The organism is Streptomyces sp. NPDC107517 (assembly GCF_055582645.1).
In genome coordinates this window covers 512,588-626,110 of sequence record NZ_JBVJPM010000001.1, presented here as the reverse complement: position 1 = coordinate 626,110, position 113,523 = coordinate 512,588, and the positions used below count along the sequence as shown (strand labels likewise).

Annotated in this window: 102 protein-coding genes and 1 pseudogene (2 of these 103 only partly in view); 44 read left to right on the top strand and 59 right to left on the bottom strand. The window is 72.0% G+C overall.

The genetic code is table 11. The features are described 5' to 3' along the window. From ACZ67T_RS02700 to ACZ67T_RS02685, 4 genes are all read left to right on the top strand, one after another. Positions 1–350, top strand: the end of a protein-coding gene (locus tag ACZ67T_RS02700; protein ID WP_469981156.1) for an ABC transporter substrate-binding protein. 907 nt of this gene lie to the left of the window's left edge; only the last 350 of its 1,257 coding nucleotides appear in the window; the start codon falls outside the window, past its left edge; the stop codon is at positions 348–350. 12 nt (positions 351–362) lie between these two features. Further along, positions 363–3,089 (top strand): ABC transporter permease subunit, encoded by a 2,727-nt coding sequence (locus tag ACZ67T_RS02695; protein ID WP_469981155.1) that lies wholly within the window; start codon positions 363–365, stop codon positions 3,087–3,089. After that, positions 3,086–3,871, top strand: coding sequence for an ABC transporter ATP-binding protein (locus ACZ67T_RS02690; protein WP_469981154.1), 786 nt, complete (start codon positions 3,086–3,088; stop codon positions 3,869–3,871). Before ACZ67T_RS02695 ends, ACZ67T_RS02690 begins: the two co-directional genes overlap by 4 nt. A 149-nt stretch (positions 3,872–4,020) precedes the next feature. Next, entirely contained in the window at positions 4,021–4,812 is a 792-nt protein-coding gene (locus tag ACZ67T_RS02685; RefSeq protein WP_469981374.1) for an aldo/keto reductase, read from the top strand. Between the two features lie 72 nt (positions 4,813–4,884). Here the strand turns inward: ACZ67T_RS02685 and ACZ67T_RS02680 are convergent, their stop codons facing one another. After that, a complete protein-coding gene (locus ACZ67T_RS02680) occupies positions 4,885–5,847 on the bottom strand; it encodes a helix-turn-helix transcriptional regulator (RefSeq protein WP_469981153.1) in 963 nt (320 codons plus the stop codon). A 39-nt stretch (positions 5,848–5,886) separates the two neighbouring features. Between ACZ67T_RS02680 and ACZ67T_RS02675 the strand changes: the two genes are divergently transcribed. The 3 genes from ACZ67T_RS02675 to ACZ67T_RS02665 all read left to right on the top strand — a co-directional run bounded on the left by ACZ67T_RS02675 (position 5,887) and on the right by ACZ67T_RS02665 (position 7,913). Further along, entirely contained in the window at positions 5,887–6,363 is a 477-nt protein-coding gene (locus tag ACZ67T_RS02675; RefSeq protein WP_469981152.1) for a hypothetical protein, read from the top strand. Continuing rightward, positions 6,363–6,827, top strand: a complete 465-nt coding sequence (locus ACZ67T_RS02670; protein WP_469981151.1) for a hypothetical protein — start codon at positions 6,363–6,365, stop codon at positions 6,825–6,827. Before ACZ67T_RS02675 ends, ACZ67T_RS02670 begins: the two co-directional genes overlap by 1 nt. A 96-nt stretch (positions 6,828–6,923) precedes the next feature. After that, positions 6,924–7,913, top strand: a complete 990-nt coding sequence (locus tag ACZ67T_RS02665) for an aldo/keto reductase (protein WP_469981150.1) — start codon at positions 6,924–6,926, stop codon at positions 7,911–7,913. A 7-nt stretch (positions 7,914–7,920) separates the two neighbouring features. Here the strand turns inward: ACZ67T_RS02665 and ACZ67T_RS02660 are convergent, their stop codons facing one another. Both ACZ67T_RS02660 and ACZ67T_RS02655 read right to left on the bottom strand, forming a co-directional pair. Continuing rightward, positions 7,921–8,622, bottom strand: coding sequence for a class I SAM-dependent methyltransferase (locus tag ACZ67T_RS02660; RefSeq protein WP_469981149.1), 702 nt, complete (start codon positions 8,620–8,622; stop codon positions 7,921–7,923). 6 nt (positions 8,623–8,628) lie between these two features. After that, positions 8,629–8,934 carry a 4a-hydroxytetrahydrobiopterin dehydratase gene (locus ACZ67T_RS02655; RefSeq protein ID WP_469981148.1) on the bottom strand — a complete coding sequence of 102 codons (306 nt, stop codon included), beginning with the start codon at positions 8,932–8,934 and terminating at the stop codon, positions 8,629–8,631. An 84-nt stretch (positions 8,935–9,018) separates the two neighbouring features. Between ACZ67T_RS02655 and ACZ67T_RS02650 the strand changes: the two genes are divergently transcribed. Further along, positions 9,019–9,834, top strand: coding sequence for a helix-turn-helix domain-containing protein (locus tag ACZ67T_RS02650; protein ID WP_469981147.1), 816 nt, complete (start codon positions 9,019–9,021; stop codon positions 9,832–9,834). A gap of 160 nt (positions 9,835–9,994) precedes the next feature. Then, positions 9,995–10,855 carry a helix-turn-helix domain-containing protein gene (locus tag ACZ67T_RS02645; RefSeq protein WP_469981146.1) on the top strand — a complete coding sequence of 287 codons (861 nt, stop codon included), beginning with the start codon at positions 9,995–9,997 and terminating at the stop codon, positions 10,853–10,855. Positions 10,856–10,949: 94 nt separating this feature from the next. Here ACZ67T_RS02645 and ACZ67T_RS02640 read toward each other — a convergent pair whose 3' ends face one another. From ACZ67T_RS02640 to ACZ67T_RS02625, 4 genes are all read right to left on the bottom strand, one after another. Next, positions 10,950–11,375, bottom strand: coding sequence for an OsmC family peroxiredoxin (locus ACZ67T_RS02640; RefSeq protein WP_469981145.1), 426 nt, complete (start codon positions 11,373–11,375; stop codon positions 10,950–10,952). A 93-nt stretch (positions 11,376–11,468) separates the two neighbouring features. Continuing rightward, positions 11,469–12,854 (bottom strand): amino acid permease, encoded by a 1,386-nt coding sequence (locus ACZ67T_RS02635; protein WP_469981144.1) that lies wholly within the window; start codon positions 12,852–12,854, stop codon positions 11,469–11,471. A gap of 87 nt (positions 12,855–12,941) precedes the next feature. Then, positions 12,942–15,062 (bottom strand): phage holin family protein, encoded by a 2,121-nt coding sequence (locus ACZ67T_RS02630; RefSeq protein WP_469981373.1) that lies wholly within the window; start codon positions 15,060–15,062, stop codon positions 12,942–12,944. Positions 15,063–15,232: 170 nt separating this feature from the next. After that, on the bottom strand, positions 15,233–15,664 hold the full coding sequence (locus ACZ67T_RS02625) for a hypothetical protein (protein ID WP_384248360.1): 432 nt from the start codon (positions 15,662–15,664) through the stop codon (positions 15,233–15,235). A gap of 83 nt (positions 15,665–15,747) precedes the next feature. Here ACZ67T_RS02625 and ACZ67T_RS02620 point away from each other — a divergent pair, with 83 nt between their 5' ends. Together ACZ67T_RS02620 and ACZ67T_RS02615 are read left to right on the top strand one after the other, a co-directional pair. Further along, on the top strand, positions 15,748–16,521 hold the full coding sequence (locus ACZ67T_RS02620; protein WP_469981143.1) for an MBL fold metallo-hydrolase: 774 nt from the start codon (positions 15,748–15,750) through the stop codon (positions 16,519–16,521). Beyond that, positions 16,518–17,180 carry a DedA family protein gene (locus ACZ67T_RS02615; protein WP_469981142.1) on the top strand — a complete coding sequence of 221 codons (663 nt, stop codon included), beginning with the start codon at positions 16,518–16,520 and terminating at the stop codon, positions 17,178–17,180. Before ACZ67T_RS02620 ends, ACZ67T_RS02615 begins: the two co-directional genes overlap by 4 nt. On the opposite strand, the gene ACZ67T_RS02610 is transcribed toward ACZ67T_RS02615, so the two are convergent. The 3 genes from ACZ67T_RS02610 to ACZ67T_RS02600 form a co-directional block, all read right to left on the bottom strand. After that, entirely contained in the window at positions 17,160–18,185 is a 1,026-nt protein-coding gene (locus ACZ67T_RS02610) for an MBL fold metallo-hydrolase (protein ID WP_469981141.1), read from the bottom strand. The genes ACZ67T_RS02615 and ACZ67T_RS02610 overlap by 21 nt on opposite strands. Then, positions 18,182–19,441 (bottom strand): aminotransferase class I/II-fold pyridoxal phosphate-dependent enzyme, encoded by a 1,260-nt coding sequence (locus ACZ67T_RS02605; protein WP_469981140.1) that lies wholly within the window; start codon positions 19,439–19,441, stop codon positions 18,182–18,184. Before ACZ67T_RS02605 ends, ACZ67T_RS02610 begins: the two co-directional genes overlap by 4 nt. Positions 19,442–19,671: 230 nt before the next feature. Further along, positions 19,672–21,303: an ATP-binding cassette domain-containing protein gene (locus tag ACZ67T_RS02600; RefSeq protein WP_469981139.1), complete on the bottom strand. Its 1,632-nt coding sequence runs from the start codon at positions 21,301–21,303 to the stop codon at positions 19,672–19,674. Positions 21,304–21,395: 92 nt separating this feature from the next. Between ACZ67T_RS02600 and ACZ67T_RS02595 the strand changes: the two genes are divergently transcribed. The 6 genes from ACZ67T_RS02595 (at position 21,396) to ACZ67T_RS02570 (ending at position 27,801) form a co-directional block, all read left to right on the top strand. After that, complete coding sequence (locus ACZ67T_RS02595) at positions 21,396–22,901, top strand: phosphatase PAP2 family protein (protein ID WP_469981138.1); 1,506 nt, start codon at positions 21,396–21,398, stop codon at positions 22,899–22,901. A 108-nt stretch (positions 22,902–23,009) separates the two neighbouring features. After that, positions 23,010–23,843, top strand: coding sequence for a class I SAM-dependent methyltransferase (locus ACZ67T_RS02590; RefSeq protein WP_469981137.1), 834 nt, complete (start codon positions 23,010–23,012; stop codon positions 23,841–23,843). Positions 23,844–23,985: 142 nt separating this feature from the next. Then, positions 23,986–24,345, top strand: a complete 360-nt coding sequence (locus ACZ67T_RS02585; RefSeq protein ID WP_116507920.1) for a VOC family protein — start codon at positions 23,986–23,988, stop codon at positions 24,343–24,345. A 62-nt stretch (positions 24,346–24,407) separates the two neighbouring features. Beyond that, on the top strand, positions 24,408–25,181 hold the full coding sequence (locus ACZ67T_RS02580; RefSeq protein WP_469981136.1) for a GntR family transcriptional regulator: 774 nt from the start codon (positions 24,408–24,410) through the stop codon (positions 25,179–25,181). A 143-nt stretch (positions 25,182–25,324) separates the two neighbouring features. Continuing rightward, complete coding sequence (locus ACZ67T_RS02575; protein ID WP_469981135.1) at positions 25,325–26,620, top strand: amidohydrolase family protein; 1,296 nt, start codon at positions 25,325–25,327, stop codon at positions 26,618–26,620. Then, the gene (locus ACZ67T_RS02570) at positions 26,617–27,801 is read left to right on the top strand and encodes an amidohydrolase family protein (RefSeq protein WP_469981134.1); all 1,185 of its coding nucleotides are present in this window, start codon (positions 26,617–26,619) and stop codon (positions 27,799–27,801) included. Before ACZ67T_RS02575 ends, ACZ67T_RS02570 begins: the two co-directional genes overlap by 4 nt. 12 nt (positions 27,802–27,813) lie before the next feature. Here the strand turns inward: ACZ67T_RS02570 and ACZ67T_RS02565 are convergent, their stop codons facing one another. Continuing rightward, positions 27,814–29,808, bottom strand: a complete 1,995-nt coding sequence (locus ACZ67T_RS02565) for a DUF5107 domain-containing protein (RefSeq protein WP_469981133.1) — start codon at positions 29,806–29,808, stop codon at positions 27,814–27,816. Positions 29,809–29,953: 145 nt separating this feature from the next. Here ACZ67T_RS02565 and ACZ67T_RS02560 point away from each other — a divergent pair, with 145 nt between their 5' ends. After that, complete coding sequence (locus ACZ67T_RS02560; RefSeq protein WP_469981132.1) at positions 29,954–30,307, top strand: DUF6204 family protein; 354 nt, start codon at positions 29,954–29,956, stop codon at positions 30,305–30,307. On the opposite strand, the gene ACZ67T_RS02555 is transcribed toward ACZ67T_RS02560, so the two are convergent. From ACZ67T_RS02555 to tatA, 7 genes are all read right to left on the bottom strand, one after another. Then, positions 30,276–30,842 (bottom strand): GNAT family N-acetyltransferase, encoded by a 567-nt coding sequence (locus tag ACZ67T_RS02555; protein WP_469981131.1) that lies wholly within the window; start codon positions 30,840–30,842, stop codon positions 30,276–30,278. The two genes, ACZ67T_RS02560 and ACZ67T_RS02555, sit on opposite strands and share 32 nt — an antisense overlap. Positions 30,843–31,198: 356 nt before the next feature. After that, on the bottom strand, positions 31,199–32,995 hold the full coding sequence (locus tag ACZ67T_RS02550) for a CocE/NonD family hydrolase (protein ID WP_469981130.1): 1,797 nt from the start codon (positions 32,993–32,995) through the stop codon (positions 31,199–31,201). Positions 32,996–33,130: 135 nt separating this feature from the next. Beyond that, positions 33,131–34,069 (bottom strand): S66 peptidase family protein, encoded by a 939-nt coding sequence (locus ACZ67T_RS02545; RefSeq protein WP_469981129.1) that lies wholly within the window; start codon positions 34,067–34,069, stop codon positions 33,131–33,133. After that, positions 34,066–36,063 (bottom strand): dipeptidyl-peptidase 5, encoded by a 1,998-nt coding sequence (locus ACZ67T_RS02540; protein WP_469981372.1) that lies wholly within the window; start codon positions 36,061–36,063, stop codon positions 34,066–34,068. The genes ACZ67T_RS02545 and ACZ67T_RS02540 overlap by 4 nt, the downstream gene beginning before the upstream one ends. An 86-nt stretch (positions 36,064–36,149) precedes the next feature. Next, entirely contained in the window at positions 36,150–37,484 is a 1,335-nt protein-coding gene (locus ACZ67T_RS02535) for a M20/M25/M40 family metallo-hydrolase (RefSeq protein WP_469981128.1), read from the bottom strand. Beyond that, positions 37,477–38,310 carry a M55 family metallopeptidase gene (locus ACZ67T_RS02530; protein WP_469981127.1) on the bottom strand — a complete coding sequence of 278 codons (834 nt, stop codon included), beginning with the start codon at positions 38,308–38,310 and terminating at the stop codon, positions 37,477–37,479. Before ACZ67T_RS02530 ends, ACZ67T_RS02535 begins: the two co-directional genes overlap by 8 nt. Positions 38,311–38,423: 113 nt before the next feature. Next, the gene (gene tatA, locus ACZ67T_RS02525) at positions 38,424–38,612 is read right to left on the bottom strand and encodes a Sec-independent protein translocase subunit TatA (RefSeq protein ID WP_389544611.1); all 189 of its coding nucleotides are present in this window, start codon (positions 38,610–38,612) and stop codon (positions 38,424–38,426) included. 114 nt (positions 38,613–38,726) lie between these two features. On the opposite strand from tatA, the gene ACZ67T_RS02520 reads away from it, so the two are divergent. The 3 genes from ACZ67T_RS02520 to ACZ67T_RS02510 all read left to right on the top strand — a co-directional run bounded on the left by ACZ67T_RS02520 (position 38,727) and on the right by ACZ67T_RS02510 (position 41,160). Beyond that, positions 38,727–40,253 carry an LCP family protein gene (locus ACZ67T_RS02520; RefSeq protein ID WP_469981126.1) on the top strand — a complete coding sequence of 509 codons (1,527 nt, stop codon included), beginning with the start codon at positions 38,727–38,729 and terminating at the stop codon, positions 40,251–40,253. A 184-nt stretch (positions 40,254–40,437) separates the two neighbouring features. Continuing rightward, positions 40,438–40,704 (top strand): GlsB/YeaQ/YmgE family stress response membrane protein, encoded by a 267-nt coding sequence (locus ACZ67T_RS02515; protein ID WP_266675336.1) that lies wholly within the window; start codon positions 40,438–40,440, stop codon positions 40,702–40,704. A 54-nt stretch (positions 40,705–40,758) separates the two neighbouring features. After that, positions 40,759–41,160, top strand: a complete 402-nt coding sequence (locus tag ACZ67T_RS02510) for a hypothetical protein (protein WP_469981125.1) — start codon at positions 40,759–40,761, stop codon at positions 41,158–41,160. Here ACZ67T_RS02510 and ACZ67T_RS02505 read toward each other — a convergent pair. The 4 genes from ACZ67T_RS02505 to ACZ67T_RS02490 form a co-directional block, all read right to left on the bottom strand. Next, the gene (locus ACZ67T_RS02505) at positions 41,128–41,850 is read right to left on the bottom strand and encodes a class I SAM-dependent methyltransferase (RefSeq protein WP_469981124.1); all 723 of its coding nucleotides are present in this window, start codon (positions 41,848–41,850) and stop codon (positions 41,128–41,130) included. The two genes, ACZ67T_RS02510 and ACZ67T_RS02505, sit on opposite strands and share 33 nt — an antisense overlap. A 126-nt stretch (positions 41,851–41,976) precedes the next feature. Continuing rightward, entirely contained in the window at positions 41,977–44,406 is a 2,430-nt protein-coding gene (locus tag ACZ67T_RS02500) for an ATP-binding SpoIIE family protein phosphatase (protein ID WP_469981123.1), read from the bottom strand. A gap of 154 nt (positions 44,407–44,560) precedes the next feature. Next, entirely contained in the window at positions 44,561–46,972 is a 2,412-nt protein-coding gene (locus tag ACZ67T_RS02495) for an MFS transporter (protein WP_469981122.1), read from the bottom strand. A gap of 205 nt (positions 46,973–47,177) precedes the next feature. Further along, entirely contained in the window at positions 47,178–47,621 is a 444-nt protein-coding gene (locus ACZ67T_RS02490) for an SRPBCC family protein (RefSeq protein ID WP_326773396.1), read from the bottom strand. A 143-nt stretch (positions 47,622–47,764) separates the two neighbouring features. On the opposite strand from ACZ67T_RS02490, the gene ACZ67T_RS02485 reads away from it, so the two are divergent. From ACZ67T_RS02485 to ACZ67T_RS02475, 3 genes are all read left to right on the top strand, one after another. Beyond that, positions 47,765–48,811, top strand: a complete 1,047-nt coding sequence (locus ACZ67T_RS02485) for an Rv2578c family radical SAM protein (RefSeq protein ID WP_469981121.1) — start codon at positions 47,765–47,767, stop codon at positions 48,809–48,811. Between the two features lie 135 nt (positions 48,812–48,946). Beyond that, positions 48,947–50,521: an alpha/beta hydrolase gene (locus ACZ67T_RS02480; RefSeq protein WP_469981120.1), complete on the top strand. Its 1,575-nt coding sequence runs from the start codon at positions 48,947–48,949 to the stop codon at positions 50,519–50,521. A gap of 71 nt (positions 50,522–50,592) precedes the next feature. Then, entirely contained in the window at positions 50,593–51,162 is a 570-nt protein-coding gene (locus ACZ67T_RS02475) for a GNAT family N-acetyltransferase (RefSeq protein WP_469981119.1), read from the top strand. Positions 51,163–51,172: 10 nt separating this feature from the next. On the opposite strand, the gene ACZ67T_RS02470 is transcribed toward ACZ67T_RS02475, so the two are convergent. Further along, positions 51,173–51,754, bottom strand: coding sequence for an adenylosuccinate lyase (locus tag ACZ67T_RS02470; protein WP_469981118.1), 582 nt, complete (start codon positions 51,752–51,754; stop codon positions 51,173–51,175). Positions 51,755–52,109: 355 nt separating this feature from the next. Here ACZ67T_RS02470 and ACZ67T_RS02465 point away from each other — a divergent pair, with 355 nt between their 5' ends. The 9 genes from ACZ67T_RS02465 (at position 52,110) to pssA (ending at position 63,458) form a co-directional block, all read left to right on the top strand. Continuing rightward, positions 52,110–53,918: a 3-hydroxyacyl-CoA dehydrogenase family protein gene (locus tag ACZ67T_RS02465; protein WP_469981117.1), complete on the top strand. Its 1,809-nt coding sequence runs from the start codon at positions 52,110–52,112 to the stop codon at positions 53,916–53,918. Positions 53,919–54,045: 127 nt separating this feature from the next. Beyond that, on the top strand, positions 54,046–54,876 hold the full coding sequence (locus tag ACZ67T_RS02460) for a TetR family transcriptional regulator (protein WP_469981116.1): 831 nt from the start codon (positions 54,046–54,048) through the stop codon (positions 54,874–54,876). A 798-nt stretch (positions 54,877–55,674) separates the two neighbouring features. Beyond that, positions 55,675–57,012, top strand: coding sequence for a crotonyl-CoA carboxylase/reductase (ccrA, locus tag ACZ67T_RS02455; protein WP_100591526.1), 1,338 nt, complete (start codon positions 55,675–55,677; stop codon positions 57,010–57,012). Between the two features lie 21 nt (positions 57,013–57,033). Further along, the gene (locus ACZ67T_RS02450) at positions 57,034–59,085 is read left to right on the top strand and encodes a protein meaA (protein ID WP_469981115.1); all 2,052 of its coding nucleotides are present in this window, start codon (positions 57,034–57,036) and stop codon (positions 59,083–59,085) included. After that, on the top strand, positions 59,082–60,047 hold the full coding sequence (locus ACZ67T_RS02445) for an HpcH/HpaI aldolase/citrate lyase family protein (protein ID WP_469981114.1): 966 nt from the start codon (positions 59,082–59,084) through the stop codon (positions 60,045–60,047). The genes ACZ67T_RS02450 and ACZ67T_RS02445 overlap by 4 nt, the downstream gene beginning before the upstream one ends. A 5-nt stretch (positions 60,048–60,052) precedes the next feature. Beyond that, entirely contained in the window at positions 60,053–60,556 is a 504-nt protein-coding gene (locus ACZ67T_RS02440) for a MaoC family dehydratase (RefSeq protein ID WP_469981113.1), read from the top strand. Positions 60,557–60,583: 27 nt separating this feature from the next. Then, positions 60,584–61,789 (top strand): acyl-CoA dehydrogenase family protein, encoded by a 1,206-nt coding sequence (locus ACZ67T_RS02435; protein ID WP_469981112.1) that lies wholly within the window; start codon positions 60,584–60,586, stop codon positions 61,787–61,789. 171 nt (positions 61,790–61,960) lie between these two features. Beyond that, the gene (locus tag ACZ67T_RS02430; protein ID WP_469981111.1) at positions 61,961–62,617 is read left to right on the top strand and encodes a phosphatidylserine decarboxylase; all 657 of its coding nucleotides are present in this window, start codon (positions 61,961–61,963) and stop codon (positions 62,615–62,617) included. Positions 62,618–62,639: 22 nt separating this feature from the next. After that, positions 62,640–63,458, top strand: a complete 819-nt coding sequence (pssA, locus tag ACZ67T_RS02425) for a CDP-diacylglycerol--serine O-phosphatidyltransferase (RefSeq protein ID WP_454397247.1) — start codon at positions 62,640–62,642, stop codon at positions 63,456–63,458. Between the two features lie 58 nt (positions 63,459–63,516). On the opposite strand, the gene ACZ67T_RS02420 is transcribed toward pssA, so the two are convergent. Both ACZ67T_RS02420 and ACZ67T_RS02415 read right to left on the bottom strand, forming a co-directional pair. Then, positions 63,517–64,563 (bottom strand): zinc-binding dehydrogenase, encoded by a 1,047-nt coding sequence (locus tag ACZ67T_RS02420; RefSeq protein WP_469981110.1) that lies wholly within the window; start codon positions 64,561–64,563, stop codon positions 63,517–63,519. Continuing rightward, positions 64,560–65,738 carry an LLM class flavin-dependent oxidoreductase gene (locus tag ACZ67T_RS02415; RefSeq protein WP_469981109.1) on the bottom strand — a complete coding sequence of 393 codons (1,179 nt, stop codon included), beginning with the start codon at positions 65,736–65,738 and terminating at the stop codon, positions 64,560–64,562. The genes ACZ67T_RS02420 and ACZ67T_RS02415 overlap by 4 nt, the downstream gene beginning before the upstream one ends. A 124-nt stretch (positions 65,739–65,862) precedes the next feature. On the opposite strand from ACZ67T_RS02415, the gene ACZ67T_RS02410 reads away from it, so the two are divergent. Then, the gene (locus tag ACZ67T_RS02410; protein ID WP_469981108.1) at positions 65,863–66,714 is read left to right on the top strand and encodes a PaaX family transcriptional regulator; all 852 of its coding nucleotides are present in this window, start codon (positions 65,863–65,865) and stop codon (positions 66,712–66,714) included. Here the strand turns inward: ACZ67T_RS02410 and ACZ67T_RS02405 are convergent. From ACZ67T_RS02405 to ACZ67T_RS02385, 5 genes are read right to left on the bottom strand one after another with little or no spacing between them, the layout of a single operon-like run. Further along, on the bottom strand, positions 66,693–67,976 hold the full coding sequence (locus ACZ67T_RS02405) for an ABC transporter substrate-binding protein (RefSeq protein WP_469981107.1): 1,284 nt from the start codon (positions 67,974–67,976) through the stop codon (positions 66,693–66,695). The two genes, ACZ67T_RS02410 and ACZ67T_RS02405, sit on opposite strands and share 22 nt — an antisense overlap. Continuing rightward, positions 67,973–69,091 carry a branched-chain amino acid ABC transporter permease gene (locus ACZ67T_RS02400; protein ID WP_469981106.1) on the bottom strand — a complete coding sequence of 373 codons (1,119 nt, stop codon included), beginning with the start codon at positions 69,089–69,091 and terminating at the stop codon, positions 67,973–67,975. Before ACZ67T_RS02400 ends, ACZ67T_RS02405 begins: the two co-directional genes overlap by 4 nt. After that, complete coding sequence (locus ACZ67T_RS02395; RefSeq protein WP_469981105.1) at positions 69,084–69,974, bottom strand: branched-chain amino acid ABC transporter permease; 891 nt, start codon at positions 69,972–69,974, stop codon at positions 69,084–69,086. The genes ACZ67T_RS02400 and ACZ67T_RS02395 overlap by 8 nt, the downstream gene beginning before the upstream one ends. After that, positions 69,971–70,801 carry an ABC transporter ATP-binding protein gene (locus tag ACZ67T_RS02390; RefSeq protein WP_469981371.1) on the bottom strand — a complete coding sequence of 277 codons (831 nt, stop codon included), beginning with the start codon at positions 70,799–70,801 and terminating at the stop codon, positions 69,971–69,973. The genes ACZ67T_RS02395 and ACZ67T_RS02390 overlap by 4 nt, the downstream gene beginning before the upstream one ends. Before the next feature lie 17 nt (positions 70,802–70,818). Continuing rightward, positions 70,819–71,631 (bottom strand): ABC transporter ATP-binding protein, encoded by an 813-nt coding sequence (locus ACZ67T_RS02385; RefSeq protein WP_469981104.1) that lies wholly within the window; start codon positions 71,629–71,631, stop codon positions 70,819–70,821. A 269-nt stretch (positions 71,632–71,900) separates the two neighbouring features. On the opposite strand from ACZ67T_RS02385, the gene ACZ67T_RS02380 reads away from it, so the two are divergent. Further along, a complete protein-coding gene (locus tag ACZ67T_RS02380; protein ID WP_469981103.1) occupies positions 71,901–73,100 on the top strand; it encodes a PucR family transcriptional regulator in 1,200 nt (399 codons plus the stop codon). A 30-nt stretch (positions 73,101–73,130) separates the two neighbouring features. Here ACZ67T_RS02380 and ACZ67T_RS02375 read toward each other — a convergent pair whose 3' ends face one another. Then, a complete protein-coding gene (locus ACZ67T_RS02375) occupies positions 73,131–74,282 on the bottom strand; it encodes a glycerate kinase (RefSeq protein WP_469981102.1) in 1,152 nt (383 codons plus the stop codon). A gap of 260 nt (positions 74,283–74,542) precedes the next feature. Here ACZ67T_RS02375 and ACZ67T_RS02370 point away from each other — a divergent pair, with 260 nt between their 5' ends. From ACZ67T_RS02370 to ACZ67T_RS02360, 3 genes are all read left to right on the top strand, one after another. Continuing rightward, positions 74,543–75,604: an ADP-ribosylglycohydrolase family protein gene (locus ACZ67T_RS02370; protein ID WP_469981101.1), complete on the top strand. Its 1,062-nt coding sequence runs from the start codon at positions 74,543–74,545 to the stop codon at positions 75,602–75,604. A gap of 44 nt (positions 75,605–75,648) precedes the next feature. Beyond that, complete coding sequence (locus ACZ67T_RS02365; RefSeq protein WP_469981100.1) at positions 75,649–76,146, top strand: NUDIX domain-containing protein; 498 nt, start codon at positions 75,649–75,651, stop codon at positions 76,144–76,146. A 69-nt stretch (positions 76,147–76,215) separates the two neighbouring features. Then, positions 76,216–76,953 (top strand): SIR2 family NAD-dependent protein deacylase, encoded by a 738-nt coding sequence (locus ACZ67T_RS02360; RefSeq protein ID WP_469981099.1) that lies wholly within the window; start codon positions 76,216–76,218, stop codon positions 76,951–76,953. A gap of 59 nt (positions 76,954–77,012) precedes the next feature. Here the strand turns inward: ACZ67T_RS02360 and ACZ67T_RS02355 are convergent, their stop codons facing one another. From ACZ67T_RS02355 to ACZ67T_RS02285, 15 genes are all read right to left on the bottom strand, one after another. Beyond that, positions 77,013–78,248: a cytochrome P450 gene (locus ACZ67T_RS02355; protein ID WP_469981098.1), complete on the bottom strand. Its 1,236-nt coding sequence runs from the start codon at positions 78,246–78,248 to the stop codon at positions 77,013–77,015. Between the two features lie 24 nt (positions 78,249–78,272). Further along, a complete protein-coding gene (locus ACZ67T_RS02350; RefSeq protein WP_469981097.1) occupies positions 78,273–79,664 on the bottom strand; it encodes an NAD(P)/FAD-dependent oxidoreductase in 1,392 nt (463 codons plus the stop codon). Beyond that, positions 79,654–79,878 (bottom strand): ferredoxin, encoded by a 225-nt coding sequence (locus ACZ67T_RS02345; protein WP_389524403.1) that lies wholly within the window; start codon positions 79,876–79,878, stop codon positions 79,654–79,656. Before ACZ67T_RS02345 ends, ACZ67T_RS02350 begins: the two co-directional genes overlap by 11 nt. A gap of 130 nt (positions 79,879–80,008) precedes the next feature. Further along, on the bottom strand, positions 80,009–80,647 hold the full coding sequence (locus ACZ67T_RS02340; protein WP_469981096.1) for a hypothetical protein: 639 nt from the start codon (positions 80,645–80,647) through the stop codon (positions 80,009–80,011). Between the two features lie 249 nt (positions 80,648–80,896). Further along, positions 80,897–81,385, bottom strand: coding sequence for a methylated-DNA--[protein]-cysteine S-methyltransferase (locus tag ACZ67T_RS02335; protein WP_469981095.1), 489 nt, complete (start codon positions 81,383–81,385; stop codon positions 80,897–80,899). Positions 81,386–81,398: 13 nt separating this feature from the next. Beyond that, complete coding sequence (locus ACZ67T_RS02330; RefSeq protein WP_469981094.1) at positions 81,399–82,865, bottom strand: AlkA N-terminal domain-containing protein; 1,467 nt, start codon at positions 82,863–82,865, stop codon at positions 81,399–81,401. Positions 82,866–82,953: 88 nt separating this feature from the next. Then, positions 82,954–83,469: an O-acetyl-ADP-ribose deacetylase gene (locus ACZ67T_RS02325; protein ID WP_469981093.1), complete on the bottom strand. Its 516-nt coding sequence runs from the start codon at positions 83,467–83,469 to the stop codon at positions 82,954–82,956. Beyond that, entirely contained in the window at positions 83,466–84,875 is a 1,410-nt protein-coding gene (locus ACZ67T_RS02320; protein WP_469981092.1) for a phytoene desaturase family protein, read from the bottom strand. The genes ACZ67T_RS02325 and ACZ67T_RS02320 overlap by 4 nt, the downstream gene beginning before the upstream one ends. 170 nt (positions 84,876–85,045) lie before the next feature. Beyond that, complete coding sequence (locus tag ACZ67T_RS02315) at positions 85,046–85,897, bottom strand: inositol monophosphatase family protein (protein WP_469981091.1); 852 nt, start codon at positions 85,895–85,897, stop codon at positions 85,046–85,048. Between the two features lie 118 nt (positions 85,898–86,015). Next, positions 86,016–87,860, bottom strand: a complete 1,845-nt coding sequence (locus ACZ67T_RS02310) for a gamma-glutamyltransferase family protein (protein WP_469981090.1) — start codon at positions 87,858–87,860, stop codon at positions 86,016–86,018. Positions 87,861–87,879: 19 nt separating this feature from the next. After that, positions 87,880–88,926: an ABC transporter ATP-binding protein gene (locus tag ACZ67T_RS02305; protein ID WP_469981089.1), complete on the bottom strand. Its 1,047-nt coding sequence runs from the start codon at positions 88,924–88,926 to the stop codon at positions 87,880–87,882. Then, positions 88,923–89,948 (bottom strand): ABC transporter ATP-binding protein, encoded by a 1,026-nt coding sequence (locus ACZ67T_RS02300; RefSeq protein ID WP_469981088.1) that lies wholly within the window; start codon positions 89,946–89,948, stop codon positions 88,923–88,925. Before ACZ67T_RS02300 ends, ACZ67T_RS02305 begins: the two co-directional genes overlap by 4 nt. After that, positions 89,945–90,805, bottom strand: coding sequence for an ABC transporter permease (locus ACZ67T_RS02295; protein WP_469981370.1), 861 nt, complete (start codon positions 90,803–90,805; stop codon positions 89,945–89,947). Before ACZ67T_RS02295 ends, ACZ67T_RS02300 begins: the two co-directional genes overlap by 4 nt. A gap of 14 nt (positions 90,806–90,819) precedes the next feature. After that, positions 90,820–91,773, bottom strand: coding sequence for an ABC transporter permease (locus tag ACZ67T_RS02290; protein ID WP_469981369.1), 954 nt, complete (start codon positions 91,771–91,773; stop codon positions 90,820–90,822). A gap of 56 nt (positions 91,774–91,829) precedes the next feature. Then, a complete protein-coding gene (locus tag ACZ67T_RS02285; RefSeq protein ID WP_469981087.1) occupies positions 91,830–93,479 on the bottom strand; it encodes an ABC transporter substrate-binding protein in 1,650 nt (549 codons plus the stop codon). Between the two features lie 284 nt (positions 93,480–93,763). On the opposite strand from ACZ67T_RS02285, the gene ACZ67T_RS02280 reads away from it, so the two are divergent. From ACZ67T_RS02280 to ACZ67T_RS02270, 3 genes and pseudogenes are all read left to right on the top strand, one after another. Further along, the gene (locus tag ACZ67T_RS02280) at positions 93,764–94,624 is read left to right on the top strand and encodes an AraC family transcriptional regulator (RefSeq protein ID WP_469981086.1); all 861 of its coding nucleotides are present in this window, start codon (positions 93,764–93,766) and stop codon (positions 94,622–94,624) included. Between the two features lie 21 nt (positions 94,625–94,645). Beyond that, positions 94,646–94,856, top strand: a pseudogene (locus ACZ67T_RS02275) (carboxymuconolactone decarboxylase family protein); the annotation flags it as partial. A gap of 113 nt (positions 94,857–94,969) precedes the next feature. Beyond that, entirely contained in the window at positions 94,970–95,629 is a 660-nt protein-coding gene (locus ACZ67T_RS02270) for a hypothetical protein (RefSeq protein WP_469981085.1), read from the top strand. Here ACZ67T_RS02270 and ACZ67T_RS02265 read toward each other — a convergent pair. The 9 genes from ACZ67T_RS02265 to ACZ67T_RS02225 form a co-directional block, all read right to left on the bottom strand. Beyond that, on the bottom strand, positions 95,626–97,146 hold the full coding sequence (locus tag ACZ67T_RS02265) for an NCS1 family nucleobase:cation symporter-1 (RefSeq protein WP_469981084.1): 1,521 nt from the start codon (positions 97,144–97,146) through the stop codon (positions 95,626–95,628). The two genes, ACZ67T_RS02270 and ACZ67T_RS02265, sit on opposite strands and share 4 nt — an antisense overlap. A 150-nt stretch (positions 97,147–97,296) precedes the next feature. Beyond that, on the bottom strand, positions 97,297–98,316 hold the full coding sequence (locus ACZ67T_RS02260) for a TIGR03842 family LLM class F420-dependent oxidoreductase (RefSeq protein WP_469981083.1): 1,020 nt from the start codon (positions 98,314–98,316) through the stop codon (positions 97,297–97,299). A 16-nt stretch (positions 98,317–98,332) separates the two neighbouring features. Beyond that, positions 98,333–99,739, bottom strand: coding sequence for a dihydropyrimidinase (gene hydA, locus ACZ67T_RS02255; RefSeq protein WP_469981082.1), 1,407 nt, complete (start codon positions 99,737–99,739; stop codon positions 98,333–98,335). Between the two features lie 24 nt (positions 99,740–99,763). Continuing rightward, positions 99,764–100,606 (bottom strand): nitrilase-related carbon-nitrogen hydrolase, encoded by an 843-nt coding sequence (locus tag ACZ67T_RS02250; protein WP_100591491.1) that lies wholly within the window; start codon positions 100,604–100,606, stop codon positions 99,764–99,766. A gap of 102 nt (positions 100,607–100,708) precedes the next feature. After that, positions 100,709–102,253: a PucR family transcriptional regulator gene (locus ACZ67T_RS02245; RefSeq protein WP_469981081.1), complete on the bottom strand. Its 1,545-nt coding sequence runs from the start codon at positions 102,251–102,253 to the stop codon at positions 100,709–100,711. 60 nt (positions 102,254–102,313) lie between these two features. Beyond that, positions 102,314–103,597 (bottom strand): aspartate aminotransferase family protein, encoded by a 1,284-nt coding sequence (locus tag ACZ67T_RS02240; protein ID WP_469981368.1) that lies wholly within the window; start codon positions 103,595–103,597, stop codon positions 102,314–102,316. Positions 103,598–103,644: 47 nt separating this feature from the next. Further along, positions 103,645–104,487: a nitrilase-related carbon-nitrogen hydrolase gene (locus ACZ67T_RS02235; protein ID WP_469981080.1), complete on the bottom strand. Its 843-nt coding sequence runs from the start codon at positions 104,485–104,487 to the stop codon at positions 103,645–103,647. A gap of 175 nt (positions 104,488–104,662) precedes the next feature. After that, entirely contained in the window at positions 104,663–106,024 is a 1,362-nt protein-coding gene (locus tag ACZ67T_RS02230) for a hypothetical protein (protein WP_469981367.1), read from the bottom strand. A gap of 118 nt (positions 106,025–106,142) precedes the next feature. Beyond that, positions 106,143–106,394: a helix-turn-helix domain-containing protein gene (locus ACZ67T_RS02225; protein ID WP_100591486.1), complete on the bottom strand. Its 252-nt coding sequence runs from the start codon at positions 106,392–106,394 to the stop codon at positions 106,143–106,145. Between the two features lie 52 nt (positions 106,395–106,446). Between ACZ67T_RS02225 and map the strand changes: the two genes are divergently transcribed. Further along, on the top strand, positions 106,447–107,214 hold the full coding sequence (gene map / locus ACZ67T_RS02220; RefSeq protein ID WP_469981079.1) for a type I methionyl aminopeptidase: 768 nt from the start codon (positions 106,447–106,449) through the stop codon (positions 107,212–107,214). 21 nt (positions 107,215–107,235) lie between these two features. On the opposite strand, the gene ACZ67T_RS02215 is transcribed toward map, so the two are convergent. Together ACZ67T_RS02215 and ggt are read right to left on the bottom strand one after the other, a co-directional pair. After that, a complete protein-coding gene (locus tag ACZ67T_RS02215) occupies positions 107,236–107,934 on the bottom strand; it encodes a glycoside hydrolase family 75 protein (RefSeq protein WP_469981078.1) in 699 nt (232 codons plus the stop codon). Positions 107,935–108,102: 168 nt separating this feature from the next. Beyond that, positions 108,103–109,971, bottom strand: a complete 1,869-nt coding sequence (gene ggt / locus ACZ67T_RS02210; RefSeq protein WP_469981077.1) for a gamma-glutamyltransferase — start codon at positions 109,969–109,971, stop codon at positions 108,103–108,105. Positions 109,972–110,074: 103 nt separating this feature from the next. Between ggt and ACZ67T_RS02205 the strand changes: the two genes are divergently transcribed. Together ACZ67T_RS02205 and ACZ67T_RS02200 are read left to right on the top strand one after the other, a co-directional pair. After that, a complete protein-coding gene (locus ACZ67T_RS02205; RefSeq protein ID WP_469981076.1) occupies positions 110,075–110,833 on the top strand; it encodes a hypothetical protein in 759 nt (252 codons plus the stop codon). Between the two features lie 209 nt (positions 110,834–111,042). Further along, a complete protein-coding gene (locus tag ACZ67T_RS02200; protein ID WP_469981366.1) occupies positions 111,043–112,551 on the top strand; it encodes an alpha/beta fold hydrolase in 1,509 nt (502 codons plus the stop codon). Between the two features lie 54 nt (positions 112,552–112,605). Here the strand turns inward: ACZ67T_RS02200 and ACZ67T_RS02195 are convergent, their stop codons facing one another. Then, entirely contained in the window at positions 112,606–113,475 is an 870-nt protein-coding gene (locus ACZ67T_RS02195) for an amino acid ABC transporter permease (RefSeq protein ID WP_469981075.1), read from the bottom strand. Then, positions 113,472–113,523, bottom strand: partial view of an amino acid ABC transporter permease gene (locus ACZ67T_RS02190; protein ID WP_469981074.1) — the final stretch only. 593 nt of this gene lie beyond the right edge of the window; the window shows 52 of its 645 coding nt (coding positions 594–645); the start codon falls outside the window, past its right edge — the gene reads right to left on this strand; it ends in the stop codon at positions 113,472–113,474. The genes ACZ67T_RS02195 and ACZ67T_RS02190 overlap by 4 nt, the downstream gene beginning before the upstream one ends.

The window sequence follows — 113,523 nt, the reverse complement described above, 5'->3', positions numbered from 1 at the left end:
TCACCTTCGAGCCGTTCGAGACGCGATCGGCCGCGATGAAGCAGTTCAAGGCCGACATCAAGAAGGCGTCGGGCGGCAAGGACGTGCCCCTCAACATGCACATGATGACCGGCTACATGTCCGCCGACCTCTTCCTCTCCATCGCGCGGAAGGCCGGCCGGGACCTCACCGTCGCCTCCTTCCAGAAGGCCGCGGACGGGTTCTCCGACACCGGCACCATGGTCGGCGACCGCGCTCTGCCCAAGGGGCAGAAGGAGTCGTTCGGCTGCGGCGCCCTGGTCCAGCTCAAGGGCGGGGCGTACCACGTCTCGTCACCCTTCAAGTGCTACGAGCCCATCCCGTTCAAGTAGGGGGCGCCCCGCATGTCCGACCTGCTGGCCTTCGTGCTGAGCGGGCTCGTGTCGGGTGCGCTGTACGCGCTCCTCGCCACCGGCCTCGTCCTGTCCTACTCGGCCTCGGGCCTCTTCAACTTCGCCCATGGCGCCACCGCTTACCTGTGCGCGCTCACCTTCTACGAGCTCCACTCCGGCCTCGGCTGGCCCGCCGTGCCGACCGCGCTCCTCCTCGTCTGCGTCGCATCTCCCCTGCTGGGATGGGGACTTGACCGGCTGATGTTCCGTAAGCTGGCGCGCGTCGGCGAGACCGCGCAGATCGTGGCGACCATCGGCCTGCTCGTGGCACTGCCCGCGCTCGGCCTGTGGGTCGTGGAACTGCTCGACGGCGCCGGGGTGTCCGTGAAGCCCGCCGAGAACCAGTTCGGGCTGCCGGGCGTCGGCCCCAGCCCCGCGAAGAACTGGCAGCTGATGGACGGCGTCGGCATCGACTCCGACCAGCTGATCACCTGGGTGGCGACCGCCGCCGTCGCGCTCGGCCTGTGGATCCTGATGCGCCACACCACCCTCGGCCTGCGCCTGCGGGCCGCCGTCGACAACCGCTCACTCGTCGAACTGCGCGGCATGAGCGCCGACCGGCTCTCCACCGTGGCGTGGATGCTGTCGTCCGGCCTCGCGGGCCTCGCCGGCGTCCTCGCGACACCACTGCTCGGCCTGTCCGCCCACGACTTCACGCTGTTCCTGTTCGTGTCGGCGACCGCGGCGGTCCTCGGGCGCTTCGCGTCCGTGCCCCTCGCGTTCGCCGGCGGACTCGGCCTCGGCGTCCTGCAGAACCTCGTCGCCGGCTACTCGTCCTTCGCCGAACGCATCACGGGGTTCCGTACCGCGGTCCCGTTCCTCATCCTCTTCGCCGGACTGCTGCTGCTCACCCGGCGACAGCGCACGGCGGGGACGGCCGCCGCCGACGCTCCGCCAGTCGACTACCTCGCGGGCCGCTCCTGGACACGGAAATGGGGGCCATGGGCGGTGGCCGCCGTGCTGCTCGCCGCCTCCTTCTACACGGTGACGACCCCGTTCTGGAGCGGCATCCTCGCCCAGGGCCTCGCCCTCTCCCTGGTCTTCGTCTCCTTCACCGTCGTGACAGGGCTCGGCGCCATGGTGTCCCTCGCGCAGGCCACGTTCGTCACCGGCGCGGCGCTCGTGGCGGGTCTCCTGATGAGCCACGGCTGGCCGTTCGTCGCGGCGGCGCTCGTCGGCACCTGCGTCGCGGCCGTCCTCGGGGCGCTCGTGGCGCTGCCCGCGCTGCGTCTCGGCGGCCGCACCCTCGCCCTCGCCACGCTCGCCCTCGCCTTCCTCGCCGACCAAGTCCTCTTCCAGATGGGCTGGCTGAGGAACGGTGACACCGGCTGGGAGATCCCGCGCCCGATCTTCGGACCCGTCGACCTGAACGACGACCGCGCGATGGGCGTCGCGATGGTCGTCCTGTGCGCGGCCGCCGTGGCCGCCCTCGCCGCGCTGCGGAACTCCCCCTCGGGCCGCGCCATGCTCGCCGTACGCTCGGCGCCCGCCGCCGCGATGGCCTCCGGCGTCTCCGTCATCCGCACCAAACTCCTCCTCTTCACCCTCTCGGCCGGGCTCGCGGGCTTCGGGGGCGTGATGTACGCGTCGTACAACACCCGCATCACCGCGACCGACTTCACCGCGATGACGGGCCTGATCTGGCTCGCGGTCGTCGTCGCGGCAGGGGTGCGGCGCCCGCAGTTCGCGGTCGTCGCGGGCCTCGTCTACGCGATCGTGCCGCACCTCGTCGCGGACTACGGCACGGACTCCGTCCATCTCCCGGTCGTCCTGTTCGGCCTGGCGGGCCTCGCACTCGCCAACGACCCGGACGGGTACTGCGCGGCGATCTCCGTACGACGCCACAGGCGCAGGAGTACGAAGCCCGCGGCGGCCGGCATCGAACTGTCCGAAGCGACGGCTCAGGCGCCCGCTCCCACTCAGGACGGCGGCGCCCCACCGGTCCTCGAACTGCGCGGCCTGCACGCCGGATACGACGGCGCACCCGTTCTGCACGGCGTCGGCATCGCCGTCCACCCCGGCGAGATCGTCGCCCTCCTCGGTCCCAACGGCGCGGGGAAGTCCACGACGTGCCGTACCGCGGCCGGGCTTCTCACACCCCTGCGGGGACAGGTGTACGTCGCCGGGCGGGACCTCACGCGCGAGGGCCCGGTCCGCCGGGCGCGGGCCGGCATACTCCTCGCCCCCGAAGGGCGCGGCATCTTCCCCGCCCTCACCATCGAGGAGAACCTCACCCTGCACCTCCCCGACAAGCACGCGCGCGAGGACGTGTACGAGCGCTTCGCCGGACTCGCCGCCCGCCGCAACGTCACCGCGGGCGCGCTCTCCGGCGGCGAACAGCAGCTGCTCGCCCTCGCCCCGCTGCTCCAGGAGCCGCCCCGTGTCCTCATCGCCGACGAGCCGTCCCTCGGTCTCGCGCCGCGCATCGTCGAGGACGTGTTCCGGCTGCTCACCGAACTCCGCGACGCGGGAACGGGGTTGCTCCTCGTCGAGGAGAAGGCCACCGAGATCCTCGGCGTCGCGGACACCGTCGCGTATCTCGACCGGGGCCGCGTCTCGTGGTGCGGCCCGCGCTCCGAGGTGCGGGCAGACCGGCTCACCGAGGCCTACCTGGGTCTCGCCGCGAGCGGACCGGGCACGGTCCGGGCCACCGAAGAGGGAGGGGCGGTACGGCCATGAGCGGGACCACAGGCAGACCCGTACTCGAAGCGGCCGGGGTCGGTGTCCGGTTCGGCGGGATCCGCGCGCTCGACGGGGTCGGCCTGACGCTGCGCCCCGGCGAGGTGTGCGGGCTCATCGGCCCGAACGGCGCGGGCAAGACCACCTTCTTCGACGTCGCCTCCGGGATCCGGCGCCCCGACGAGGGCCGCGTCCTGCTGGACGGCGAGGACATCACGCGCCGGTCACCCGTGTGGCGGGCCCGGCAGGGGATGCGCCGGACGTTCCAGCGCCAGCAGCTCTTCGGCCAGCTCACGGTCGCGGACAACCTGCTGGTGGCGCAGGAGTGGCGGGGCGGCGGGGGCGGGCTCGCCGCCGACCTCCTGGCGGCGCCGACCAGGCGGACGTACGAGCGCCGGCGCCGCGAGCAGGCGGCGTCGATGCTGCGCGCATGCGGCCTCGACGCACTGGCCGGGGAGTACGCGGGGGCGCTCCCCGTGGGCCAGGCACGCATGGTGGAACTGGCCAGGGCGGGGGTGGAGGGGGCGCGGGTGGTGCTGCTCGACGAGCCCGCATCCGGGATGACAGATGATGAAATCTGTCAGCTGAAAGCTGTCATCCGTCATCTGTCGGACCAACAGGGCTGCGCCGTGCTCCTCGTCGAGCACAACGTCGCCTTCGTCATGGACCTCTGCTCGCGCATAGTGGTCCTCGACCTCGGAACCGTGCTGGCCGAGGGGACCCCGGCGGCCGTCCGTGCCGATCCCGCCGTGCGAGACGCCTATCTCGGTTCGGCCGGGTGAGTGGGGCCGGGGGCACCCCTGTGAACACGGCGTGAACGGGAATGCGCCCCGGGCCCTGATCGTTGACGATGGGGGTACCACCCGACAACGCGAAGGATCGAGAGCTCGTGAGCAAGGTCCCCCCGATCATCCTGAACAACGGCGTCGAGATGCCCCAGCTCGGTTTCGGCGTCTGGCAGGTGCCGGACGCCGAGGCCGAGAAGGCTGTCGCGACGGCCCTGGAGGCCGGGTACCGCAGCATCGACACCGCCGCGATCTACGGCAACGAGGAGGGCACCGGCAAGGCCGTCGCCGCCTCCGGCATCGCCCGCAAGAAGCTCTTCGTCACCACGAAGCTGTGGAACGCCGACCAGGGCTACGACGCGACGCTGCGCGCCTTCGACGCCTCCCTCGACAAGCTGGGCCTCGACTACCTCGATCTGTTTCTGATCCACTGGCCGCTGCCCTCGAAGGACAACTACGTCGACACGTACAAGGCCCTCGAGAAGATCTACGCGGACGGCCGCGCCAAGGCCATCGGTGTCTCCAACTTCCTTCCGGAGCACCTGGAGCGCCTTCTCGGCGAGACGTCGATCATCCCGGCGGTCAACCAGATCGAGCTGCACCCGCACCTCCAGCAGCGCGCCGCACGTGAGTTCCACGCGGAGCAGGGCATCACCACCGAGGCGTGGTCGCCGCTGGGTCAGGGCAAGGGCCTGCTGGAGGTCCCCGCGATCGTCGCGATCGCCCAGAAGCACGGGCGTACCCCGGCTCAGATCGTGCTGCGCTGGCACGTCCAGCTCGGCAATGTCGTGATCCCCAAGTCCGTGACGCCGTCGCGGATCGTGGAGAACATCGACGTCTTCGACTTCGAGCTGGACGTCGAGGACATCGCCGCGATCAGCGCGCTGAACGAGGACCGTCGCCTGGGGCCGGACCCGGCGACGTTCGACATGGCCTGATCGCTCCACGCGTACGGCTTCGTGTGCCCCGCCTCCGTCCGGAGGCGGGGCACACGTGTGTGAGGCCGTGGTTCAGGTGTAGAGGAGGGCCAGCGCCTCGACCGTGGCCCGGATGCGGTGGCGCAGTTCGGCCGGTTCCAGGACCTCGATGCCGGCGCCGAGGCGCAGGAACGCGTCGTGGGCGTGGTCGACGGACTCGATGGGGACGACCGCCCTGGTCCAGCCGTCGGGTTCCGGGCGGGCGGTGGCGCGCGCCGCCTCGCGCAGCGCGGGACCCGGCAGCAGGTCGGCGGCGCCCGGGGCCAGGCGTACTACGGCGTCGCCGCTGTGCAGGCGTCCGTGGAAGTCGTCCTGGTAGGCCCGCCAGTAGGCGGCGAGGTCGAAGTCCGCCGGCTGCTCGAACTGCTCGTCGCTCACGTGGAGTTGGAGGATCTGGTCGACGCGGTAGGTGCGGGGGTCTCCCGTTCCGGCGGAGGCGATCACGTACCAGCGGCCCGCCTTGAGGACGAGTCCGTGCGGTTCGAGGCGACGTTCGACGTCCGTGGGTGCGCGCCAGCGCCGGTAGCGGACGTGCAGGACACGGCTGTTCCAGACAGCGGCGGCGACGGCGGGGAGGTGGGGGACGTCGTCCTCGTCGGCGTACCAGCCGGGGGCGTCGAGGTGGAAGCGCGCGCTGATGCGTTCGGAGTGGGCGCGCAGTTCGGCGGGGAGCGCGGCGCGGACCTTGAGCTGGGCGGCGGCGAGCACGGGGCCGAGGCCGAGTTCGGCGGCGGGTCCGGGGGCTCCCGCGAGGAAGAGGGCTTCGGCCTCGTCGGCGGTGAGGCCGGTGAGGCGGGTGCGGTAGCCGTCGATGAGCCGGTATCCGCCGGCGTGCCCGGCGTCGCCGTAGAGCGGTACGCCCGCCGCGTGCAGGGAGTCGATGTCTCGGTACACGGTGCGTACGGAGACTTCGAGGGCGGCGGCGAGCTGGGCGGCGGTCATTCTGCCGCGGGTCTGGAGCAGCAGCAGGATGGACACCAGTCGGCTGGACTTCACTGACACAGGATGTCAGTGAAGCGGTCGTAGCTTCCAGCCATGGCTTTCGAAGAGAAACGGTTGTGGGCGCTGCCGCCCGTCGAGGTGGCGGGCCGGCGCGTCAAGCGCTATCACGTGAGCGCGGATCCGGCGGGGATCGCGCCGGAGGTGGAGAAGGCGGCGTACGCGATGCTGCCGGAGCTGCTTCCGGAGTCGGACGGTACGCCCGCGGCGACGTTCGTCGTGCTGCACCGCGGCGGTGACGACGGTGCCTATGTCAACGCGTACAGCTGGGTGTGGGACAACGTCCTGCACTTCCGGGGCGCGGCGGCGGGGCAGCCGGTGATCGGCTGTCCCGACAGCGATCCGACGCGGTTCGTGATCCTCGACCGGCCGTGGATCGGCTGTGTGTGGGAGCTGCCGCCGGTGCTGCACGAACGCGACGCGTGGGTGCGGCACATGCTGGCCCCGGACGCCCCGGACCTCGACGGATATCTGGCCGATTCACTCGCCGACGGCACTACGGGAGACCGCTGATGAGCACCGCGCGCGACTTCGACTTCTTCATCGGTGACTGGGACGTCGCCCACCGCAGGCGTACGGACTTTCTCGACGCGGACAGCGGGTGGGAGGAGTTCGCCGCGACGAACCGCTGCTGGAGCCTGTTCGACGGGGCGGCCGACATCGACGAGATGGACTGCCCCACGGAAAGCTTCAAGGGACTGACGCTGCGGCTCTTCGACCACGCGGCCGGTACGTGGTCGCTGAACTGGTCGTCCAGCCGTACGGGCATCCTGTTCCCGCCGGTCGTCGGCCGCTTCGACGAGGGCGGGCGGGGCGTCTTCGAGGGCGACGACACGCATGACGGCAAGGACGTGCGGGTGCGGTTCGTGTGGTCGGGGATCTCGGCGACGACGGCGCACTGGGAGCAGTTCTTCTCGGTGGACGGCGGGGACACCTGGCTGTCGAACTGGACGATGGCCTTCACCCGTCGCGCCTGATCCGGTGCTGCGTCGCGCCTTGACTTCGTGTGCGCTTCAACGCCGAGACTCCCTCCCGTGGCCCGGCATCCGCGCCGGGCACGGGAGGGACCCGTCATGAAGTTCCGCACGATCGGCGCCGATCCGGCCACCCGCCGTGAGGTGAGCGTGCTGAGTCTCGGCGCGATGCTGTTCGGCACACGGACCGACGAGGAGACGTCGTACGCGATCCTCGACCGGTACGTGGCGGCGGGCGGCACGTTCGTCGACACATCGGACAACTACGCGTTCTGGCACACCGGCAGCCGGGGCGGGGAGAGCGAGGGCGTGCTCGGCCGGTGGCGGCGCAGCCGGGGCATCGGCGGCGAGATCGTCGTCGCGACGAAGCTGGGCGCGAGCCCGCTGGCCGCCGGCACGGGGTACGTCGACAACCCCGAGGGCCTGTCCGCCGCGGCGATCCGGCGGGCCGTGGAGGGCAGTAAGGAACGGCTCGGCACGGAGCGGCTCGATCTGCTGTACGCGCACATCGAGGACCCGAAGGTCGAACTCCGGGAAACCGTGGAGGCGTTCGCGGGTCTCGTCGCCGAGGGCAGCGTCGGACTGCTCGGGGTCAGCAACCACTGGGCGTGGAAGGTGGAACGGGCGCGGGAGATCGCCGAGCGGGCGGGGCTGCCGGGGTACGAGGTGCTGCAGTACCGGCACAGTTATCTGCGGCCGCGCACGGATCTGCCGGCGGATCTGTCGCCGGACGGCAGCCAGGGTCTGGTCGACGGCCAGCTCCTGAGCTACGTGAGGGCCGAGGGCGAGAAGCTCGCGCTCGTGGCGTACTCTCCGCTGCTCGCGGGCGCGTATGTGCGAGGCGACAAGCCGCTGGGCGCCGAGTACGACCATCCGGGTACGCCCACTCGGCTGGCCGCGCTGCGCGACGTGGCGAAGGAGGCCGACGCCACGGTGAACCAGGTGGTTCTCGCCTGGCTCATCGGCGGCGAAGTCCCGGTGATCCCTCTGGTGGGCGCGTCGTCGGTGGCCCAGCTCGACGAGAGCCTGGCGGCGGTCGACCTGGAGCTGACGGTGGATCAGCGGGCGCGTCTCGACGCGGCGCGCTGATCTCGCGTCAGGCGTGCCGGGTGAAGGCGTGCAGGGTGAACTGAGGGTCTGCGCGGGGACGTTCGGGGTCGGGGAGCGCGGAGATCAGGTCGGCGAGCGCGGTGCCCCCGGCCGCGTAGATCCTGCCGCGCCGCACGTCGTCGGCCAGGCGGCTCGGGGTGCGGCCCTGGCCGTGTCCGGGGAAGCGGGCCTCGCCGCTCGGCCGCAGTCCGTGGGCGGCGACGCGTGCGGCCGCGTCGGAGGGGAGGCGGCCGCGGTAGGGGGCCACGAGGGCGTCGATGTCACTGCCCACGTCGTGGGCGGCGGCCTTGTCGACGGTGGTCACCAGGACGCCGCCGGGCCGCAGGACGCGGGCGGCCTCGGCTATGACGGGGCCCGCGTCGGGCAGCAGATGCAGCAGCCAGATCACGGTCACGACGTCCGCACAGGCGCTGCGGAACGGGAGTCGGCGGCTGTCGCCGCGGACGGCGGCGCCGTCGAGGCGGGGGGCCGCGGCGCGCAGCATCCCGGGCGCGATGTCGATGCCGACGCAGCGCAGGCCCGGCCGGGTGAGGCGCATGGTGACGAGGCCGGTGCCGCAGGCCAGGTCGAGGAGGGTCCGGGCGGTGGGCGGCACGAGGCGCAGCACGGCCTCGGCCGCGGACCGGGCGCGGGGTTCGCCGCCGCGGGTCTCGTCGTAGACCGCTGCTTCCTTGTCGTAGTCCAGCACCGGCGGTCAGCGCACGCCGTGGGTGGGGGCGATCTCCTGGACTCGGTGGGCGAGGCCGAAGTCGAGCGCGGTGATGGCGCCGCCCGCGCTGTGGGTGTTCACGGACAGGTTGACGGTGTTGTAGCCGAGGGTCAGGTCGGAGTGGTGGTCGATCTCGTCCTGGATCTGCGCGATGTGCACGACGAGGCCCGTGGCCGCGAAGTGGTTGGCCAGGCGGAAGCTGCAGGTGAGTCCGTCGTCGGACACGCTCCATCCCGGCAGCTCGGCGAGACGGTCCTCGATCTCCTTCTGGGACAGCGGCTCCACGGGCATGACCAGGTCCTTTCCCTGTGATGTGCGAGGAGTTCCAGCGTCCCACAGGGGCGGTGCCGCGCGCCCCTCGGCTACGGTCGTGGCATGACGACTGCCACGCGTGCTCGCCGGTCCGGAATCGGTCCTCTGCTGCGCGAGTGGCGGGAGCGACGGAGGGTGAGCCAGCTGGAGCTCGCCCTGCGCGCGGACTCGTCCGCCCGGCATCTCAGCTTCGTGGAGACGGGCAGGTCACGCCCGAGCGAGGAGCTCGTCCTGCGGCTCGCGGAGCATCTGGACGTGCCGGTGCGGGAGCGCAACGCGCTGCTGCTCGCGGCGGGTTACGCGCCGCGGTTCGCGGAGACCCCGCTCGACGACCCCTCCATGGGGGCGCTGCGGGAGGGCCTGGACCGGCTCCTGCACGGCTACGAGCCGTATCCGGCGCTGGTCGTCGACGCGACGTACACGGTGGTCGCCGCCAATCGGGGGATCGCGATGCTGCTGGAGGGGATTCCCGAGTCGCTGCTGGCCCCGCCGCTCAACGCGATGCGGCTCACCCTGCACCCGGAGGGCCTCGCGCCGCGGATCCGGAATCTGCGCGAGTGGCGGGGGCATCTCCTGGCGCAGATGGAGCGGCAGATCGCGCTGGACCGCTCGGAGGCGCTGCGCGCGGTGTACGACGAGGTCAAGGCGTACCCGGTGGCTGACAAGGACGCCGGTGACGACGACGGGGAGGGCGGCGAGGCGGTGCCGTATTTCGCGCTGCCGATGGTGATCGAGCATGCCGGGCAGGTCCTGTCGTTCGTGTCGTCGGTCTCGACGTTCAACACCCCGATGGACGTGACGGTGGCCGAGCTCGCGATCGAGACGTTCCTGCCGGCCGACCCGGCGACGGCGAAGTATCTGCGGTCGCTGGAACCGTAGTCGGGGCCTCGTGATCGGACCCACGCGGTAGTGGGCAGGCCGCTCGTCCCACTGGTACCGTTCACGCGGCTCGCGCACATGTTCTGTGCGCGCAGCGCCGCGGCTGGGAGCGCACCGGCTCCCGAATCCGCTCGCCGCCCGGCACGTGGGGAGACGTGACGTGAGTGAACGGCGGCCCGCACCGACCGTGGGCCAGGTGGTCCTGGGCAGACGCCTGAGGGAACTGCGGGAGTCGGCCGGGCTCAACCGCGACGAGGCCGCCCGCGCGCTGCGCGTCACCGGCGCGACGATCCGCCGTATGGAGACCGCCGAGGTCGCCCTCAAGATCCCGTACGTACAGATGCTCCTGGAGCTGTACGGGGTGCCGGAGCAGGAGACCGAGGCGTTCGTCGGGCTCGCCGAGGAGGCGAATCTGCCGGGCTGGTGGCAGCGGTTCCACGACATCCTGCCCGACTGGTTCAGTCTGTACGTGAGCCTGGAGAGCGCTGCCGGGCTCATCAGGTCGTACGAGCCGCACTTCGTGCCGGGGCTGCTGCAGACGGAGGAGTACGCGCGGGCCGTCCTGGACGCGGGCACCGTCGGCCGCACGCAGCCCGGTGACCTGGAACGCCATGTGACGCTGCGGATGGCCCGGCAGGCACTGCTGACCCGTGAGGACGCGCCTCATCTGTGGGTCGTGATGGACGAGACGGTGCTGCGCCGGCCGCCGGGCGGCCCCAAGGTGCTGCGCCATCAGCTCGACCGGCTCATCGAGGCGGCCGAGCTGCCTCAAGTGACGCTCCAGATAGCCGAGTTCGCGGCGGGCCCGCACCCGGGGACGTTCGGCCCGTTCACGCTGTTCCGGTTCCCGGTGCGTGAGCTGCCGGACATGGTCTTCAGCGAGTACGTCACGGGCGCGCTCTATCTGGACGGCCGGGAAGAGGTGGGCACTCATCTGGAGGTGCTCGACCACATCGCGGCGCAGGCGGCGTCCGCGGAGCGCACGGTGGAGCTGCTGCGCAAGAAGCGCGACGCGCTCTGACACGCGGCGCGTGATGACCGGCGGCGCACGGTGACAGCAGTGCCGCGGGCCCGTCGCTGCGGGTCCGCGGCACGTGAAGGCTGGGCGTGCGTCGTCAGGCGAGCTTCGCCGTGAGGGTGATCGTGGTGCCGGTGAGCGCCTGGCTGACCGGGCAGTTCTTCTTGGCGTCCTCGGCCGCGGCGGCGAATCCGGCCTCGTCGAGCCCTGGCACCGTGCCCTCGACCGTGAGGTGAATGCCGGTGATGCCCTCGCCCGGCTGGAACGTGACGTCCGCGGATGTGATGAGCTTGGCGGGCGGGTTGCCGCCGGTCGTCAGGCCGTGGGAGAGGGCCATCGAGAAGCAGCTGGAGTGCGCGGCGGCGATCAGCTCCTCCGGGCTGGTCTTGCCGTTGGCCTGCTCGGCGCGGGAGGGCCAGGACACGGCCTGCTGGCCGATGCCGGACGAGTCGAAGGTGACGACGCCGCTCCCCTTGAGCAGATCGCCTTCCCACACGGTGTGCGCGGAGCGCGTGGTAGCCACGGTGATTCCCTTCAGTCGGGTGCCGGTTGGGGCGTTGGGCACCATCCGACCACACCCGGACCGCTTATGGCCGGAATGCGCACGGGGCAGGGATCAGCCGGTGGTGTCCGCGGCGGTGCGCTTCTTGCGGGCGGCCATCCACGCGTAGACGAGGACTCCGGCGAAGAGGAACAGGACGCCCTGGTAGACGGCCGCGTATCCGGCGCCGCCGACCAGCCACAGCGAGAAGCCGAACGCGGCCAGCGCGAGCACCATGTCGCGGGCCAGGCGCGGGCCGCTGACGCGGTGGCCCTGTCCGGACAGCAGGAAGTAGATCTGGGCGGCGGTCGCGAGGAGGTAGGGGACGGTCGCGGTGAACGTGGTGACGAGGACGAGCGTCTCGAAGACCCCGGCCGAGCCCGCCGTGTAGTTGTACACGGTCAGGAGCGAGGCGAGGGTGACGGCGACGAGGACGCCGGCGGTCGGGGTGCCGCGCTTCTTCTTGGTGAACACCGCGGGGAACAGGCCGTCCTTCGCGGCGGCGTACGGGGTCTGGGCGCTCAGGAGCGTCCAGCCGTTCAGGGCGCCGAGCATGGAGACGAGCGCGGCGACGGCCACGGCGGTGCCGCCCCAGGTGCCGCCGAACATGGCGTTGACGGCGTCGGAGAAGGGCGCGCTGGAGTCGACGAGCCGGTCGTGGGCGACGGTCCCGAAGACGGCGAGGGTGCACAGCAGGTACAGGAGGGCGGCGAGGCCGGTGCCGAGGACGGTGGCACGGCCCACGTTGCGGCCGGGGTCGCGGACCTCGCCGGCGCTGACCGAGGCGGACTCGACGCCGAGGTAGCTGAAGAGCAGGATCGCGGCGGACGCGGAGACGGCGCCGAGCGGGGAGTCGCCGCTCGCCCGGAACGGTCCGAGGTTGTCGGCGTGGAAGAAGAACAGGCCGCCGACGGCGACGAGGAGCAGCGGCGCGAACTTCAGGACGGTCGACACGAGCTGCACCGCGCCGACGTAGCGGGTGCCCGCGAGGTTGGCGAGAGCGGGCAGCCACTGGACGGTGAGCGCGGCGACGATGGTCCAGAACGTGGAGCCGTGGATGGGCAGGAGCACGTCGAGGTAGCCGACAGCGGCCACGGCGAGCGCCGCGTTCGACACCCAGGTGGTGATCCAGTACGACCAGGAGGCCAGGAACCCGGCGAAGTCGCCGAACGCCTCGCGCGCGTAGACGTAGGGCCCGCCGGTCTGCGGATGGCGGTGGGCGAGGCGGCCGAAGACGAGCGCGAGCGCGATGGCTCCGACGGTCAGGACACCGAACGCGACGAGGCTGATGGTGCCGAAGGGGGCGACGGAGGCCGGGAGCAGGAAGATGCCGCCGCCGATGATGTTGCCCATCACGAGTGCGGTGGCGACAGGGAGCCCGAAGCGGCGGGCGTGCTTGCTGGGGAGTTCTTCGTGCTGTGGGGCCGGAGCCGGCTTCGTCACGGTTCCGGTGTGGGGCATGGGGTGGTGCGCCTCTCTCGTGCGGGCGCCGACCGGGATCGCCGGGCGACGCTCCCATGGTCGGCCCCCGGCACACATCGTTCAAAATCAGGCGGATTTGTCCTGCGGAGTGACCGTCGCGACCGTAAATGATGCGTCGGTGGCGGGCTCGTGCCGGGATTTGTCCAGCGGGACCTGGGGGCCGCAGCCCTCGCGCAGCCAGCGGCGGAGCACGTGGTGGACCTGCTGGGCGCCCACCAGTTCGGCGCCCTCAGCGGCCGGCGGCGAGAAGGCCTCCGGGGCGAGCAGGAACGGGTGCCCCTGGGCGCCGCCGAGGCCTCCGTGGGAACCGATCTGCTCCTCGAAGGCGAGCACTTCGCCCTCGGCCGGGTCGTACCAGGAGTTCACCATGATGTCGGCGGTGTGCGGGAAGGAGTCGGTACGGCGGACGGCGTCGGCGGCGTGCGCGCCGAAGTCGGCCAGGGGCCCGGGGCGGTCGTCGAGGTCGGCCAGGGGGATCTCGGCGCCGCGCGCGCCGAGGACGACGGCGCCGTACTCCTCGCTGCGCACCAGCAGGAAGCCGATGCCGGGGTGGTTGGCGAGGGTCGTCAGGAGCGCCGGGTGGCGGGCGTCGATCTCCTCCTTGCTCATGCGGTGCGGCACGTCGGGGAAGGAGACCAGGCCGAGGTTGCCGGAGGCGAGGACGATCGGCTCGGAGCGGCGCGACGCGGGGCGGTCCCTCTCGCCGCCCTCCTCGACGGGCCGGCGCAGCGCGGCCCTGACGGCGGAGCGGGCCTCGGCGCCGGTTGGGGTCTCCCCTGCTCGAGCGAAGCCGAGAGCTTGGGGAAGGGTGCGCCGGGCACGGCGCGGCACGGGCAGGCCGCAGCCCGCCCGGACGAGGTCCTGGAGGCCGAGCCCGTAGCGGGCGCGGAACGTCTCGCCGGGGCTCTGCCCGTGGTCGGACAGGACGACGATCCGGTACGGGCGCGGGGCGTGCTCGGCGACCTTCGCGATCAGCGCGAGGGAGCGGTCGAGGCGTGCGAGGACCTTCTCGGCGTCGCGGCTGACGGGCCCGGAGTGGTGGGCGACCTCGTCGTAGGCGACGAGGTCCGCGTAGACCGCGCTGCGGCCCGCGAGCATGTCGCCGATGACCGCGGCGACGACCACGTCCCGCTCCACGACGGTCGCGAAGGCGCGGATGAACGGGTAGAGCCCGCCGCGGCCGACGCGGGGGCGCTGCCGGGCCAGCCGGGCCCGGGTGGACTGGCCGATCTCGCGGCCGACCTCGGCGACGAAGGACAGGGCGGTGCGCACGGCGTTCGCCGGGTCGCTGAAGTACGCGAAGTAGCCGGCGCGCGAGCGGTTCTCCTTGCCGCGGCGGGCCGCGACGGACAGCACGAGGGCGACCTGTTCGGCGCCTCCGCTGAAGAGATTGCCGCGGCTGGCGCCGTCCAGGGTGAGCAGGCCGCCGTCGCCGGTGTGCTCGATGGCGCGGCGCTGGAGTTCGGCGGCGCTGGTGGGCCGGTTGGAGACCTGGATCTCGCGGGTGTCCTTCTCGTACCAGCGGAACGCGGGCACGTCGTAGTTGCTGCCGTGCAGGATGCCGAGCTGGCTGGCGCCCGTCTGGCTGGACCAGTCGGTGCGCCAGGGCGTGAGGCGGTGGGTGCCGGCGCCGAGCCAGGCGCCGACGGTGGGCATCACGTCCTGGTGCGCGGCGTCGCGCAGGACGTCGTGGCCGACGCCGTCGAGCTGGAGGAAGACGGTCCCGGGGGTGGACGGCCCCGCTCCGGCGCTCGCTCTGCGGCGGCGCCGGGCGGCGAGGCGGTACAGGCGGCGGCGGTAGGCGTCGTCGTCGCGTACGGCGAGGGCTCCCCCGGTGGCGGACGCGACCGCGGACATCACGGCGGCGACCACGACGGCGGTCTCGGGGTTCGCCTCGCCCCGGCCGTCGGGGACGAGGGCCAGGGCGAAGAGCAGCAGGCCGCCGTTGAGGAAGAAGACGACGAGGCCGAGGACGAGCGCGGGCACCAGGAGCAGGGCGCGCACGAGGAGCGGCCACACCAGCACGGACAGGACGGCGAAGGCCCCCGCGCCGAGCGCGGCGGTGACGCCGATGCGGGTGGCACTGTCGCCGTTGTCCGACTGGAGCTTGAAGTCCGGCAGGATCCCGGCGAGCACGAGCATCGTGACGGTGCCGACCGCCCACACCGCGATCGACCGCCAGCACATGCTGGCGAACCGCCGCCAACGCCCCTCGCCCACGCCTCGCTCACCCTCTCGCCGTCACGTCGTCGTCCCCGCGCCAAGCGTGTCATATGGGCGCGATACGTCCGGGTTCTCCCCTGACTGCGCACACAGGTGCCCGGCGCGGGGCGGCGCGGGACGACCGTGGGGCGGGCTCAGCAGCCGTCGTAACCCGCTGTCGGCATCGACATCCGGCGGTGGACGCGCTTCTTCATCTCCGCGTCGTACGACGGCTCGGCGAGGCCCGCGGTCTCCAGGCGGACGCCGCGGCGCTCGCACTCGGCCGTGAACTCGTCGACCGAGCGCAGCGCGGCCCGCAGGACCCGGTCGCTCGGGGCGACGAACAGGTCGACGAGGCCCGCGTCGACGTCCGCCCACAGCACGTCGTGGTCGGAGCGCAGTGAGTGGACGAGGAGTTCTCTGGTCACGACGTAGCCCCGGTCGGCGGCCCAGCGGGCGCACATCGCGTGCTGGCTGCGCGAGTCCACGAGGAAGGGGTCGGCGTCCAGCTCCTCCAGCGGCGTGAGGCTGGCGATCGCCGTGACGCGGACCGCGCCGGCCGCGGTCTCTCCCGCCGTTTCACCCATGGTGTCCCCCTCACCTCCGGTTTCCCCGACGACCCTACTCCTGCCCGTAGGCTCGGGGGAGTCGCACGGAGGAGGTCCTGGAGGTGCCGGTGGAGATCACCTGGTGGGGTCACGCCACCTGCACGGTCGAGGACTCGGGAATCCGCGTGCTGACCGACCCGCTCTTCGCGCGCCGCCTCGCCCATCTGCGCCGGCGCCGCGGGGCGCCCCCACCGCCCGAGGCCGCCGTCGCCGACGTCGTGCTCGTCTCTCATCTGCACGCCGACCATCTGCACGTCCCGTCCCTGGCCCGGCTCGCGCCGGGCACCCGGGTCCTGCTCCCGCGAGGGGCCCGGCGCGCGGTGCCCGGCCTGCGCAGGCTCACGCAACTGCGGCTCACGGAGGTCGAGCCGGGCACCTGCGTGGAGGTGGGCGACCTCGTCATACGCGCCGTGCCCGCGTCGCACGACGGGCGGCGCATCCCGGTGGGGCCGCACCGCTCCCCCGCGCTCGGGTTCGTGGTGAGCGGCGAGGCCCGTACCTACTTCGCGGGCGACACCGGGCTCTTCGACTCCATGGCGGAGGCGGTCGGCGAGGTGGATGTGGCGCTCCTGCCGGTCGGGGGGTGGGGACCCTGGCTCGGGCCGCACCATCTGGACGCGGGCCGCGCCGCCGAGGCGCTCGCCCGGATCGCGCCGCGCAGCGCCGTGCCGGTGCACTACGGGACGTACTGGCCGATCGGCATGGACGCGGTGCGACCGCATGAATTCCACGCGCCGGGCGAGGAGTTCGTGCGGCGCTCCGCACAGCTGGCGCCCGAGGTGGCGGTGCATCTGCTCGGTCACGGTGAGAGTGTGCGGCCGGAGGTCGCCAAGTGAGTCCGGTCAGTGGCGCGGGCCACGAACTGCTCGCCGCCGCGGTGACGCACACGCCGCCGGAGTCCACCCAACAGGCCGTCGGATACCCGTCGTTGTTCCTGCTGATCGTGATCGGGGCGCTGGTGCCGGTCGTCCCCACGGGGGCGCTCGTCAGCTCGGCGGCCGTGGTCGCCTTTCATCAGACGGCGCCGTTCTCGCTGCTCCTGGTGTTCGGTGTCTCCGCGTGCGCGGCGTTCCTCGGCGATGTGGCGCTGTACTGGCTGGGGCAGCGCGGGATGGGTTCCAGGAACGGTTCCAGATGGCTGGCCGCGATCCGCGAACGGGCGCCCGAGGAGCGGCTCGCGCAGGCGCAGGACAAACTCGCCGATCACGGGGTGATGGTGCTCGTCCTGTCCCGGCTCGTGCCCGCCGGGCGCATCCCCGTGATGCTGGCGTGCCTGATGGCGAGGATGCCGCTGCGGCAGTTCGCGCGCGGGGACGTCCCGGCGTGCCTGGCCTGGGCCGTGACGTATCAGCTCATCGGCATCCTCGGCGGCTCCCTGTTCAGTGAGCCGTGGGAGGGCGTCGTGGCGGCGGTCGGACTGACGCTGGTGATCAGCGCGGCGCCCGCCGTGTGGCGGCGGGCGCGCGGAGGCCGCTCAGACGGTCAGCACGCGTGAGGCGCCCACCGGCAGGTCCCACAGGTTCTTGCGCGCAAGTCCCGCCTTCTGCCAGGCGGCCCGTACGCGCGTGAGGGGTTCGAGGACCGGCTCGGCCGAGAGCAGGAACGTGGCCCAGTGCATGGGCGCCATACGGCGCGCGCCCACGTCCTGCGCGGCCTGCACCGCATCCTCCGGGTCGCAGTGGACGTCCTTCAGCCACCAGCGCGGCTCGTAGGCGCCGATGGGCAGGAGCGCCAGGTCGATGCCGGGGTAGCGGCTGCCGATCTCCGAGAACCAGTGGCCGTATCCGGTGTCCCCCGCGAAGTAGACCCGCTGTCCCTCCAGGTCGGTGAGGACCCAACCGCCCCACAGGGTGCGGCAGGTGTCGACGAGGCTGCGCTTGGACCAGTGGTGCGCCGGGACGAAGTCGAAGCGCACGCCGTCCAGTTCCGCCGCCTCCCACCAGTCGAGCTCCGTGACGCGGGTGAAGCGGCGGCGGGTGAACCAGCGGCCGAGTCCGGCGGGGACGAACACGGGTGTGTCCCTCGGGAGCCTTTTGAGGGTGGGGGCGTCCAGGTGGTCGTAGTGGTTGTGGCTGATGACGACGGCGTCGACGGTCGGCAGGGCGCTCCAGGCGACGCCGGCCGGGGTGACGCGGGCCGGGGTGCCGAGGATCTTGCGGGACCAGACGGGGTCGGTGAGCACGGTGAGGCCGCCTATGCGCAGCACCCAACTGGCGTGCCCCGCCCAGCTGACGGCGACGGTACGGGCGTCCACGGCCGGCAGCGGTCCCGGCTCGAACGGCAGGGCCGCGATCTCGTTCAGCGCTTCGGGCGGCGGACGCAGCGCGCCCTCCCTGGCGAACCGGGCGAAGGCGCGCAGTCCGGGCAGCGGCGCCGTCAGGCGGTCGGCGAACGACTTGGGCCAAGTACGCCCCTCGCCGAGCGGCTTCGGCTCGGCGAGGGGTACGAAGGACGCGGGGGCATCAGCTCGCCGTGCCGTCGACTCGGACTGCTGCGTCATCGAGGACTCTCCCATCCCTTGACGTCGGCCCTGAGATCGTCGAGAGCCGACTCCAACATGCTCAACGCCCGCTGTACGTGCGGCAATTCCAGAGGTTCCGGCGCGGTGAGAGACGCCATGCGCTCCTGCGGGGTTGAGCCGAGGAAGGGGCCGGTGGACAGGCGTACCCGCAGCGCGGCGAGGTCGTCGCCGAAGCGGTGGCCGCCGGGGGTGGGCATGCCGAGCCGCCCGGAGAGGCGGTCCTCCAGGTCCTGGGCGTCGCCGACGCCGCGGGCGGCGAGCGCGGGGCGCAGCCGGTCCAGGTCCGCGTACAGCTGGCGGCCGGCTTCGGGCGGCCGGGCGAGTCCGCCGGAGAGGAGCACCACGCGGTGCACGGCGGCGGCCACGCGCGCGTCGAGCGCGGTCGTGGCGCGCAGGCGCGCGGTGATCCCGGCGGGCTCGCCGAGCGCGTATGCCGCCCCCGCCGCGGCGGGAGCCGAGAGGACCGCGCCCAGCGCGGTGAGGATGTCCAGGACGCGGGCGCGCAGCGCGGCCCCGCGCGCGGTGGCGGGGAAACGGGCGACGGCCGCGGGCAGCCCGGGCGGCAGGTAGGCGCCGGTGAGGTCGGTGACCACGGTGACGTGCTCGGGCAGCATCTCGGCGGGGCCGATCAGGACGGTGGCGCGGGCCGGGTCGTGGTGCAGGGTGTCGCGCCAGGTCTCGTCGCTGACGATGTGCAGGCCCTCCTCCGCGGCGGCCTCGACCGTCTCGTGCAGGATCTCGGGCGGCGGCACGGTCCCGGTCGGGTCGTCGGCGACGGACAGGACGAGGAGCCGCGGGTCGCCACCCTCGGCGCGGACGCGGCGCACGGTTTCGAGGAGGGCGTACGGATCGGGGACACCGCCGCACTCGGCGGGCGTCGCCACGTGGAAGACGGACCGGCCGAGGAGCCGTGCCTGGGGCTCCCACCAGGCCGGACAGGGCCGGGGCAGCAGCACGTCGCCGCCGATCGCGGCGGTCAGCGCGAGGAGCAGGGGTACGCCGCCGGGCGCGGCCGCGGTGCCGTCCGGTTCGGTGGTGAGTCCGCGGCGCTGCCAGTAGCCGCAGGCGGCGTCGAGGAGGGAGGGGGAGCCGCCGGGCGGTTCCGGGGCCGCCGGGTCCGCGGCGGCGGCCGCGGCGGCCAGCTCGGGCAGGACGGGAAGGCCGTCGTCCGGCAGCGGCGGCCCGTACCGGACGGGCCCGCGCCCCTCCAGGATCCCGTGGTCGTTCCCCCGCATGTGCCACCTCCACGCGCTGCCAGTCCGCACTGCCGGGACCTCATGGGCACCTCATACCCTCCCCAGCCTCTCCCGAGCCGCACACTCGCGCGCGGCCTGCACGGGAGGGCCGGCGGCCGCGTCCCGGGAGCGGGAGCACGTGGGAATGCGGCGAGGGGCGGGTCGCGCGGAGCTGGGCCGAGTGGGTGACGGGGCGCCGGCGGGGCGGCGCCGGTCACCGCGCGCGTCCGTTACCCCCGCGCCCGTTCCACCCTGCGCTCGTCCCAGACGGGTTCGTCGGACTCACGCAGCCGGCCGTCGCTGCCGAAGACGAGGTAGCGGTCGAAGGAGCGCGCGAACCAGCGGTCGTGCGTGACGGCGAGGACCGTGCCCTCGAACGCCTCCAGGCCCTCCTGGAGCGCCTCGGCGGACTCCAGGTCGAGGTTGTCCGTCGGCTCGTCGAGGAGGAGCGCCGTCACTCCGGCCAGTTCGAGCAGCAGGATCTGGAAGCGGGCCTGCTGGCCGCCCGAGAGCCGCTCGAACTTCTGCTCGGCCTGAGCCGTCAGCTCGTAGCGCCGCAGCCGCCCCATCGCCGCGCCGCGGTCCTTGGCGTGGTCGAGCCAGAGGATGTCGAGCAGGGTGCGGCCCCGCAGCTCGGGGTGGGCGTGGGTCTGCGCGAAGTGGCCGGGCACGACCCGCGCGCCGAGCTTCCACTCCCCCGTGTGCGCGACCGTGTCGTCGGGGTTCCCGGCGAGCAGGCGCAGGAAGTGCGACTTGCCCGAACCGTTCGAGCCGAGGACCGCGACCCGCTCGCCGTAGAAGACCTCCAGGTCGAACGGTTGCATGAGGCCGGTCAGCTCGAGGCCCTTGCAGGTGATGGCCCGCACGCCGGTCCGGCCGCCGTGCAGGCGCATGGTGATGTCCTGCTCGCGCGGCGGCTCGGGCGGGGGTCCCGCCTCCTCGAACTTGCGCAGCCGGGTCTGCGCCGCCGCGTAGCGGGACGCCATCTCGTGGCTGACCGCGGCCGCCTGCCGCAGGTTGAGGACGAGCTTCTTCAGCTGGGCGTGCTTCTCGTCCCAGCGCCTGCGCAGCTCCTCGAAGCGCGCGAACCGCTCCCGCCGCGCCTCGTGGTACGTCGCGAAGCCGGCGCCGTGCACCCAGGCGTCGGCGCCGGCGGGGCCCGGCTCGACGCTGACGATCTTCTCGGCGGAGCGGGCGAGCAGCTCCCGGTCGTGGGAGACGAACAGGACCGTCTTACGGGTCTCGCGCAGCTTCTCCTCCAGCCAGCGCTTGCCGGGCACGTCGAGATAGTTGTCCGGCTCGTCGAGGAGGAGGACCTCGTCGGTGCCGCGCAGCAGCGCTTCGAGGACGAGTCGTTTCTGCTCGCCGCCGGAGAGCGTGCGGACCTCGCGGAACTGGGCCGTGTCGTACGGAATGCCGAGGGCGGCCGTGGTGCACATGTCCCAGACCGTCTCGGCCTCGTAGCCGCGCGCCTCGGCCCAGTCGGACAGGGCCTGCGCGTACTCGAGCTGCGCCGCCTCGTCGTCGACGGTCATGATCAGGTGCTCGGCCTTGTCGACGGCCTTCGCCGCCTCCCTGATCCGCGGGGTCGCAACCGATACGAGCAGGTCGCGCACGGTCGTCTCGTCGCGCACCGAGCCGACGAACTGCGACATGACGCCGAGCCCGCCGCCGACGGTGACGGTGCCGCCGTGCGGCTTCAGCTCGCCGGAGATCAGCTTGAGGAGTGTCGTCTTTCCTGCGCCGTTCGGCCCGACCAGGGCCACCACGGAGCCCTCCCCGACCCGGAAGGAGACATCACCGAGCAGCGCCCGCCCGTCCGGCAAGTAGTACTCGAGGTGCGCGGCTTCCAGATGTCCCATGGTCCGCATTGTGGGCGCCCGGCCGGGTGAGGAGCAAAACGATTTCGTCACACCCCCGTGGTGCGGGGGCCCGCGGTGGGTACACGTGCGCAATGTGCGCTGACCTCGACCACCTGACGACCTGGCGGACCCCGACCTCTCCGGGCCCTGGCCTGCGCGGCCGGCTCGCCGCCCTTGACCTGCGTGTTTTCGAGTACGCGGCGCGCCGGCACTGGCCCGGCGGCGACCGCGTCCTGCCCCGGCTCAGCCGCAGCGCGAACCATGGGGTGCTGTGGTTCGCGGTGGCGGGCGCGCTGGCCGTGGGCGGTTCGCCGAAGGCCCGCCGCGCGGCCGTGCGCGGGGTCGCCTCGCTCGCCGTGGCGTCCGCGACGATCAACACGCTCGGCAAGCGTTCGGTGCGCAGGCCGCGGCCCGTGCTCGACCCGGTGCCGCTTGTGCGCCGTCTGAAGCGGCAGCCGGTGACGACGTCGTTCCCGTCCGGGCACGCGGCGTCGGCGGCCGCGTTCGCCACGGGCGTCGCGCTGGAGTCCCGCCTGCTGGGCGCGCTGGTGGCGCCCCTCGCGTTCTCCGTCGCCGCGTCCCGCGTCTATACGGGCGCGCACTTCCCGGGCGATGTCCTCGCGGGCGCCGCGCTCGGGGCGGGCGCGGCCTACGCGGTACGGGGCCTCGTGCCTACCCGCGACCAGATGCCGTCGCCGGGCCGGCCGCTGGTGGACGACGTGCCGAAGCTGCCCGGCGGCGAGGGCCTGGTGATGGTGGTCAACACCGGTGCGGGCAGTCCGGACCAGGCGCGGACGCTGCGCGGCCTGCTGCCGCACGCCGAGATCGTCGAGGCCGGGGGGTCCGATCTGCCCGCCGCGCTGGAGAAGGCGGCGACCCGGGCACGGGCGCTCGGGGTGTGCGGCGGGGACGGCACGGTGAACACCGCGGCGGGCGTCGCCCTGCGCCACGGTCTGCCGCTCGCCGTCCTTCCCGGCGGCACGCTCAACCACTTCGCGTACGACCTGGGGATCGAGGACCCGGGCGATCTGTCGCGGGCCGTCGAGGCGGGTGACGCCGTGGCGGTCGACGTCGGCCGCTTCCGGTCGTCGGCCACCTCCGGGATCTTCCTCAACACCTTCAGCCTGGGCGTGTACCCGGAGCTGGTGAAGGAGCGCGAGCGCTGGTCGCGGCGGATCGGCGGACGGCTCGCCGACGTGGTGGCCGCCACCCACGTGCTGCGCCGCGACCATCCGTTGCAGGCCGAACTGGACGGCACGCGGCGGCCGTTGTGGATGGTGTTCGCCGGGAACTGCACGTACCGCCGGATGGGGCTCACCGCGGGCCGGCGCGCGGATCTCGCGGACGGCCTGCTCGACGTGCGTGTGGTGCACGGCGGCCGGCTGCCGGGCGTGCGACTGCTGGCGGCGGCGTTCGCGGGGCCGCTGTCCCGCTCCCCGTTCCACGCCGCGGTCCGGCGCACGCGGCTGCGCATGGACCGCATCAGCCCCGGCACTCCACTGGCCTTCGACGGTGAGATCGCGCCGTGCGGGCGGGAGTTGATCATCGACAAGCAGCACGAGGCACTACGGGTCTACCGGCCGCTGACCATACTGTGACAGCACGAGTGGGTCCGTATCATGAGATGGCCATCTCAATATTCGGCATGGCGGCGTACGGTGATCTCACTTGGTCCGCCGCTCACTGATCTTGCGAAGGGGTCCGCCATGCCGAAGGAGAACGCCGTCTACACGCACGGCCACCACGAGTCCGTACTGCGCTCCCACACCTGGCGCACCGCCGCCAACTCGGCCGCGTATCTGCTCGGTTCGCTGAAGCCGCACATGAAGATCCTGGACATCGGGTGCGGACCGGGGACCATCACCGCCGACCTGGCGGCGCTGGTCCCCGAGGGGCATGTCACCGGCGTGGACCAGGCTGCGGGAATCCTCGACCAGGCCAGGGCGACGGCGGCCGAACGCGGCCTGACCAATGTCGACTTCGCGACGGCGGGCGTCCACGCGCTGGACTACCCGGACGACACGTTCTGCGTCGTGCACGCCCACCAGGTGCTGCAGCACGTCGGCGACCCGGTGCAGGCCCTGCGCGAGATGCGCCGGGTCACCAAGCCCACCGGTTTCATCGCCGTCCGCGATTCGGACTACGCGTCCATGGCCTGGTACCCGAACGCGCCCGCCATGGACGACTGGCTGGACCTGTACCGGCGGGTCGCGCGCGCCAACGGCGGCGAGCCGGACGCGGGCCGGCGCCTCAAGTCCTGGGCGCTGGAGGCAGGTTTCGACGCGGCCGACATCAACTCATCGTCCTCCACCTGGTGTTACGCGGCACCGGACGAGGTCGAGTGGTGGAGCGGCCTGTGGGCGGACCGCACCCTCGCCTCCGCGTACGCCGACCGCGCCACGGAGAGCGGCCACGCGACGACCGCCCAGCTGGAGGAGATCTCCGAGGCGTGGCGGACATGGGGCAAGCAGCCCGACGCCTGGTTCTCGGTGCCGCACGGCGAAATCCTGTGCCGCAAGACGGATCGCGCGGGCCAGTAGAGGATCGCGGGGGCCAGGAGAGCTGAGCGGCGCGCCCGCCTCACCGTCCTCACGGGGACGCGGGTGCGCCGCCTCACGACCGATGCCCGTCGTTCCCCGGAAACGATCACGCGTCCGCACACGGCCAACTACGCTCACCGCTATGGAGATCCTGGGAACCACGCTGCGTATCTGCGTCGAGGACCTGGAGTCCTCGGTCGCGTTCTACGAACGGCTCGCGGGCAGCCGGGCCCTGCGCTTCGAGCGCGGCGGGGTCTCCGTCGCGGCGGTCGGCTGCTTCCTCCTGATGAGCGGTCCGAAGGAGGAGATCGACGTCCTGCGCAAGGTCGCGGCGACGATCGCCGTCCCGGACGTCGACGAGGCGCACGCCGTCCTCAGCGCGTCCGGCGCGCACGTCCTCGCGGGGCCGGTCCCGACGCCCGCGGGCCGCAACCTGATCGCGATGCACCCGGACGGCTCGGTCTTCGAGTACGCCGACCGCCAGGGCCAGGCCCAGGCTTAGCACGCGGTCGCGGGCCCGTCCCCGTATCCTCGCCCGGGCAGCTGGGAGCGAGGACGGTGGACATGGCGGGCAGCGACGGCGGCGGCGAGACCCGGGAGGCCGGGGAATCCGTGAAGAGCGGCGGCGCCCGGCCGCCGCTCGGCTCGCGCGCGCGGGACGCGATCCGGCAGCGCATCGTCGACCGGCGCTACCCGCAGGGCTCCCGGCTCGTCGAGCGCGAGGTCGCCGAAGAGCTGCAGATGTCGCGCGTCCCCGTACGGGAGGCGCTGCGCTCGCTCGTCACCGAGGGCCTGCTCGAACTTCTGCCGCACAGCGGGGTACGCGTACGGCGGCTGGCGCGGGCGGACGTGGAGCATCTCTACGAGGTGTGGGAGCCGCTGGCCGTACAGGCGTCCCGGCTCGCGGCCCGGCGGGTGGCGCGGGCCGCGCCGCAGGAGCCGGAGGGGCTCGGCGCGCTGCGCGGGACGCTGGACGTGGCGGAGCGCGCGGCCGCGGCGGACGAGGGGGCGCGCGAGGTGGCCGCGCACACCGCGTTCCACGAGGGCATCGTGACCCTGTCCGGGAACCCCCTCCTGGCGCGCACCATGGAACAGCTCGGCTGGCAGCTCCAGCTGCTGTTCGGCCTGCGCGAGGAACCCGCCCATATGCGGGCGCAGCATGCGGTGATCTTCCGGCACATCGCCGCGGGCGACGAGGAGACCGCCGCGGCGAGCACCCTGCTGCACGTGCGCGACAGCCGGTCGGTGGCCCTGCGCTCGCTCTTCGGCGACGAGGGCGATGACGGCCGGGGGGACGGCCACGAAGGCGGCGCCGCTTTGTATACCAACCTCCATTAGAGCCTCTCCGGCTGACCAGAATCCGGGCAGAACCTGCAGGTCAGACCTGGCGGAACCATCTCCTCCCTTGCCCGCTCCCTCATCTTGGTATACAAAATGTCGGACCACCCGATCCCTCCCGCCGTCCGCCGAGGAGCCCCCGCATGTGCGTCGAGAACTGCCCCCCGCCGTCGAACCGGCTGACCCGCCGAGGCGTACTCGCGGGTGCCGCCGCACTGGCGGGCACGACCGCCGCCCTCGCCGCCGCGCCCGGCGCGTCCGCCGCCCCGATGACCCGCACGGCCGCCACCCGCTCCGGCAGCGCCCCCCGCGGCGGTGACCTCGTCATCGACGGCGGCACGCTCCTCGACCCCGCGACGGGCGAGGTCACCGAGGACGCGGTCGTCGTCATCCGTGACGGCGTCGTCCGCGCGGCCGGCAAGCGCAAGAACGTCGACGTACCCGCCGGCGTCACCGTCCTCGACGCGCACGGCCGGTGGGTCCTGCCGGGTCTCGTCGACTCGCACATCCACCTGAACACCGCCGCCGAGGCCGCCAGGACCCTCGCGCTCGGCGCCACCACCGCGCGCAGCGGTTCGACGAACTTCTACCAGGACATCGCCGTCCGCGAGCTCTCCCGGCAGGCCCCAGGCCTGGCCCCCAGGCTGCGCGCGGCCGGCATCTTCGTCACGCCCGACCTCGGTGACACGATCCTCGCGGACCCCGACCTCACCCCGCTCGCCCGCCTCAAGGGCGGCGTCACCTCGCCCGAGGCGCTGCGCCGCGTCGTCGAGGTCAACCTGGCCCGTGGCGTCGACACCATCAAGACGCGCGTGAACCCGCGCGCCGGCCTGGCCGAGCAGGACCCTCTGGAGCAGGTCTACAGCCGCGAGCAGCTCTCCACGATCGTCGCCACCGCCCGCCGCGGCGGCAAGGACGTGCTGTGCCACAGCTACAGCGAGAAGGGCTGCCACGACGCCGTCATGGCCGGCGTCAAGTCCGTCGAGCACGGTGCGTTCATCAGTGAGCAGACCCTGCACGAGATGCGCCGCCGTGGTACCTGCTTCACGCCCACGATGGTCGCGATCGGCGGCATGATCGGCGACCCCGACCCGGTTCTCGACGAGCGCGGCCGCACCTACCTGCCGAAGCTCAAGGCCGCCGCGAAGCTCGCCCACGAGCTGGGCGTGGGCCTGGTGTCCGGCACGGACTCGTCGGGCGGCTCGGTCGAGCCGATCGGCGCCGAGATCGAGATGATGCACTCGGCCGGTCTGTCCGCGCTCGACGCGATCCGCACCGCCACCACCAACGCGGCCCGTCTTCTCGGCTTCGAGGGCAGGGTGGGTCGTCTCGCGCGCGGTTTCGCAGGCGACGCGATCCTGCTGTCCGGCGACCCGCTCGCCGACGTGTCGGTGCTGAAGAAGCCGGTGCGCGTCGTGCGTACGGGAGTCGCCGTATGACGGCCACCGTCTTCCGGAACGTACGTCCGCTCGGTGCGACGGAGGCCGTGGACCTCACGGTCGTCGACGGGGTGATCGCCGACGCTCCCGTGCCCGAGGGTGCCGAGGTCGTCGACTGCGGCGGCCGGATCGTGCTGCCGACCCTGGTGGATGCGCACATCCACCCGGACAAGACCGCGTGGGGCGAGCCCTGGGTGTCGCGCAAGCCCGCGTCGGGGATCGCCGAATTCGCCGCCGCGGACGCCGAGTTGTACCGCTCGCAGACCACTCCCCTCAAGGACCGCGCCCGGCGCCTCATGGCGCACGCGGTCACCCGGGGCACCCGCGCGATGCGGGCCCATGTCGATGTCGCGCCCGCTTTCGGCCTTGCCGGTGTCGAGGGCGTCGGCGCCGCGCGTGAGGCGCTGCGGGACGCGGTCGACGTACAGATCGTCGCCTTCCCGCAGCACGGCGTCCTGCGGGCGCCCGGCACCGCGGAGCTCCTGGAGGAGGCGGCCCGCACCGGTGGCATCGACATCGTGGGCGGGATCGACCCGATCGGCTTCGACGAGGCGCTCGACGCCCAGCTCGACCTGGTCTTCGGGATCGCCGACCGGCACGGGGTGGGCGTCGACATCCACCTCCACGACCAGTCCGTCCCCGGCCTGACCGCGGTGCACGCGATCATCGACCGGACCAGGGCGCTGTCCCTCCAGGGCAAGGTCAGCATCAGTCACGCGTTCTGCGTGCCCGGCCTCGAAGGGCTCGAACTCGACCGCATGGGCGAGGAGCTGGCGGACGCGGGGATCTCCCTGACGACCGTGGCGCCGTCGCGGCCGCTGGTCCTGCCCACGCGCCGGCTCCGCGAGCTCGGGGTGCGGGTCGGGCTCGGTTCGGACGGGGTGCGCGACTCGTGGAGTCCGTTCGGCAACGCCGACATGCTGCACCGGGCGCATCTGCTCGCGCGGGCCCAAGGGGCCCGCACGGACGAGGAGCTGGCCGACGCCTTCCGTGTCGCCGCCGATGACGGCGCCCGCGTCGTCGGCCTCCCCCACCTGGATCTGTCTCCCGGCTCGCCGGCCGACTTCTTCCTGGTGCGCGGCGAGTGTCTGCCGCAGGTCGTGGTGGACCTGCCCGCGCGTGACCTGGTGGTCAGGGCGGGCCGGGTCGTGGCCAGGGACGGCGAGCTGCTGCTCCCCTGACCACGCGCCGGGTCAGGCCTCCCCGGGCCGCATGCTGAAGTCGTACTGGGCGGGCAGCCGTTCGCCCGGTGCGGCGAGGTGTGCCCACAGCTCGGCCATGACCTCCGAGCCCTCGCGCAGGTCGGCGACCTCGAAGCCCTCGTCGAACACGGCCCGTGCCGCCTCCCTGTCGCCCTCGGCGAGCAGGAGCCGGGCCTCCACGAGCCGGAAGCGGCCGCGGGCGCGGGTCGTGGCGTGCAGCCGGTCCCAGACGGCGCGGGCCGCCCCGGGACGACGGGCCGCGAGCAGCACGTCGATGGCCTCGCGGCCCAGAGCCGCGGTGGCCACCGTCCAGGCCTCTCCGTCGTCGCGCCGCTCCTGGCACAGGTCGTCGAAGGCATCGGCGTAGCGGTCGGCCGCGCGTTCGCGATGGCCCGCCTCCTGGTCGGCGACGGCCAGACAGCGCAGCAACGGCCAGAGGGACGGGGCGAGTTCGAGGCCGCGCTCCCAGCTGCGTACGGCCTGGGCCAGGTCGCCCGCATGCCATTGGGCGACGCCGAGGTGGTACTCGGTGAGCGGCTGTGCGGGCGCCGTTTCCAGCATGTCCCGCCAGTGCGGCGCGACGAGGGTGGGTCCGGGCGGTCCGACGCGCCGCGGCTCGGGGATGGAACCGGTGCGCAGGAGATCGAGCCAGGGTGCCTGCGCCGGGCCGAGGGTCGACTCGGCGAAGGGGGTGCCCGGCAGCTTGAAGCCGCCGCGCAGCACTTCGAGGGCGCCCCACCCGGAGCCCTCCGCGAGCGGCTCCTCCGGTTCCGCGTCGGCGTGCGGGCGCCAGGCCGCGTAGGCGGCATCGACATCCGCCCTCGGCAGCGCGGCTTCGAGGCAGTCCTCGACCTCGCCGCGCGCGACCGCCCAGTCCTCGGTGGAGTGCACGGCGTCGGGCGCCGCGGACAGCGGCCCGTACGACTCCAGCCACGCGAACTCGCCCTCGGCGTCCAGGCGTACGTGCTCCAGCTGGGTGCGGGCGAGGCCCGCCTGTATCTCGGCGTAGCCGCCCGTGCCCGGCTCGGTCAGCCACTCCTGCCAGCGCCGCCCGCCCTCGCCGTGGCCCCACAGGAACAGCTTGCGGCCGCGCAGCGTGTCGGTCGAGGTCTGTACGAGCCCGTGCCCGTCGTCGTCGAGTGCGGCGATCCAGCGGCGCTGCCCGTCGGGGATCTCGTAGAAGTAGTCGGCCGGGTACTCGCCGCTGAGGGGGTACGTGCGGTCCACGCCGTCGTGCTCGGGGACGGGGACGCGGCGCAGGCTGCGCTCGTAGCCGAAGTGCCAGGCCTCGTCGGCGGGGGCGAGGACGCGGTGTTCCTCGGGGACGGCGATGTTCGACCACCAGTAGACGGGCGCGGGCCGTTCGTGGGGGTTGCGGATCCGCACGCCCACGTGGAGGAAGTCGGATCCGGCCGGCAGCCACAGGTCCACCTGGAACGGCAGGTCGCGCAGGCGCTCCCACTCCCAAAGCCGCAGCATGTCGCCGCCGTCGGGCGCGGTGACGCGGGCGGCGTGCAGGGGCGCGCAGGACAGGGTGGTGTGCCCGGTCGCGCCGATGTTCCACTCGATGCCGCCGGAGAACCAGGCGCCGTTGAGCGCGAAGTCGGCGGGCTGGAACACCGGGTTGCGGTACAGGAGTTCGCGTCCGGTGGGCTTGTGGAACATCGAGTGGACACGCCCACCGAGGCCCGGCAGGACCGTGACGCGCAGCCGGTCGTTCTCGATCACGAGCGTGTCGAGGGTGAACGGGGCGCGCTCGCGCCCGTAGCCGTTCTTGATCCGCTCCGGCAGGACGCTGCGCAGTTTCTCGTAGCCGATCTGGCGGGCCATGTCGCGGGGCATGCCCTGCTTGGAGCGCTCGTCGAGTTCGTGGAGTTCGTCGAGGTGCCGCAGCGGCGGCAGCGGGTCGGGGGCGCCCACCGCCACGCCGGGCAGGGTCAGTACGTCGCGCCGAAGGGTCGTCCGCTCGGCCTGCGAGTCCGTCAAGTCCGCCTCCTGGTTCATGGGCCCGCCGTCCGCACGCGGTGTGCCCCGACGACCATGGAACAGGCTCGCCCCCGAGCTGACCAGGGGTTCTCCGGGTCAGAATTAAGCAAAGGCGCATTTCGGCCCGCCGGGTTACTCTCCGCGGATGGGAACGCAGCACACCTATCGGGTCATCGTCCGCGGCACATGGGACGGTCTGGCGGACGGCGCACGCGAGCGGCTGCTCGCCGAGGTCGACGAGCACGGGCTCGCGTCGATGAAGTTCACGCCTCAGGGATCGCTCACGTACGACCGGGTACTGAAGCACTTCTCGTACCGGTTCGTCGTGGAGTCGGATGCCGAGGACGGCGAGGAGCTGGCGGAGGCGCTCGCCGAGGAACGGGCCGAGGCGTCACTCAGGGCGCTCGGTGAGGGGTACGGCTTCGGGGCGCTGAAGTCATCGGCGACGGACATGGACACGATGAAGGTCAACCGGAAGCACCGGGCATCTCGGCCGTGAGCGCCCAGCGCTCGTGGTCGCGCCAGGCGCCGTCCACGAAGATGAAGTCGGGCGAGTAGCCCTCGAGGCGGAACCCCGCGCGGCGGGCGAGCGCGATGGACGCCTCGTTGCCGGGCTGCACGTTGATCTCCAGGCGGTGCAGTGCGAGGGGGCCGAAGGCGTACCGGACGACGAGGCCGAGGCCCTCGCTCATGAGGCCGCGGCCCGCCGCGTGCGCGAACGCGCCGTAGCCGAGGGCGCCGCAGCGGAAGCCGCCGCGGACGATGTTGTTGATGTTGATGAAGCCGGCGATGCCGCCACCGCCCCCGTCGTCCGTCCGCTCGCACACCAGGAATCCGCAACGGGTCGGATCGTCGATGAGTGCGCCCGCGTAGGCGGCGTAGGTGTCGGCGGCGGTGGGCGGGAAGAGCCAGGGGCGGTGCAGGTCCGCGCTCTCCCGCGCCCGCGCGGTGAATTCCTCTCCGTCCGCGAGCGTGAAGGGGCGTATGCCCACGTGGGGGCCTTCGTCGAGGTAGCGGCGGCTGGTGGCAGACATCCGGCCAGCCTACGCCGCGGCCGTGGGACGGCAGCGGGTACGTGTCCCTTGCGCCTGCTGCTGGGGTGGCCGCCGCAGATCGCCCCGATGACGGCGCCGAGCGCCGGATCGAACGGCATGGACGCTTCGGGGATCCGCGGGCGGATCCTGACCTGCCGGGTGAAGGTGCCGGTGACGCACGCCGCCCCTGTCGCGGCTCGCCGTGCCCCTGGGACTCATCCGTGGACCCTTCCGTCGGAGCGACGCGTGCCTCCCCCCGCCCAGCATGGGCAGCCGGGCGGGGTTCGCGCACGGCGGGGTGTCCCTTCGGGGCGGGCGCGCCGCCGTACGGGTGACGGCCCGGCCCCCAGGTCGCCCTACTGTCCGACGACCGGCAGCTCCAGGACGCCGGTGTCCTCGGGCGCGCTGGTGACGGTGACGGGCTTGATGCCCTTGTTGCCGCCGTACGCGTCGTCGCTCGCCGCGATGACGAACTGGAGGCGGTGCCCCGTCTCGTAGCGGTGGACGATGCCGGGGAGCGACACCGTGAAGGAGCGGGTCACGTCCGGCACACGGACCGGTGCGACCAGTCGGTGGACGAGTGTCTTGCTGCCGTCCGGCGCGATGTCGTACAGCTTCGCGAAGAGGACGAGTTTGTCGGCGGCGTCGTCCGAGTTCTGGACGCGCTCGGTCTTCGGCGAGACCACCTTGAGGGTGGCCTTCGGGGCGCCCACCACGTCGGTCGTGCGGGTCAGCGGCTCGCTGGTCCAGCCCAGGTAGGTGCCCGCGGTGTCGCGCGGGGCGGGGTCGGGCAGGCCGATCAGGCCGGCGAGGGAGGACTCGGAGTGGCTGGTGGGAATCAGCCAGTTCGCGTACTCGCGGCTGCCCCGCGCGACCTTCGCCCGGTTGTCGACGAGCTTGCCGTCACCGGACAGATACAGCTTCCGGCTGAGGGCCGGAACGCTCTGCGCGGTGGCGTAGGTCCGGTCCGGGTCCGTGATCCAGTCGCGGTAGTAGGCGAACGCGGGGCCGGTGTCGACGTCCTTCTTGTGCTGGAGATAGCGGTCGAACCAGGCGAGGATCCGCTTGCCGACGTAGGAGGTCTCCAGGTTGCCCTGCCCGATGTTGAGTTCACCGCTCGCCGGATCCGTGAGGCCTCCGCTGTGACCCCAGGACTGCCAGATCATCTTGGTGGTCGTGCCCTGCGCCTCGAGGGTCCCGTACGTGGCCTGCGCCTCGTTCAGGTTGAAGAGGCTGTCGGACTGGCCCTGCACGAGCAGCGTCGGCGCCTTGACCTGCTTCAGGTACGAGACCGGGGAGACGCTGCGCGCGTAGTCGAGCATCGGTCCCGCCTTGTCGGACGGGTAGCGGCCGGAGTTCAGGGTGCGGATCGTCTCGCAGGCGTCGGTGACGAAGTGCAGGCAGGTGAGCTGGTTGATCCGGGACGGGTCGAGGGACGGTTCGAGGAGGGGCTGGCCCTCACCGATCAGGTAGAAGCCGTTGGTCCACTGCCACTTGAAGGAGCCGGGAACGGAGCGGTCGGCGGCGTTGTTCGGGTCGAGGGAGTACGCCAGGTCGTTCCAGGTGATCATCGGGACGAGCGCGTCCACGCGGTGGTCGACCGCCGCGGTGGCCAGCTGGATCGCGCCGCCGTACGAGCCGCCGATCATGCCGACGCGGGGGTCGCCCTTGCCGTCCTTGGTGACGTAGTCGGCCTTCGTGCCGTCGTCGGCCGCGCGGGTCCCGGCGAGGAAGTCGACCAGCCCGGAGGCCGCGGCGCCGTCGATGCGGGGGTCGTCGAGCGAGACGAGGCACCCCGACTTGCCGAAGCCGAGTCCGGAGTACACGAGTCCGACGTAGCCGCGCGCGGCGAAGGCCTTGCCGATGGCGTCGGTCGAGCCGTCGGACTTGCTGCCGCCGAAGCCGTTGGTGGCGAGGACGGCGGGTGCGGTGCGGGTGACGTCGACGCCGGCCGGCCGGTAGAGGTCGGCATCGACGACACAGCTGCGGCCGCCGGCCCGGACGGTGAACTTCAGTGCGGTGACGGTGTATTCGCCCGTCTGCGGCGTCGCGCTCGCAGGCGCTGCGAGCGCGAGGGGCGCGGCGACCAGGCCGAGGGCGAGGGCCGCCGCCAGCGGAGATCGCGGTCGGGATCGGGGCACGGCACGGGACACGGCTACCTCCACGCTGAGGAAGACCCACCGGCTACCGACCGGTAAGTCCGGGCGTGGTCATGCTGTGACACGTGTCATACGCGGGTCAATCACCGTGACGTGTGTTTCTTGACGAAGATTCAGTAACCGAACGATTCAGGCCAGCGCGGGCACATCCAGGGTCAACGTCCCCGCGTCCACGTCCAGTTCACCCGGAATGCCGAAGGGGATCGTCAGCGCCCCCTCGCAGTGCCCGAAGCCGAACTCCTCGACGATCGGTACGCCGAGACCGCCGAGCCGGTCGGCGAGCAGCGCGCGCAGCCCGTCGTACGCGTCGCACTGCGCCCAGGACCCGAGCAGGATCCCCGACACCCCGTCCAGCCAGCCGGCGCGCAGGAGTTGGGTGAGGTAGCGGTCGATGCGGTACGTCTCCTCGCCGGTGTCCTCCAGGCACAGCAGCCCGCCCGCGGCCGACGGCCGGGCGTGCGGGTTGCCCAGGTCGGCGGCGAGCAGACAGAGGCAGCCGCCGAGCGTGACGCCGCGCGCGGTACCGCCCACGAGCGGCCGTCCGCCGTCCACCGACGTGATGGCCTGTACGGTCTCCGGCGCGAAGAGCGTGGCCTTCAAGTGGTCCTGCGCGCGGGCGCTCTTGAGGAAGTCGGCCGCCGCGACCATCGGCCCGTGCAGGGTCGCGAGACCGAGCCGCGCGGCGAACGCCTCGTGCAGCACCGTGATGTCGCTGTACCCGACGAACACCTTGGGCCCGGCCGCCCGCATCGCGCCCCAGTCGAGCAGGTCGACCATGCGCTGTGCGCCGTAGCCGCCCCGCGCGCACAGGACGGCGTCGACGGACGGGTCGCACCAGGCCCGCTGGAGACCCGCGGCGCGCTCGGCGTCACCGCCCGCCAGGTAGTCGAACTGTCCATGGACAGAGCGGACTTGGGGCTCGACGACGGGCTCGAGGTCCCAGCCGCGCAGGATGTCGAGACCTGCCTCCAGCCGGTCCTCGGGCACGGGTCCGCTGGGCGCGACGACGGCGACGCGCGCTCCGGGGGCGAGGCGTGCGGGTCGGGTCAGCGGTGTCGGTGACGTCACTTGGACAGCTCCAGCGTGGGGATCCCGGTCGTATGCAGGCCGAACACCTGGGCGTACAGGGAGAGTTCCGACTCCAGGACCCGGATCATGGTGTCCGCGCGCCGGAACCCGTGGCTCTCGCCCTCGAAGGCGATGTACGCGTGCGGGACGCGGCGCCCCTCCAGGCGGGCGAGGAAGCGCTCGCACTGCGCGGGCGGGCAGATCACGTCGTCGAGTCCCTGGAGCAGCAGGAACGGCGCGGTGAGCCGCTCCGCGTGCTCGACCGGCGAGCGCTCCACGTAGCGCGCGGGCACCTCGGCGAGCGGCCCGACGAGCGACTCCAGGTACTGGGACTCGAAGTCGTGGGTCTCGCCGGAGCCCCAGGCCGTGAGGTCGAGGATGGGGTACAGGATCGTGCCGCAGGCGTAGACGTCGGTGCCGGTCAGGGACGCGGCCGTGGTCCAGCCTCCGGCACTGCCGCCACGGATCGCGAGGCGGTCGCGGTCGGCGGTGCCCTCGGCGGCGAGCGCGAGCGCCACGGCGGCGCAGTCCTCGACGTCGACGACGCCCCACTGTTCGCGCAGGCGGTTGCGGTACTCACGGCCGTAGCCGGTGGAGCCGCCGTAGTTGACCTCGGCGACGCCGATGCCGCGCGAGGTGAAGTAGGCGATCTCCAGGTCGAGCACGAGGGGCGAGTGCCCGGTGGGGCCGCCGTGGGCCCACACGACGTAGGGCGGGAGTTCGTCGTCGGGCGCCGCGTGGGTGGGGCTGTGCGGCGGATAGATGTGGGCGTGGATGTCCCTGCCGTCGGGGCCCGCGAAGGTGCGGATCTGCGGCTCCGGGCAGTACGCGGGGTCGACGGCGTCGGTGTGCGCGGCGCCGACGACGCGCGCCCGGCCCGTGCACGTGTCGAGCTCCACGACCTCGTGGCCGGTGCGCGGGCTGGCGGCGATGCCGACGACGCGGGTGCCGTGCGCGGCGAGGGCCGGGCTCCACTCGGTCCAGGGTCCGGCCGTGTCCACGACCTCGCCGGTCGCCGGGTCGAGCACGCCGAGGGCGGTGGCGCCGACACCGTGCACGACGGCGATCAGGCCGCTCTCCAGCGGGGCGAACCAGCGGTGTCCGATCTTCCAGAGCGGCCCGCCGAACTCCTCCTCGCGCGGGCACAGGGCCCGCGGTTCGCCGTCCGGGCCGACGCGGTAGAGGTTCCACCAGCCGCTGCGGTCGCTGGAGTAGACGAGGGCGCCGTCCGCAGCCCACTCCACCTGTGCGACGGACTCTTCCGGCCCGCCGAACGCCGTCCTCGCCCCGCTGAACGTGCCGTCCTCGGCCAGGTCCGCGACGACCAGCTCCGTGCCGTCCCACGGCATGCGCGGGTGGTCCCAGGCCAGCCAGGCGGCCCGGCGGCCGTCGGGCGAGAGGCGGGGTCCGGTGACGAACCGGTGGCGCTCCTCGGAGAGCTCCCGCACCGCGGCACGGTCCTCGGCCGCGCTGCCGTCGAGCGGCACGGCGGCGGCGACGCGGCGCACGTCGGTCGGCCCGTCACCGGTGAACTCCTCCAGGACGCACCACACTTCGCCCCGGTCGAGGTGGATCTGCGGATCGGCCCAGCGCAGCCCGTCCCCCACCGCGGAGACGGGGGTGAGCGGGCGGGGTATGGCGCCGGGGGCATCGGGCTCGTAGGCGTAGAGCCGCTGGTCGGTGAAGTCGACAAACACCACAAGCGGGCCGTCGGGGCGCCCGGCGCCGGCCCACGGCTGGCCCCCGTACTCGATGACGCGGCTGCGCACGTTCCACGGCGCGGGCAGCACGGTGTGCTCCGAGCCGTCGGCGCGCCGCCTGACCAGGGCCCGCCGGCCGCCCTCGCCGGGGCGGGGCTCGGTCCACCACGCCTCGTCGCCGACGAAGCCGACGTACTCCGGCTTGCCGTCGTGCGCGGCGGCGAGCGCGGCCGTGATCGGCGACGGCCACGATCCGTAATTCTGGATCAGCACCAACTTTTCCACGCCCCCCATGACTTCAGAGGCCCCCATGTTCTCCACGTGTGACGCCATTTCCTAGACCGTCTCCCCAACCGATGCCGAAACCCGCCCGACGGCGCCTACGCGGACCGCAGGAAGCGGTCGAGCACGCGTACGCCGAAGTGCAGCGCCTCCACCGGGACCCGCTCGTCCACGCCGTGGAAGAGCGCCTGGTAGTCGAAGCCCTCGGGGAGCTTCAGCGGCGCGAAGCCGTAGCCCGTGATGCCGAGCCGCGAGAACTGCTTGGCGTCGGTGCCGCCCGACATGCAGTACGGCACGACGTGCCCCTCGGGCGCGAACTCCTCGACGGCCGCGCGCATCCCCGCGAACGTCGGCGAGTCGACCGGCGCCTGGAGCGCGACCTCGCGGTGCTCGAACTCCCAGTCCACATCGGGTCCGGTGAGCCGGTCGAGGGTCTCGCGGAACTCGTCCTCGCCGCCTGGCAGATACCGGCCGTCGATGTGGGCGCTCGCCTCGCCGGGGATCACGTTGATCTTGTATCCGGCGGACAGCATCGTCGGGTTGGCGCTGTTGCGGACGGTCGGCGCGACGAGCGCCGCGGCCGGGCCGAGCTTGGCCAGAAGTCCGTCGGCCGAGAAGTGCGGGGAGTCCACGCCGGCGTCGATGCCGTACAGGGCGGCGAGCTCGGTGAGCGCGGCGGCCACGGTCGGGGTGAGCCGCACCGGCCACTCGTGCGCGCCGATCCGTGCGACGGCGGCGGCGAGCCTGGTGACGGCGTTCGCGTGGTTCACCTTCGAGCCGTGGCCCGCCTTGCCGTGGGCGGTGAGCCGGAGCCAGCCCGTGCCGCGTTCGCCCGCCGCGATCGGGTAGATCTGCTTGCCGTAGCCGTCGTGGAAGGTGAAGGCGCCCGATTCGCTGATGCCCTCGGTGCAGCCCTCGAAGAGACCGGCGTGCTGGTCGGCGAGGAAGCCGGAGCCGTCCTCGGCGCTCGCCTCCTCGTCCGCGGTGAAGGCGACGACGATGTCCCGGCGCGGGCGCACCCCGGCGCGGGCCCACTGCCGGACGACGGCGAGGATCATCGCGTCCATGTTCTTCATGTCGACCGCGCCCCGGCCCCACACGACCCCGTCGCGGATCTCTCCGGAGAACGGGTGCACGCTCCAGTCGGCGGCCTCCGCGGGGACGACGTCGAGGTGGCCGTGGACGAGCATCGCGTCGGCCGACGGGTCCGTGCCGGCGATGCGCGCGACGACGTTCGTGCGCCCCTTCGTGCGTTCGAGGAGGGTGGGCTCAAGGCCGGCTTCGGCGAGCTTCGCGGCCGCGTACTCGGCGGCCGGGCGCTCCTGGCAGTCGCCGCCCCCGCGGTTGGTGGTGTCGATGCGGATGAGCTCGGACGTAAAGGTCACGACCTCGTCGAGCGCCTGCTCGTCCACCTGAAATGCCTGGTCAGCCATACTGTTCCTCCACCGCGGCCGAGACGATCGTGGTGACCGCCTTGAAGGTGCGGATGCCGTCGTACATGGTGTCGTTCGTGTAGGAGATCCTGCGCTCACCCGTGCGCCGGACGCCGGGCACCACCGTCGCGGCCATCGACAGATGCTCGGCGTCGAACTCGAGGTCGATGGTGAACGGGTCGCCCTGGACGGGCTCGTGGCGCACGGCGAGCGCCGCCGCCTCCTTCGCCGCGGCCCTGATGTCGGCGGCGGTCCGCTTCGGCGTACGGCAGACAGCCGCATACCGGGACACATAGTCCTTGACCGCCACCTTGCGGGCCTCGGGCGCGTAGCCGAGCGCGTCGTCGCAGGTGAGGTCGTCGCCGGTGACGAGGACGACGGGGACGCCGTACTCGGCGACGACGTGCGCGTTCAGCAGGCCCTCGCTCGCCCGTACGCCGTTGACCCAGACGCCGGTGATGGAGTTGGCGAGGTACGTGTGGGCGAGGACGCCCTCCGTTCCGGCGCCCGTGTGGTAGCCGATGAACGCGATGCCGTCGACGTCGCCGTGCTGGACGCCCTCGACCATGGAGAGCGTCTTGTGGCGGCCCGTGATCATCTCCGCGCGTTCGTCGAGCTGCTCCAGGAGCAGATTGCGCATCGACCAGTGAGCCTCGTTGATGAGCACCTCGTCGGCGCCCCCGTCGAAGAAGCCGAGCACGGCGGCGTTGACGTCCGAGGTGAACATGGACCGGCAGCGTTCCCACTGCGGGGTGCCGGGCAGCACGTCGCCCGGCCAGGTCACACCGGTGGCGCCCTCCATGTCGGCGCTGATGAGGATCTTCATGGCGCATCACGGTACGCGTCGGGGAACGCGCAGGCCAGAGCCACCCGGAGAGCCAGAGCTCCAGTCCACCGAAAGGCGGCGAACACCCCCTCCGGTCGGCGGACGCGCCGGCGTCAGGACGCGGCCGGGTCCCGGCGCTCCTCGACCTCGTCCGTCTTCATCGCCTGCGTCTCACTCTTGAGGATCCGGAGCGACTTGCCGAGCGCGCGCGCCGTGTCGGGCAGTTTCTTCGAACCGAACAGAACGATGACCACGATCGCCACAATGAGCAGGTGCCAGGGCTCCAGACCGTTGCGGAACATTTTCGCCCCACCCTTCGTCTCTTCGGATGAGGTGGGCACCACGGACGGCACCCACCATGAAGCTTGCTACATTGCGCAACTGTACAACCCCGGATCCGAGTGAGGGCGCACCCCATGGCAGGCACCCGTGAGCAGTTGGCACCTGCGCGCCGAGGCGGCGGCGCCAAGTCCGCCGCGCGCGCGGCGCGACCGAGGCGCAGCCGCGTGCGCTTCACGCTCGCGATAGCCCTGTCCCTGCTCGTCCTCCTGACGGGCGGGGTGGGGTGGGTGTACCTGAAACTCGGCGGCGACATCAACACGTTCAGCTCGGACGGCATCTCCGGCGACCGCCCCGACGCCGACGCGTCGAAGGGGGAGAACGTCCTCGTCATCGGCTCCGACGCGCGCACCGGGGGCAACGAGGCACTCGGCGGGGGCGACAAGGGCGACATCGGCCGCTCGGACACGGCGTTCCTGCTGCACGTCTACGCCGACCATCGCAACGCCGTGGCGGTGTCCGTCCCCCGCGACACCCTCGTCACGATCCCGCCCTGCAAACTGCCCGACGGCAGCTGGACCGGCACGCGGCCCGACACGATGTTCAACGCGGCGTACTCGACCGGCGAGACCGCCGGCGGGAACCCCGCGTGCACACAGAACACGGTGGAGAAGCTGACGGGCCTGCGCGTCGACCACACCGTGGTCGTGGACTTCAAGGGCTTCGCCGCCCTGACCGATGTCGTCGGCGGCGTGAAGGTGTGCCTCCCGCAGCCCATCTACCAGCGCGACCTCAACCCCCACCGCACGACCCCCGGCAAGCTCCTGTTCCCGCGCGGCGAGCAGCGCGTCTCCGGGCAGAAGGCCCTCGACTACGTCCGCCTGCGGCACGGCATCGGCGACGGCTCCGACATCGGCCGCATCAAGCGGCAGCAGGCCTTCGTCGGCAGCCTGATCAAGGAGATCAAGAGCAACGGCCTGACACCCACGAAGCTCCTGCCGCTCGCGAAGGCGGCCACGCGGTCGATGACCGTCGACCCCGGCCTCGGCTCCGCCGACAAGCTCCTCTCCTTCGCGATGTCCCTCAAGAACATCGACCTGCACAACACCAAGTTCGTCACGATCCCCTGGCGCTACGAGGGAAGCCGCGTCGCGGTCGTCGAGCCGGACGCCGACGCGCTGTGGGCATCGCTCAGGGAGGACCGGACACTCGACGGGAAGGACGCCAGCGGCAAGAAGGGCGCCCGGTCGAGCGCCTCCCCCGCGCCCTCCGCCGCACCGGATCCGGGCGACGGCATCCGCGTCACGGTCTACAACGGAACGACCGTCATGGGACTGGCCGCCCAAGCCGCGCGCGCCCTTGAGGACGACGGGTTCACCGTCACGGGCACGGCGACCGCGAACACCCGGGACCAGGCGACCACACTCATCCGGTACGGCCCCGGCGAGAGGGCGCGAGCGGGCACGCTCGCCCAGCGGTTCCCGGGCGCCCGCCTCGAAGAGACCTCGACCGCGGGCATCAGGGCGATTCTCGGACAGGACTACGCGGACCATCCGTCGACCGCCGCGACGGCGTCGCCGGAACCCACCGGCATACCGTCCGACGTCTCCGACGAGGCCCGCTCCGCCGACGACAGCCTGTGCTCGAACCTGTCCTACGGATGACGCGCCACGGCTGAGCGCTGCGACCGAACCGATGCGACCGATGCAACCGACCGGTACCGTTCAGCGTCTTCACCTCTGTCTGGACACTTGCGCAAATTCGCAACGCACAGTCGAAGCACAGCGGAAGCACAGCCAAAAGCACAAGCACAAGGCACCACACACCACCGAGGGGAACGACGCACACGTGGGCATCATCAGCTGGATCATCCTCGGCCTCGTCGCCGGAGTCATCGCCAAGGTCCTGCTCCCCGGCCGCGACCCGGGCGGCCTCATAGGCACGACCCTCATCGGCGTCGCGGGCGCGTTCGTCGGCGGCTGGATCTCGTCGCGGTTCCTGGACCGCCCGATCGAGAACCAGTTCTTCGACGGGACCACCTGGATCGCGGCCATCGGCGGCTCGCTCGTGCTGCTCATCGGCTATCGCCTGCTCTTCGGCAACTCGCGCGACTGACGGGCCGGTCGATCCCCCATGGGCTCCGGCCCGCCGACGTCACCGTCCGGGCCGGTGCGCCTGACGAGCGTCCCTCCCCGTTCGGCGCACGGCGCCGGTGAGGTGCTGCTCCACGACGCGGGCGGCACGCTCGTCGGCCAGGTCCGCTTCCGGCTGTGCGCGCCGTGCCGCACGGGCCGGCTCCTCGGCATCTGGATCCTGGAGTCACGCCGGCAGGAGGGGCTCGGCCGGCGGGCGGTGCGGGTCGCGCTGACCCAGGGCCACGGCTACCGCTGGAACACCACCCTCCAGACCCGCCCCGGGCGCGGCTTCTTCCTCGCGGTGACCGCGCACGAGGGCGTCCCGCTCCGGCACGGCCGGCCGCTCTGCCCGCATCTCCTGGGCCCCTTCGGGGGCGCCCTGCGCCGCCTCGGCCTGCGGCGGCTAGTGTGCCCGCCCCACGACGAGCCAGCGTGACGGGAGCTCGATGCGGGTGCCGTCCGGTGTGTGCTCCGTGGTCGTGAGCGGGAGTTCGCCGCTCGCGAGCACGTCGAGGCCCGCGGTACGCACGTAGTCGGGGACCGCCGCGTCGGACACCTCGCCGGGTGCGATGCCGTGCGCGAAGACCGGTGCCAGCTTCGCGGGCGGGCCCGTGGGGCTCTGCACGAGGGACATCAGGACGGGCCGGGCGGCCTCGGCCAGCTCCACGACGAAGGCCCGGCCGCGTTCGCCGACGAGCGCCGCGATGCCGTCGACCAGGGCCTGGCGGTCGGCGGACTCGCACTGGTGGAGCACGCCCCGCATGTACACGTTCGCGTCGCCGAGTTCGGAGTGCAGCTGGTGGGCCTCGGTCTGCTCGGTGGCGTCGAGCTGCCGGAAGTCGGCCCGGCCCGCGGGGTCGGCGTGCCGGGCGTGGCCGAGGGCGGCGTCGGAGAGGTCGGCGCCGACGACGCCCGGGTAACGGTCGGCTAGGAAGAGCGTCTGGGTGCCGTTCCCGCAGCCGAGGTCCACGACGGGCAGGCCCTCCGTCAAGTGCGGCTCGAACAGGGCGAGATGGATCTTCGCGGTGAGGGCGGGCTCGGCGTCCCAGAAGACCCCGCCGGGTTCACCGGGAGCCTCGCGCCAGAAGCTCTCCCAGGCGTCCTTGTACCGACTCGTCACGCTCATCTGCAACTCCCGGGGTGCGGTGGCACGGCAAGATCGGTCTACCGCGCCCGGGCCCCGCCCACAAGCACCCGGCGCATACCTTCACGCCGCATTCGATGCGTGTACGCCCGGCACGCCCCCCGCCAACTACGCTCGCGGCAACGCCAGTTCGAACCACACGGTCTTGCCGGAGCCCGTACGACTCGTGCCCCACTGCCTGGCAAGGGCGCTCACGACGCGCAGGCCGCGCCCGAACTCGTCGCCCGGGCCCGCGTTGAGCAGTGTCGGCAGCCGCTGGTCGTCGTCCTCGACCTCGCACACGAGGGTCCCCGAGCGCACCAGGCGTACCTCGACGCTGCGGGTGCGGGCGTGCCGTACGGCGTTGGCGACGAGCTCCCCGGCCATCATTTCCGCGGGGGCGGTGAGCGCGCCGAGTCCCCACGCCGTGAGCTGGTCGCGGACGAGGGCGCGCGTGCGGGGCACTTCGGCGGGGTCGGGAGTGACGCTCCAGTGGGCGACGTCCTCGGGCGCGATGCCGTTGAGCCGGGCCATGAGGAGGGCGACGTCGTCCTTGCGGCCGCCGCGGGTGTTCAGGGATCTGATGATGGTGTCGCAGGCGGCGTCCATGGAGGCCGCGGGGTGCGCGGCGGACTCGCAGAGCGTGGCGAGGCCGACGCCGATGTCCTCGCCGCGCACCTCGACGAGGCCGTCGGTGCACATGACGAGCCGGTCACCGGGCGCCATCGGGACGCGGACCGACTCGAAGGGGACGCCGCCGACACCGATGGGCGCGCCGGTGGGCAGTTCCAGCAGCTCGCTGCGGCCGCCCTCGGCGCGGACGAGGACCGGCGGGATGTGCCCGGCGTTGGCGAGCTCCAGCTCGTTCGCGATCGGGTCGTAGACCGCGTACAGGCAGGTCGCGAGGTAGTGCTCGCCGAGGCGCTGAGCGAGGTCGTCGAGGTTGCGCAGGAGCTGGGCCGGAGGCAGGTCCAGGGCCGCCATGGTCTGGACGGCGGTGCGCAACTGGCCCATCATCGCCGCCGAGTTGAGCCCGTGTCCCATGACATCGCCGACGACGAGTGCGGTCCGCGAGCCCGGCAGCTTGATCGAGTCGAACCAGTCGCCGCCGACGCGGCCGAGGAGCGTGCCGGGCAGATAGCGGGTGGCGATGTCGCAGCCGGGCATGTGCGGCTCGATGTGCGGCAGCATGCTGTCCTGGAGCGTCTCGGCCACGCTCTCCTGGTACGTGTACATGCGGGCGTTGTCGAGGACGAGGCCCGCGCGGGCGGCGAGTTCGGCGCCGGTGACGCGGTCCATGTCGTTGAAGACCGGGCGTTCGCGGTGGCGCAGCAGGATCATGAACCCGAGGACGACGTTGCGCGCCTTCAGGGGCACCACCAGCATCGAGCGGTTGGTGATGAGGGGCCTGATGTCGCGCTTCTCGAACTGCGACGCGATCGCGTTGCCCATCTCCTCGCTGATGCGCGGGACGAGGACGGGCTGTCCCGAGGTCATGCACTGGAAGAACGGCGTGTGCGCGGGGAACGGCATCGACTCGCCGACGGGCACGACGTCGTCCCAGCGGCCCGGCTCGTCCGTGTGCTCCAGGGCGACGCGGTGCCACAGGGTGGTCGCGTCGGGCGGGCCTTCGGGGAACCCCTCGCCCGCGACGACCTGTTCGCGCAGATAGGTGCCCGCGACGTCCGTGAAGCGCGGTACGACGGCCCGGCTGACCTCGATGATCGTGCGGGACAGGTCGAGGGACGAACCGATGCGCCCGCTCACCTCGTTGAGGAACTCCAGGTGTTCGCGGACGGCGGCGTACTCGAGGTCGTCGGGGTCGTCGTCGGGCGCGCGGCGTGGAGCGGGCAGTCCGGCGGCGGCCGCGCGGGCGGCCTCCTCCCTGCGGGCCTTGCGCTCGGCGCGCCGGGGCACGCCCCAGTCGGCGGTGACGGGTACGCGGTCGTGGAGGCTGAACTCCAGTACGGGATAGCCGAACTCGAGGATCTGGGAGACGATGCGGGCGCTCTCGCCGACGCTCATGCTGGGCAGGATGGCGGGGAGTCCGCGGGCCAGCTCGTCGGCTCCGGGGAAGTCGGTGTGCAGGGCGAAGCCGGGTGCGATGCGCTCCAGGGGATGCCCGTCGGGCACGTCGTCGGCGTGCAGCCGGCCTGCGTCGGCGGCGAGTACGAGCAGCTTCTCGGGACCGGGGCCGACCAGCGGGTAGGCCCACCACAGGACGTCGATGCGCTCCCGGAGCGGAGCTTCGAGGCGGGCGCGGCCCGCGGCGGGGTACGAGGCCCGCCCGTCGAGCGAGGACTCCAGGCCGGGGCCGAGCCCGTCGTACGCGCCCTCTTCCCCGTACGCCTGGGAGTCGGGGCCGTCGGGCAGCGCGCCGGAGACGGGCAGCAGGTCGGTGGCGGGGCGGCCGACGGCGTCCTCGCGCGCGGGGCCGAAGAGGCGGCGCGCGCCGGTGCTCCAGTGCGAGACGAGTCCGTCGCCGTCGACCACGACGACCGCCAGGGGTACACGGCCCGGCACGGGGCTCTGCGGGGCCGTCCCGGTGCCACTGTGCATGGCCTGCGCTCCCTTCCCCGCGCGGCGACCGAGCGTCATCGGTTCGGCCCTTTCCCGTTCCACGGTACGCGGTACGGGGGTGCAGGGGGCTGCATCGGCCGAATTGAACGGGCACGGAGTGCCGGGGCCGGGCGCGGCGCCCGGCCCCCAACGCTCAGTCCTCGTGGCCCAGTTGCAGGTCACGCTCCGTGCGGCCGCCGCCGGCCATGTGCAACACCGTGGCGACCGGCGGGTAACCGGCGGCGATCACGGTGTACTCGCCCGACGACAGGTCGACGAAACGGAACGTGCCGTCGGCGCCCGTCGTGAGGGTGTCGACGACATTGCCCGCCGCGTCGAGGAGGGTCACCCGCGCGTCCTCGACGGGGCGTCCGCCGCCGGCCCTGACCGTGCCCCGCAGCACGGCGCCGCCCGCGAGTTCGACGTCCTGACGGGTCTCGCGCGCGGCCATCACGGTGACGGGAAGTGCTGCGGGGCGGAACGCGGGCGCACTCGCGGCGAGCGTGTACTCGCCGGCCACCAGCTCCGTGATGACGTAGCCGCCTTCGCGCCCGCTGCGGGTCGTGGAGACGACCTCACCGTGGACGTTGGTCAGGGTCACGGTGGCTTCGCGCACGGGCGCGCCGTCGGCGGTCAGCACGCTCCCGGCGAGCCGCCCCGCGCCGCCGAGGACGACGTCGAGGTCGACCGGCCGCTCCCCCACGGTGACGGTCACGGCCTGGGGCTGGTGTCCGCCCGCCGCCGCGATCAGGACGTAACTTCCGGCGCCGGGCGTCGACAGGGCGTACCGGCCGTCGTCGCCGCTCGCGCCGCGCCCGATCTGCTGGCCGCCGACGTCGATGAGGGTGAGCGCGGCGCGCGGCACCGCGGTCCCGTCGGGGTGCTGGACGATGCCGCAGACCGGCACGCCGGCGCCGTACGAGGTCCGGGCCTGGGACGGGACTGAGGCGCTCTCGCCGCTCGGGGCGCTGTGAGGGGCGGCACTGGACAACAGAGGTGTCTCCTTGAGGAAGAAGGCGATCACGAGGCCGAGGACGAGCACCGGAACGAGGTAGAGGAAGATCCGGGGCATGGCGTCGGCGTACGCCTGGATGTAGCCGTCGCGCAGCGCGCGCGGCAGGGCGTGGACGAGCTGCGGGGTGATGGACTCCGGGTCGGGCAGGCCCGTCCCCTTGGGCAGCCGGTCCGCGAGGGCGTCGGCGAGCCGGTCGGCGAAGAGCGTGCCGAAGATCGCGGCGCCGACGCTGCCGCCGATCTGCCGGAAGTAGTTGTTGGCACTGGTCGCGGTGCCGATGTCGGCGGGGCGCACGGCGTTCTGCACGGCGAGGATCAGCACCGGCATGATCAGGCCGATGCCCGCTCCGAGTACCGCCATGTAGAGGCTGTAGTGCAGTCGCGGGGTGTCGACTTCGAGGCGGGACAGGAGCCACATGCCCGCCGTCGACAGGGCCCCGCCGAGGACCGGGTAGATCTTGTAGTGCCCGGTGCGGCTGATGAGTTGGCCGGAGACGATCGAGGCGATGACGATGCCGCCCATCATCGGCAGCATCAGCAGCCCCGACTCGGTGGCGCTCGCGCCGTCGACCATCTGGAGGAAGGTCGGCAGGTAACTGGCCGCTCCGAAGAGGGCGATGCCGACGACCATGCCGACCAGGCCGGTGATGTTGAAGACGGGGTCGCGGAACAGCCGCAGCGGGATGACGGGTTCGGCGGCGAAGTGCTCGGCGACGACGAAGAGCACGGCCGCCACGGCCGCTCCGGCGGCGAGCCCCAGGATGACCCGCGAACCCCAGGCGTACTCGGTGCCGCCCCAACTGGTCAGCAGAACGAGGCAGGTTGAGGCCGCCGCGAGGAGCAGGGCCCCGAGGACGTCGAGTCTGGCCCTGACCTTCGGCCGGGGCAGCTTGAGCACGACGGTGACGACGGCGAGCGTGACCAGACCGAAGGGCACGTTGACGTAGAAGCACCAGCGCCAGGTGAGGTGGTCGGTGAAGTAGCCGCCGAGCAGCGGGCCCGCGACGGACGCGAGGCCGAACGCGGCGCCGATGAGACCCATGTAGCGGCCGCGTTCACGAGGCGGCACGATGTCCGCGATGATCGCCTGCACGCCGATCATGAGTCCGCCGGCGCCGATGCCCTGGACGGCGCGGAACGCGATGAGTTCGTCCATGGTGCGCGACCAGCCGGCCAGCGCGGAGCCGACGACGAAGACGGCGATGGCGAACTGGAAGACGCCCTTGCGGCCGAAGAGGTCGCCGAGCTTGCCGTAGATCGGCAGGCCGATGGTGGCGGTCAGGAGATAGGCGGTGATCGCCCAGGACATCTTGTCGAGGCCGTGCAGTTCGCCGACGACCTTCGGCAGCGCGGTGGCGACGATCATCTGGTCGAGCGCGGCGAGCAGCAGCGCCAGCATGAGCCCGAAGAAGACCATGCGCACCCGGCTGGGGCTGAGGCCGTGGTCCGGGAACTCCCGCCGCTCCACGGCCGGTCGGGGCTCGGGGGCCGGAGTCGGCGGCGTCGCCGGCACCGGCCCCGGCTCACTCGTCACCAGCGTCGTCGTGCCCACCTGTCGCTCCCCTCGTCGCGCCTGCGCCGCATATTTCTCGCATTACGCGACAACTGCGGGCAAGCGCGACGAGGGTCGACTCCAGCGGGTTCCGGGCGCGAATGCGCCGGTGGGAGCCCTACGGCGTACAACCGCGCGCGAACGGAAAACCACTCGAAACGGTGAGCACTACATCGGGGTACTGCATCGGGGTGCTACACCGGGGCTACTTCTCCACCTCGGCGGCGAGCTTCGCGAGGACGGCGTCGTAGATGCGGCCGAGGCCCTTGGGGGCGAAGGTCTTCTCGAAGAAGCCGCCGATGCCGCCCGCGCCGTTCCACACCGTGCTGACGACGACGCGGGAGGCGCCCTCGCCGGACGGGGTCACGCGCCAGGTGGTGACCATCGAGGAGTTGCGGTCCTTCTCGACGAGTTCGCCGTCGGTGGGCTCACTGACCTCGAGGAGGCAGTCGCGGACCCGCTTGCTGGTGGCCTGGAGCTTCCAGTGGACGAGCGTGCCCTCGCCGTCACCGCCCTCGCGGACCTCGTACTCGCTGAAGTGCTCGGGCAGCAGCTTCGCGCGCGTGCCGCTGTAGTCGGCGAGCGCGTCGAATACGTCGTCCGGCTTGGCGGCGATGACCCGCTCCGTGATGGCCTCGACCTGCGCCATGGCACTTCCTCCAGCAGTCGGTGTTCTCGGTGTTCGAGAGGGAGCCCAAGCCAACCACCCTCGCGGGTGGCCGCCAAAATCGGGGTCGCACGATCAAGGGAACATGTGTTCTATTCTGTGCCCAGTGCTAGCTAGGAGGCGTCATGCGCTGGGAGAACCTCACGGAGAATCCGGCCGAAATCCCGACAGGGAGGGTCACGGACGCCGCGCTCTTCGGCGCGGACGGCGTGATCACCCGCACGTTCGACACGCCTGAGTTCGCGGGCGTCACCTTCCACGAGATCCGGGCCAGGTCGATCGTGAACCGCGTGCCCGGCGCCTCCCGCATGCCGTTCGAGTGGACGGTCAATCCGTACCGGGGCTGCACGCACGCGTGTGTCTACTGCTTCGCCCGCAAGACGCACAGCTATCTGGACCTCGACACGGGACTCGGCTTCGACAGCCAGATCGTCGTGAAGGTGAACGCGCCGGACCTGCTGCGCCGCCATCTGGCCTCGCGCCGCTGGCGCGGCGAGCACATCGCGATGGGCACGAACGTGGACTGCTACCAACGCGCGGAGGGGCGCTACCGGCTGATGCCGGGAATCATCGAGGCGCTCAGGGACTACGCGAACCCGTTCTCGATCCTCACGAAGGGCACGCTGATCCTGCGCGACCTCGACCTGCTGCGACAGGCCGCCGAGGTCACGGACGTGGGCGTCTCCGTGTCCGTCGGCTTCGTCGACCGCGAGCTGTGGCGCACGGTCGAGCCGGGCACACCCGCGCCGGAGCGGCGCCTCGACGTCGTCCGCGCCCTCGGCGAGGCCGGCATCGGCTGCGGGGTCCTGATGGCCCCCGTGATCCCGTTCCTGGGGGACCACCCCGGTCAACTGCGGGAGACCGTACGGGCCGTCGCGGCGGCCGGGGCGACCTCCGTGACGCCCCTCGTGCTGCATCTGCGGCCCGGGGCGCGCGAGTGGTTCATGTCCTGGCTCGGCCGGCACCACCCGCATCTCGTTCGGCGCTACGAGCGGCTGTACGCGGAGGGCGCGTACGCCCCGAGGTGGTACCAGCGCCGGATCACCCGTCAGGTGCACGAACTGGCCGAGGAGTTCGGCATCGGCCCCTCGCGCGCGCAGGCCCCGCGACGGCTGCGCGCACACCAGGAGCCGGAGCCCGCCCCCGCGGCCACCCAGCTCACGCTTCTCTGATCGCGTTCCTCCCGGACACGTACACGCCAATCGGGTCAACTCTGCGTATAACAGGACGTTCTCGGCGTGAATTCGGGGACCATGCCGCGGGGGCCGCGCGCTCGCGGCCCTGAACCCTCCGTCCTGGGAGGCCCGATGAAGAAACGCGTAGCCGCTGTGTGCGGCGCCGCCACCATGGTGGCCGGCATGCTCGCCGCGGCTCCGGCCGCCGCCGCCCCGACCCTTTCCGTCCAGCGCGCAGCCCTCACCTGGAAGGACTGCGGGACCAAGAAGTACCCGGCGCTCCAGTGCTCCTCGGTGCGGGTGCCGCTCGATCACGACCGCCCCGGCGGCGAGCAGATCACGCTCGCCCTGTCCCGGGTCCGGCACACCGCGAAGACGTCGCAGGGCCCGCTCCTGGTGAACCCCGGCGGTCCCGGCGGCAGCGGCCTGATGCTGGCGGGCTTCGTGGCACGCGAGCTGCCGAAGAGCGTCGCCGCCCAGTACGACGTCGTGGGTTTCGACCCGCGCGGCGTCGGCAAGAGCAAACCGGCCCTGAACTGCCGGCCCAAGCACTTCGCCACCGTGCGCCCGCCCAGCGTGCCGTCCACCCCGGCGATCGAGCGCGCCGGCCTCGACCGCGCGCAGGCGTTCGCGAAGGCGTGCACCACCAAGTACGCGGACGTGCTCCCGTACTTCGACACGGTGAGCGCCGCCAGGGACATGGACGCGATCCGCGCGGCGCTCGGTGCGCAGCAGCTCAACTACTTCGGCTACTCGTACGGCACCTACCTGGGCGCCGTCTACGCCAAGCTCTACCCGCTGCGCGTGCGCCGCCTGGTGCTCGACTCGATCGTCGACCCGGGCGGTGTCTGGTACGACGACAACATCGGGCAGGACCACGCGTTCAACGCCCGCCACCAGGCGTTCCTCGCCTGGGTCGCGCGGCACGACGCGGCGTACAAGCTCGGCAAGGACCCGGCGAAGGTCGAGGCCGAGTGGTACGCGATGCGCGACGCCGTGCAGAAGACGCCGGCGGGCAAGAAGGTCGGGGCCGCCGAACTGGAGGACACCTTCCTGCCGGGCGGCTACTACAACGGCTACTGGCCCTATCTGGCCCAGGCGTTCGCGGCGTACGTGAAGGACAAGGACCCGGCCCCGCTCGTCCGGGCGTACAAGCAGTTCGGCGCCGTCGACGCCTCGGGCGCCAACGGCTACAGCGTCTACACGGCCGTGCAGTGCCGCGACGCCGGGTGGCCGCGCGACTGGAACCAGTGGCGCGACGACAACTGGCAGACGGCCGAGAAGGCGCCCTTCTCGACCTGGAACAACGCCTGGTACAACGCACCGTGCGCGTTCTGGCCGACGAGTCCGCTGGCCCCGACGGACGTGTCCAACGACGCGCTGCCGCCGACGCTGCTCCTCCAGGCCACCGACGACGGCGCCACACCCTACGAGGGCGGCGTCGCCGTCCACCACGAGCTGCGCGGCTCCAGCCTGGTGGTCGAGCAGGGCGGTGAGAACCACGGCATCAGCCTGAGCGGAAACGCCTGCGTGGACCGATATCTGGCCGACTATCTGCGGACCGGGAAGGTGCCGCACGGCAGCGGCGAGGCCGACGCGACATGCAAGAAGCTGCCGGACCCGAAACCGCTCGCGAAGAAGCGCGCCGCCGGTCCACCCCCGTCACGCGGCATCAGTCTGCACGGGCTGATGGGCTTCCGCGGCTGAGCAGCCGGCTGAGCAGCTCCCTGTGATGCACACCCTGGCCGGGGCGGTGTCCGACGGGTCACGATGGGCGCATGAGCACTCCTCGAACCCACGACACCGCCCCTGTTGCGCTCCCGGCGGCGGACATCCACGTCCGGGACATGGCCGACGCCGACTGCGAGGCGGTCGCGGGAATCCGGATCCGCGGCTGGCGGACGGCGTACGCGGGCCTGATGCCGGCGTCCTATCTGGCCGCACTGAGTATCGAGGAAGACGCGGCGCGCGCCCGCGAGCGTCTCGCGCAGGCCGGTTCGTCGGTGGTGAACCTGGTCGCGGAGCGCGCCGGCGACCCGGTCGGCTGGGCCTGCCACGGCCCGTCCCGCGACGACGATCTCCCGCCCGGAGAGGCCGAGTTGTACGCGATCTACGTGCACGACGGGCAGCTGTCCACCGGCGTGGGCCGCACCCTCCTGGCCACCTGCCTGGACCGCTGCGCCGACGCCGGCTACGAGCGGATACGACTGTGGGTGCTCAAGGAGAACGCCCGCGCCCGCAGGTTCTACGAGCGCGCGGGGTTCACCCCGGACGGCGCCGAGGAACCGTTCGAGGTGGACGGTGAACCGGTACCGGAAGTGCGCTACGTGCGCGCCGTCCGCCGCTGACGCCGGGGCTTCAGCCCTCCCGCTGCTCGGGCAGTCGCGCGAGCGCCCGAACCGCGGCCTGTGCGAGCGCCGGGTGGGCGAGGGCCGCGGTCAGGGCCGGACGGGCGCGCGCGTCCCCGAGGCCGCCGAGCCCGTCCACGCACGCGAGCGCGACCGCGCGGTACGGATCACGGGGGCCGAGGCGCCGCTCCAGTGTGGCGATCAGCGCGGGCGCGGACTCGGGAGCGCGCAGCGCGGCCAGGAGCCGCACCGGGTGCAGCGCGTACGCGACCCGCAGCTCGTTCGTGGCGAGCGCGGCGGCCGCGCGCGCCGTGCGCGGGTCGCCGAGCGCGGCCAGGGCGTGCGCGGCGGTGGCACACCGTGCCGGGTCGCGGTGGTTGAGGAGCAGGACGAGCGCCTCGAAGGCCCGGCGGTCCCCGGCCACGCCGAGGCGGTACGCGGCCAGCTCGCGCGCCCACAGCGGCCGCCCGGGCTCGGTCAGCACGGCCGCCAGCTCGTCGAGGTCGCCGGTGGCCGCGATCCGGTCGAGCAGCGGGGAGGCGCCCGACTCGGCCCGTAAACGCTCCGTCACCGCTCGCAACTCTTCGTCCATGCGGTCCAGCGTAGACAGGCCCTGGGCTCCGGCGACGTAGATCACAGAGACTGATGAACGCCGAGGGCTGGCGCGCTCGTTACTCGCCGGTTAATCTCAATTGAGCGGGACACACTCCCCGCACCTCACTCCTGGCGGCCTGGTGACGCAGCCGCCGAGAGTGCCAGTCGGTTCGGTGCCTCAGGTACCGCAGTACGGCGCGGCTCCGGGACAGAGCCCCGCCGGATCTTCATCTCACCGATTCACCGGACGCCTGTGTGCGTCGCGTCCGGCCGCGAATCCCCGCACTCCGTACGCCCGTGGGCGTATGCGCTTGTGCCTCTCAGTCGTCACTCCTCCCTCCTGGAGTCCTCAGATGGACGCTCCCCTGTCCTCCCCCGCTTCCCAGGCCACCCTCCCGACCGTCGCGGTCGTCGGTCTCGGCACGATGGGCACCGGCATCGCCGAGGTGCTCGCCCGCGCCGGCCGTGAGGTCATCGGCATCGACATCAGCGAGGCCGCGGCCGCGCAGGCCGTCGCCGCGCTCGATGCCTCGACGGCGCGTGCGGTGCGCCGCGAGCGCCTCACCGAGGACGAGCGGCGGGACGTCCTCGCCCGCTTCCGCACCTTCACGGACCTCCAGGCCGCGGCCGACGCCGACCTCGTCATCGAGGTGGCCCCGGAGTCGTACGAGATCAAGCAGCAGATCTTCCGGGACCTCGACGCCGTCGTGCGGCCGGAGACGATCCTCGCGACCGGCACGAACGCCCTGTCCGTGACGCGGCTCGCCGCCGACTCGGCCCGCCCGGAGCGGGTCCTCGGGCTGCACTTCTTCAACCCGGCGCCCGCGATGAAGCTCGTCGAGGTCGTCTCGTCGGTGCTCACCGCGCCCACGGCCGTCGCGGCGGTCACGGATCTCGCCGTCGAACTCGGCAAGGAGCCCGTCGCGGTGGGCGACCGGCCCGGCTTCGTCGCCGACGGCCTGCTGTTCGGCTACCTCAACCAGGCCGCCGCGATGTACGAGGCGAAGTACGCCTCGCGCGAGGACATCGACGCCGCGATGAAGCTGGGCTGCGGCCTGCCGATGGGCCCCCTCGCGCTGCTCGACCTCATCGGCATCGACACCGCGCGCACGGTCCTCGACGCGATGTACGCCGAGTCCCGCGACCGCCTGCACGCGCCGGCGCCCGTCCTCAAGCAGCTCAGCGAGGCGGGTCTGACCGGCCGCAAGTCGGGTCGCGGCTTCTACACATACGCGGAGCCGGGCAGCTCCGAGGTCGTGCGGGACGCGCTCACCCCGCTCGCGGGCGAGGTCGTGGACGGCGCTCGCACCATCCGCTCGGTCGGTGTCGCGGGCTCCGGGACCATGGCGTCCGGCATCGCGGAGGTCTTCGCGAAGGCGGGCTACGACGTGGTGCTCGCCGCCCGCAGCGAGGAGAAGGCCGAGAAGGCCAAGTCCCGTATCGGCAAGTCTCTTTCGCGCTCTGTCGACAAGGGCCGCATGAGCGCGGAGGCGGCGGCACAGGCCCTGGACCGGATCACTGCGGCGGGTTCGTACGACGCCTTCTCGGACGTCGACCTGGCGCTCGAAGCCGTCGCCGAGGACCTGGAGATCAAGCAGCAGCTGTTCGGGACGCTCGACAAGGTCTGCAAGCCGGGCGCGGTCCTCGCCACGACGACCTCGTCGCTGCCCGTCGTGGCCTGCGCCCGCGCGACCTCGCGCCCGCAGGACGTCATCGGCATGCACTTCTTCAACCCGGCGCCCGCGATGAAGCTCGTCGAGGTCGTGCGGACGGTGCTGACCGGCGACGACGTGCACGCCACCGTCCGTGAGGTGTGCACGAAGATCCGCAAGCACCCGGTGGACTGCGGTGACCGCGCGGGCTTCATCGTGAACGCGCTGCTGTTCCCGTACCTGAACAACGCGATCAAGATGGTGCAGGAGCACTACGCGACGCTCGACGACATCGACGCCGCGATGAGGCTCGGCGGCGGCTACCCGATGGGGCCCTTCGAGCTCCTGGACGTGGTCGGCCTCGATGTCTCGCTGGCCATCGAGAAGGTCCTGCACCGCGAGTTCCGCGACCCGGGCCTGGCCCCCGCGCCACTGCTCGAGCACCTGGTGGCCGCGGGCTGCCTCGGCCGCAAGACCGGCCGCGGCTTCCGCGAATATGCCCGGCGCTGACCGGCCCACGGGCAGCGGCACCGGACGGCCCACCGACTGGGGCGGCCTGCTGCGGCCGCCCGGTCTCACTTCCCCCGCCCGTGTCCCGGGCGGGGGGAACCCCGCTCGGGCGCACGCCACCGCGCATATGCAGTACGTTCATGGCATGTCCAAGGCCGCCAAGTCCTCCCGTACGACGCCCACGCCCGACGCTCCGGAGAGCGCCGCGGGCTCCCGTGCCGCGGCCCAGCGGCTCAAGATGCGCCGGGAGCTGGCGGCCGCGGCGATGGAACTCTTCGCGACCAAGGGCTACGAGGCCACGACGGTCGACGAGATCGCGGCCGCGGCGGGTGTGGCGCGGCGGACCTTCTTCCGCCACTTCCGCTCCAAGGAAGAGGCCATCTTCCCGGACCACGACGACACCCTGATCCGGGTGGAGGCGGTCCTCAACGCGGCGCCCGCGCACGAGCATCCGCTCGACACGGTGTGCCGCGGCATCAAGGAAGTCATGAAGATGTACGCGGCGTCGCCCGCCGTCTCGGTGGAGCGCTACCGCCTCACGCGCGAGGTACCCACCCTGCGCGAGCGCGAGATCGCCTCCGTGGCCCGCTACGAGCGGCTTTTCACCCGCTATCTCCTGGGCCACTTCGACGAGCACGCCCACCAGCACGGCAATGACGACCCGCTGCTCGCCGAGGTCGCCGCCTCCGCCGTCGTCACCGCCCACAACCACGTCCTGCGGCGCTGGCTGCGGGCCGGCGGCCAGGGCGACGTGGAGAACCAGCTCGACCACGCCTTCGCGATCGTCCGCAAGACGTTCGGCACGGGCATCGGGGCGGGCCGGGGCACGGTCACGGCCACGGCTCCGGCGGCCTCGGTGAGCACCGGGGGCGACGTGCTGGTCACCGTCGCGCGCACGGACGCGCCGCTGGACGAGATCATGGGAACGATCGAGAAGGCGCTGCGGGAACGCGGCTAGCGGCTCCGCCGACCACTCTCCGCATGAACTGAGCTGCGCCTAGGGGCTGTTGACGCCCCATCAGGCAAATCCGCGCGCCCGGCGCTCTCCGGCGCCGCCACCCCGGCCTCCCGCCCGGCAAGCGCGCCACCTCCCAGGGGCCTCCCGCCCGGCAAGCTCCCCCGGGGGCCCCTCGCCCCGCAAGCGCCGCCACCCCCGGGGACCCCCCGCCCGGCGAGCGGCACCGCCGCCCCCGGCCGTCCGGCGCGATCCGTGCGCCCGGCTTCCGGCGGGCGGGCGGCGGCGCTGTCCCCACCGAGCCAGACCGCGGCCCCGTCCGGCCGCGAGTGCGCGATCCACCCCACCCCTCGCCGCTCGGCTCCGCCCGCTCCACGGGCCCCCTGGAGGCCCCTTCAGCGGCCCCCGTGGACCCCCTCCGGAGCCCCTGAGGCGCAGGCCAGAGCCGCGGCCGGCCTCCCGCGCCATCGAGCCGCACCACCCCTGACCTGCACTGATCGATCATCGCTCAAAAAGTTGTGGCACGCAGTGTCTTGCCGACTGGCACGCGGTGCCATACGTTGAAGGTGTCCGGGCGGCCGGCGTGCAGAGAACTTCCGTACGTCGGCTGTCCCCGCAAGCCACCCCAAATCGTGGCGAGCGCGCCCGGGCGCCTGCGTCACAGGCAAACCTCTCGCGCCGACCAAGCGCTGCCGTAGCAACACCCCGCCGAACCGACGGCACCTCTCCACCCACACAGCAGCTCTCCACCCCGACGTACCCCTCAACGTCCCCCTGGGACGCATCGCCGGAGGCAACATCGTGAAGGAAATCCTGGACGCGATTCAGTCGCCGGAGTCGACCTCCGCCGACTTCGCCGCTCTGCCGCTCCCCGAGTCGTACCGCGCCATCACCGTGCACAAGGACGAGACGGAGATGTTCGCCGGCCTCGACACCCGGGACAAGGACCCCCGCAAGTCGATCCACCTGGACGACGTGCCGGTCCCCGAACTCGGCCCGGGCGAGGCGCTCGTGGCCGTCATGGCCAGCTCCGTGAACTACAACTCGGTCTGGACCTCGATCTTCGAGCCGGTGTCCACCTTCAGCTTCCTGGAGCGCTACGGACGCCTGTCGGAACTCACCAAGCGCCACGACCTGCCGTACCACATCATCGGTTCCGACCTCGCGGGCGTCGTGCTGCGCACCGGTCCCGGCGTCAACGCCTGGAACCCCGGCGACGAGGTCGTCGCGCACTGCCTCTCCGTCGAGCTGGAGTCCTCGGACGGCCACAACGACACGATGCTCGACCCCGAGCAGCGCATCTGGGGCTTCGAGACGAACTTCGGCGGCCTCGCCGAGATCGCGCTCGTCAAGTCCAACCAGCTGATGCCGAAGCCGGACCACCTGAGCTGGGAAGAGGCCGCGGCCCCCGGCCTGGTGAACTCCACCGCGTACCGCCAGCTCGTCTCGCGCAACGGCGCCGGCATGAAGCAGGGCGACAACGTCCTGATCTGGGGCGCCAGCGGCGGACTCGGCTCGTACGCCACGCAGTTCGCGCTGGCCGGCGGCGCCAACCCGATCTGCGTCGTCTCCAGCCCGGAGAAGGCCGCCATCTGCGAGGCCATGGGCGCCGAGGCGGTCATCGACCGCAACGCCGAGGGCTACAAGTTCTGGAAGGACGAGCACACCCAGGACCCCAAGGAGTGGAAGCGCTTCGGCAAGCGCATCCGCGAGCTGACCGGGGGCGAGGACGTCGACATCGTCTTCGAGCACCCGGGCCGCGAGACCTTCGGCGCCTCCGTGTACGTCACCCGCAAGGGCGGCACGATCGTCACCTGCGCCTCGACGTCCGGCTACAACCACGAGTACGACAACCGCTACCTGTGGATGTCCCTCAAGAAGATCGTGGGCTCGCACTTCGCCAACTACCGCGAGGCGTGGGAGGCGAACCGCCTGGTCGCCAAGGGCAAGATCCACCCGACGCTCTCGAAGGTGTACTCCCTCGAGGACACCGGGCAGGCCGCCTACGACGTGCACCGCAACCTCCACCAGGGCAAGGTCGGCGTCCTCGCGCTGGCCCCGAAGGAGGGCCTGGGCGTCCGCGACCAGGAACTGCGCGCCCAGCACCTCGACGCCATCAACCGCTTCCGCAACATCTGAACCCCCAAGGAGTAGCGGAACATGACTGAGCGCCAGAAGGACCGTCCGTGGCTGATGCGCACGTACGCCGGTCACTCCACGGCTGAGGCGTCCAACGAGCTGTACCGGCGCAATCTCGCCAAGGGCCAGACCGGTCTGTCGGTCGCGTTCGATCTGCCGACGCAGACCGGCTACGACCCGGACCACATCCTCGCCCGCGGCGAGGTCGGCCGGGTCGGGGTGCCGGTCTCGCACCTCGGTGACATGCGCCGGCTGTTCCAGGACATCCCCCTGGAGCAGATGAACACCTCGATGACCATCAACGCCACCGCCATGTGGCTCCTGGCGCTCTATCAGGTCGTCGCCGAGGAACAGGGCGCGGACATCGCCCGGCTCCAGGGCACGACGCAGAACGACATCGTGAAGGAGTACCTGTCGCGGGGCACGCACGTGTTCCCGCCGGGTCCCTCCCTGCGGCTGACGACGGACATGATCGCGTACACGGTCCGGCACATGCCGAAGTGGAACCCGATCAACATCTGCAGCTACCACCTCCAGGAGGCGGGGGCCACACCGGTCCAGGAGATCGCGTACGCGATGTCCACCGCCATCGCCGTTCTCGATGCCGTTCGCGACTCGGGGCAGGTCCCCGCCGAGAAGTTCGGGGACGTCGTGGCCCGCATCTCCTTCTTCGTGAACGCGGGTGTCCGCTTCATCGAGGAGATGTGCAAGATGCGGGCGTTCGGGCGGATCTGGGACCAGATCACGCGCGAGCGGTACGGCATCGAGAACGCGAAGCAACGCCGCTTCCGCTACGGCGTCCAGGTCAACTCCCTCGGCCTGACCGAGGCGCAGCCGGAGAACAACGTCCAGCGCATCGTCCTGGAGATGCTGGCCGTGACGCTGTCCAAGGACGCCCGCGCCCGCGCCGTCCAGCTCCCTGCCTGGAACGAGGCGCTCGGCCTGCCCCGCCCCTGGGACCAGCAGTGGTCCCTGCGCATCCAGCAGGTCCTCGCACACGAGAGCGACCTGCTGGAGTACGAGGACATCTTCGCGGGATCGCACGTCATCGAGAAGAAGGTCGACGAGCTCGTCGCCGAGTCGTTCGCCGAGATCGAGCGGATCCAGGAGATGGGCGGCGCGATGGCCGCCGTCGAGTCCGGCTACCTCAAGTCGCAGCTCGTCTCCTCGCACGCCGAGCGGCGGGCGCGGATCGAGGGCGGCCAGGAGAAGATCGTCGGCGTGAACATCCACGAGTCGACGGAGCCGAACCCGCTCACCGCCGACCTGGACGCCGCGATCATGACGGTGGATCACCAGGTCGAGTCGCGGGTCGTGCGGGCCATCGACGAATGGCGCACCACACGCCAGGAGTCGAGCGACCGGCAGGGCATGGGCGACCCGTTCCACTACCCGACCACCCAGCAGGCCGTGGAGCGCCTGAAGGAGGCCGCGGCCGGCAACGAGAACCTGATGGAAGCCACGCTCGAATGCGCCCGCGCCGGGGTCACGACCGGCGAGTGGTCACAGGCGCTGCGCGAGGTGTTCGGCGAGTTCCGCGCCCCCACGGGCGTCTCGTCGGCGCCCGTCGCCGTCACCGCCGAGGAGGGCACGCCGCTCGCGGAGGTGCGCCGCAAGGTGACCCGTACGGCCGAGGACCTCGGCTCGGGCAAGCTGCGCCTCCTGGTCGGCAAGCCGGGCCTCGACGGGCACTCGAACGGCGCCGAGCAGATCGCCGTTCGCGCCCGTGACGCGGGCTTCGAGGTGGTCTACCAGGGCATCAGGCTCACGCCCGAACAGATCGTGTCCGCCGCGCTCGCCGAGGACGTGCACTGTGTCGGCCTGTCGATCCTCTCCGGGTCGCACGCCGCGCTGGTGCCCGACGTCCTCGACCGGCTGCGCGAGGCGGGCGCCGCCGACATCCCCGTGATCGTCGGCGGCATCATTCCCAACGGCGATGCCGAGGACCTGAAGCGCGCGGGCGTGGCCGCCGTTTTCACCCCCAAGGACTTCGGCATCACGGAGATCATCGGACGTATCGTCGACGAGATCCGGCAAGCGAACCAGCTCGACCCTCTGGAGGTCCCCGCATGACCGCGCCCATCAACCGTCTCCGTCCCCGCCGCTCGTGTCTCGCGGTCCCGGGATCGAACCCGCGCTTCCTGGAGAAGGCCCAGGGTCTGCCCGCCGACCAGGTCTTCCTGGACCTGGAGGACGCCTGCGCGCCGCTCGCCAAGCCGGAGGCACGGCACACCATCGTCAAGTTCCTGAACGAGGGTGACTGGACGGGCAAGACGCGTGTGGTGCGCGTGAACGACTGGACGACCGAGTGGACGTACCGCGACGTCGTCACGGTCGTCGAGGGCGCGGGCCAGAACCTCGACTGCATCATGCTGCCGAAGGTCCAGGACGCCCAGCAGATCGTGGCGCTCGACCTGCTGCTCACGCAGATCGAGAAGACGATGGGCTTCGAGACCGGCAAGATCGGCATCGAGGCCCAGATCGAGAACGCGCAGGGCCTCAACAACGTCAACGCGATCGCGACGGCCTCCCAGCGCGTCGAGACGATCATCTTCGGCCCGGCCGACTTCATGGCCTCCATCAACATGAAGTCCCTGGTCGTCGGCGAGCAGCCGCCCGGCTACGACGCCGACGCCTACCACTACATCCTGATGAAGATCCTGATGGCCGCCCGCGCCAACAACCTCCAGGCGATCGACGGCCCCTACCTGCAGATCCGCAACCAGGAGGGCTACAAGGCGGTCGCGAAGCGCGCCGCGGCCCTCGGTTTCGACGGCAAGTGGGTGCTGCACCCGGACCAGGTCGCCGCGGCGAACGAGATCTTCTCGCCCTCGCAGGAGGACTACGACCACGCCGAGCTGATCCTGGACGCGTACGACTTCTGCACGTCCGAGGCCGGCGGCAAGAAGGGCTCGGCGATGCTGGGCGACGAGATGATCGACGAGGCCAGCCGCAAGATGGCCCTGGTCATCTCCGGCAAGGGACGCGCCGCGGGTATGCAGCGCACCTCCAAGTTCGAAGCCCCGGAGGCCTGAGCACCATGCAGTTCGGACGCACCTACGAAGAGTTCGAGGTCGGCGCGGTCTACAAGCACTGGCCCGGAAAGACCGTCACCGAGTACGACGACCACCTCTTCTGTCTCCTGACGATGAACCACCACCCGCTCCACATGGACAGCAACTACGCGGAGAAGACGACCGACTTCGGCAAGAACGTCGTCGTGGGGAACTACATCTACTCGCTGCTCCTCGGCATGTCGGTGCCGGACGTGTCCGGCAAGGCGATCGCCAACCTGGAGGTCGAGTCGCTCAAGCACGTGGCGCCGACGTTCCACGGCGACACGATCTACGGCGAGACGACGGTCCTCGACAAGACGCCCTCCAGGTCGAAGAACGACCGCGGGATCGTCTACGTGGAGACCAAGGGCTACAAGCAGGACGGCACGATGGTCTGCGTGTTCCGCCGCAAGGTGATGGTCCCCACCGAGACGTACATCAAGGAGCGCGGCGGCGAGCAGCCCGGCCGCCCGACGCCTTCCAATTAACTACGCCAAGTCGCAGGAGAAGCAGAGATGAGCCGACTCGCCCAGACCGCCGGTCTCACCGACGTCCAGCAGGAGATCCTCTCCACCGTCCGCGACTTCGTGGACAAGGAGATCATCCCGGTCGCGACCGAGCTGGAGCACCGCGACGAGTACCCGCAGCAGATCGTCGACGGCCTCAAGGAGTTGGGCCTGTTCGGCCTGATGATCCCCGAGGAGTACGGGGGCCTGGGTGAGTCCCTTCTCACGTACGCGCTGTGCGTCGAGGAGATCGCCCGCGGCTGGATGTCGGTCTCCGGCATCATCAACACCCACTTCATCGTGGCGTACATGCTCAAGCAGCACGGCACGCAGGAGCAGAAGGACCACTTCCTGCCCCGCATGGCGCTGGGCGAGACGCGCGGCGCGTTCTCGATGTCGGAGCCGGCGCTCGGCTCGGACGTGTCGGCCATCTCGTCGAAGGCGGTGAAGGACGGGGACGAGTACGTCCTGAACGGCCAGAAGATGTGGCTGACGAACGGCGGCTCGTCGACTCTGGTGGCCGTTCTGGTCAAGAGTGACGAAGGACACCCTGAGGGCACGGCGCCCCACAAGTCGATGACGACCTTCCTCGTCGAGAAGGAGCCCGGCTTCGGTGAGGTCCGTCCGGGCCTCACCATTCCGGGGAAGATCGACAAGATGGGTTACAAGGGCGTCGACACGACCGAACTCATCATGGACGGACTACGCATTCCGGCCAATCGGGTACTCGGCGGCGAGACCGGCCGAGGGTTTTACCAAATGATGGACGGAGTGGAGGTCGGCCGCGTGAATGTCGCGGCGCGTGGCTGCGGTGTCGCGCAGCGTGCGTTTGAGCTGGGGGTTTCCTACGCCCAGCAACGGCAGACGTTCGGCAAGCCGATCGCCCAGCACCAGGCCATCCAGTTCAAGCTCGCGGAGATGGCTACCAAGGTCGAGGCCGCCCATGCGATGATGGTCAATGCAGCACGCAAAAAGGATTCCGGGGAACGAAACGACCTCGAAGCAGGGATGGCGAAGTACCTCGCCTCCGAATACTGCAAGGAAGTGGTCGAGGACGCCTTCCGGATCCACGGCGGCTACGGCTTCTCCAAGGAGTACGAGATCGAGCGTCTCTACCGCGAGGCCCCGATGCTCCTTATCGGTGAAGGCACCGCCGAGATCCAGAAAATGATCATTGGCCGCCGCCTGCTCGAGGAGTATCGATTCCAGGGCTGAATGTCCGCTACAGGGTGTTTTGTTCGAGAAGAAGATCACACCCTGTCAGCACTCTTCAGCCGCCGACTCAGCTTCCTGGCTTGCCCAGTTGTGGCTCCCAACCGATAGCATCCCGGGAAAGCCGCCGTCCCCCCGTACAGAGCGCGGCATCATCCGCTACGAAGGTCATCCATGCCCCACAGCCAAACCTCTGCACCACGCGACGGCGTCCTCGGTGGACGCATTGCGCGCGGAGCATCGCCGTGGCTCCTGCCGACCGTCGCCACAGCCGCCCTGAGCCTGGCCCGTTCGCGTCGCTCCAAGAAGGCCGCCGCAGTAGCCGTACCCGCCACCGCTCTGGCGGCCGGCATGCTGTGGTTCTTCCGCGACCCCGAGCGTGAGATCGCCCCCGGCCGGGTCATCTCCCCGGCCGACGGCGTGGTGCAGAGCATCATGCCGTGGAAGGACGGGCGGACCCGGGTCGCGATCTTCATGAGCCCGCTGAACGTCCACGTCAACCGCGCGCCCCTGGCGGGCACGGTGACGTCCGTGGAGCACATCCCCGGCGGGTTCGTCCCGGCGTTCAACAAGGAGAGCGAGAACAACGAGCGCGTTGTCTGGCACTTCGACACCGAGCTCGGCGACATCGAGATGGTGCAGATCGCCGGCGCGGTCGCCCGCCGGATCGTCCCGTACGTCCCGCAGGGCACCAAGCTCGAGCAGGGCGAGCGCATCGGTCTGATCCGCTTCGGGTCGCGCGTCGACATCTACCTCCCCGAGGGTGTCGAGGTCGATCTCGAGGTCGGCCAGAAGACCGTGGCTGGGGTGACTCGCATTGACCGTGACTGATCCAGAGACGCAGGCCGGGTGGGTGCCCGAGGCCGAGGAGGCGGACGAAGCGGAGGAAATGCCGCTTTCACTGCGCCTGTCGATAGCGGACACCCTCACCCTCGGTAACGCCACGTGCGGCTTCATGGCGGTGTACTTCACCACCACCGGCATCCTGATCCCGCACCTCCAGGGCAGCCAGGAGTCGGGCATGGCCCGGCACAGCGCGGCCACGGCCGTGATCCTGATGCTGGCCGCGGCGATCTTCGACCTGTTCGACGGCCTGGTGGCGCGCAAGCTCCGCTCGTCGCCGATGGGCGCCGAGCTGGACAACCTCTCGGACCTCATCAGCTTCGGCCTCGCGCCCGCGTACTTCGTCCTCGTGTACGGCATGGTCGCGGACGACGCGCATCAGCGGGTGGCGGCGGTGGGCGCCATCGTGGTGCTCCTGGCGGTCGTGCTCAGGCTCGCGAGATTCTCGTGCGTGACGGTGAAGGACGGCACCTTCCAGGGCATGCCGAGCCCCTTCGGGGCGCTCACGGTCGTGTCGATCGTGCTCCTCGAGCTGCCGTTCGTGGCGACGGTCCTCGCGATCATCGGTACGGCCTGGCTGATGGTGAGCCGCGTCGAGTACCCGAAGCCGCGCGGTCCGCTGGCGGTCGCGATGCTGTCGTGGATCGTGGCGGCGATGGGGCTCCTGGCGGCCTGGGCGTTCGACGCCCCCGGCGGCCAGCTGCTGCTCCAGACCGGCTGCGCGCTGCAGCTGGTCCTCGGCGCCGTGATCCCCCTGTTCGCGACGGCCCGGAGGGTGAACAACTTCCGGGACAACCGCCGCGAGGCACGTGCCGCGCAGCTGCCGTAACCCGTACCCGTACGGACGAAGGGCCCCGAACCACTTGGTTCGGGGCCCTTCGTCCGTCTCAGGGAGCGGGGTGCAGGCCGGTGCCGGGGAGGCCGGGGCGTACCAGGACCTTCACGTGGTCGTCCGGCTGCCGGAGCGTGTCCAGGGCCGCGGACACGCCGCCGAGACCCACCTGGCCCGTGACGAGCGCGGCCGCGTCGATCGTGCCGTCCGCGATGCGCTCCAGGGTCCTGCCGAACTCCTCCGGCGGGTACGCCATGCACATGGTCACGGTGATGTCCTTGTAGAGGCCGACGACGGGGGTGAAGACGTCCTCCGTCATACAGGCGCCGATCAGGAGCACCCTCGTCCGGCGCGGCGCCCTGTGCAGGATCTCGTCGAACATGCCGGCCCGGCCCGAGCACTCCAGGACCGTGAGCGGCGTGTCCGCGGGCGCGGCCGCCCGCCATGCGTCGAAGGGGTCCTGTGCCGCCGGGTCGACGCACACGTGCGCGCCGAAGCGCTCGGCGAGGGCACGCCGCCTCGGGGACGGCTCCGATACGACGACGGGCGCAACGCCCCGCTCCACGAGAGCGGCGACGGCTCCGAGGCCGATGGGCCCCGCCCCGATGACGACGGCCCCGGAGCCGGGCTCGGGCGCGGCCCGCGCGACGTTCCCGAAGCCCACGGCGAGCGGCTCGGTGAGCGCGGCGACCTGCGGTGCCACGTGCTCGGGAACGGGAATCAGCGCGGCCTCCTGGAGCACGACGCGCTCCCCGAAGCCGCCCGGGAAGGCGGTGGCGTATCCGACGGTGCGCAGGGTGCCGCCCGCGTCGAGCGCCCACGGCAGCCCGACGACGACCCGGCCCCGCCACTCACCCGGGCCCAGCACCCGCGCGCACAGCTCGTGCCCCATGACCAGGTCGGCGTCCGGGTCGAAGAGGAACGCCTCGGTGCCGGAGTCGCGGGAGGCGCGCAGGAAGGCGTCGGTGTGGCGGGCGGCGGACAGGTCGGAGCCGCAGATGCCGGTGGCGAGCGGCTCGGCGAGAACCTGTCCGGGGCCCGGCACGGGCTCGGGCACGTCGTCCTCGACGAACCGGCCGCGGCGCAGGACGGCGGCCCTCATCGGACCTCTCCCCCGCCGCGCACCGCTGCCTCGACCGCGCTGCGCATCGCCCCGACGAACCGCTCGCTGTTCTCATGGGCCCAGGCGGCCGACGCGGTGCGGCGCCGGTTCGCGCCGGTGCAGTGCGGGACGACGTACTCGGCGAACAGTTCGTAGCTGCGGCGCTTGGCCGCGGGGGTGCCGGTCGGGAGGTCGAGCAGGAGGAGCGTGCCGAAGCCGCCGCAGGCCTCGGCGAGCGCCTCGACACGGGCCAGGGCGTCGTCCGGAGTGCCGATGGTGGCGACCCCGAAGACCGGGAAGCCCTCGGACGTCCACCGGTCGAGCGCGTCCTTCGCGGTCCGGCCCCAGGGCAGCTCCGTGCCGGACAGGCCCTCGATGTAGCGCACGAGGTGCAGCACCCCGTGCGCCGCCTGCTCCCGGGCGGCCTCGCGGGTCTCGGCGAGGTGCATCGGGACGACCAGACGCCAGGCGGCGCGTTCGGCGGTGTGGCCGTGGCGGGCGCAGGACTTCTCGTACGCCGTCCAGTTCCCGTTCAGGGCCGCGAGGCCGGCCGGGTCCGCGGCGGCGAGGGACAGCAGGCCGATGCCGTGCCGGCCCGCCTGGACCGAGCCCGAGGGAGAGACGGTGGAGGCGACGGCCATGTCGAGGCCCTCGGGCCGGTAGGGGCCGAGCTGGAGACGCGCGTCGGCGAGCTCGTACCAGTCCGTCCGCTCGGTCACCGTCTCGCCGCGCACCAGGCGGACGATCGCGTCGAGCGCCTCGGCCATCATGGCGCGCTGGCGCAGCGGGTCGATGCCCATCATGAACGCGTCGGAGGCCAGCTGGCCCGGGCCCGCGCCGAACATGACCCGCCCCATCGTCTGGTGGTCGAGCTGGAGCAGCCGGTCGGCGAGGATCAGGGGGTGGTGGTACGGCAGGGAGTTCACGCCCGTGCCCAGCCTGATCCGGTGCGTGAGCTCGGCCGCCGCCGCGATGAACACCTCGGGCGACGCGACGGTCTCGTACCCGGCGGAGTGGTGCTCGCCGATCCACGCCTCGTCGTAGCCGAGGGCGTCGAGATGGCGGACCAGGTCGAGGTCGCCGCGGATCTGGAGGGCGGGGCTGCCGTCGGTTCCGTGGTACGGGGCGATGAACGCGCCGAAGCGGGTCGGCAGTTGAGGCGCTGAAGTGTGCACGCGTACGCCTTTCGTCGGCCAGGACATGAGACATAAGGTCGGGCATCGTGCTGCTTACGTCCTATAGCGGCGCGGCGTACAAATCAACAGGCGCACACGACAACAGCGGCAGAGGGAGCGGGAGTTGGAAGAGCCACGGACCCGGCGGCGGGGCGACGGGTCGCCCAGTGCGCGCACGCTCGCGCTCACCGTCCTCGGCGAGTACGTCCGCTATCCCGGCGACGAGAAGGTGTGGTCGGGGGCCGTCGTGGGCGCGCTCGGCGCCTGCGGTATCGGTGAGGCGGCGACGCGGCGCGCCCTGACACGGCTCGCGCGGGAGGGCTGGGTGCGCACGGAACCGGCCGGGCGCAGGACCCGCCTCGTCCTGGAGCCCCGCCTGGTGACGCTGCTCACCGCGTGGACGCACCGGCTGGAGCGCGCGGTCGACGAGACGGCCTGGGGCGGCGAGTGGCAGCACCTGCTGCTGCGCGTACCGGCCGGACAGTGGCGCGAACGGGCGCTGGTGGAACAGCAGTTGGCGTTCGAGGGGTTCGGACCGCTCGGGCAGGGCGTGTGGGTGGCCGCCGACGCCGGTGGTGTGCCGGTCCTGCGTGAGCTGCTGCACGAGCAGGGCCTCGCCCCGTACGCGCTGTGGCTGACGTCGCGCACCCCGGACGACGCCCGGCTCATCGAGCGGGCCTGGGACCTGACCGCGGTCCGGGAGAGCCACGAGCGGTTCGTGGCGCGCTTCGGTGACCTCCGCGCGGCGGAGTACGCGTCAGGCGACGCGGCCGCCTTCGTGGCCAGGACCCGCCTGGTGCACGCCTGGCGCGGGACGTTCGAACGGGATCCGCGGCTGCCGGGCGCGCTGCTGCCGGACGACTGGCCGGGCCGCGCAGCGACCCGGCTGTTCGTCGACGCGTGGCGGGCGCTGCGGGAGCCCGCCGACCGCTACTGGCGCGGCCTCACCGGGAATCAGGCCGCAGGTGGTGTGTAGCCCTTGGCGACCTCCGACTCCTGCGCCTCGCGCACGACCTTCATGCCGCCGGTCACCGACTTGTCGGGCTGAAGGATCACCGACTGGTTCGAGGAGGGGGCCTTCGGGTCGCTGAAGTCCTGGGTGACGCCGAAGCCGTTGTCGAAGGCGTCGATCGTCAGGAGCGCCTTGTCGACGCCTTCGCGGGTGAGGTCCTTGTTCGCGCAGGCCTTCTTCAGGGCGTCACCGAAGACGGAGGCCGCGGTCCAGCCGGCCACGACGCCGTTGTCGAGGGAGTCCTTCGGATAGGCCGCCTTGTACTCCGCGACCAGCTTCTGTGCCTTGGGTGTCTCGGCGCCGATGGGCAGGGACGGGGACGCGACGTAGTAGTTCTTCATCAGCGCGGGACCCGCCTGGGTCGCGAGGAGCTGCGGGGCGAAGGCCGAGTTGTTGCCGATGACGGGCACGTCGAAGCCGCCGGCCGCGGCGACGCCGACGAGGGAGGCCGCCTGGCGCGGGCCCGCGCTGATCACGATGCCCTTCACGCCTGCCTTCTTCAGGGCGGCGACCTGTGCGGTCATGTCGTTGTCCGTCGGCTTGATCTTCTGCTCGACGACGGTCAGGCCGGACTTCCCCGCCATGTAGCGGGAGCCCTTGAGCGCGCTCTCGCCGTAGTCGCCCTCGAAGTAGACGTGCCCGAGCTTGTCGCCCTTCTCGAGGCCCTTCTCCTTCATCAGGAAGTCGATCGCGTTGATCGTCTCCAGGTCGTACGTCGAGCCGATGACCCGGACGTACGGGCTGCCGAGCAGGCTCGCCGACCAGGCCTGCGGCAGGACGAGGCCCTTGTCCTGGCTGTCGATGCGCTGCTTGACCGCGGCGACGAACGGCGAGCCGATGAACTGGGTGAAGCCGAGCACCTTCGGGGCCAGTTCGGTGTATCCGGCGACGGCCTTCTGCGGGTCGTAGCCGTGGTCGCGGACGGTGAGCGACAGCTTGTAGCCGCAGATGCCGCCGGCCGCGTTCGTCTGCTTCACGTACAGCTGCTGCGCCTGGGTGACGCTCTTGCCGAGGGTGGCGTAGACGCCCGTCATGTCGGTGAGGGCGCCGAGCGTGATCGTCTTCCCGGAGATGCCCTCTCCGGTCCTGACGCCGCCCGCGCCCGCCTTGCCGCCCTTGCCGCCGTCACCTCCGGTGTCCTTCGCCTTGGAGCTGCACGCGGTGAGCGCGAGCAGGGTGGCGGCCGCCAGCGCGGCGGCCCTGAGGGTGGTTGCGCGGGACGTCATGTGTCCTCCTGGGGAGTTGGCCTGCCGTGCCGGGCGGTGATCCTCACCAGGCCGCCGGGCAGGAAGAGCACCACCGCCACGACGGCGGCGCCGTAGAGGTACCGGGCCGCCTCGCCCGGTGCGATCCCGCCGGTCCCCGGCGCGGAGACGAGCGGGAGCAGGTCGCTGTAGCGCGTGAGGACCTGGGGCAGCAGCGAGACGAAGGCCGCGCCGATGACGGCGCCCGACACCGAACCGAGCCCGCCGATGACGATCATGGCGAGGTAGTCGAGGGACAGCGTCATGCCGAAGTACTCGGGCACGGTCCGCTGGAAGACGAGCGCGAGGAGCACCCCGGCGAGGCCCGCGTACATCGACGACAGGACGAAGACCGCCGCGCGGTAGCGGGCGACGGGCACACCGATGACCCCGGCGGCGACGCGGTGGTCGCGGATGGCGTTCATGGCGCGTCCCGGGCGGCCGCGCAGCACGCCGCGCGCGAAGAGTCCGCCCGCCAGGAGCAGGACGAGCCCCAAGTACCAGAGTTTCTCCGCGGACCCGAACGGCACGGCGGCGACGACGAGTTCACGGTCGTCGAAGGTGAGCCCGAACAGGCTCAGGGGCGGCACGTCGCGCCCGTTGAAGCCGCCCGTCAGGTCGCGGGCGTTGAAGAGCACGTGCTGGCCGATGAAGATCAGGGCGAGGGTGGCGATGCCGAGGTAGGCGCCGCGCAGACGGCCCGCGATGGGGCTGAAGACGCCGCCCGCGACCCCGGCGACGAGGACCGCGAGGACGGCCGCGAGCCAGGTCGGCAGCCCGAGCCCGGTCAGGCCGTCGGCCGCGTCACGGTCTCCGGCGAACACGCAGTACCCGTACGCCCCCACGGCCAGGAAGAAGGCGTGGCCCATGGAGAGCTGGCCGGTCGCGCCGGTGAGGAGGTTGAGGCCGGTCGCGCCGATCGCGGCCGCCATCGCGAACAGGCCCGCCTGGAGCCAGAACCGGTCGACGTAGAAGGGCAGGGCGAGCAGGAGGACCGCCCCCGCGGCCCACAGGTAGGTGCGGCGGCGGGCCGGGAGCGCGGGCCGGCGGACGGACCTGCGCGCGGGCCGCTCGGTGCGGGTGACGGCCTCAGACACGGGCGAGCTCCTTCGTCCCGAAGAGGCCGGCGGGCCTGATGAGCAGGATGGCGGTCATCACGAGGTAGGGCGCGACGTCGCCCAGCCCGCGACCCATGAAGGTGAGTTCGCTCTGGTATCCGGTGGCCATGGACTCGGTCACGCCCACGAGGAGGCCGCCCACCAGTGCGCCGGTGGTGGAGTCGAGCCCGCCGAGTATCGCGGCGGGGAACGCCTTGAGCGCGGCGAGCGACGTGGCGCGTTCCAGGCCGGGCGTCGGGAAGACGGTGAGGAAGAGCGCGGCCACGGCCGCGAGTCCCCCGGCCACGGCCCAGGCGCCGAGCGAGACCCTGCCCAGGCGTACGCCCATCAGCGCGGCGGTCTCCTGGCTCTCGGCGGCGGCGCGCATCGCGACGCCCCACGACGTGTACCGGAACGCCAGCAGGAAGACCGTGATCAGGAGCGCGGCGACCACGAACGCGGCGATCCGGGTGTGGGCCACGGAGACCTGGCCGACGGTGAGCACGGCGTCGCCCCACGGGTCGCCGAGGGAGAGGACGTCGGTGCCGAGGCGGCGCGTCAGCTCCGTGGTGAGCAGGATGTCGACGCCGATGGTGACGATGGCGAGGACGGCGTGGTCGGAGCCCCGGTAGCGGCGCATCACGAGGAACTCCACCGCGGCGCCCACGACGGCGGCGCCCGCGATCCCGGCGAGCAGCGCGGGCCAGAACCCGAGGCTCTCGTGCAGCGACGCGGTGATGTATCCGCCGGCGAGGAGCAGCGAGGCGTGCGCGAAGTTCACCACTTCGGTGGCGCGGAAGATGACGACGAAGCCGAGGGCGATCAGGGCGTAGACGGCCCCCAACGAGAAGCCGTTGAGGAGGAGTTCGACGAAGGTGCTCACGACGCGGTTCCCTCTCCCAGGTAGGCACGGACGACGGCGGGGTCGTTCTGTACGTCGTCCGGGGTGCCGTCGGCGATGAGCCGGCCGAAGTCGAGCACGGTCACGGCGTCGGCGAGCCGCATCACCACCCCCATGTCGTGTTCCACGAGGACGATCGAGATGCCGAGGCTGTCGCGGACGCCGGCGATGACACCGGCGGTACGGGCGCGCTCCCGCGCGGTCATCCCGGCGACGGGCTCGTCGAGCAGCAGGAGGCGCGGCTCCATGCACAGGGCGCGGGCCAGTTCGGCGAGCTTCTGCTGCCCGTACGGCAAGGAGCCTGCGGGGCTGGCGAGTTGGCGCTCGATGCCGACGAACGCGGCGATCTCCCGGACGCGTTCGCGGTGCCTGCGCTCCTCGCGGGCGGCGGCGGGCAGCCGCAGGCCGGCGGCCAGGAACCCGGCGCCGGTCAGCCGGTGCCTGCCGAGCATCAGACAGTCCTCGACGGTGTCGCGGGGCGGCAGCGCGAGGTTCTGGAAGATCCGGGCGACGCCGAGGCCGGCGATGCGGTGGGCGGACATCCCGGTGAGCTCGTGCTCGCCGAAGCGGACACTGCCGGCGGTGGCGCGGTAGACACCGGACAGCACGTTGAAACAGGTGGACTTCCCGGCGCCGTTGGGCCCGATGAGGGCGTGGACGGTGCCGGGACGGACGGTGAAGCCGACGGCGTCGAGGGCGGTGAGGCCCGAGAAGCGGACGGTGAGGTCGCGGACGTGGAGGGGCGGGACGTCGGGGGCGACCGGGTCGGGCTGCGCGTCGTTCGCGTCCGGGTCCGGCTCCTGTGGCATCCGTGCGGGCTCCGCAGTCATCGCGGACCTCCCCAGCGGGGCAGGGACGGGAGTGTCCCGGCGCCGCGGGTCGCGTCGGCGGCCGCCGTCTCGTCCACGACCCCCAGGTAGCGGCGGCGGATCTCGTCGGACGCGGCGAGGTCCGGCGCCGGGCCCTCGACCGCGACCTCTCCGACGTCGAGGACGTACGCCTGCGAGGCGAGGCGGAGCGCGAGGGCCGCGTTCTGCTCGACGAGCAGGACCGAAGTGCCCTGCTCGTTGATCTCCAGGACCGTCTCGGCGATCCGCGCGGCCATCAGCGGGGCGAGGCCCAGGGACGGTTCGTCCAGGAGCAGCAGTCGAGGCGAGGCCATCAGGGCCCTGCCCACGGCCAGCATCTGCTGCTCGCCGCCGGACAGGAGCCCGGCGCGCTGGGCCGCGCGGTCGGCGAGGACCGGGAACAGTGCGTGGACGCGGCGCAGGGCGGCCGCCTTCGCCGCGCGGGAGCCGGCGGAGCCGAGCGCCCCCGCGCGCAGGTTGTCGGCCACGGTCATTCGGGCGAACACCCGCCTGCCCTCCGGGACTTGGGCGATCCCGGCGGCGACGACCCGGTCCGGGGCGAGCCCGTCCAGGGCCCGGCCGCGAAAGCGCATCGTGCCCGCGGTGACCGCGCCGCGCTGGAAGCCGAGGGTGCGCGAAATCGCCCTCAGGAGCGTCGACTTGCCGGCTCCGTTGTTCCCGAGCACCGCGACGACGGCGCCCTCGGGCACGTACAGGGACACGTCGCGCAGGGCGCGTACGGGCCCGTAGCCGACGGACACGCCGTCGACGACCAGTCCGGAATCTGCCACCCGTACCCCCTAGGTGCCGTGTCTCATGTGCCGTCGCTCGCCCGATGGAGCGGGCCGGTGCGCCGCGTGGCGCTCACCCCAGCACCGCCGGGGCGGCCCGTCCACGGGACGCGGGCGAATCGCTGCGGGTGACCAGCGCTCACCGGCGTCGGTTGTGCACGGGCACAACACCCCGTGTCAGGGGCCTGCCGGGCGCGGCCGTGCGGTGGCATCCTCCGCACGGGACCACCGCGCGACTGACGTGCCGCGGTGGACCGTGGGGAGGAGCGATGAGCAGGCGCAGGCCTCGCACCGGCCAGGACTGGAGACTTCTGAGCCAGACGTGCACGGAGTTGCTGGAGCGGGTGCCGGAACTGGTGGACGAGCATCTGCGCCAGCTCTCCGCGTACTCGGAGGTGTACGGGCGGGTGCTGCCGTACGACGTCCATTGGCGCGAGGCCGAGGAGGCGATACGCATCGGCATCGAGACGATCGTCGCCCCGCGCACATCGCCCCGTCGGGACCTGGAGTACGCGGAGGAGTCGGGCCGGCGCCGGGCCGGTCAGGGGCTGCCGGTCGACCTGCTCGTGCACGCGTACCGCAACGCGGGCTATCTGGTGTGGGACGCGCTGCTCGAGAGCCCCGCCGGGCAGGACCCGGAGAAGCTGGCCGTGCTCATGCGGTCGGCGACGACGGTGTGGGCGGCGGTGGACGCGCAGGCCGCGGCGGCGGCCGAGGCGTACCGCGCCACCGAGATGGAGCTGCGGCGGCGCACGGACGAGCAGCTGCAGGCGCTCCTCGACGCGCTTCTCGAGGGCAGGCCCGCGCCGGGTCTGGCCGCGCGGGCCGCCGCCGGGCTCGATCTGCCGGAGCACGGCCCGTACGCGGTGGTGGTGCTGCGCGTCGACCGGCGCGACGGGCGCGAGGCGTTCCACCGACGGATCCAGAACCCGGGGTTCCGGTTCATCTGGCGGATGCGGACGGACTGCGAGGTGGGTGTGGTCGCGCTCGGCAGCGGCGAGGGGCTGGACGAGCTGGCGGCGCTCCTGGACGGGCGGTGCCCGGGGCCCGGCGGGGTCAGCCCCGTGGTGGCCGGTCTCGCGGAGCTGGGGCACGCGCGGCGGCTGGCCGAACTCGCCCTGCGCACCTGCCCGCCGGACGCGACCGGGATCGTGCGGCTCGACCGGCGCATGCCGACGGCCCTGGTGGTCAGCCAGCCCGAACTCGCGGGCCGCCTGGTCACGGACGTGTTCGGCGAGGTTCTCGCCCTGGAGCCGGGCGACCGGGCGGTGCTGCTCGAAACGCTCGACGCGTGGCTGTCCTGCGAGGGCTCGGCGGGCCGGGCGGCGGGCCGCCTCTACTGCCACCGCAACACGGTCTTCAACCGCCTGCGCCGCCTCGAACAGCTGACGTCCAGGTCGCTGTCGCGCCCCCGCGACCTGATGGAGATGACCCTGGCCCTCGACGCCTACCGGCTCTCGCCGGGGTGAGGATCCCCCTCACCCCGGCGCGTGTTCAGGTCACACCAGGAAATCGCGGGCGACCCGCTCCGCCACGGTCTCCAGGATCGGGCCCGCCTCGGCGATGGCACGGGCCACGTCCGGCTCCACGTCCGTGAGGGCGTAGGCGCGGCGGATGCCCGCGCGGCCCAGGGCCTCCGGGGGAAGGGTGAGGCGGCCGCAGACCGCCACGACCTCGACGCCCGCCGCACGGGCCGCCGCGGCGACGCCCGCCGGGGCCTTGCCGTGGAGCGTCTGCTCGTCGAGGGAGCCCTCGCCCGTGATGACGAGGGTGGCGCGGGCGAGCGCGGGCGCGAAGCCGAGGACGTCGAGCATGACCTCGATCCCGGCCCGGAAGCCCGCTCCGAGGCCGACGAGGGCGCCGTAGCCGATGCCGCCGGCGGCTCCGGCGCCGGGCGAGTCGGCGTATTCGAGTGCCTTCGGGCCGATCGACTCGGCCAGGACCCGCGCGAAGTGGGCCAGCGCCGCGTCCAGGGCGGCGACGTCGTCCGACGTCGCGCCCTTCTGCGGGCCGTACACCGCGGGCGCGCCCTTCGGGCCGGTCAGCGGGTTGTCGACGTCGCTGGCGAGGACGATCTCCACATCGGCCAGGCGCGGGTCGAGCCCCGACAGGTCGGCCGTGGCCAGGTCGGCGAGGGCCCCGCCGCCCGGGCCGACGGGCTTGCCGTCCGCGTCCAGGAAGCCTGCGCCGAGCGCGGCCAGCATTCCGGCGCCGCCGTCGGTCGTGGCGCTGCCGCCCACGCCGAAGACGATGGAGCGGGCACCCGCGTCGAGCGCCGCGGCGAGCAGTTCGCCGGACCCGTACGTGGTCGAGGTCAGCGGCGCGAAGACGCCTTCGGGCAGCAACTGGAGCCCGGACGCCTCGGCCATCTCGACGACGGCCGTGCCGTCCCGCAGGGCGTACGCCGCCGTGACCTCGTCACCGAGCGGCCCCGTGACCCGTACCTCGCGGCGCTCGAAACCGGCCGCCACGGCCGCGGCCACCGTGCCGTCCCCGCCGTCCGCGACGGGCACGGACTCGACCGTCACCCCGGGGGCGATCCGCCGCAGGCCGGCCGTGACCCGCTCCGCGACCTGCACGGCCGTGAGCGAGCCCTTGAACTTGTCCGCGGCGATGAGCACGTGCTCCGCCGTCACTCCAGCGTCCGCCACCTTGCATTCCCCTTGCTTTCACGCCTTGCTCGCGCAAGGCAGTCGCGCCGCTGCGACCTTAACCGGAGGTGGGGGCCGCTGCCCATGGCTGTCCGGTCCGCGAAACGGCGCACCCGGACGATAAGTCCTGCTATACCCGCTCGAACCGGGGCGCCATGAGCGCGGAAATGATCGATCAGCCGGACGCGGTCCGCGGACGTCCGGCATACGGCGCGGAACGCCTCGCCCCACCGCGGCCCCTCATCGGGTACACCAAAGGCATGAACCCAGTGGGCAGCGACCTCCAGGACCGGGTGCTCGGCGGCTGGCTCGGCCGGATCGCCGGCAACATGCTCGGCAAGCCGGTGGAACAGGGCGAGCACTGGACCCGGGCGCGCATCGACGGCTATCTGCGGGCGGCCGCAGCCCTGCCGCTCACCGACTATCTGCCCGGACCCGCCGACGAGTCCGACGGCCTCGCGCTGCGCCCCGAGTGGGAGCGGTGCGTGCGCGGGCGGATCCACGGCAGCTGCCGGGACGACGACGTGGACTACGCGATCCTCGGCCTGCACCTCCTGGAGACGCACGGCTTCGCGTTCTCCACGGAACAGGTGGGTGATCTGTGGCTGATGAGGCTGCCGTATCTGCAGACGTTCACCGCGGAGCGGGCGGCGTACCGCAATCTCGCGAACGGCCTGAAGCCGCCGCTCACGGCGACGTTCGACAATCCGTACCAGGAGTGGATCGGCGCGCTGATCCGTGCCGACATCTTCGGCTGGACGTGTCCCGGCGATCCGCGCCGCGCGGCCTCCCTCGCGCGCCGCGACGCGGTCCTGTCCCATTCGGGCAACGGCGTGTACGGCGCGATGTGGGCGGCGGCGCTCGTCGCGGCGGCGTTCACGGCGCCGGGCCCGCGCGCCGCCCTCGACACCGCACTCACCGTGATCCCGGCGAGCAGCCGGCTGGCCCGTACGGTGCGCCGCACCGCCACGCTCCACGAGTCGCGGCTGAGCTGGGAGGAGACGCTCACGACGCTGGAGGAGGAGACGGCCGGGCTCGGCTGGATCCACACGGTCCCGAACGCGGCCGTCATCACGGCCGGGCTCCTGTACGGCGACGGGGACTTCACCCGCACCCTCGCGCTCACGGTGCGCGGCGGTCTGGACACCGACTCGAACGGCGCGACGGCCGGGTCCGTGGCCGGTGTGCTGTGCGGCGCCGCGGCGATCCCGGCGCAGTGGAAGGACCCGCTGGAGGACCGGGTGCGCAGCGCGGTGTTCGGGTTCGACGGCGCGCGGATCAGCGAACTCGCGGCGCGCACGGTCGAGTTGGCCGACGCGTAGCCCGGCGGCCCCGGGCCCCGGCACGCGGTCGTTAGGCTTCCCGCATGACTGCCTCTGCCGACTTCGCCGCGTACATCGCGGGCCTCCCCCGCGTCCTGTGCGGCGCCGCCGCACTCTTCCGTGACTCCGAGGGGCGCGTGCTGCTCGTCGAGCCGAACTACCGCGACGGGTGGGCGCTGCCGGGCGGCACCGTCGAGTCCGACACCGGGGAGACCCCGCGCCAGGGCGCCCGGCGCGAGACCGCCGAGGAGATCGGCCTCGACGTGGAGCTGGGCCGGCTGCTCGCGGTCGACTGGGTGCCGGGCACGCCCGCGCGGCCCCCGCTCGTGGCCTATCTGTACGACGGCGGGGTCCTGGACGAGGACCGCCTCAAGGCGATCAAGCTCCAGGAGGAGGAACTGCTCTCCTGGCGCCTCGTGGACCGGCCCGACCTGCCGGAGCACCTGCCGGGCTCACTCGGCCGCCGCGTCGTGGCGGCCCTCGACGTCCTCACGCGGGGCGAGGGAGCGGCCGAACTGGAGGACGGCAACCGCGTGAGCTGACCCGGCCCGGTACGGCGCACGCCGATATCGCCTCGCGGTTCGCCCGGAGGGACGCCTACCCTCGGCGGCATGAGCACGCAGCCTCTCGTCGCGATTCTCAGTGGTGCAGGCATCTCCACGGACTCCGGGATCCCGGACTACCGCGGGCCGAACGGTCTGTGGCGGCGCGATCCGGAGGCCGAGAAGCTCGTCACGTACGAGTACTACATGGGCGATCCCGAGATCCGGCGACGGTCGTGGCAGATGCGGCGGAAGAACCGGACCCTTGCCGCCGAGCCGAACGGCGCGCACCGGGCCGTCGCCGATCTGGAGCGGGCCGGTGTGCCCGTGCGGGTGATCACGCAGAACGTGGACGGGCTGCACCAGCTCGCCGGGATGCCCGCCCGCAAGGTCCTCGAACTGCACGGCTCCGTACGGAGTTTCGTGTGTACCGGCTGTCATGCGCGCGGGCCCATGGAGGACGCCCTCGCCCGGGTCGAGGCCGGGGAGGACGATCCGCCGTGCCTGGAGTGCGGGGGGATCCTCAAGTCGGCGACCGTGATGTTCGGGGAGCGGCTCGATCCGGCGGTGTTGGGTGAGGCCGTCGCGATCACGAAGGCGTGTCAGATGTTCGTCGCCGTGGGGAGCAGTCTTCAGGTGCAGCCCGCGGCAGGGCTCGCCGGTGTTGCCGCGGATCACGGGGCGCGGCTCGTCATCGTCAACGCCGAGGCGACGCCGTACGACGAACTGGCCGACGAAGTGATCCGCGAACCCATCGGCACCGCGCTGCCGAAGCTGCTGCGCCGACTCGGCACGGCGCACCCCTAGGGTCTTTCGTCCGGATCAGGCCGGCCCCCGCGAGCCCGGCGTGATCCGGACGGGCCGCCCTAGGGGCGGATCCCGTCGCAAGCGATGGACAGATGCCGCGGCCCGCGCAGCACGGCGTTCTGCCGGTACGGCGGCGGGTCCTCCAGCAGACGGGGGTTCTCCAGCCGCCGGGCCAGCTCCGACAGGGCGAACTGGGCCTCCAGCCGGGCCAGTGGTGCGCCGAAGCAGCTGTGGATGCCGCTGCCCAGGCCGAGGTGCTGGATGTCCCGGCGGTCGGGGTCGAAGCGGTCGGGGTCCTCGAAGCGCTGGGGGTCGCGGTTGCCGGACGCCAGAACCAGCCACAGCGAGGCGCCCTTGGGAATGGTGACGCCACGGATCTCGATGTCGGCGAGGGTGGTGCGCTGCGGCACGAGTTGCACCGGCGGCTCGAAGCGCAGCAGCTCCTCGACGATGGGCACGGCCAGCTGCGGATCCGCACGCAGCCGCTCCAGGACATCGGGATTGCGCAGCAGGGTCAGCATTCCGTTGGTGACGAGATTGACGGTGGTCTCGTGCCCCGCGATCAGCAGCAGCGCCGCTGTGCTGAGCAGTTCCATCGTGGTCATCGCCCCGTCCTCGCCCTGGGCTGTCGCGAGCTCGGAGAGCATGTCCTCCCCGGGGTTCCTGCGGCGCTCCTCGACCAGGCCGGCCAGGTACATGCCCAGCTGCATACGGGCGTCCTGCGCGACCTTGTCCCGCTCGGCCGGATCCGCGTCCGGGTCGGGGTCCAGGCCGGCGGCGATGGTGTCCGCCCAGGTGTGGAAGCGTGCCTCGTCCTCGCGCGGCACCCCCAGCAGCCGGCAGATCACGGTCACCGGGAAGGGGTACGAGAACTGGTCCACCAAGTCGATCCGGCCCGGGTCGCCGATGTCGTCGATGAGGCCGGAGACGATGCCGTGCAGCTCTTCGCGCATCCCGTCGACCCGGTGGGGGGAGTGCGGCGGGCCGAAGGGGCGGTTCGTCATGCGTCGCAGCCGGTCGTGTTCCGGCGGATCGAGCCGGAGGAAGCTCGGCGGCAGGGCGCTGTCCCCCTGGGACTCCTGGGCCAGCGGGTCGCGGGTGGTCGAGGCCAGATTGCGGGCGTCGGAACTGATCCGAGGATCGTGCAGGAGACTGCGGATCTCGTAATAGGTGCTGATGACGTACGGGCCGTCGGCGTCGTGGTAGACCGGCGTCTTCCGCAGCTCTTCGTAGATCGGGTACGGATCGGGGCGGTTGGCGTAGTCCAGGACCTGGTGCAGCAAGGATGGCGTCATGGCGAGTCCTCGTGGCCGTGCGGGTCAGTGCGCGGGGGTGAAGGTCATCCGGCGGTCGGCCGGCGAGTATCCGCTGAGGGTCACGGTGGGTCCGTGGGTGGGGACCGACGGGTCGGGGAAGTCCGCGTCGACCGGCCGCTGTCCGTCCGAGCGCCGGTCGACCGTGGCGAACGGCGGCGGGAACGGCGCGGTGGTCTCGATCAGCTCCTGGTAGAACGGCAGCCACCGGGCATGGTCGAAGGCGACCGCGCCGATGACGCGCCCCTGATACCCGTAGACACCGACGAACCGCTGATCCTGCAGCGAGCCCTGCGAGATGAGGATCTCCGTCCCCAGCGACGGCACCCCGACGGACTTGATGTTGACTCCGAACTGCGCGGACCAGAAGGCCGGCACCTCCATGTGGGGGATCCGGTCGGTGCTCTCGCTGAGCATGTTGTGCGCCGCGATCCGGGCCTGCGAGACGGCGTTGCCCCAGTGCTCCAGGGACAGGAACTGGTAGCCGAACAGGGCGTGGGGGGAGCGGGCGACGTCGCCCGCCGCATAGATGTCGTCGGTGACTATTCCGCGGATGTCGAAGGCGCGGCAGCCGGCGTCGCAGGCGATGCCGCGGGGGCCGGCCCCGAGTCCGGATCCGGCGAGCCATTCGGTGTTGCGGACGGCCCCGAGCGAGACGATCACCACGTCGGCCTCCACGGTGGAGCCGTCGGACAGATGCGCGGCGCGTACCCGTCCCGAGGTGTCGCCCTCCAGAGCGGTCACCATGACCCCGCATCGCAGGTCGACACCGTGCTTGCGCTGGAGCTCGGCGGCGACCGCGCCGACCACCCCGCCGAGGGCGCCGACCAGGGGCGCCGAGCCACGCTCGGCGACGGTGACGGGGAGGCCGCGTTCGCGGCAGGCGGAGGCGATCTCCGAGCCGGTGAACCCGGCCCCGATGACGAGGACCCGCTTGGGTCCCGCCTCGAGCTGGCGCGCGAGGGCGGCGCTGTCGTCGCGGGTCCGCAGGACGAAGACGCCGTCGAGTTCCGCCTCGGCCTCGCGCGGCCAGGGTCGTGCCCGGACCCCGGTGGCGATCAGCAGCCGGTCGTAGGGCACCTCGTCACCGTCTGCCAGCCGCACCCGCCTCGCAGCCCTGTCCAGGCCGGTGGCCGGGACACCCAGCCGCCAGGTCACGTCGACCGACCGGAGCCTGGGCAGTGCGGTGCGGTCGGCGGCCGCCCTGCCCAGCAGCACCTGCTTGGAGAGCGGGGGCCGGTCGTACGGCTCGTGGGGCTCGTCACCGATCACGGTCAGGGAGCCCGCGAAGCCCTCGGCCCGCAGGGTCTCGGCAGCGCGCAGGCCGGCCAGCGAGGCGCCCACGACGACGATGCGGCCCTCGCGTTTGAGCCGTTCCAGGGATCCGTCACCGGGCACCGGACACCGCCTCGGCCGGTACGTCCACCGCGTCGACGAGGATGGCCTGCACCGGGCAGGCCGCCGCGGCCTGGGCCAGCTTCGCACGCTGCGCCTCGTCGGCCTCCGGGGCGTACAGGAGGGCCTCCTCACCGTGCATGGCGAAGATCTCGGGCGCGAGGAACGCGCACTGCGCATACCCCTGACAGCGGTTCAGGTCGACGGCAATCCTCACGACGGGATCGGTCCTCTCCAACGGCCCGGTCAGTCCCCTGTGACCACCCTCGGTGGCGGGACGGGCCGCGGCGACGAGAAGGCGACCGTTCGAGTGAGCGGTGTGGTCGGTTCAGGTCGATGCGGCAGGCTCAGGTCGATGTGGCCGGCCGTGACCGGGCGGGACGCCGGTTCCTCAGCATGTTCAGGCTGAGGAGCAGCGCCCAGGCCGGGAAGACCAGTTCGGACCAGGGCACGTTCGCTCCCACCACGAGCAGCGTGAGGCCCGCCAGGTAGCCGAGGACGACGAGCGGGCGCGGGAGGGCGCCGCGTCGGTGGCCGATGGTCGAGGTCGTGATGATGAACACGGCCGCCATCCGCATGGCGTACGTGGTCAGCAGGGCGTAGGCGAACTGCCGGCCGAAGGGAGGGTGCTGCTGACTCTCCTCGAGCACGGTTCCGGCTGCCGCGGCGGCGCCGAACAGGGTGGCGACGAAGACCAGACCGCTGCCCAGGAAGACGGTGGAGACGAACCGGTCCTCGCTCTCGCCGGCCTGCTCGCGCAGGGCGCCCATGAACCACAGGAAGGCGATCCCGGCGAACGGGAGCAGCTCCAGCGCCGTCCGCACGGCGCTGCGCTGTCCGGCATCGGCGGTCACGTCCTCCCCGCCGGTGCCGCTGGGCAGAGCGACGCGAATCAGGACGATCGCCGCGGCCATCAGGATCGCGAACACCAGCCCGGCCACCCCGGCGGCCCAGCGTGTCGCGAGGCGCTCGTGGTTGCGCTCCATGGTCTCCCGCTTTCTGCCTGGTCCTCCTTCGTACAGACACCAGCGATCCAGGGCTCGCGCCACCGGGGTCACTCGGGAGGGAGACTGCGGTGCGCCATACAGGCCATGGCCGACGGTCGGCATCGGGCCTGCGCCGACGATGAGCGGTCGGTATCCGTCCCGTGGGCGGTGACTTCGACCGGCTGGAGGGCGCCCTGGGTCGGGGCGAACGCCGGTGGCGTCGTAAGGGGTGCCGCTAGAACGGTGCCGCTAGAACAGCGCCGCGCCCTGTTCGAAGTCGAGGAGGCGCTGCTTGCGTTCCAGGCCGCCGCCGTAGCCGGTCAGGCCGCCGCTCGCGCCGATGACGCGGTGGCAGGGGACGATGACGCCGACAGGGTTCTTGCCGTTGGCGAGGCCCACGGCACGGGACGCGTTCGCGTTGCCCAAGGCCTCGGCGAGCTCCCCGTAGGTGCGGGTCTCCCCGTACGGGATGCGCCGGAGCTGCTCCCAGACGCTGCGCTGGAACGGGGTGCCTTCGAGGCGCAACGACAGGTCGAACTCCTTCAACTCCCCCTGGAAATAGGCCTCCAGCTGGTCGATGACCGCCCCGAAGGGCCGGCCGTCGCGCTCCCCGAAGGTCTCCTCGGCGGGGCGGTGGCGCTGGTCGGTCATGTAGAGGCCGCTGAGCGTGCCGTCGGTGGCGACGAGCGTGAGCGGCCCGTAGGGGCTGTCGATGACGTGGTGCTGCTTGACGGTCATGGTCGTACGTCCCTTACACGGGAAGGAAGTTGATCGGGTGGTCGTCGGTGGCCCACAGGTACTGGACGGCGTACGCGCGCCAGGGGCGCCAGGACGCGGCGCGCGCGGTGAGCGCGGCCGGGGTGTGGGGCAGGCCCAACTCCTGTGCGGCGCGCCGCATTCCGAGATCGGTGGGCAGGAAGGCGTCCGGGTCGCCGAGGGCGCGCATCGCGATGACCTCGACCGTCCAGGGCCCGAAGCCGGGCAGCGCCATGAGCCGGTCGCGGGCCTCGTCCCAGTCGCTCTCGGGGCCGAGGACGAGGGTGCCCTCCGCGAGTTCGCGCACCAGTGTGGTCAGGGTGGTGCGGCGGCTGCGCGGCAGGGCGAGCGCCTCGGGGTCGAGGGCCGCGAGGGACGCCGGTGACGGGAAGAGATGAGTGAGGCCGCCCTCGGGGTCGTCGACGGGCTCGCCGTGCGCGGTGACCAGACGCGCGGCGTGGGTACGGGCGGCGGCCGTGGACACCTGCTGGCCGAGTACGGCGCGGACCGCGAACTCGGGCTCGTCGACGGTGCGCGGCACCCGGCGGCCGGGCGCCTTGTCGACGAGCGGGGCGAGCAGCGGGTCCGCGCGCAGCTGCTCGTCCACGGCGACGGGGTCGGCGTCCAGGTCGAGCATGCGGCGGCAGCGGCTGATCGCGACGGTCAGATCGCGCTGGTCGGTGAGGACGAGGCGGCAGCCGATGTGGTCGGGGGCGGGCGTGAGGGTGACGATGCCGTGCCCGTAGGGGAGGCGCAGCGTGCGCCGGTACGCGCCGTCGCGCCACTCCTCGACGCCCGGTACGGCGGTCGCGGCGAGGTGGCCGAAGAGGTTGTCGGGGTTGAGCGGGGCGCGGAACGGGAGGCGCAGCGTGATCGCGCCGGGCGCCGTGGCACCGTTCCTGGGCGCGCGGGTGCGCAGCTCGCTCGGAGAGAGCGCGAAGACCTCGCGGACCGTGTCGTTGAAGGTGCGGATGGAGGAGAAGCCGGCGGCGAAGGCGATGTCGGCCATCGGCAGCCCGGTCGTTTCCACGAGGATCCGCGCGGTCTGGGCACGCTGGGCGCGGGCCAGGGCGAGCGGGCCCGCGCCCAGCTCGGCGAGGAGCTGGCGCTCGACCTGGCGGGGGCTGTAGCCGAGGCGTGCCGCGAGGCCGGGGACGCCCTCGCGGTCGACGACGCCGTCGCCGATGAGGCGCATGGCGCGGGCGACCAGGTCGGCGCGCTGGTTCCACTCCGGGGAGCCGGGGCTCGTGTCGGGGCGGCAGCGCTTGCAGGCCCGGAATCCGGCCTGCTGGCAGGCGGCGGCGCTGGGCAGGAAGGTCATGTTCTCGGGCTTGGGAGGCACGACCGGGCAGCTGGGCCTGCAGTAGATCCGGGTCGTCAGGACGGCGGTGAAGAACCAGCCGTCGAAGCGGGCGTCCTTGGACTGGACGGCCCGGACGCATCGGTCGGTGTCGGTGTGCATGCAGTAAGCATCGCCGATGGCCACCGCCTCCGGCTGGCGAGAATCCGACATCAACGTGCGGGCCGCGCGGCCCATCGGCGGGGAGCGGTCAGTCGGCGAGGGCGTCGGCGAAGGCCGCGTACGCCCTGTCGTCGAAGAGGACGAAGCGCACCTCTTCGACCGGCGGCCCGGCGACCTCCCGCACCGTGCGGACCGCGATGCGCGCCCCGTCGTCCAGCGGCCAGCCGTAGATCCCGGTCGAGATCGCGGGGAAGGCCACCGTCCGGGCGCCGAGTCCGGCCGCCACGCGCAGCGACTCGCGGTAGCAGGAGGCGAGCAGCTCGGACCGGTCCAGGGACGCCGACCAGACCGGGCCGACGGTGTGGATCACATGCCCGGCGTCGAGGTTCCCGGCCGTCGTGGCGACGGCCTGCCCGGTGGCCAGGCCCTTGCCGTAGTGAGAGGCGCGGAGTCTGCGGCACTCGGCGAGGATCTCGGGGCCGCCGCGCCGGTGGATCGCGCCGTCGACCCCGCCGCCCCCGAGCAGCGAGGAGTTCGCCGCGTTCACGATCGCGTCGGCGGTCTCGGCGGTGATGTCGCCCTTGACCAGGGTGATTCGGGTCATGACGCGCGGATCCTCCTCCACACGGCCTTGGCCGCGTTGTGCCCGGACATGCCGTGGACGCCCGGCCCCGGCGGGCTCGCGGACGAGCAGATGAAGACGGCGGGGTGCGGCGTCGTGTACGGCGACAGGGACAGCTTCGGCCGGAGCAGCAGCTGGAGCCCGCTCACCGCGCCGCAGGCGATGTCACCACCCACATAGTTCGCGTTGCGGGCGGCCAGCTCGGGCGGTCCCGCGGTGGCCCGCGCCAGGATCCGGTCGCGGAACCCGGGGGCGAAGCGCTCCAGCTGCCGCTCGACGGCGTCGGTGAGATCGCCGTCCCAGCCGTTCGGGACATGCCCGTACGCCCAGAAGACGTGCTTGCCCGCGGGGGCTCTGGAGGGGTCCATGACGCTGGGCTGGACGGTGATGAGGAAGGGCTTGTCCGGGGCGCGGCCCTCGCGGGACGCGGCGCGCAGGGCAGCCGCGATGTCGCGGCTGCCGGGCCCGACCTGGACGGTGCCCGCGCTCCTGGCCTCCTTCGCGGTCCACGGCACGGGTCCGTCGAGCGCGTAGTCCAGCTTGAAGACGCTCGCGCCGTACCGGAAGCGCTCGTAGTAGCTGCCGAGCCCGGCGATGCGGGCGAGGGCCGTGGGCGAGGTGTCGAAGATGTAGGCGCGGGCGGGCGGCAGGTCGTCGAGGCGCTTGACCTCGTAGTTCGTGTGGACGGCTCCGCCGAGGTCCTTGAGGTACGCGGTGAGCGCGTCGGAGATCGACTGTGAGCCGCCGCGGGCGACGGGCCAGCCCCGTGCGTGGCCGGCGAGCGCGAAGACGAGGCCGACGGCTGCGGTGGCGAGGCCGCCGAGCGGGGCGATGGCGTGGGCGACGAGGCCGGAGAACAGGGCGCGCGCCCGGTCGTCGCGGAAGCGGCGCATCAGCCAGGTGGACGGCAAAAGCCCCGCGAGCCCGAAGCGGGCCAGGGTGAGCGGGTCGCGCGGCAGGCTGGTCAGCGGCAGCGCCATGAAGTCCCGCACGAGGGCGTCCCACTTGGGCAGGAGGGGTGCGACGAGACGGCGGTAGGTGCCCGCGTCGTGCGGCCCGAACGAGGCGGCCGTCTCGGCGACGGAGCGTGACAGCACGGCCGCGCTGCCGTCCGGGAAGGGGTGCGCCATGGGCAGCTCGGCGTGCAGCCACTCCAGGCCGTACCGGTCCAGCGGCATGTCCCTGAACGCGGGCGAGTTGATCCCCAGAGGGTGAGCGGCCGAGCACGGGTCGTGGCGGAATCCGGGGAGGGTGAGCTCCTCGGTGCGCGCGCCTCCGCCGACGGTGTCCCTGGCCTCGAAGACGGCCACGGAGAGGCCTCGCCGGGCCAGCTCCACGGCAGCGGTCAGTCCGTTCGGTCCCGCACCCACGACGACTGCATCGAGCATCGACGGCACCTTCGGACTCCTTTGTCAGCCGAGGCCACTGGCCGCCAGGATATGCCCGGAGGGCTGACAGAGCCGGGGCGCGGGGCGTTCCCGGACGGGCTGCGCGGGGGTGCGCCGAGGGTCGGCGCAGGTCATGGGCGGGCGTCCGCCAAGGGCGCCCGGCCGCTCGGTCACTCGCCGCCGAGCAGGTCCACCACGCGCCGGGCCGTGGCCGCGTCCCTGGCCGCCGTGAACGGAAGTGCGTTCCCCCCGGTGATGCGGAAGGGCTCGCCCGCCTTCGTCAGGTGCGTGCCGCCCGCCTCCTCGACGAGCAGCAGCCCGGCCGCGTGGTCCCACGCGGCCTCCCACGAGAAGGCGGTGGCGTCCAACTCGCCGCGGGCGACGGCCAGATACTCGAGGCCGGCCGAGCCGCACGGGCGCGGGCTCACCCCGTCGGTCCACAGGGCCAGGAGGTCGCGCTTCTGCGCGTCCGTCGTGTAGTCGGGGTGCGAGGTCGCCACGTCGATGGGCTCGTCCGCGCCGGGCGAACCGGCGTGCAGCGCCTCGCCGTTGAGCCAGGCCCCCTTGCCGCGGACCGCCACGGCGAACTCGCCGAGCGCGGGTGCGAACGTCCAGGAGGCGAGGACCGTGCCGTGCTGGGCCAGCGCGACGAGCATGCAGAACCCGGGGTCGCCGTGGACGAACTGGCGGGTGCCGTCGACCGGGTCGACGATCCACACCGGGGCGTCCTCGCCTATGGCGTCGTACACCGCGTAGTCGGCGTGGACCGCCTCCTCGCCGACGACGACGGAGCCGGGCAGCAGGGCGCTCAGCTCGCGGGTCAGATACTCCTCGGCCAGCCGGTCGGCGGTGGTCACGAGGTCGTGCGGGCCGCTCTTCTGGGCGACGTCACCCTCGGCGAGCTGGCGGAAGCGGGGCATCACCTCTGCGGCGGCAGCGGCGCGCACGGCCTGCTCCACCTCGGTGACGCCGTGTGCGAGAAAGTCGTCGATGCTTTCCGTCATTTCCTGTGCTTCGATCATGCCTCCATGAGAGCACGCTCCACTGACAACCCGTACCCGCCGGGTGTACGAGGGGTGGAATCCCGTTGAACACCGCGGAACCCCACCCCTGGTGCACCGATCCGTGCACCGCCTGCCGTCAGCGGCCGACGGCGTACCCCTGCATCCCGCGCGGGTTGGCCGCGGCCGACAGGACGCCGGTCTCCGGGTCACGGGCGACCGCGCACAGACGGCCCTCCGACCAGGGCTCGCCGACCGTCACGTCGTGGCCGCGGCGGCGCAGCTCCTCGATGACGTCCTCGCCGATGCGGGACTCGACGGTGACGCTGCCGGGCCGCATGCCGCGCGGGAAGAAGGATCCGGGGAAGGAGTCGTTGTGCCAGTTCGGGGCGTCGACGGCGCCCTGGAGGTCGAGCCCGCCGCGCACGGCCGCGCGCAGGGCGACGGCCAGGAAGAAGTGCACCTGCCACTGGTCCTGCTGATCGCCCCCGGGCGTGCCGAACGCCAGGACCGGCACCCCGTCCTTCAGGGCGAGCGAGGGCGTCAGCGTCGTACGGGGACGGCGTCCCGGCGCGAGCGAGTTCGGCAGGTCCTCGTCCAGCCAGGCCATCTGGAGGCGGGTGCCGAGCGGGAAGCCGAGCTCGGGCACGACGGGGTTCGACTGGAGCCAGCCGCCGGACGGCGTCGCGGCGACCATGTTGCCCCAGCGGTCGACGATGTCGAGGTGGCAGGTGTCGCCGCGGGTCGCGCCGTCCGCCGCGACCTCCTGGTCACCGCTCTTGGCGACGGTGGGCTCACCGGCTCCGGCGCCCGCTATCCCCATGGCGTCGAACCCGTCCTCCCCCGCCGCCACGGCGTGCGCGTGCGCGGAGATGCGGGGCTCGGTGCCGCGCGGGCTGCCCGGCCGCAGCTCGTGGGACGCCTTGTCGCCGATGAGGGCGCGGCGCGCGGCGTTGTACTCGTCGGACAGGAGCTCGGCGACGGGCACGTCCTCAGGGCCGGCGTCTCCGTACCAGGCCTCTCGGTCGGCCATGGCGAGCTTGCAGCCCTCGATGAGCAGGTGGACGTACTCGGCGGAGCCGTAGGCGGGCAGCTCCTCGGGGAGGAGGGCGAGCTGCTGGAGGAAGGCGGGGCCCTGGCTCCAGCCGCCGGCCTTGCACAGGGTCCAGCCGTTCCAGTCGTACGTGGCCGGCGCCTCGTAGGTCGCGGACCAGCCGGCCAGGTCGGCGGCGGTGAGCGTGCCGGTGTGGTGGGTGCCGCTGGTGTCCATGGTGGGCCGGCCGGCCTGTCGCACGAGGGCCTCGGCGATGAAGCCCTCGCGCCAGATCGCGCGGGCGGCCTCGATCTCGGCGACACGCTTGTCGGCGGCGTCGCCCGCGATCTCCTCGGCCTCCTCGATGACGCGCCGCCACGTCGCGGCGAGCTGCGGGTTGCGGAAGAGCTCGCCGGGCTTCGGGGAGGCGCCGTCCTTGAGATAGACCTCGGCCGAGGAGGGCCACTCGTTCTCGAAGAGGGCGCGCACGGTCTCGACGGTCTCGCCGACGCGCTCCACGGGCGCGTGCCCGTCCTCCGCGTACCCGATCGCGTAACTCAGCACCTCGGCCAGGGACTTGGTGCCGTGGTCCTTCAGGAGGAGCATCCAGGCGTCGAAGGCGCCGGGCACGGCGGCGGCCAGGGGGCCGGTGCCGGGGACGAGGTCCAGGCCGAGGGAGCGGTAGTGGGCGACGGTGGCCCCGGCGGGCGCGACGCCCTGCCCGCACAGGACGCTGACGTCCCCGCCGGCGGGGGCGAGGATGATCGGGACCTCGCCGGCGGGGCCGTTCAGGTGCGGTTCGACGACGTGCAGGACGAAGCCCGCGGCGACGGCGGCGTCGTAGGCGTTGCCGCCGCTCTCCAGGACGGCCATGGCCGACTGGGAGGCGAGCCAGTGGGTGGACGAGACCATGCCGAAGGTGCCTTGCAGGGTCGGCCGGGTGGTGAACAAGGGTGGTGCTCCTCGGACGTCAGGCGGATGCGGGGCGGCTGTGAGGGATCGTACGAAGTGACGCGTCGGCGTCCGCGGGACGGGGTGCCGCGGCGTCGGGGGCGGTCCCGTCGTCGGCCACGAGGTGGCAGGACACCTCGCGGCCGCCGTCCAGGGTGCGCAGCGCCGGGATCTCGGTGCGGCAGCGCTCGACGGCGAGCGGACAGCGCGTGTGGAAGCGGCAGCCGGGCGGCGGCGCCAGCGGGCTGGGCAGTTCGCCGCTGAGGACGATGCGTTCGCGGGTGCGCTGGGTGACCGGGTCGGGCACGGGCCCCGCGGACAGGAGGGCCTGGGTGTAGGGGTGCTTGGGGTCGGCGAACAGCTCGGCGGTGGGGGCCTGTTCGACGATCTGGCCCAGGTACATGACCGCGATCCGGTCGGCGAGGTACTCGACGGCGGCGAGGTCGTGGGTGATGAACAGGCAGCCGAAGCCGCGGTCGCGCTGGAGGTCGGCGAGCAGGTTGAGCACGGAGGCCTGCACGGACACGTCGAGGGCGGAGGTCGGCTCGTCGGCGACGAGGAGCGCGGGGTCGACCGACAGGGCGCGGGCGATGGAGATGCGCTGGCGCTGACCGCCGGACAGCTCGTGCGGGTGCCGGTCGGCGTGCTCGGGGCGCAGGCCGACCTGGGCGAGGAGTTCCGCCACGCGCGCGCGTGCCGCCTCGCCCTTCGCGATGCCGTGCAGCCGCAGCGGCTCGGCGACGATCTGCCCGACGGTCATGCGCGGGTCCAGAGACGACGAGGGGTCCTGGAAGACGAGGTGGAAGTCCTTGCGCAGGGGGCGCAGGGCGCGCCGGGACAGGGTCGTCACGTCGGTGCCGTTGATGTGTACGGTGCCGCCGGTGGGCTCGTCGAGGCGTACGGCGCAGCGGCCGACGGTGGACTTGCCACTGCCCGACTCACCGACGAGGCCCACGACCTCGCCGCGCCCGACGGTCAGGGAGACGCCGTCGGCGGCGCGTACGGTGCCGCCGGAGGCGGTGAAGTGCCGCTCCAGGGAATCGAGTTGCAGGACCGGGGTGCTCACTGTGCGGCCTCCTGGAGGGTGTGCGGGTGCCAGCAGGCGGTCAGGTGCGGGGCGTCGGCTGCGGCGTCCGGGGTGACGGCTTCGAAGCCGGGCCGTGCCGTCGTGCACCGCTCGTCGGCGCGGGCGCAGCGCGGGGCGAAGGTGCAGGCGTCGGGCTGGGAGTCGAGGCTCGGCACGAGGCCGGGGATCTCGGGCAGGCGCCGTTTGCCGCCCTCGGCCGGGGCGGCCGAGGCGCCGGGCCGCAGGACCGCCGAGAGGAGTCCGCGGGTGTACGGGTGGCTGGGCGCCGCGAACAGCTCGTCCACGGGGGCCTGTTCGACGGGCCTGCCCGCGTACATGACGAGGACGCGGTCGGCGATGTCGGCGACGACGCCGAGGTCGTGCGTGATGAGGACGATCGCCGTGCCGAGGCGCTCGCGCAGCGACTGGAGGACCTCCAGGATGCCCGCCTGCACGGTGACGTCGAGGGCGGTCGTCGGTTCGTCGGCGATGAGGACGGCCGGGTCGCAGGCGACCGCGATGGCGATCATCACGCGCTGGCGCATGCCGCCGGAGAGCTGGTGCGGGTACTCGTCGACGCGCTGGGCCGGGGCGGGGATACCGACGAGGTCGAGAAGCTCGACGGCACGCGCGCGTGCCTCCTTCTTGCTCAGCCCCTGGTGGCGGCGGAGCACCTCACCGATCTGCCGGCCGACGGTGAGCACCGGGTTCAGCGACGTCATCGGCTCCTGGAAGATCATCGCGATGTCCTTGCCGCGGATCTTCCCGTACGCCTTGTCGTCGCCGCCCGCGAGCTCACGGCCGCCGAGCCTGATCGACCCGGTGATGTGCGCGGTCGGCGGGAGCAGGCCCATGACGGCCATGGAGGTGACGGACTTGCCGCAGCCCGACTCGCCCACCACGGCGAGGACTTCGCCGGCCGCCAGGTCGTACGAGACGTGGTCGACGGCGTGGACGGTGCGGGAGTCCGAACGGAAGGACACCGAGAGGTCGCGGACGCTCAGCACGGGGTCGGGGCTCATCGGGTCGCTCCACGGGGGTCGAGGACGTCGCGCAGGCCGTCGCCGAGCAGGTTGAACGCCAGCGTCGCGGCGACGACGGCGAGGCCGGGGAACACCGCCATCCAGGGCGCGGGCGCGAGGAAGGACTGGGCGGACGAGAGCATCACGCCGAGGGACGGCTCGGGCGGCTGGACGCCGAGGCCGAGGAAGCTGAGCAGGGCCTCGCCGATGATCGCGGCGGGGATGCCGACGGTGGCCTGGACGACGAGCGCCGAGGTCGCGTTGGGGAGGATGTGGCGGAACAGGACGGTGGCGTCCCCTCCCCCGTTGGCGACGGCGGCGACGACGTAGTCGACGTGCTTGAGCCGCAGGGTCTCCGCACGGGTGATGCGGATGACGGCCGGGATCTGCGAGATGCCGATCGCGATGGTCGCGTTGGTGAGGGACGGGCCGAGGACGGCGGCGAGACCGACGGCGAGGACCAGGAACGGGAACGCCAGCATGGTGTCGGTCACCCGGGACACGACGCTGTCGGCGACCTTGCCGTAGTACCCGGCGAGCAGCCCGAGGGGGACGCCGACGACGAACGCGAGGATCACGGCGAGGACGCCGACCTGCATGGAGGCGCGGGCGCCGAAGACGACGCGGGAGAGCTGGTCGCGTCCGAGGTCGTCGGTGCCGAGCCAGTGCGACCAGTCCGGCGCGGCGAGCACGTTGCCGAAGTCGGGCTGCGCCGGGTCGTACGGGGCGATCAGCGGCGCGAACAGCGCGGCCAGGACGAAGACGCCGGCGATGACACCGCCGGTCATCGCGAGCCGGTTCTTGCGCAGGGTGCGCAGCTTGGCGCTGCCCGCGGCACGCGAACGGACAGCTGTCAGGGAAAGGGCCGTGGTCACTTGGCGCCTCCGAGCCGGATGCGCGGGTCGATGACCGAGTACGCGACGTCGACCAGCAGGTTGATGAGGATGTAGGCGGCGGAGGTGCACAGCACCACGCCCTGGAGGGTCGCGTAGTCGCGGGTGAAGACGGCGTCGATCGTGAGCTTGCCGAAGCCGGGCAGGACGAAGATCTGCTCGGTGACGACGGCCCCCGAGATGAGGTGGCCGAGCTGGAGTCCGAGCACGGTCACCACGGTGACCAGGGAGTTCCTCAGCGCGTGGCCGCCGATGACCTCGCGGCGCGTCAGTCCCTTGGCGCGGGCGGTGCGCACGTAGTCGGCGGAGAGCGAGTCGAGCATCGCGGCCCTGGTCTGCCGCATGACGACGGCGGCGAGCCCGGAGCCGAGGACGATCGCGGGCAGCACCATGCGGCGCAGGTTGTCGAGCGGGTCGGTGCCGAAGGGGACGAAACCGGAGGCCGCGAAGACCGGGACGGCGATGGCGAAGACGAGGACCAGGACCATGCCGAGCCAGAACGTGGGGACCGAGAGGCCGAGCAGGGCGAGGCCGTTGGCGATCCACTCGGCGGGCCTGCCGCGGCGGACGGCGGCGACGATGCCCGCGCCGATGCCCAGCACGACCGCCAACAGGAGGGAGAGCGCGGCGAGTTCGAGGGTGACGGGCAGGGCCTGGCCGATGGCGTCGGAGACCGGCAGACCGGTACGTGACGAGGTGCCGAGGTCTCCGGTGAGCGCGTGCCCGATGAACCGGCCGTACTGGATGACGATGTTGTCGTCGAGCCCGTACTCGGCGCGGATCGCGGCGAGCGCGGCGGGGCTGCGCTCCTCGCCCGCGAGCGCGAGGGCCGGGTCGCCGGGCAGGGCGCGGATGCCCGCGAAGACGACGACCGATACGAGGAAGAGGGTGATGACGGACTGGCGTACACGGGTCAGCACGTACGCGGCCATGGGGTGCCCTGCGAAGAGGCCGGGCCGCGCCTTCGGCAGGACTGCTTCACTGGTCGTCACTTGGTGTACCCCGCATCCTTCACGCGGACGAGCCCGTCGCCGTAGACCCGGACGCCCGCGACGTCCTTCCCTGCGACGACGTAGTTCTTCTGGCGGTAGAGGTAGACGAGCGCGTGGGCGTCGTTCGCGCGGCGCGTCAGTTCGCCGTAGATCTTGGCGCGTTCGGCGGGGTCGGCCTCGGTGCGGCCGCGCTCGATGAGGGCGTCGGTCTCGTCGTCCGAGAAGCCGTAGGCGTTCATGGCACCCTTCGTCTGCAGGAAGCTGGCGATGTTGCCGTCGGGGTCGAGGCGCCCCGACCAGCCGCTGGTGAAGGCGTCGTAGTGACCGGAGTCGGTCTCCTCGAGCATCGTCGCGTACTCGGTGGGGCGCAGGGAGACGGCGAAGCCGGCCTCCTTGGCCATGGCCTGGACGACCTGGCCGAGACGGCTGTTCTCCGGAGTGGTGGAGGTCTTGAGTTCGATCTTGAGCGGGGTCTTCACGCCCGCGGCCTTGAGCAGCCGCTTCGCCTTGGCGACATCGCGCTTGGGGCAGGCGGAGGCGGCGACGCCGGGTGCGATGGCGGATTCGGGTGAGACGGGCCCGCAGGCGGGCTCGTACATGCCCTGGAAGACGACCTTGTTGATCAGGTCGCGGTCGATCGACAGCTCGAAGGCCTCCCGCACGCGCACGTCGCGGGCGAGGGGGGTGTCGATCTTGCCGGGCTCGTGGCCGAGGCCCTTGACGTTGCCGACGTTGAGCCCGATGCCCTGGTAGCCGAGCGAGGGCGAGTTGAACAGCTGGAGCTTGGGCTCGGTGAGCGCGCTCTTCACGTCGACCGGGGCCATCTGGTCGCCGACCTGCACGTCTCCCGAGCGCAGGTTGGCGAGGCGGACGCTGCCGTCCGGGATCGGCTTGTAGACCACCTTGTCGAGGTGGACGTCGCGCGCGTCGTAGTAGTTCGGGTCCTTGGCGAGCACGATGCGGTCGCCGCCGACGCGCTCGACGAACTTGAACGGGCCGACGCAGGAAGGGTGGTTGGTGAAGTTCTTGCCGTACTTCTTGAGCGCGGCCGGGGACATCACCATGCCGGAGCGGTCGGCGAGCACGGCGGTCAGCGGGACGTAGGCCTGCTTGAGGGTGAGCTTCACGGAGTACGGGCCGGTGGCCTCGGCCGCCTTGAGGGGGGCGAGTTCGGTGGCGCGCGCCGATCCCGGCAGGTCCCGGTGGCGCAGCAGCGAGGTGACGACGGCGGCCGCGTCGAGGGAGGTGCCGTCGCTGAACTTCAGGCCCTTGCGGACGGAGAAGGTGACGGTGCGGCCGTCCGGCGAGGTCTTCGGCAGCGCGGTGGCGAGCTGCGGGACGACCTTGCCCGCCTCGTCGACGTCGTAGAGCTTCTCGCACATCCCCGCGAAGACCGTGCGGCCTACGAGGGTCTGGGCGAGCGAGGGGTCGAGTTTGTCCGGGTCCGCGTTGAGGGCGACGGTGAGCGTGCCGCCGTCCCGTACGGGCCGGTCGTCGGTCATGCGCTCCCCGCCGACCTCGGTGGCCGAGGACTGGAGGGAGCCGCAGCCCGCCGTTGTGGACAACACCAGGGCAACTGCCGCTACGGCAACCGCTGTTCGGCGCACGAGGAGATACCTCCGCCAGGGGACGAGTGTGCTGGACATCCTGTGGACGATCCGTGTGTGATCAAGGAATACCGCAGAACGTATTTCGCATACAGTCCACAGGCAAGAGGGTTGTCCGTATGGCGGACTTCATTTGATGAAGATTGAATAACCGGCCCCGACAAAGAGGTCACACGCCTCCAAGCGGCCGGAACGGGCACCTCCGGCCGGAACGGCCACGTGCGACAGGAGCGGCCACGTCCGACCGGAACGGGCACAGGATGTCGGGTCGGCGACCATGGGTCCTCCCTAGCGTGAGCGAGGTCAACAGGAAGGAGCCCGGGGTGCTTGACCGGCTCAACGAGGCCATGGACCACATCGAGCGCCACCTCGACCGGCGGATCGACATCGCCGATCTGGCCCGGATCGCGGCGACGTCGGAGTACCACTTCCGGCGGATGTTCTCCGCGCTCGCCGGACTGCCGCTCTCCGAGTACATCCGGCGCAGGCGGCTGACCGTCGCGGGCGCGGAGGTGCTCGCCGGGGAGCCGACGCTCCTCGAGATCGCGGTGCGCTACGGCTACGGCTCGGGCGAGGCGTTCGCGCGGGCCTTCCGGGGCCTGCACGGCGTGGGCCCCGGCGAGGCCAGGCGGACCGGTGCGGCCCTGCGGTCCCAGCCCCGGATGTCCTTCCGGCTCATCGTCGAAGGGAGCAGCACCATGCGGTACCGGGTGATGGAGAAACCCGAGTTCTACATCGTCGGCAAGAAGGCACGGGTCCCCCTCGTCCACGAGGGCATGAATCCGGCGATCGCCGACTTCATCAGAAGCATCGACAAGGAGACCGTGCGGCGGATCCACGCGCTCTCCGACCAGGAGCCCCAGGGGATCGTGTCGGTGAGCGACGACCTCGACCCGAGCCGCGCGGAGGGGACGGAGCTCGACTACTACCACGCGGTGGTGGCGTCCGCCGCCGGACCGCACGACCTGGACACTCTCACCGTCCCGGCGGGCGCGTGGGCCGTCTTCGACAGCTCGGGCCCGTTCCCGCAGACGCTTCAGCACCTGTGGCGTGACGTGTTCACCCAGTGGTTCCCGTCCAACCCGTACCGGAGCAGGCCGGGCCCAGAGATCCTCAGCACCCACCTGTCGTCCGACGCGGCGCAGGCGGACGCGCAGCTGTGGATCCCGGTCGAACGCGAGTGACGCGAGCTCGCCCGGGACGAGCTGCCCGACCGCGACCGGCGGCCCGGGGCGCGCCTCGCGGTGCCCCGCCGTCGCCCCGTACCGGATCACGGACGAGGACGTGGCGGCCTGGCTGAAGCCGCCGTTCACCGATCACTGCCTGGTCCATCTGATCGCGTACTGCCTCTGCCCGCCCTCATGGGGAGGCCCTGACCGCGTACGCGGAGGCCTCTTTGGGGTGAAGGCCCGGTGATGCGGACGCACTGAGCTGCGCGTGGGGCGCATGAGGGGCAAGGGGGCGGTGTCGTCCCGGGGCAACTCGTGTGACACTGGCGTCCCCTCCCCCTCGCACAAGGGGCGTACGCCGTGCGTTCTCTCCCTCTCCCCCTCGCGCTGACCGTGCGGGTCCTGCCGGTCGTGGTGCTCGCATGCGCCGGCTGGGCCTGGACCTCGGGCCCGATGGCGGACTCGTCCGAGCAGCCCGCCGCTGCCCCGCAGGCCTCGCCGAAGCGTGCCGCGCAGTCGGCGGCGTCCGCGACGAGCCGCGCCTACGACAAGCCGCCCGAGCCGTGCTCCGCCGTCACGGCGAACACGGTCGCGGACCTGGTGCCGAAGGCCGACCCGGCGGGCAAGGAACTCGCCGCCGCCGACCGGACGCTGCGCCGCGGCTGCTCGTGGAGCGCGCTGAAGGACTACGACTACCGCTGGCTCGACGTCTCCTTCGAGATCAAGGAGTCGGCCGCCGCGGCGAACACCGCCTTCGCCGCGCGCGGCAAGGGCGACTCGGCGCCCGGCCTCGGTGACGAGGCCCGGATCGCCGTCGCCCTCACCTCGCACGACAAGCAGAACACCCGGGAGGCGGTGGTGACGGTCAGGGCGGGCAACGCCCTGGTGACCGTCACGTACAACGGCAGCGACTTCGAGTCCCACGGCGCGCCCCCGGCGGACGGCATCTACAAAGGCGCCTTGAAGGCGGCCGGGGACGCGGTGGCGAAGCTGACCGGCAGGACGAGCCCGACCGGTTAGATCCGGACCCCGCGCGCCTTGGTCAGGGCGACGTAGAGGATCAGCGAGGACGCGAGCCCGACCGCCCAGCCGTAGTCCGCGAGTGGCTTGAGGAACGGGATGAGGCCGTCCACCGGGAACGGTCCCTGCTTGGAGCCCTGCGCGTCGACCGTCGAGTACGAGCCGCCGACGGCGAGGACACCGCCCACGGCGAAGGCGACCACCGCGTTCCAGTTCCAGCCGCCCGCGTACCAGTAGCGGCCGTTCGGCAGGTACAGGTCGGCGAGGTGGAGCACCGTGCGGCGGATGATCCAGTAGTCGGCGATCAGGATGCCGGCGACGGTGCCGAGCAGTCCGCCGACGACGCCGAGCCAGGTGAAGATGTACAGCTCGGGCGTGGAGGTCAGCTTCCACGGCATGACGAGGACGCCGATGACACCCGTGATCAGGGCGCCGGTGCGGAAGTTGATGAGCTTGGGCGCGAGGTTCGCGAGGTCGTACGCGGGTGACACGACGTTCGCCGCGATGTTCACGGAGATGGTGGCGACGAAGACCGTGATGAGTGCGAACAGCAGCCCGAAGACGTTGTCGGTCTTGCCGGCGAGCGCGACCGGGTCCCAGATCGCGGCGCCGTAGACCTTCTCGGACCCGGAGGTGACCAGGACGGACATCAGGGCGAAGAGGGTCATGGTCGTGGGCAGGCCGAGGGTCTGGCCCCAGACCTGGGCGCGCTGTCCTCTGCCGAATCGGGTGAAGTCCGGGATGTTGAGGCTGAGTGTGCTCCAGAAGCCGATCATGCCCATGAGTCCGGGGAAGAAGATCTTCCAGAAGTCGGATCCCCAGCCGACCTTGGACGGCTCGTCGAGGAGCGTGCCGAAGCCGCCCGCCTTGTTCGCGATCCACACGAGCAGGACGACGGCGCCGACGAGGACGAACGGCGCCGCCCAGTTCTCGAAGCGGCGCAGGGTGTCCATGCCCCGGTAGATGACGGCGAGTTCGAGGACCCAGAAGAGGACGAAGCAGAGCCACAGGGTCCACGGGTAGCCGCCGACCTTCGACACGTCGGCCCAGCCGCCGAAGACCTTCCCCAGCAGGACGAACACGCCCTGCCCGCCGATCCACGTCTGGATGCCGAACCAGCAGCAGGCCACCGCCGCCCGGATCAGCGCGGGCAGGTTGGCGCCGCGCAGGCCGAACGAGGCGCGGGCGAGGACGGGGAAGGGTATGCCGTACTTGGGTCCGGCGTGCCCGGTGAGCAGCATCGGCAGGAGCACGATCACGTTGGCGAGGGCGATGGTGAGGACGGCCTGCTTCCAGTCCATGCCGAGTGCGACGAGGCCCGAGGCGAGGGTCCAGGACGGGATGCAGTGGGCCATGCCGATCCACAGGGCCACGAAGTTGTAGGTGGTCCAGCGGCGTTCGGCGAGGGGGACGGGGCGCAGGTCGTCGTTGGCGTAGCGGCTGTCGGAGGGGTAGGCGTCGGCGCTGAGGTCGATGCCGCCGCCCGCGGGCAGCGTGGGTGGCGCGGTGTCGGTCATGAGCAGGCCATTCGTTCGGGAGCCGGGGGGCTCGGACAGCGGGGAGGTGCGAACGGGCCGTGCGGGTGCGGGCGGTGGGGACCCTGGCGGGGAGGACGGGGGTGGCGGGGTGCGCCGAGATGGGGCTCAGGCGTTGTCCGAGGGATCGCCTCAGGCGTTCACCGCCGCGATGATGTGCTCCCCGTACGCGTCGATCACCTCCTCCTTCGCGTCGTGCATGGCGTAGAGGGCGAACTGGTCGACGCCGAGGTCCCGCAGGGCGCGCAGCTTCTCGACGTGGTCCTGTGCGGTGCCGATGACGCAGAACCGGTCGACGATCTCGTCCGGCACGAACGCCGTGTCGGGGTTGCCGGTCCTGCCGTGGTGGGCGTAGTCGTAGCCCTGTCGGGCCTTGATGTAGTCGGTGAGTTCGTCGGGGACCATCGACGAGTGCTCGCCGTACTTGGTGACGAGGTCGGCGACGTGGTTGCCGACCATGCCGCCGAACCAGCGGCACTCCTCGCGCGCGTGGGCGAGGGCCTCGGGCGAGTCGTCGGCGGTGACGTAGGCGGGGGCCGCCACACAGATCTTCACCTCGGACGGGTCGCGGCCCGCGCCGGCGGCCGCGTCCCGCACGGCCTTGATCATGTACTGGGTCAGATACGGGTCGGCGAGCTGGAGGATGAACCCGTCGGCCTCCTCGCCGGCCATCTTCAGGGCCTTGGGCCCGTACGCGGCCATCCAGACCGGCAGTCGGGCGCCGTCCCGCACCCAGGGGAAGCGGATCACCGTGCCGCCGAGGTCGGCCTCGTCGCCGCTGCCGAGCGCCCTGATGACCTTCATGGCCTCGCTGATCCGGGCGAGCGTGTTGGGCTTGCGTCCGGCGACGCGCATCGCGGAGTCGCCGCGGCCGATGCCGCAGATGGTGCGGTTGCCGTACATGTCGTTGAGGGTGGCGAAGGTGGAGGCGGTGACCTCCCAGGTGCGGGTGCCCGGGTTGGTGACCATCGGACCGACGGTCAGGTGCGAGGTCTCGGCCAGGATCCGGCTGTAGATGACGAAGGGTTCCTGCCACAGCACGGCCGAGTCGAAGGTCCACCCGTACGTGAAGCCCTCGCGCTCGGCGCGCTGCATGAGGGAGACGACGCCGGAGGCCGGGGGGTCGGTCTGGAGGACGAGTCCGAAGTCCATGGGATCCACCACGTTTCTAGTTCAGGTACTGGCAGGCGGAGCGCGCGGTGTACACGCCGTGACCGGCACGTCCCGCGAACTCCCGTTCGGAGATGACGAGTTCGCCGCGGGAGAGCACGGTCTCCACGCGGCCGGTGATCCGCTTGCCCTCGTACGCCGAGTAGTCGACGTTCATGTGGTGGGTCTCGGCGGAGACGACCTGTTCGGCGTGCGGGTCGTAGATGACGACGTCGGCGTCGGCGCCGGGCGCGATCGTGCCCTTCTTCGGGTAGAGACCGAACATGCGGGCCGGGGTCGCGCAGGCGATCTCGATCCAGCGGCGGCGCGAGATGTGCCCGTCGACGACGGCCTGGTGCAGGAGGTCCATGCGGTTCTCGACGCCCGGCATACCGTTGGGGATCTTCGAGAAGTCGCCGCGGCCCAGCTCCTTCTGCCCGGTGAAGCAGAACGGGCAGTGGTCGGTGGAGACGACCTGGAGGTCGTTCGTGCGCAGGCCCCGCCACAGGGCCGCCTGGTGGTCCTTGGGCCGCAGGGGCGTGCTGCACACGTACTTGGCGCCCTCGAAGTCCGGCTCGGCGAGGTTGTCCGTGGACAGGAAGAGGTACTGGGGGCAGGTCTCGCCGAAGACGTTCAGGCCCTCGTCGCGGGCGCGCGCGATCTCGGCGAGCGCCTCCTGCGCCGAGACGTGCACCACGTACAGGGGTGCGCCCGCGACCTGGGCGAGCTTGATGGCGCGGTGCGTCGCCTCGGCTTCGAGGAGCGCCTTCCTGACCTCGCCGTGGAAGCGCGGGTCGGTCTCGCCGCGTTCCAGGGCCTGCTGCACGAGGACGTCGATCGCGATGCCGTTCTCGGCGTGCATCATGATGAGGCCGCCGTTGTCGCCGGCCCGCTGCATGGCGCGCAGGATCTGCCCGTCGTCGGAGTAGAAGACTCCGGGGTACGCCATGAACTGCTTGAACGACGTGACCCCTTCGGCGACGAGCAGGTCCATCTCCTTGAGCGTCTCGTCGTGCACGTCGGAGACGATCATGTGGAAGCCGTAGTCGATCGCGCAGTTCCCGTCGGCCTTGGCGTGCCAGGCGTCCAGGCCCTCGCGCAGGGTGTGCCCGACGGACTGGATGGCGAAGTCGACGATGGTGGTCGTGCCGCCCCAGGCCGCGGCCCGGGTGCCCGTCTCGAAGGTGTCGGCGGCGAAGGTGCCGCCGAACGGCATCTCCATGTGGGTGTGCGCGTCGACGCCGCCCGGGATGACGTACTTCTGCCGGGCGTCGATCGTCCGGTCCGCGGTCCAGGATTCCGCGGCGTCGGTGCCGGCCGCGGCGAGGGCGGCGATGCGCCCGTCCTCGATGAGTACGTCGGCGTGGATCTCGTCGGCGGCGGTGACGACGAGTCCGCCGCGGATGACGGTACGGCTGCTGCTCATGCTCCCTCTTCCGTGTCTGGCTGCCTACGGGTTGGTCAGCGGCGTGTATGCGCCCGGGGCGCGGTCGCGGTAGAACTGCCAGCGGTCGCGGACCTCGCGCAGCTTCGCCATGTCGAGGTCACGGACGACGAGTTCGGGCTCCTTGTCCCCCGCCACCTCTCCGACGAACTGGCCCTCCGGGTCGACGAAGTAGCTCGTCCCGTAGAAGTCGTTGTCGCCGTACTCCTCCTGGCCGACGCGGTTGATCGCGCCGACGAAGTACTCGTTCGCGACGGCGGACGCCGGCTGTTCCAGCTGCCACAGGTAGCCGGACAGGCCGCGTGAGGTCGCCGACGGGTTGAAGACGATCTGCGCGCCTTCGAGGCCGAGCGCGCGCCAGCCCTCGGGGAAGTGCCGGTCGTAGCAGATGTAGACGCCGATCTTCCCGACGGCCGTGTCGAAGACGGGCCAGCCGGAGTTGCCCGGACGGAAGTAGAACTTCTCCCAGAATCCCTTCACTTGGGGGATGTGGGTCTTGCGGTACTTGCCGAGGTAGGTGCCGTCGGCGTCGATCACGGCGGCCGTGTTGTAGAGGACGCCGGGCTGCTCCTCCTCGTACATCGGCAGCACGAGGACGATGCCGTGCTCGGCGGCGAGTGCCTGGAAGCGGCGGACGGTGGGGCCGTCGGGGATCGCCTCGGCGTACTCGTAGAACTTCGCGTCCTGCACCTGGCAGAAGTACGGGCCGTAGAACAGCTCCTGGAAGCAGAGGACCTTCGCCCCCTGCGCGGCGGCGTCGCGGACGGCCTGCTCATGGACCTGGATCATGGACTCTTTGTCGCCCGTCCAGGCGGTCTGGAAGATCGCGGCGCGGATCACGGTGCTCATCGGGGACCTCCGGTCGCTCGGTGTGCCGTGAGCCTAGGAAGTCCCTGCCGCGTACCGGAGTTGCACCGTGTCACGTCTGGAGCCGTACGGCGTTGCACGCTGTCACCCTCTCTGCGCGTCGTGGGCGAGGAGGGCGATGTGGACGGACGCTGCCTGCTCGAAGTCGTCGAGGTCGAGCCCGAGGAGCGACTCGATGGCCTCCAGCCTGCGGTAGAGGGCGGGGCGGCTCATGTGGTGGAGCTGCGCCGTGCGCGACTTGTTGCGTCCGGTCGCGAGGTAGGTCCGCAGCACGGGCAGCAGGCCCGGGTCGTCGGCGTACAGGAGCCCGTCCAGCTCGCGTTCGGCGAATGCCTGGACGTGCGGGTCGTCGCGCAGGAGCCGCACGAGGCCACGCAGACGTACGTCGCGCAGGCGCACGACGGGCGGGACGTCCGGGGTACCGGCCGCGGCCTGCGCGATGTGCAGCGCCTCGCGCAGCCCGGCGGGCACGTCGTCCCAGCCGGTGCACGGCTCGGCGGCCGCCACCACGGCCTGTTCCCCCGCCCCGGCGCGCAGGCGGGCCGCGAAGTGCTCGGTGAGCGGTCCGGCGGCCTGGTCGCGGGCGAGGCTGAGCAGGACGGCGGTGGCGCCGTCCGCGAGCTCGGCAGCAAGCCCGGAGAGCCCCAACAGGCGCAGTACGCGGCTGAGTTCGGTCGGGTCGCCGTCGCGGACGACGAGCGGGACGAAGGTGCGGCGGTTGACGGGGAGCCCGGCGGCCCTGGCCCGGGGCAGGAGCTGGCGGGCCGGTACGACGCCGGAGACGAGGTCGGTGAGGATGCCCTGCGCCGACTGCTCCTCCCAGGTGTGGGCGGCGCCGCCGAGCATGCGGTGCAGGACGAGGGCCTCGGCGGCGCGTTCGGCGAGGAGCCGTCCGGTGGGGCCGTCGCCCCGGTAGCCGCACAGCACCACGCTGCCCCAGCGTTCGCCCCGCCCGTCCAGGTCGGCGCGGTACCAGTCGACGCCGTCGGCGCAGCCCGCCCGGCGCGCGATGCGTTCCCAGTCGCGCAGCACGTCGTCCACGGCGGACCGCTCGCCGGCGGTGGCGAGGACGCGGTGGGCGAGGTTGGCGACGACGACGGGGCAGCCGCTGTGCGCGGCGATCTCGTCGAGGAGCCGCTGGAGCGGGGCGCCGGCCGTGATGAGTCCGGTCAGCGCGGTGCGGATGCCCTCGGAGAGGCTGACCGCGGCGAACTTCCTTCTGACGAGCCGGGACTGGACCTCCTCCGTGAGTTCGGCGAAGGGGAACGGGCGGTGCAGGACGACCATGGGCAGGCCGTACCGCTCGGCCGCGCGCCGCATGTCCTCGGGAGGTGCGGGAAACGCGCGGCCGAGCCCGAGGACGACGGCGGCCGCCTCGGCGCGGTGCAGGGACTTGATGTACTCGGTCCTGGCGTGGGCGTTCCCGGCGAGGAGGACGCCGGTGGTGAGGACCATCTCGCCGCCGCTGAGCATCACCCCGACGTCGGCGGCCTCGGCGACGTGCACCCAGCGCACGGGCCGGTCGAGGTGGCCGGCCCCCGCGACCACCTCGGGGTCCCCCGCCGCGATCCGCTCCAGGGCGAGTATCTGCCTGACGGACAGGGCGTGTTCGGCATCGGTGACGGTCATCGGGGCCCCTTCCTCACCACCACTGCCTCGGGCCGGCAGACCTGCCGCCTCGGGCTGCTGTCAGACGCTGCGCAGGGCCCGTTCCAGGATGGCCGCGCCCTCTTCCGCCTCGGCGACGGTGAGGGTCATCGGCGGCGCGATGCGCAGCACGCTGGTGTTGTGCCCGCCTCCCTTGCCGACGAGGAGTCCGCCCTCGCGGGCCGCCTCGATCGCGCGCGACGCGGCGTCCGGGTCGGCCTCGTCCGTGCCGGGTTTCACCAGCTCGATGCCGATCATCAGGCCCCGGCCGCGCACTTCTCGTACGCACTCGGTGGTGGCGCCGATGGCCCGCAGCCGCTGGATGAGAAGCCCGCCGACGCGGCGGGCGTTGCCCTGGAGGTCGTGTTCGAGGAGGTAGATGAGGTTGGCGAGGCCGGCGGCCATCGTCACCGGTGAGCCGCCGAACGTCGAAATGGAGTTGGAGTCGAGGCAGTTCATGATCTCGGCGCGCGCGACGACGCCCCCGATGGACATGCCGTTCCCGATGCCCTTGGCGAAGGTGAGGATGTCGGGGGGACCGCTCTGCCCGTGCGCCTGCCAGCCCCAGAAGTGCTCGCCGGTGCGGCCCCAGCCGGTCTGCACCTCGTCGGCGATCCACAGGATGCCGTGCTCCTGGAGCACCTCGCGGAACGCCGCGTACAGGCCGTCGGGCGGCGAGGTGAACCCGCCGACGCCCTGGATGGGTTCGGCGATGAGCGCGGCGACGCCCCGGGTCTGGCCGAGGATGTCGCGCAGGTCGTCGACGCAGGCCTCGATGAACTGGGCGTCGGTCAGCTGGGCGTACGGGCCCCGGCTGCGCACCCCGCCGTGGACGTACAGCGTCTGGAGCGGCGAGAGGCTGGTCGGGGACCAGCCGCGGTTGCCGGTGATGCCGACGGCGGAGAAGGAACGGCCGTGGTAGCTGTTGCGCATCGCGAGGATCTGGTTCGAGCGGCGGTACGCGGTGGCGAGCAGCAGCGCCGTGTCGTTGGCCTCGGTGCCGGAGGTGGTGAAGAAGACGCGGGCGTCCGGGATGCCGGACAACGAGGCCACGCGCTCGGCGAGTTCGACCATCTGCCGGTTGAGGTACAGGGTCGAGGTGTGGATGATGCGTCCGGCCTGCTCACTGACCGCCTTGGTCACCTCCGGCAGGGCGTGCGCGGTCATCGTCGTCAGGATGCCGCCGAAGAAGTCGAGGTACTTGTTCCCGGCTGCGTCCCAGACGTGGCGGCCCTCGCCGTGGGTGATCTCGATGGGGCGGTCGTAGTACAGGGCGAGCCAGTCCGGCAGGACGGCGCGGTGACGGGCGTGGAGGTCGGGGGTCATCGAGGTCGCACGGGTCCCTTCGTCGGCTCCTTCACGAGTGACAGTGGTCATGGCTGCACCAGCCCTTCGTATGCGTCGGGCCGGCGGTCCCGGTAGAACGCCCATTGCTGCCGCACCTCGTCGATGAGGCCGAAGTCGAGGTCCCGCACGAGGAGTTCCTCGTCCTTGTCGCTCGCGGCGTCGCCCACGGTCTGCCCGCGGGGGTCGACGAAGTAGCTGGTGCCGTAGAAGTCGTTGTCGCCGTACTCCTCCACGCCGACGCGGTTGATCGCGGCGATGAAGTACTCGTTGGCGACGGCCGCGGCGGGCTGTTCCAGCTGCCACAGGTACGCCGAGAGGCCGCGGCTCGTGGCGGACGGGTTGTACACGAGCTGGGCGCCGTTGAGGCCGAGCTGGCGCCAGCCCTCGGGGAAGTGCCGGTCGTAGCAGATGTAGACGCCGACGCGGCCGACGGCGGTCTCGAAGACCGGCCAGCCCAGGTTTCCCGGCTTGAAGTAGTACTTCTCCCAGAACCCCTTCACCTGCGGGATGTGGTGCTTGCGGTACTTGCCGAGGTACGTGCCGTCGGCGTCGATCACGGCCGCGGTGTTGAAGTAGAACCCGGACTGCTCGACCTCGAAGACCGGTACGACGACGACCATCCCGGTCTCGCGGGCCAGCGCCTTCATCCGGGTCACGGTCGGCCCGTCCGGCACGGGTTCGGCCCAGCGGTAGTGCTCCGCCTCCTGGACCTGGCAGAAGTAGGGGGCGTTGAAGACCTCCTGGAAGCCGATGATCCGGGCGCCCTGCCGGGCTGCCTCGCGCGCATGTTCCTCATGCTTGGCGATCATGGATTCGGTGTCGCCCGTCCAGGTCGCCTGGACCAGCGCGGCGCGTACGACGTGGGCCATGTGCCGCTCCTTTGCCTGTTGCCCCCGCCGGGGGGACGTCAGAGAGCCTCTACGCCCGTAGACACAGGCCGTAGAGGGACGAACGTAAGCCTCACCGGCGGCCTTGCCAAGACCATCGCCGTTAACCGGCGGAATCGATCATGTTTCGCACCCGTGCGGGTGAGAAGCGACCGGGCTAGGCGTGGAATCCGGCGACTCTGAGCGCGTGCACGACGTCCCAGTACCGCTCGTCGGAGACTCCGCGCGCCGCCTCGACGAGCAGCGGGACGAGGCGGCCCGGGTCGTCGCGCACGCTGCGGGCGGCCTCTTCGGGGGTACGTACGCGGACGTAGGCGTCGAGGAGCGCGCGGGCCTCGCGGTGGCGGCCCTCGCCGGTGAGGCGGAGCACGGAGGCGCCGATCTCGGTGGCGGGTCGGGCCACCCCCTGGCGCAGGATCTGCTGGGCGTCGGCGGTGCGTCCCGCGGCAGCGAGCGCGTCGGCGGCGGCCACGAGGAGACCGGCCGGGAGCGAGGCGGTCTCCCAGAGCAGGGTCGCCCAGTCGGCACCGAGGCCCGCGCGGCCCAACTCGGCGGCGAGCAGCGGGAATCGGGCGGCGGGCCAGTGGGCGGCCTCGACGAGCACGCCGTGCGCCTCCCCGCCGCGGCCCTCGGCGCGCAGCCGCAGGAGAGTGGCGACGCAGGCGGCGGTGGCGTCGCGCGCCTCGCCGTCCAGGCGCTGCGGGGCGGGCGGTGCCGCTTCCCGCCCCTCGGTGGCTCCGGCGAACCGGGCGCCGCGCGGGCCCGCGGCGGAGTTCCGTAAGGGGCCTTGAGCGGCTGGTGGCGTGGGGTCGGCGGCCGGCTCGGTCGCACCAGCGACAGGGGCCTCGGCCTCGTCGAGCATCCCGGCGAAACGGGCGCTGCCACGGGGGCGGCGCTTGCGTTCCTTCGGAGGCTTGGATCGTCCCCGGAGGTCGGGAGGTGCCGACTGCGGGCGCTGCTGCGGTACGAGGAGGGGTGAAGGCGGCGGAGGCGGTGGCTGTCGGTCCAGGTCCGCCATCCTCCGGCGGAGCTCCGTACAGCGGGCCGTCGCGCGTTCGTGGTCGTCGCGCGCCCAGGCCAGGTCGAGGCGCATCGCGTCGGCCTCTTCGCGCGTGGCGGCCGTGTGCAGGAGCTGGGCCAGTTCCACCTGCCGCTCGGCGGCGTACCGCTGCTCGCGGAGCATCACGTCGAGCCGGTCACCGAGCAGGTCGCGGCCGCCGGGCCGTTCGTCGAAGGCGGTGAGCGAGGCGCGGTGCAAGGCACGGGCCCGTACGGCCTCCGCCCCTGCTCCCGCGTCCGCCGCCTCGTGGGACCCCCCGCCCACGCCCAGATCCTGGAGCAGGGCTTCCACGACATCCCAGGGGGGCACCTCGGCACCGGTGAGGCAGGCCCGCATCCCGTCGGGGTCGCGCTGCCAGAAGATGCCGCACCAGCCGGCGTCCTGGTCGAGCCGGGCCAGCAGGCTTTGCAGGTACACCGCGAACTCCCGGACCTGGTCAGGGAGTTGTTCCACTTCCATCACACGCCGCCCGATCCCTCCGCAAAGTGGAGTCTTCCGGTTCGGAAGAAAACACCCTCCGTGTTTCGAGGGCGCTACGGGCGCTTTTCCGGGGCGGGACCGTCCTCACTCGCCGCAGCTAGACGGTCACCAGCGAGCAGCTCGCGACGATCTCGTCCATGGAGAGACCGAGCGTCCGGGCGAGGGCCGCGACCGTGAAGAACGCGGGCGTGGGCGCCCGGCCGGTCTCGATCTTGCGGAGCGTCTCGGCGGACAGACCCGCGCTCGCGGCGACCTCCACCATGCTCCTCCCGCGCCGGGCCTCGCGCAGCAGGAGGCCGAGCCGCTCGCCGCGCTCGCGCTCTTCGGGGGTCAAGGGGGTTCGGACCATGCGCCCAGTCTACTGGCAGAACCCCCATTCAAATACCGGTATTGTAATTGGCATGGTGGAACTCAAGACAGACACATCGATCGACGAGATGCGGGAAGCGGGCCGGGTCGTGGCCCAGGCGCTCGCGGCGGTCCGCGAGAAGGCGGCCGTCGGGGTCTCGCTCCTGGAGCTGGACTCGGTGGCGCACGGTGTCCTGCGCGCGGCCGGCGCGGGCTCCCCGTTCCTCGGCTACCGCCCTTCGTTCGCCCCGACCCCCTTCCCCGCGGTCCTGTGCGCGTCGGTGAACGACGCGATCGTGCACGGCATCCCCGACGGGTACTGGCTGCGCGACGGCGATCTCCTCTCGGCCGACTTCGGCGCCGAGCTGGGCGGCTGGGCCGGCGACTCGGCGATCAGCTTCACGGTCGGCACGGCACGCCCCGATGACCTGCACCTCATCGGCACGGCGGAGCACGCGCTGGCGGCGGGCATCGCGGCGGCGGTCGTCGGCAACAGGATCGGGGACATCGCCCACGCGATCGGGAAGGTGTGCCGGGCGGAGGGATACGGCATCCCGGACGGCTTCGGCGGGCACGGCATCGGCCGCAAGATGCACGAGGACCCGCCCGTCCCGAACGAGGGACGGGCGGGCCGGGGCATGCGTCTCAAGCACGGCATGGTGCTCGCGATCGAGCCGATGGTGATCGCCGGCGGCATGGACGACTACTACGCGGCCCCGGACGGCTGGACCCTGCGCACAGGAGACGGCACCCGCGCCGCCCACGCGGAACACACGGTGGCGATCACGGACGCGGGGCCGCGGATCCTCACTGCGCCCTGAGCGGGCCGCCCCGGCGCCGGCTCAGTTGTCCTGAAGGAACTTCTTGGCCAGGGAGTCGCCGAGGGCCACCGCTGCGCCGTGGCTCTCGATCGGGGACGTCTGGTTGTTCTTGAACACGATGTACGTGACGCCGGAGTCCGTGCCGCCGGTCTCCGGGTCCGCGTCGATGCCGAGGGCCTTCGCGGTGGCGTAGGACGCCTCTCCGATGATCTCGTTCGGGCCGGTGTCGCCGACGACCGCGTACTCGACCTTGTCGTGGTAGATGACGGCCACGACGCCGCCGCCCTTGATGCCGGCTCCGGCGTAGTTCCAGATGCCGCTGGAGCTGGGCACGACGACGTACGGGAGCTTCTCGGCGTTCAGAGGCTTGCCGTTGGACTGGTGGAAGGCCGTGTCGTCCTGGAACCAGGGGTCGGTGCCGGCGTTGCACTCCGTGGTGACCTGGCCGTCGCAGTCGATGTCCATGTCGGCCTTCCAGAAGACCGCGCCGTTCTTGCCGCAGACCGGCACGGTCGCCGAGGTCTCCTCGTCGGTGCGGTACTTGCCGTTCGATATCTGCGAGCAGGACGTGACCTTGGCGAGCAGGTCGGCCGCGCCGACCGTGCCCTCCTGGGCGCGCCGGGGGCCGGTCTCGCGGGCGGTGGCGTTCGTGGGGAGGAGCGCTGTGGCGAGCAGCGCGGCTCCGGCGGAGGCGGTGAGGGCGAGCGTTCGGTTACGCACGTGGGGGACCCATCTGTTAGGAAAGTTTCCTTACCTTCGAGCCAAATCTGGCGCCACCACAGGTACCTGTCAACCCCTCGAATTCGCCAAGAGGCCCGCGTTTCCCGCCGGTTGACGTAGACCTCACGTCAGCCGACGGGACCCACGGGCCCCTCACGGCACGTCCGGTCAGCCGCCGGAGGCGGGCCTCACCACCATCGCCGAGCCGCCGCCGCGCCGCACCTTCTCGGCCGCGGCGAGCCACTTGCCGTCCTTCAGGCGCTGCACGCCCGTCGCCGCGCCGATCTCCGGGTTCTGCTTGAAGACGTGACCGAGCGCCTCCAGGCGCGCTCTCGCCGGCGAGTCCCACAGGCCCGGTTCGAGCTCCGTCGCCGCCGCGTTGCGCTGGCTGGCGCGGGGCGCCGCGATCGCGTCCACCAGGGGCAGCCCGCGGTCGACGAAGCCGGTCAGCGTCTGCAGGACGGTCGTGATGATCGTCGCGCCGCCGGGCGAACCGAGCGCCACCACCGGCTGGTCGTGCCGGTCGAGGACGATCGTCGGGGAGATCGACGAGCGCGGGCGCTTGCCGGGCCCCGGCAGGTTCGGGTCGTGGACCGCCGGGTTGGCCGGTGCGAACGAGAAGTCCGTGAGCTCGTTGTTGAGCAGGAAGCCGCGGCCCGGGACGGTGATGCCGCTGCCGCCCGTCGACTCGATCGTCAGCGTGTACGCGACGACGTTGCCCCACTTGTCGGCGACCGTCAGATGCGTCGTGTTCTCGCCCTCGAACGTCGTCGGGGCCGCCTTGTCGCCCAGCTCACCGCACTTGCCGGGGTGCCGCGGATCCCCCGGCGCCAGCGGGCTCGTCAGGACCGCGTCGTCCTTGATGAGGCACTCCCGCGAGTCGGCGAACCGCTGCGAGAGCAGCTCCTTGGCCGGCACGTCCTCGAAGCCGGGGTCGCCGACCCAGCGCCCGCGGTCCGCGAACGCGATCCGGCTCGCCTCTATGTAGCGGTGCAGATACTGCTCCTGCGTGGCCTTCGACAGGTCCGTGCGCTCAAGGATGTTGAGCGCCTCGCCGACGGTCGTACCGCCCGAGGACGACGGCGCCATCGAGTAGACGCCGAGCCCGCGGTACGAGGTCTTCGTCGGGGCCCGGAGCTTCGCCCCGTACGCCTCGAGGTCCTTGGCGGACAGCTTGCCGGGCCGCGCGATCCGGCCCGACGCCGGGTCCACGGGCGGCTTGTTCACGGTGCGAACGATGTCCTCGCCGATGTCGCCCCGGTAGATGGCGCCGACGCCTTCGTGCGCCAACTCCTCGTAGGTGCGCGCGAGATCGGGGTTCTTGAACGTGGAGCCGACGACAGGGAGCGCGCCGCCGGGCAGGAACAGCTCGGCCGTGGCGGGGAAGTCCTTGAACCGCGCCTGGTTCGCCGCGGTCTGGGAGCGGAACGTGTCGTCGACCGTGAACCCGTCCCGCGCCAGCTTCTGCGCCGGCCGGAGCACCGAGCCGAGCCGCTCGCTGCCCCAGGTGTCGAGCGCGGTCTGCCAGGTGGCGGGCGTGCCCGGCGTCCCGATGCTCAGGCCGCTCGTCACCGCGTCGTTGAAGTCGAGGGGCTTGCCGTTCTCCAGGAACAGGCCCGAGTCGGCGGTGAGCGGGGCCGTCTCGCGGCCGTCGATCGTGTGCACCTTGCGGGTCTTCGCGTCGTAGTACACGAAGTAGCCGCCCCCGCCGACGCCCGCGGAGTACGGCTCGGTGACGCCGAGCGCCGCGGCCGTGGCGACGGCGGCGTCCACGGCGTTGCCGCCCTTGCGGAGGACCTCGATCCCGGCGGCGGAGGCGTCCGCGTCGACGCTGGAGACCGCGCCGCCGTAGCCGACCGCGAGCGGCACCTTCTGTGCGGACGCTTGGGGCGAGTGGTTCGCGTCGGACGCCGGGGCCGCGGCGGCACCGACCGTCACCAGCGTCGCCGCGAGGGCCAGCCCCGAGAGATTCCGAAGACTTCGCGGCTTCCCCGGAAACCCGGGATTCATCCGATTCCGCGCAACAGGACGTCTCATCCGTACCTCCAGTCAACAGCCGTCTGCGCAGCGTAACTTCAGTTCCGCACGGCGTCAGGACCCCCTCGAACAAGGATCCGTCCGCCCGCTAGCATGCGCCCCCATGACGGAAGACGTGCGCAACATCGTCCTCGGCGTGATCGCGGCCGGGATCAGCGCCGCCCTTGGCTGGCTCGCCCGCACCTACTTGTGGAAGCGCAAACTCCGCCGCAGGCAGGCCTTCTTCGGGCTGCCCGACAACTCCGAGTCGCTCCTCGTGGTGAACCGCGACGCGGGCGGTCCCGAGCTGACGGTGAAGCGTCACGACGTCTTCGCCCTGCTCGAACTCTCGGCGATCATCAAGGACTGCGGGGCGCACGCGCAGGTCGTCGCACACGACACGGCCCAGCAGGGCTTCGGCGAGCGCACCGAGTTCTGCGTGGGCGGACCGGCGTCGAACCGCCGGATGGCCGCCCATATGCACAGCCTCCTGCCGGGCATCCGCGTCAACACGGACCCGGAGCCCGGCCCCGACCGCGGCGCGTTCCAGATAGGCAGCGAGCGCTACCGCCTGGAGCCGGGGATCACGGAGTACGTGCTGCTCGCCCGGCTGACGGCGGGCCAGGGGCAGGGGTCGCGCCCGGTCTTCCTCTTCTGCGGCCAGCTGCCGGTCACCAACCAGGCGGCCACCCGCTATCTCGCCCGCCACCACGAGCGGCTGGCCCGCAAGCACGGCGGCAACGCGTTCGTGCTCCTTCTGAAGGTCGTCAACTCCCAGGCGTACGGCCCCGATGTGGTCGAGCTGGTCGGCGACGTCACCCGAGCCGCCCAGGCGCCGGCCCCCGCCGCCACGCCCCGCGCCTCCTCGCACCGGGCGAAGTGACCCGCCCCCGACCTGGGGTGCGGCGGACGCCGTTGAACAACAAAACATCGTTACCCGTACGTAACTTACCGACGGGTTACCTGCGGTAAGACGTCACGGTTACCGTCGGGTCACTTTGCACTGACACGAGTGAGGAGTGACCCGTGGGACACCCGCGACACCCGCGCAGAGCGCTGCGTACGACCACTGTTGGTGCCGTGTCCGCGACCATGATCGCCGGGGCGGCGCTGGGCCTGGCCCCCGCCGCGCAGGCGGCGCCGGGGCCGGGCGTGCGCTTCGTCGACATCACCGGCGCCGGCGGCACGGTCCTGAAGGCCAACGTCGTGGCCCCCTCCGACACCTCGCGCAGATACCCGGTCGTCGTGCTCCCCACGAGCTGGGCCGTGCCGCAGGTCGAGTACCTCGCCCAGGCCAAGCAGCTCGCCGACTCCGGCTATGTCGTGGTGAGTTACAACTCGCGCGGCTTCTGGCAGTCCGGCGGCGAGATCGAGGTCGGCGGCCCCGAGGACATCGAGGACGCCTCGAAGGTCATCGACTGGGCCCTCAAGAACACGCAGGCCGACCCGGACAAGGTGGGGATGGCGGGCGTCTCCTACGGCGCGGGCATCAGCCTGCTCGCCGCCGGGCACGACAAGCGCATCAAGGCCGTGGCCGCGCTGAGCGGCTGGGGGGACCTGATCGACTCGATCTACTCGGGCCGCACCCAGCACTTCCAGGCCGCCGCCCTGCTCTCCGGCGCCGGCTATCTCACCGGCCGCCCGAGCCCCGAACTCCAGCAGGTCATGAAGGACTTCCTCGGCTCGAACCTGGCCAAGGAGGACGACATGATCGCGTGGGGCAAGAAGCGCTCCCCCGAGACGTACATCGACAGCATCAACAAGAACGGCGCCGCCATCCTGCTCGGCAACGCCTGGGGCGACACCATCTTCCCGCCCAACCAGTACGCGGACTTCTACGAGAAGCTCACCACGCCCAAGCGCCTGGAGTTCCGCCCCGGCGACCATGCCACGGCCGAGGCGACCGGACTGCTCGGGCTGCCCAACGACACGTGGGAGGACACGCACCGCTGGTTCGACCACTACCTCAAGGGCGACGACAACGGCGTCGACCGCGAGCTCCCCGTCCGCATCAAGTCCCGCTCCACCGGCGCGTACGAGAGCTACCCCGACTGGAAGTCGGTCGGCGCGACGAAGAAGAAGATCGCCCTCACGGGCACCACCACGATCCACACGAACGTCGACTCGGGCGCCAACGGCGGGCTCCTGGAACTGTCGAACATCCTCGACCAGTTCCTCCGGCTGCCCCCGACGGCCTCGGTGCCACTGCTGCCGCGCCGCTGGGCGGGCGTGTGGCAGTCGGAGAAGTACACATCCGAACAGCATGTGCGCGGGACCGCGAAGCTGCACACGACGCTCACTGCGACCAAGGAGAGCGGAACCCTCGTCGCGTACCTCTACGACGTGGGCCCGCTCGGCCTCGGCAAGCTGGTCAGCAACGCGCCGTACACCTTCCACGGCAAGACACCCGGTGCTCCGTTCGGCGTGGACCTGGAGTTGTTCTCCACGGCCTACGACGTCCCGGCAGGGCACCGGCTCGCCCTGGTCGTCGACACGGTCGACCCGCTCTATATCGAGCACAACCCGACCGGCGCGCAGCTGACCTTCTCCTCGCCGAAGGACGACCCGTCATACGTGTCGATCCCCCTGCGCAGGCAGTGATCTCCGGCTGCTGCCGGGCGGGCATGGCCCTGTGGTCTCTGCAAGGAGCCCCTGCTACTGCACCCCCGGCAGCAGCGTCACCGGTTCGGCCGGGGCGACATCGACCGCCTCGACCTTGGGGTTGCGCCGCTGGCGCTTGGACACCCACTGGGCGAACCACGAAAGGAGCATGCACATCCCGATGTAGATCGGAGAGATCACCATCACCACGGGGATGAAGGGCAAATCGTAGTCGAGGTTCGAGGCGATGAGCTTCCCTGCGTGGAGGAACTCCTCATAGGTGATGAGATAGCCGAGCGAGGTGTCCTTCAGGGCGACCACCAGCTGGCTGATGATGGCGGGCAGCATGGCGCGTACGGCCTGCGGCACCAGGACGTGCGTCATGACCTGGGTCTTGCGCATGCCGAGTGCGAACGCGGCCTCGCCCTGGCCGCGTTCGACGGCGTTGACGCCGGAGCGGAAGACCTCGGCGAGCACCGATCCGTTGTAGAGGGTGAGCCCGGCGACGAGGGCCGGCAGCGGCTGGACCTTCAGCGCCACGAAGATGAAGAAGATCATCACCAGGACGGGCATGGCGCGGAAGAACTCGACGACGAGCGTGGCGAGCCAGCGAACCGGCCGGTGGTCGGACAGGCGCCCGACCGCGAGGACGGTCCCGAGCACGAGCGAGAGCACGGCGGCGATGGCGAACGCCTTCAGCGTGTTGCCGAGCCCTCGCAGGAGCAGCTCCTGGATGCCCTTGTACTCGAACGGCATCCACTTCGTGTACGTGAACTGGTCGGTGTCGAAGAGGAGGTAGAAGACCCACGCGAGCAGGCCGAGCAGGATCAGCGTGGACAGCACCCCGTACAGCCGGTGCCGGCGCTCGGTCTTCGGTCCCGGTACGTCGTAGAGGGCCGTCGCGTCGTGAGCAAGAGCTTTCATCGGGGAACTCCCCAGCGCTTCTCGAGCACGTTGAAGATCGCGCTGATG

Bases quoted from the DNA above. Each gene is read 5' to 3' on its own strand.
- ACZ67T_RS02695 (WP_469981155.1), top strand. From the start codon at position 363: ATGTCCGACCTGCTGGCCTTCGTGCTGAGCGGGCTCGTGTCGGGTGCG.
- ACZ67T_RS02690 (WP_469981154.1), top strand. From the start codon at position 3,086: ATGAGCGGGACCACAGGCAGACCCGTACTCGAAGCGGCCGGGGTCGGT.
- ACZ67T_RS02685 (WP_469981374.1), top strand. From the start codon at position 4,021: ATGCCCCAGCTCGGTTTCGGCGTCTGGCAGGTGCCGGACGCCGAGGCC.
- ACZ67T_RS02675 (WP_469981152.1), top strand. From the start codon at position 5,887: ATGGCTTTCGAAGAGAAACGGTTGTGGGCGCTGCCGCCCGTCGAGGTG.
- ACZ67T_RS02670 (WP_469981151.1), top strand. From the start codon at position 6,363: ATGAGCACCGCGCGCGACTTCGACTTCTTCATCGGTGACTGGGACGTC.
- ACZ67T_RS02665 (WP_469981150.1), top strand. From the start codon at position 6,924: ATGAAGTTCCGCACGATCGGCGCCGATCCGGCCACCCGCCGTGAGGTG.
- ACZ67T_RS02655 (WP_469981148.1), bottom strand. From the start codon at position 8,934: ATGCCCGTGGAGCCGCTGTCCCAGAAGGAGATCGAGGACCGTCTCGCC.
- ACZ67T_RS02650 (WP_469981147.1), top strand. From the start codon at position 9,019: ATGACGACTGCCACGCGTGCTCGCCGGTCCGGAATCGGTCCTCTGCTG.
- ACZ67T_RS02635 (WP_469981144.1), bottom strand. From the start codon at position 12,854: ATGCCCCACACCGGAACCGTGACGAAGCCGGCTCCGGCCCCACAGCAC.
- ACZ67T_RS02630 (WP_469981373.1), bottom strand. From the start codon at position 15,062: ATGTGCTGGCGGTCGATCGCGGTGTGGGCGGTCGGCACCGTCACGATG.
- ACZ67T_RS02625 (WP_384248360.1), bottom strand. From the start codon at position 15,664: ATGGGTGAAACGGCGGGAGAGACCGCGGCCGGCGCGGTCCGCGTCACG.
- ACZ67T_RS02610 (WP_469981141.1), bottom strand. From the start codon at position 18,185: ATGACGCAGCAGTCCGAGTCGACGGCACGGCGAGCTGATGCCCCCGCG.
- ACZ67T_RS02605 (WP_469981140.1), bottom strand. From the start codon at position 19,441: ATGCGGGGGAACGACCACGGGATCCTGGAGGGGCGCGGGCCCGTCCGG.
- ACZ67T_RS02600 (WP_469981139.1), bottom strand. From the start codon at position 21,303: ATGGGACATCTGGAAGCCGCGCACCTCGAGTACTACTTGCCGGACGGG.
- ACZ67T_RS02595 (WP_469981138.1), top strand. From the start codon at position 21,396: ATGTGCGCTGACCTCGACCACCTGACGACCTGGCGGACCCCGACCTCT.
- ACZ67T_RS02590 (WP_469981137.1), top strand. From the start codon at position 23,010: ATGCCGAAGGAGAACGCCGTCTACACGCACGGCCACCACGAGTCCGTA.
- ACZ67T_RS02585 (WP_116507920.1), top strand. From the start codon at position 23,986: ATGGAGATCCTGGGAACCACGCTGCGTATCTGCGTCGAGGACCTGGAG.
- ACZ67T_RS02580 (WP_469981136.1), top strand. From the start codon at position 24,408: ATGGCGGGCAGCGACGGCGGCGGCGAGACCCGGGAGGCCGGGGAATCC.
- ACZ67T_RS02575 (WP_469981135.1), top strand. From the start codon at position 25,325: ATGTGCGTCGAGAACTGCCCCCCGCCGTCGAACCGGCTGACCCGCCGA.
- ACZ67T_RS02570 (WP_469981134.1), top strand. From the start codon at position 26,617: ATGACGGCCACCGTCTTCCGGAACGTACGTCCGCTCGGTGCGACGGAG.
- ACZ67T_RS02560 (WP_469981132.1), top strand. From the start codon at position 29,954: ATGGGAACGCAGCACACCTATCGGGTCATCGTCCGCGGCACATGGGAC.
- ACZ67T_RS02555 (WP_469981131.1), bottom strand. From the start codon at position 30,842: ATGTCTGCCACCAGCCGCCGCTACCTCGACGAAGGCCCCCACGTGGGC.
- ACZ67T_RS02540 (WP_469981372.1), bottom strand. From the start codon at position 36,063: ATGGGGGGCGTGGAAAAGTTGGTGCTGATCCAGAATTACGGATCGTGG.
- ACZ67T_RS02535 (WP_469981128.1), bottom strand. From the start codon at position 37,484: ATGGCTGACCAGGCATTTCAGGTGGACGAGCAGGCGCTCGACGAGGTC.
- ACZ67T_RS02530 (WP_469981127.1), bottom strand. From the start codon at position 38,310: ATGAAGATCCTCATCAGCGCCGACATGGAGGGCGCCACCGGTGTGACC.
- tatA (WP_389544611.1), bottom strand. From the start codon at position 38,612: ATGTTCCGCAACGGTCTGGAGCCCTGGCACCTGCTCATTGTGGCGATC.
- ACZ67T_RS02520 (WP_469981126.1), top strand. From the start codon at position 38,727: ATGGCAGGCACCCGTGAGCAGTTGGCACCTGCGCGCCGAGGCGGCGGC.
- ACZ67T_RS02505 (WP_469981124.1), bottom strand. From the start codon at position 41,850: ATGAGCGTGACGAGTCGGTACAAGGACGCCTGGGAGAGCTTCTGGCGC.
- ACZ67T_RS02500 (WP_469981123.1), bottom strand. From the start codon at position 44,406: ATGCACAGTGGCACCGGGACGGCCCCGCAGAGCCCCGTGCCGGGCCGT.
- ACZ67T_RS02490 (WP_326773396.1), bottom strand. From the start codon at position 47,621: ATGGCGCAGGTCGAGGCCATCACGGAGCGGGTCATCGCCGCCAAGCCG.
- ACZ67T_RS02485 (WP_469981121.1), top strand. From the start codon at position 47,765: ATGCGCTGGGAGAACCTCACGGAGAATCCGGCCGAAATCCCGACAGGG.
- ACZ67T_RS02480 (WP_469981120.1), top strand. From the start codon at position 48,947: ATGAAGAAACGCGTAGCCGCTGTGTGCGGCGCCGCCACCATGGTGGCC.
- ACZ67T_RS02475 (WP_469981119.1), top strand. From the start codon at position 50,593: ATGAGCACTCCTCGAACCCACGACACCGCCCCTGTTGCGCTCCCGGCG.
- ACZ67T_RS02470 (WP_469981118.1), bottom strand. From the start codon at position 51,754: ATGGACGAAGAGTTGCGAGCGGTGACGGAGCGTTTACGGGCCGAGTCG.
- ACZ67T_RS02465 (WP_469981117.1), top strand. From the start codon at position 52,110: ATGGACGCTCCCCTGTCCTCCCCCGCTTCCCAGGCCACCCTCCCGACC.
- ACZ67T_RS02460 (WP_469981116.1), top strand. From the start codon at position 54,046: ATGCAGTACGTTCATGGCATGTCCAAGGCCGCCAAGTCCTCCCGTACG.
- ACZ67T_RS02450 (WP_469981115.1), top strand. From the start codon at position 57,034: ATGACTGAGCGCCAGAAGGACCGTCCGTGGCTGATGCGCACGTACGCC.
- ACZ67T_RS02445 (WP_469981114.1), top strand. From the start codon at position 59,082: ATGACCGCGCCCATCAACCGTCTCCGTCCCCGCCGCTCGTGTCTCGCG.
- ACZ67T_RS02440 (WP_469981113.1), top strand. From the start codon at position 60,053: ATGCAGTTCGGACGCACCTACGAAGAGTTCGAGGTCGGCGCGGTCTAC.
- ACZ67T_RS02435 (WP_469981112.1), top strand. From the start codon at position 60,584: ATGAGCCGACTCGCCCAGACCGCCGGTCTCACCGACGTCCAGCAGGAG.
- ACZ67T_RS02430 (WP_469981111.1), top strand. From the start codon at position 61,961: ATGCCCCACAGCCAAACCTCTGCACCACGCGACGGCGTCCTCGGTGGA.
- ACZ67T_RS02420 (WP_469981110.1), bottom strand. From the start codon at position 64,563: ATGAGGGCCGCCGTCCTGCGCCGCGGCCGGTTCGTCGAGGACGACGTG.
- ACZ67T_RS02405 (WP_469981107.1), bottom strand. From the start codon at position 67,976: ATGACGTCCCGCGCAACCACCCTCAGGGCCGCCGCGCTGGCGGCCGCC.
- ACZ67T_RS02390 (WP_469981371.1), bottom strand. From the start codon at position 70,801: ATGCCACAGGAGCCGGACCCGGACGCGAACGACGCGCAGCCCGACCCG.
- ACZ67T_RS02380 (WP_469981103.1), top strand. From the start codon at position 71,901: ATGAGCAGGCGCAGGCCTCGCACCGGCCAGGACTGGAGACTTCTGAGC.
- ACZ67T_RS02370 (WP_469981101.1), top strand. From the start codon at position 74,543: ATGAACCCAGTGGGCAGCGACCTCCAGGACCGGGTGCTCGGCGGCTGG.
- ACZ67T_RS02365 (WP_469981100.1), top strand. From the start codon at position 75,649: ATGACTGCCTCTGCCGACTTCGCCGCGTACATCGCGGGCCTCCCCCGC.
- ACZ67T_RS02360 (WP_469981099.1), top strand. From the start codon at position 76,216: ATGAGCACGCAGCCTCTCGTCGCGATTCTCAGTGGTGCAGGCATCTCC.
- ACZ67T_RS02355 (WP_469981098.1), bottom strand. From the start codon at position 78,248: ATGACGCCATCCTTGCTGCACCAGGTCCTGGACTACGCCAACCGCCCC.
- ACZ67T_RS02340 (WP_469981096.1), bottom strand. From the start codon at position 80,647: ATGGAGCGCAACCACGAGCGCCTCGCGACACGCTGGGCCGCCGGGGTG.
- ACZ67T_RS02335 (WP_469981095.1), bottom strand. From the start codon at position 81,385: ATGACCGTCAAGCAGCACCACGTCATCGACAGCCCCTACGGGCCGCTC.
- ACZ67T_RS02330 (WP_469981094.1), bottom strand. From the start codon at position 82,865: ATGCACACCGACACCGACCGATGCGTCCGGGCCGTCCAGTCCAAGGAC.
- ACZ67T_RS02325 (WP_469981093.1), bottom strand. From the start codon at position 83,469: ATGACCCGAATCACCCTGGTCAAGGGCGACATCACCGCCGAGACCGCC.
- ACZ67T_RS02320 (WP_469981092.1), bottom strand. From the start codon at position 84,875: ATGCTCGATGCAGTCGTCGTGGGTGCGGGACCGAACGGACTGACCGCT.
- ACZ67T_RS02315 (WP_469981091.1), bottom strand. From the start codon at position 85,897: ATGATCGAAGCACAGGAAATGACGGAAAGCATCGACGACTTTCTCGCA.
- ACZ67T_RS02300 (WP_469981088.1), bottom strand. From the start codon at position 89,948: ATGAGCCCCGACCCCGTGCTGAGCGTCCGCGACCTCTCGGTGTCCTTC.
- ACZ67T_RS02290 (WP_469981369.1), bottom strand. From the start codon at position 91,773: ATGGCCGCGTACGTGCTGACCCGTGTACGCCAGTCCGTCATCACCCTC.
- ACZ67T_RS02285 (WP_469981087.1), bottom strand. From the start codon at position 93,479: ATGTCCAGCACACTCGTCCCCTGGCGGAGGTATCTCCTCGTGCGCCGA.
- ACZ67T_RS02265 (WP_469981084.1), bottom strand. From the start codon at position 97,146: ATGACCGACACCGCGCCACCCACGCTGCCCGCGGGCGGCGGCATCGAC.
- ACZ67T_RS02260 (WP_469981083.1), bottom strand. From the start codon at position 98,316: ATGGACTTCGGACTCGTCCTCCAGACCGACCCCCCGGCCTCCGGCGTC.
- hydA (WP_469981082.1), bottom strand. From the start codon at position 99,739: ATGAGCAGCAGCCGTACCGTCATCCGCGGCGGACTCGTCGTCACCGCC.
- ACZ67T_RS02250 (WP_100591491.1), bottom strand. From the start codon at position 100,606: ATGAGCACCGTGATCCGCGCCGCGATCTTCCAGACCGCCTGGACGGGC.
- ACZ67T_RS02245 (WP_469981081.1), bottom strand. From the start codon at position 102,253: ATGACCGTCACCGATGCCGAACACGCCCTGTCCGTCAGGCAGATACTC.
- ACZ67T_RS02240 (WP_469981368.1), bottom strand. From the start codon at position 103,597: ATGACCCCCGACCTCCACGCCCGTCACCGCGCCGTCCTGCCGGACTGG.
- ACZ67T_RS02235 (WP_469981080.1), bottom strand. From the start codon at position 104,487: ATGGCCCACGTCGTACGCGCCGCGCTGGTCCAGGCGACCTGGACGGGC.
- ACZ67T_RS02230 (WP_469981367.1), bottom strand. From the start codon at position 106,024: ATGGAAGTGGAACAACTCCCTGACCAGGTCCGGGAGTTCGCGGTGTAC.
- ACZ67T_RS02225 (WP_100591486.1), bottom strand. From the start codon at position 106,394: ATGGTCCGAACCCCCTTGACCCCCGAAGAGCGCGAGCGCGGCGAGCGG.
- map (WP_469981079.1), top strand. From the start codon at position 106,447: ATGGTGGAACTCAAGACAGACACATCGATCGACGAGATGCGGGAAGCG.
- ggt (WP_469981077.1), bottom strand. From the start codon at position 109,971: ATGAGACGTCCTGTTGCGCGGAATCGGATGAATCCCGGGTTTCCGGGG.
- ACZ67T_RS02205 (WP_469981076.1), top strand. From the start codon at position 110,075: ATGACGGAAGACGTGCGCAACATCGTCCTCGGCGTGATCGCGGCCGGG.
- ACZ67T_RS02200 (WP_469981366.1), top strand. From the start codon at position 111,043: ATGATCGCCGGGGCGGCGCTGGGCCTGGCCCCCGCCGCGCAGGCGGCG.
- ACZ67T_RS02195 (WP_469981075.1), bottom strand. From the start codon at position 113,475: ATGAAAGCTCTTGCTCACGACGCGACGGCCCTCTACGACGTACCGGGA.